The organism is Microcoleus sp. B4-C1 (assembly GCF_036705285.1).
Lineage (GTDB): Bacteria > Cyanobacteriota > Cyanobacteriia > Cyanobacteriales > Microcoleaceae > Microcoleus.
Genome location: NZ_JAUBUC010000005.1, coordinates 1 through 115343 on the forward strand (window position 1 = coordinate 1; position 115343 = coordinate 115343).

Genomic DNA, 115343 nt, shown 5'->3' on the forward strand with positions numbered 1-115343 from the left:
TAATAATTAAATGGGGTCGCAAAATTAAAAATAAGGGTAATGCTTGTATCACAGTTTAAATGTGCAACAGCTTATAACGGTTTGTAATTTCTTCCTATTGTTTGACAATTTCTTACAAATGTTTACCAAATTCTTGTAATTGTATGCAGATAAAAAGAGTTGAATTACAATATAATATAACACTAATTTCAAGGTGTCGTCATGCTAAAACAATCTCAAATATTGACACTACAACCGCAGATGAACCGAAACAAAACTTTGCAGATGTTTGAGAAAATCAACAAAGATTTGTTGGCACACATAAGAGAAGATGTGAATTATCGAATGCCACCAAATTATATAAAATGGGAAGTATTGAGTCAGATAATAGCGATCGGATTAAGCACCTGTGATTTGGAATATGCAAAAGTTGACATCTCAGCGTTTATCCATAGCTACCGAATTGCACTCTGGTTTGCTCAAAAAGCACCCATGTACTGTTTGTCTCATGAGTTAATTGAAGCTTTCGATCAGACTGATGCTCTCCATAAACCAGGGGTTTTATGTGGATGGCAGCCGTCGTTACCTACATTTTTGCTAGCGATACCCAAAGGAGCCATCTATGCACCCGATGGAGCTGCGATCGATTATTTGACAGTCAGTTGTAGCAATATCAATCATCCTGAATGGAATTCAGGCAAATGGAAAAGTATCTCGATTCATCCGTTTAAAATGAGGTATCCTTTATATTTTCAATATTCCACCGTGGATTCTCAAGAAACTGTGTGGACTTCCGGCACTGCGGTGTCAGAAAATGGGAATACTTTAATTTATGACGAGAATTCTGATATTGGACGTGATACTCTTACTCCTGAAGATAGAATTCTCATCAAACGTTTAAGGAATCTGGTCATCAATATTCTGTTGACTCTTGAATTTCTTCCTTCTCTGGTTAGCGACATAGAAAAGAAAGAGTTACCAGCTCCTAAAGGATTTGGAGAAAAGTTACAAAAACATAAAACTGCCCATCGATTCCCTCGGTGGCTGGGTAAAGGTTTTTCTATTCCACAATCCGATTCTTTAGCAACTATTGAAGAAATTGTGGAACCAGATGCTGATGGTGAAGATGATGAAAGGACAGTAATCCAGAAAAATCATTCATCACCAATTGCCCATTGGAGACGCGGACACTGGAGAGTTTTGGAGACGGGTGAAGGTAAACGATGGAAAAACGCTAAGAGAATATGGATAAAACCCATCTATGTAAATTTTTAAAACACTCAAATTGATCGGAATTTACTGATGACAAAACGCCCTCCAGCTCATTTAAAATAAAACTTTAGGGTTTTTTGACATGGAAATAATTAAAGGAAGAGTCTACAAAGCAGAAGTAGGCTTTATCTACGATGGAGATAGTTTCAATCTGAAATTACTCTCTGCAACAGGCACGGAGAGTCAGAACATCATCTGTCGAGCGCAATGGATCGACACCCCAGAGTCTCAAAAACCCGGTAAAAGTAGCACTGACCCGCGGGTTATTAAGCATTGGGAATGGGCAGAAAAAGCCAAATTAGCGCTGATGAATTTGATTCAAAACCGAGCGCTAATTGCTATTCCCTATGAGGTTGACCAATACCAACGATGGGTTTGTGATGTTTACCTGGACAATCTACTTGTCTCTAGCAATGTCCAAGTCAAACTCGCTCAATCTGGTTTCGCCGTTTCTCGCCTTCCTTTTAATCGTCATATATACAACGTGAGAGAAACGACTGTGTTGCGATCGATAATAGCGGGTGCTGCGACAGCAAATAGGAAAAGAATCGGAGTTTGGAGTCAGTCAAACATGATTTTGCCCTATGAATTTAAGAAATTATCTCTTTAGCACTCAGACAGTGGAAGGGTTTAGCACAGTACATCTAATTACATCTAAGAGGAGGAAAGTGAAATGAGTAGAACATTTGCCGAAAGAATTATTGAGTATATGGAACAGCAAAATTATGAAATCTCGCGAGGTCGATCGGAGAAAAATATAATTTATGTAGAAGGGGCAGAAACTAATGGAAGAGAAAATGACGATCGACCTAATTGGTTCAATGATTTGAGAATAATCATTGCGTTCAATGACCAATTCCAACCCATCATCGAAGGCATTTGGATTGCAACAACAGAGCCTGGGTTCTATTACACGGATAATCCCATGAACCCCAAGGGTGCTGCTCGTATCGGATTCGGGCAGTACAAAGCTTGGCAGGTTGGCATTCACGGATGGTCAAATCCTCACGAAGCTCTCATCCAGGTCGGCGAAGTGAAGGTGCACCGCGACTACAACCGCGACATGATCCGATCGGGCGATCGAATTGAATGGGGCTACTTCGGCATCAACCAACACCACGGATATGGTCATCCCATAAATGACATCCATACTGCTTCGGCTGGGTGTCTCGTTGGTCGGCTTCCTGAAGAACACTTTGAATTCATGGATCTCGCTAAATCCGATCGGAGATACATATTAGACGAGAGATTTGTTTATCCGACAACCATCATTGCAGGGGATGAACTACAAGCTTTCAGTAAACAGAATGGTTTGCTTAAGTAATATCTGAGTATGTTTCTCTGCGTAAAACGGCAAACGAGCATCTGATCAATCCCTAAGTGAGTTGCAATCTTTTGCTGGCTCCAGCCCTATTCCCGAAGATTCCAAATCTCCTTTACCTTTTCGGAGTTAAAGACAGAATTGCCCTTGACTTCACCTTTATTGACGCTTTTGCCCCAATAAGGATAATTTTTTCCCTTTCTCGTCCGTTGTTTACGAACCATGTCGGCTACATTATCCGCATTAAGTCCAAGAAACAAATGACTGGGATTTACACACTTCCTGTTATCGCAATGATGGCAGACATCAGACATTTATGCAGCTAGTTAAATCTGACCCGCGTTACATAAAAAACCCAGAATTTATTTCTACAACAGCCATAATTTATGGTAAAAAACTATGAATCAGAAGATATTAGATTTGATTGTGGGGATACTGGCAACTATTAGCGCCGTTGCCAGCTTTTCATTCTGGTTAGCATCTCGACAAATCAGAGATGATGTATTTCATCAAATTGATAAAATTTCCGATTCCCTCAAACAGAAAATGGAAATTGATTTAATGAAAATCAACTACAAACTCCAGAAATGGCAAGATTATAATAAAATGAAAGACTCCAGTTTAGAGAGCAGACTAGAAAGAATTGAAGAGCGACTTTTTTCAACTCATAAAATGGTCGATACTATTAACGAAGCTTTCTCCGATTTTGATTCGGATTTGAATTCATGATCAAACTTACCCAAAGTCAGTTAGATTGGCTGGCAACTTTTTTTGGCACGATCGCCGGAGTTGCCGAGCTTTTAATTTCCACGGGCCGACTCAACAACGAAGACGGTCAGTTAATCGCCGGCTTGGCTCTAATAGCTTGGGGAATTGTTAGCAATAAAAAGCCTTAGTATGGGTTATTGATTTTGTCGGCAATTAGTTTTGTAGTGCCGATCGCTCCCGCTCCCATCCCACACAGAAACAATAATCCATTTCTGTTTCTGACTTTTTTACTCTTTAAATCGAGTCCAAACCCCCTAAAACCAAGCTTTCGGCTCTACCTGAATATTTTGAGTTACAGAAACGTTTCTGTGTTTTTGGGAAACAAAACGTGTTTCTCTGTTTCTGAGAGTGGTAGAATAAGTTAGAGGCGGGCAGCTCAGATAATGACTCTCAGATGATGACTCTCAGATGATGACTCTCAGAGGGCGGCATCGTTCCAGGGAGGTTCCAGCGAGTTCAAGTCCATCAGTCCATCTGGGTTGCGACTCAATTCTTCTGTCAACTCCATTAATTATTGATTAAGAACCTGAATTAGAACCTGAATTAGAACCTGAATTAGATGATTGATTCATCTTGAGAATTAACGAGATGTTTGATGATGTTACTCTGGATCATGTTTCGACGAACCATTTCAAGCAACAAAATCTGTGCCTCTTCAGCGGAAAGAGATTTAGTCTGCTCAGAATAAACTTTAAGTCTAAACTTTTGTTCAATTGTAAGTTCAGTTGAGAGCTTATCTGATTGGTCTTCATCTTCTCCTGTTCTTTCATTCGTCATAATCTCTGTCTGTTTCCTTGTCTGTTAGAGTTGGAGAATTGGCATTTTTAATCGATATCAATTGCGTGATTCGATCGCGAATTAAATCTTCCTCTCCCTCCAGCCACTGAACTATCACAGCCGTCTCATATTTGTTCCCTGGAGCTTTCCATGCGAACATTTGTGTCAAAAGAGCCTGCAACTGTTCTGGGTAGTATTCATTCCACCAAATCAACGCTAGTTCCCGCAGTTTATCTGCATCTTCTTCACTAATTAATTGCCCTGATATCTGTTCAGAAATCGGTTCTTGCTCACTTGGTGTGACCCCATAATTTTCAGAATTTGATTGGGATTCTGCTTCGGCTGGTTTGGGTTCACCTACAAGGCAAGATGCGGGTTCATCTACGAGGCAAGAAGTGGGTTCAGAGGTTGGTGTGGTTGGTTCATCGCTGGTTTCAGGTAGGTTTTCAGCAGTCTTATAGTCAGAGTCAGAGTCAGAGTCAGAGTCAGGAAGTTTGAGTAGAGCGGTGAAAGCAGCTTTTTCGGCATTGGTCAGCGCGTTCCAGACCTTTTGGCGATCGGCTACCCCAGCTCCGCAAACTTCCCTCAAAACACTCTGGATATTTCTGGCTAATTCCGGGTCGCCGGCTTCGAGCACTGTCCGAATATATTCGAGTAGGTCAGCTTCCTCTCTTTGTTGCTGAGTTTGCTGATCCACCTCAATTTTTTGAAGATCAACCTTATTTTCAGGAGGTCGATCGTTTTGAAAGTCACTCTGGCTATGGCTTTGATCGACCCGATCGACCTGATCAACCTCTTCACCCAAACTTCCTAAATCTTCTGCTGCCGTCACATCCATGCTTGCCAAATTTGCCATCGGTTCACATGATTGGGCGTAGCTTGCGGGGCGGAACGCCATCGCATTCTCGCCATCAGTCGCTTTCTCGCAGGCTGACTCTGACTCTGACTCTGACTCTGAATCGAAGGTTTGGTCGGGGGAAGAATCGGGTGTGTGTTCAGGAATTAGTAAAGTTTGAGAAACAGGATGATCAGGTTGATCAGGTCGATCAAAGCCAGATGTAGCAAGGTGATCAACCTCGTGATCAACCTCGTTTTTTTCGCTGACTTCTAAAAAGTGAGGTTGATCAGCAAGCTCAACAGGGATGGATTCGGGGACTGGTTCTGGAAGTGGTTCGGGGACTGGTTCTTTGCACCAAACTCTGACTCGTTTGCTGGAGATCGATCGGAATTCTCGTTCCCACCCCATTCTTTTGAGAATTGCCGAACAGCGCATTTGGTGCGATCGCTCTTGTCGGCTCAAATCAACTTGGAGATAAGTGAGCAGATCGCTAAGCCGAATATAGTCGCGATGCTCAATGTAATTTTCGATGACATCTTCCCAGGGGTCTGATGATTGAAATTCTTGAGCAACCTGTTCGGCAGTTTCCTCATTTTCGTAATCAAGGCAAGGTTCTTCCCCTGATTTGTAAGCCAGCATCGCAGCAGCCCAAATCGCATCTCGTTCTTTCTTCAGCAATTTAGTATTGATTCGGTGTTTGACCGGAATTACCCAAAATCGCCGATTGCCTGTTTCATCAGCCAAAAACTCTTGCTTGTTGGTGGTTGCGACAATGATGCTGGGTCGGTTGAAGTCTTCAATATCTCGGCAATATGGCGGCCGGATTTTGTCGGTTCCGGTCGATAAAAACGCTTTTGTGGCAGAGACATCGCGCCGTCTGAAAACGCTTTCTAGTTCTGCCCATTCAACAAACCAGGCTTGGTGCAATTTCAGCCGTTCATCTTTATCCGACACCGTGCCCAGGGAATCGTCAAAATATTTGTCTCCGGCAAGTATCTTAAAAAAAGTGGACTTTCTATAGCCCTGTTTCCCTTGCAGAATCATAACTGTGTCAATTTTGCAGCCTGGCTCAAAAGTCCGCTTGACAGCGCCAATCAGTGTTTTTCTGACGAACATTTCATAAATTGGATCGTTAACACCAAAGTATTTTTCAGCCAGAGTATCTAAAATTGAAGTATCTGAAGCCACTGGCAGAGAATTCAGATACTCTTGAATAGGTGAGTATTGATTTTCCACGGCGATTTCTGTGAGAATGTCTTGGATATCTTCTCTACTAGAGCGGACTAATACTCCGTGTCGGATGGCGAGTTGAAGACGGACTCGATCGAGAGATACAGGTTTCCCATCTATTTCGATTCTCTTGCTAAGTGTGTTTAGCCTAATCCGCTTCCCAAAATGTCTGTTCAACTTTTGGTAATCTTGAATCATCTTGTCATCGGAATTGAAAATATTGAAACCCGATGACTTTGGATTTTCTAACTCAGCAACAGAAGCAGAATCAGAATCAACAGAATCAGGAAGAGAATTAGAATCAGGTAAGGAATCTAAATCAAAGGGTCGTTGAGCTTTGAGAAAGCGCCAGTATACGCCTTTGATGCAGCTCTCAACTCCATTAGGAATATAGTGTTTGATGGAGGATACGGGATTCGATTTAACAGCCGAATCCCAGACCTGCTGCCATTCATGCTCATCCCATCCGCCACCGGGTGAACAACGGCGACAAGCATCCAGAAATAGGGTGTAGGCATCATCATCTGTAGTTTGTCCAAGTCTTTGGAACTCTGTCTGAACTCCAAGTAAATCTCTGGCGAGCATTGCCATTGATGTATTTCTTTGAGTTTCGACTCCATTTAGATAAACCTTAGCCTTGCCCAAAGCGGAATCCAAGGGTATGGCGATCGGCACCGGAACCTCGATATCTTTGAATTTTATCTTTTGGGTTGCTGGTGCGAGAAGAGTTTCTGTCAATTTTATAAGTGTCGCTGTTGAAGTAGCAGCATTTCCTGTACCGTTAGCGGTATTTTCAATACTTATCGGTTTATTAGAACTGACTAATAAATCGAGTAAGTTCTGCTGATTTTGTTCCTCTTCCTCCTTCCTTCTCTCCTCAAGTTCTCTGAATAATCTACTAAGACGTTCTCGCAAATCGTTGTAGCTGTACCGGATGCCTGAGTCAGAAACTATTTCTGATTTGATTGGTGGACGATCGGGTTTGACGTGCCAACCCCCTGCTAGGCGAAACACCCTACTAGGATTTTTATTACTTCCATCAGCTCCCATTATCTCAATGAGAATTACTTGCAGTTCGCGCCACTGTTCCGGTGTAATAGATTCCTCGAATAACCAATAAGGTTGCATGGATTTGTCACCGCTAAATATGGTGAATGTCGGTTCTACAAATCCTACTTCACTCCATTTCTCGAACTGTTCAGCTAACGGTATATCATCCCATTCACAAAAAATACCGCAGCACTGTTTGATGTCAGCATCACTGTGACCAGTGCCATCCGCACCATTGACAACTACATAGACACCACGCCCATCTGTTTGATATTGTTCAATTTGTTGCCAGTCTAAGCCAGAGAGTTTGCGCCCTTTATCTTTTTTCTTACGATCGTCTGTGGAATAAAAGAAAAATCTCAAAAATGCTTCACCCGGTGCATATCCGAGGTAATTGAGATGTTTTTCGGCTAATTCACGATCGATGACAATTTTATTACTCACGTCTTTGCTACTCCTGATTTTATTCCTGATTTTTCAGCTCCCGATTGGTTTAAGGAGTTGATAAAAGTCTGCAATTTCAATCGCAGGCGGTTAATTTCTAAATTTAGAGTGTCGCGTTCGACCTCCAAATCAGTAATTTTCTGTTCGAGACAAGTGATTTTTCTGCGATCGGCTGTTTCCTTCTTTCGTTGCTGTGATTGTTTAGGTTCAGCGACTGGTTCAGCGACTGGTTCAGCGACTGGTTCAGCGACTGGTTCAGCGACTGGTTCAGGGGCTGAATCAGTAGTTGCTGTAGCAAGTCGTAGCTTGCGGGGCGCGAACGCGCCATCGGCTAGGCATTCACAGCAGAAGCCGTCCGTTAATTTGGCAAAACGACGTTTACCATCTTTGTGATAGTTGGTACGGCACCATCCGTTTATGGTCATCAGAACCTCTCTAATACTTAAGTTTCAGTATTTGGTTGAGAGATATTCTGAGAAAAGTAAAGAATTAAAGCTGCTTCCACTAAAGAACCCACACTAATTCTTTTGTGCGCTGCGAAAACACGAACTTTGTGGTCAATCTCTTCAGAAATCAATAAAGTGCGCTTAGTCTTTTTTGCTTTCTCTGGCAAAGTGTCGGTATCCGCTAACACAGTCAACACTGTTGAGCTTAGTGATTCTGTCATCATATAAAAAAGATAGTGGGTAAAAGATTGGTAGCCATCCACGCTTACTTTCCTGACTGCGTGTTAGGGTTGCCTGTGCATTGCCCGTGCATTGCAAAATATGCCAACCTCAAAGGTGAATGAAGGAGCTTTGCTAATGTAGGTAAGGAGTTGTTACGCTAAAGTAAGGCGGACGTAGTACCTGTTTCAATGTCAGGACAGGCTAAGACCGCAAAGCATTTAAGGGTGTGGTGATTGAGAATCCTGAACAGCTCAAAACAAACTAAGGTGGTTCGGAACAACTCAGAATGTGATTAACTCAATGTCTGCTATGGCTTAAGCTATTACTAGCTTGAGTTTCCTGCTCTACCTTTCCCTCTGCTCTGTGCACTGTGCTCTGTGCACTGTGTTCTGTGCACTGTGCTCTGTGCACTGTGTTCTGTGCACTGTGTTCTGTGCACTGTGCCTTGTACCTGCGAATAGAAGCTTGGTAACGTTATTACGGCGTATTTACCATTATACCTAATTTACCACAATGGATACCCCATCTCAGATCATATTTTGTTTTTTGGACGGCCCTTCTCCAAATATGGAAACCAGAGTGTCCCAGTCAAAAGCCCATGTGCAAAATCTTTCGAGTGACTGCCACAAAAACTGTCAGAACCATCAAAATTCTTCCCAAAACGATTCCCAAAACGATTCCCAAAACGATTCCCAAAACGATTCCCAAAACGATTCCCAAAACGATTCCCAAAACTCTGAAAACCATAGCCAGAGGCAATCTCAGAAATATCGGATGGATGATATTACTAGGAAAAGATTTGCTGAAATAATTCAACAAATGCGTGCTGATCGCTCTTACCGAGCCTTTGCCCGATTGCTTAAGGTAACTCATCCCACCATTAAAGCTTGGGAAAATCTTGAAGGAATTCCCGATGTAGAAAATCTTGAACGCATCGCTCAGTTCCGAGGTGAAACTCTTGAAGAATTTAAGCAAGTCCTGGCTGGACAGCGGACAGCTACAGCTAGCCTATTACAAGAACTTGTAAAGCAAGTTCGTACCATTTCAAAGGAAGAGCTTGCTGTTGTCCTCCAGGTTATTGCCGAGCGCATTGCCTCCTAAATTCTTCTATTTCTCTTATGACTTTTTAATGATGTATTTACCAATACTGGTAAATGGTGTATATTGGTAAGTAGCTTACCAGCACTATTTACCATGAGTAGCAATGGCAAAACTACCGACGACGTTTACAAGCCTTGATTTGACGGGATTTGAGTTCGATCGTTCTAAACAGTACCCAGGAATCAACCGAGAAATGGTAGATTTTGCCTGTGCAGTGCTTCAAAGAAATCGGGTAGGGGTGGCAGTGCGATCGGTAAATGCAGCCCTCAAAGAAATCTACGGTTTTGGAGGAAGTACGGACGCCGTATGCAAACTGGTCAAGGAATGGCGATCGGAAAATCTGTCGATGCTCAAGCAAGGAAAATCTGAAAAGGATTTAGCAACTGCATTGCTAGAGGCAGTTGACGACGGTTTGCTTGATGAATCCGAAGTGCCTGAAGAATTTCTGGCGGTGATGAAGCAAATGGGTTTTGCCATTTACCGTCTCGCTTACCAAAAGGCGGATACCAGTATTAGTGGCGATCGCATGAAATCTCTGGCTCAGGAGAATGACATTCTTCGGCAACAGCTCCAAGGATTTCCGAAAATGGAAATGGAGCTGAATTTCTACAAATCTGAGTACGAACGTCAGAAACTCGAACTCAAAGAAGCGTACATGAATCTGAACAAGCAACAATTGGCAGATTCTGAAGAATTTCGACATCGGTTGGACTCCCTACAAGCCGATCGTAACGAATTACAAGCAAAATTGTCAGTTTCTGAACAACGGTTGCTGGAAGTCGCTGAATTTGAAGCAGCTTCTCGCGATCGAATCTCTGAAATCTCTAAACTCAACGGTCAAATCGAAGCACGGGAACGTGAAGTTTCTAGCCTTCATGCTCAAATCCAAACTCTCCAAGCACAAGTTGGTGAGAAACAAGTCCTGGAATCTCAACTAGAACAAGTGAGAACTCAGCTAAGAGAAGCTTCAACAACAATCACTAACCTGCAAAGTCAACAAAAAGTTAGTGGGGCTTTACAAGTCGATCGAGTTTTAGATGATTCAGATGATGAGCGGGTCATTGATGCTCAACTCATGGTGGAAAACGAAACACTCCATGCTGATTTGTCGGATGCTCTTAAAGAAATTGAACACTTGAAAGCACGTCTCGCTGAAACTCAAGTCGCTCAATCTGAATTTTACCCAGAATTACTCCCAGAATTACTCCCAGAATTACTCCCAGAAACGGTTTCAGACTCTGGCTCTGGCTCTGGCTCTGGCTCTGGCTCTGGCTCTGTTAACTCTGGCTCTGTTGAATCTCCAGGTAAGCCCTTTGAACCAGTTTCCACAAACAAAAGGCAAAAAGTTGCTCTGGCTAAATGACCAACCGCCTAAATGACTTACAGAAACAAAACAGAAACAGAAACAACCAGAAACAGAAACAAAACAGAAACAGAAACAGAAACAGAAACAAAACAGAAACAAAAGCTCAGTAGCAGTTGCTGTTACTGTTACTGTTACTGAGCCAGAAGAAAGAACGGGTATGGATAGGGAGCTAATAAGTCTTGGGTGGGGTAGCTCAAGACTTGTAGCAAGATTGGTGACTCAAAAGCTCGATTGCTGGGTAGAGAGTAATTAGCAATTGGTAATTGGATTAAAGACATGATAGACCAAAAAAAAGAAATTCAGCTAATGTTGATGGCGCGATTTCCTTTGCTGTGGGTAGTGAGCCCGGAAGAGGAAACAGCCGAAGAAATTTTGTGTGATGTGGTCAAAGCTAAGGAAGGGCAAATCTATTTCTGGGATTTTGCCCGTGGCTGGACAGATAATGGAACAGCCAAAGGAAATCCGATGCAAGCCTTGGAGCGGATCAGCAAAGCCCCGGCAATGGAACAAGCCACGGTTTTTGTGATGAAGGACATCGCGACTCTGATTGCACCGGGTGCCAATGGACAGATTGCAAGTAACCAATTAGCGATCGTCCGGGAACTGAAAAATTTGGCAGTGGCGATCGCCCGTGACCGTCGCTGCCTCGTCATCCTCTCCGACCAACTGCGAATTCCTCAAGAACTGCGCGAAGAAATTACTGTGGTGGACATCTCTTTACCAGGCATCGAGGAGATATCGAAGTTGCTCACTCGATTAGTGCCTGCCCCCGATTTCAAACTCAACGCGGAACAACGGCAACAGCTCATAAAGGCTTGCCAGGGGCTGACTCGGTGCCGAATTGCCCGCGTCCTTGCCAAGTGCTTAGTTCTTGGAAAAGTTGATATTCGAGCCCTCGCTGCGGTCATTGAGGAGAAGCGCCAAACCATCCGGGAGACAGGCATCCTCGAATTTATTCCGGTTCAATCAGGTCTGGAGTCGATCGGCGGACTTGAAAATCTCAAGCAATGGGTAACAGTTCGATCGCGCTCTTTCAGCGATGAAGCCCGTGAGTATGGACTCCCCAATCCCAAGGGGGTACTGCTGGCCGGCATTCAGGGTACTGGCAAAAGTTTATCGGCTAAAACCATAGCTGCTGAGTGGAAATTGCCGTTACTGAGATTGGATGTGGGGCGGTTATTTGGTGGCATTGTCGGGGAAAGCGAAAGTCGGGTCAGGCAGGTGATTAAGTTAGCAGAGGCTATCTCACCATGCGTACTTTGGATTGATTAATTTTGGTCAATGTAAAACCGTGTGAACTGCTGGGACACCGCGAAGCTTTAGAAACCACAACGTAATCAGAAACGGTAAGCGTGACGGTTTGAAAATTCTAAAATATGTGGCAATCAGCAGCCAAGCCCCTAAACCTCAAATATAAACTAGACGGCATGGGGAAGGTTCAACGAACAGTCGCAAGACGTAGGACTCAAGGGAGTCTGAAGCGCACGGGGATTATTAACTCGAAACTGCTGTTTTAGGTCAGGTCAAGGTCAGGTCAAGTCAGGAACAGGAGTTAATAATTTATGATATGTTCTGCTCTTTGGGGAAACTCAAAGAGCCTACCTGGAACCGAGGTAGGCGCAACACAAAGGGAAATTGAGAAGAGTTTTAGCAATAATCAGTCAGATGGAGATTCAGGAACAAGTAAAAGAGTGTTCGCAACTTTGCTTACCTGGATGAGTGAGAAAACCGCGCCGGTGTTTGTTGTGGCAACTGCGAATCAGGTCGAATTACTTCCCGCTGAATTAATCCGCAAAGGTCGTTTGGATGAACTGTTTTTTGTTCATTTGCCCAATCAGTCAGAGCGCGAGCAAATTTTTCAAGTGCATTTGAAAAGATTGCGTGGTGTTGTCGAATCTCAAAAATTTGATACACAACAGTTTGCGATCAACACTAAAAATTTTTCTGGTGCGGAAATCGAACAAGTGATTTATGAAGCAATGCAAATTGGATTTAGTCGCGATCGAGAATTCATGGATGATGATATTTTTGCTGCGATTCACGATTGCGTACCGCTCGCTCAAATTGCTCAGCCACAGATTGAAGCGCTGAAAACTTGGGCAATTCGATCGGGCGCTAAATCTGCCAGCATTGCCGATCGCACTGAAACACATTCCACTTCCTATTCTCATCTTTCTCCTCTTGAGGTTGACGAAAATTAATCATTATCAGAAAGCGAAGTATTTGTGCTTCGCTTTTTAATTGCACATTACTCTAAAAAGCGACAAAAAATATGGAACCGCATTTTGTTCATCCTTTATCAAGCTTGGAAACCATTGATACTGATGAAGGTCAAAAAGAAGTAATGAATAGTTGGGCATTTGCCTCAATGATTTGGACAAGCGCCGTCACTGGCAACACAAATGCTTTAGCAATAGTCAACGAACTATTTACGAACAAAGATGAGATTCCAACTTTCCTCGAAGCTTCTAAAGCTGGAAACGAAGCAGCTATAGCAGGTGCGATCGGAATTATTGCATTTGCCATTGATGACAAATTAGCCGAAGCATTTGAACAAAAAGGAAATTGAAATAGTATGTCTGACCTAATCAATGATTTAACAAGTGAACCAAAAGAATTTCCAGCGTTCGCCAATTACAAAGGTAAATGTGTCTGTGTTTGGAGAGCCGATGCCAAATTAGTTGCATCTACTATTGCTGATGCAGAAAGAATCATGGGGACTAGAAAATGTTTGGATGGTTCTTGGCTTACGCCTCCAGAAGAAGGAACAGAACTCTGGAATTATGCGATCGCACTGCTTAATGACCCTCCGCCATTTATGTATGTGGAAGGTCAGATAGTAAGTCTTAGTAAGTTGGAAATACTTCAAGAAATTGTAAGAAAATAGTGATGTAATGCTTCGCTGTAAGAAAATGATTTTTTGAATTTGGAATCAGATTATGGCAAAGGCAATGATGGATGCTGAAACACTGTCACAGAATTTGAAACACTTTGGCGGTACTGAGCAATATTTCAAACATTGGCTTGGAATTCAGTACACCGATGGAGTCAAATACTTGGCTGAGAATGCTCAATGCTATTGGTTGATTGATGCGATCGCTTCCCATCAGCCTTCTGCGAGGAAAAAACGAAGTTTAACTGAGTTTCAACTTTGGTTCCTTCATGTCGGAAAAGAACATGAATTTATCAAACCCAAAGGAAAGAATGCTGCTGTCTTGACTTGTTGGGAAGATACACCAACCAAAGAAACTCAACCTGCCATCATTCAGCAGATACCCTATACTGATTTTTCCTTGAAAGAAATCAAACTGTTTCTACAAGAGAAAGTCCTTCTGTTGCCAAGTGAAAATTAAGTCCTAAAAAGCTGTCTTGTTCTCCAACTTTGGGGAACAAGATAAAGTTTCGCACTACATCATTCAACAATTATTAGGAGCAAATCGAATGACTACCAACAGACAAATTCCCGAAGTTACACTCGAAGAAAAGCAAAAACAACTGCAACAATTACAGGCAAAAGTTGATATAGTTTTTGCTGAAGCACTGAAAAGAAAAGTCAATACGCTTGAGTTTGCAATTGAAGTTTGGGTAAATGCAGTCTTAGAAAAAGATGCTTATGTAGCAATAGCTTGTCGCATGATTCGCTACAGTACCCGTTTTGAGGGTAATCAATTGCTGGAATTTATGCGATATCTAGCTAACGGAACTCTTGAAAAAAATGAGTCGATCGCACAACGTGCAGTCGATTTAATAAATCAAGGTTTACTTATCAACAACAGCCTGAAAGAGGACAAAGATAATGTCAAGTTTGACGTGCAAAGTCTGTAGCGGTCAATTAATGTTTCTTGGTCAGTTAGGATACTTGAGACATTATACTTGCCGAAATTGTGGGATTCATATTAACAAAAGTCCCAAAATTGTCAGAGACAAATTCGATAACATAATCTCAGTCAAATACTAATCATGCTACTCACACAAACCAAACAATGCGCTAATTGTCCGTGGAAAGTTAACCGAGATTTGAGCAAAATTCCTGACTACAACCGCGAAAATCATGAAGCTTTGCAAAGGACGATCGCTGATCCAAGTTTAGATTTGTTAGAGCAATTGGCAGATTCTAATGTCGCAATGGGTTGTCACTATTCCACTGATGAAAAAATCCTTGAATGTGTTGGCTGGATTTATCATCAAATTCGGAATAATAATCTACTTCTGCGACTGGTATTGATGCGCTCAGGTCAGATAAAAGACCTTGAGGTTGATGGCGAACAGCGCGCAACTTTTGCTGAAACTTTGAAAGATTAACCCCAACTTACCCTCAACTTACCCTCAACTTACCCTCAACTTATTTAGCCATGCAATATTACAAAGTCGAATTCACCATCAGCAAAGATGGCACTGTTACCGAAAAGGTGATTGCTTCCGGGGCTAATTGCATTGCTGTTACTCAGGGACTGGAAAAGGCAATGGGGGAGGTTCAATCGCAAGAACTTCTTCCAGAAGCATTGAATGACCCATTAACTGAGACATTAATCGACGAGGAATCAACTTTGTGGACAAATAGCTGATGAACTGCAAAATCCCTGGTTGTCTTAATCGCTTAACAAAGGGCAGAACCTATCAATGTGGTAAATGCAGTTTACAAATTCTTGCTGCTGCCCGGTACTTTTCTCGTCCACTTTCAGAACTTTTAGGAGATTTAGAAGATGTCACATCTAAGCGTAATCAAAACTCAAATAAAGAATCCGATCGTCCTACAAGAGATTCTTCAGAAGATGATTGAATCAGGACTTGATGGAATTCTAACTGGAGCTTACTTAGAAACTAATGCCCATATCCATGACCCTTTCGGCAACAGCAAACTTGCAGAGTTTGTCATTCGGCGCAAACAAAACTATCAGGGTGGTTACGACTTTGGCTTCAAATTGATAGAAACAGACGAATTCGAGTTTTTAACCCGTGATGGTTCCCAGCGAGATGCTAAGAAATTTATGGAGAAACTATTGCCGTGGTATGCACGGGAAAACACTCTGGCAGCACTGAGAACTCAAGGATTTAATATTGAATCCCAGATTGAAGAAAATGGCGAAGTTGTCATCGTTGCTGGCAAGTGGCGTTAAGAGTTAAAGCCAAAGTGAAGCTGATAATGCTTCGCTTTGGGGTATTGAGTCTTGAAACTTAGAGAAAACCGAAATGTGTCAACAAACTACTCAATAAACTACTGAACAAAAAACAGACGCAGAAATCCGACAATTCACAGATGAAACACATTGTTATCCTGAACATAATTGATGAACCAAATCCTAAACAGTGGGTTGTCATTGAAGAACCGCCCCTGATATTAACTTGGCGGGGAATGTATTTTCAATTCAATCGAAAACTAACGAAGTCGATCGGAATTAGCTGCACCCGATACATTTACAATGAGGTAAATGGTTGTCCCCTAGCTGCAATTTCTACGCCAGAAATTATTCAAGAAACTGATGAAGCCAAAAATCTTTGAAACCAATCAGGAAATCAATGAACTCAGAGAATTCAACGAATAATGTATCGGGATTGCCATTGATTGAACAATTTAAACTAATTGAGCCACTGGAACTTCAAAGGTTTCAGTATGAAATTAGTTTAATTTTTGAAGAAGCAATCAGAAAAAAGTGGAGTCTACAACAATTTGCTATTAAGATTTTAGCAAATTGTGCAGGGGTGAAGCTGTTTATATGTTGGTTGCATCAACACTTATACAGAAAGCGACAAATCTTAGTGGGGAAGAAAATTATGCTCTTCTACAGCAGTTCATTGTTGCTGTATATCAAAAGAACTCCCAAGGAATTAGATACGGAGTTCAAATACTGCAAAATGGATTGGCTGTTAACGAAATTCAAGGAAAACACAATTAGAAACATGACACAAAATGAAGCTGTTGAAATAGTTCGTAGACAAGTTAAGCTGCTGTTCAAAGAAGCGGAAAAAGAAAAACTTTCTGCTGAACAATTTGCTGTAAAAATCTGGCTAGGGGTAATTCTAGGAAGTATCCCAGAGATAACCCTAGTCTCAATATTGTTTGAAAAAGCTACTAACAATAGCCCAGCAGAAACCTACGAAATGATAAAGGATTTGACTGCTCGAAAAAACGAAGTAGATGCAGTTAAATACGCAATTTCGTTAATTGTTCAAGGTTTGAAGATTCTTGATACCGAAAATGACAGCAACTAAATACAAAGCAGACGATCGAATTGGGCAACTGAAATTATCGATCGCACTTCAATTTCTTCCCGATCTTCCTCCCATTCAAAACCTGATTATGCTTCGCTTTGAGTTGTTAGTTTTTGGGAACAACTTATGCTTTGTCGTCGTAACTTGCCTATTCAGGAAAAAATTCAGCAACACATTATCTCTAAGGAGGATTGCTGGATTACAGATTTAAGTTCTCCAAAGGGCTATCCTAGAATTGGACACAATCAAAAAATGAGAAAAGTTTCGCGAGTAATGTTTGAATTGCATTACGGTGAAATTCCTGAAGGAATGTATGTTTGCCATAAATGTGACAATCGAGCTTGCGTAAATCCAGAGCATTTGTTTTTGGGAACTCACCAAGATAATATGGCAGATATGGTCAAGAAAAATCGTCAAGCTAAAGGCTCTAACCAAGGAAGCTCAAAACTAACTGAGAAACAAGTTGCTGAAATTAAATTCCTTCTAGCTGAAGGAAAACTAATGCAAAAAGAAATTGCCCAAAAATTCGGAATCCGGCCCAGCTATGTTTCCGCTATTAAGTGTGGAAAAAAGTGGAAGCATTTGAGCCACCAACCAATCAACAACTATTCAGAGCCAAAGCAGTTGAATTTATTTGATTGATAGATTTCACAAACAGAAGCTAAGAATTGCGTTGAGCATTTTCTATTGTTCAACGCAAGTTACAAATTCACAATTGCAGGAAAAATTGATTATGCGTTACAAACCTGATGACAAAATTGGACAACTGAAGTTATCAATTGCTCTTGAAGCATTGCCAAATTTGGCACCAATTCCTTGTAAAGACTACCGATTAGTAGTTATAGATGCTCCGTGGAATTTCTCTCTCCGAGAAGCCGACAAAACTCACCGGGGCAGGTGCAGCTACCCCTCAATGAAGGATGAAGAAATTCTGAAGATGCCGATTTATGACATCGCCCACCAACACGCTTATGTGCTGTTGTGGGTGACGAACAATCATCAATACCTCGGCTTCCGGTGTTTGGAGAAATGGGGATTCACGCATCGATCGACCTTCACATGGGAAAAAGTCACGAAAGACGGCAGACCCCACATCGGAATGGGGCATTACGGGCGCAACTGTACTGAGCACTTCCTGGTAGCTACAAAAGGTGAACCAGGGAGTTTCAGCACCCACGGGTTGACCAATATCCCTAACATCATTCGAGCCCGGAGAGGCAAACATTCTCAGAAACCGGAAGAGTTTTGGACGATCGCAAATCGACTGGCAGAAAAACTGGAGAAATGTGAGGAATTGGGGCGATTGTCGCAACCGTCGAGGATTGAGCTATTTGCAAGAGAACGGCGATCGAACTGGGATTCTTGGGGTGCTGAAGTTAAGTAACTAATTTGAAGAGGACAAACTAATGAAATTTCAATTGAAGGCAAGTACAACTGACGATCGAGTACGAGTAATCTGTGAAGATTCATGGAAAGGCACTATTCATGCAAAAACTCCAATAGCAGCAAGTCTTTCTGATGATGAAATTAAAGAATTGGGCTTGAATTTGTTGCAATCTAAAGCATTTGTGGATGATGTCAATCAGTTCTTGTTTCATCCAAATATTGAAATTATTCGCACTCACTTAATTGGCGTTCATGATGCTTAATCCATCTTTAGATGTCCGAAATGCTGCTGAACATAATCAATTTGAGGAACTGGAAAATGACTGATTTGACTCCTTCTGAAATTGTTCATAAACACATTCAAACTAATCCAGAAGCTTTTCTTGAAGCTCTCGAATCTGCTTCACCCGAAACCCGTAAAGCTGTACTGGCTCATCTTCAAACTTTGCCAGATGCGAATGAACAAGAGTCAGTAACGCCATCTGAGGAAATTCCAGAGGAAATTCCAGAGGAAATTAAAGAAAGTTGAAGTTAATTCTCAGAACTAACAATCTTGGATAACAGTTATCCGAGATTGTTGGTAGGGGCTACGCAACGAGGTAATGATTCCTTTCAATCATCCAGGTAAAAATTATGCACTCTCAAGATGGAACAGATTTGGCTGTAGTTTCAGATTTTTTCGCTTATCAATTTGATGCAATAATTTCTGCAATAGAAAAAGCCAAAATTCTTCATCAAATTCAGCTATTTATGCACCCCACAAAGCCAGCATTTCGGTTATTTGTGCCTGAGACTTTTTTTGAAGAAACTGCCAACATTACCATCGCAATTGAGAAAAGTGGAATTTGCTATGACGAGACGATCGCACTAGCCAAATATAACTTTTTCAAACTTCAGCAGGTAAAGACCATGACTGATAAAAATGGTACAGTCTGGGTAAAAGTTTCGGATTTCTACAATCATCAACTTAATCCGACACTCCGTATCCTTAAGGATGCAAACATTCCTTACCTGATTCAAAAATTTGGCTATCAAGCTGGATTTAGACTGTTTGTTGCCCTAGAAAATCTTGAGAGAGCTAAAGAACTTTGTCAGATTAACGCAACTACAGTTTAATAAAGTGCAAACCGGGGTAATTCCCAGGTTCGCTTCCTGTAGTGCTTCGCTTTGTGATTTTGACTCTAGATTTGAGAGCATTTAAGGCGATGAACTACTTACAAGGAGAAACGACAAAGGGAGTTTGGGTGACAAATGAAGGAAAACGAATTCCTTACACTAAAGAAACCTATCAAGTTACTAATGATGAATGCAGTAGTTATTCGGTAGAAATTACCAAATGGTTGAAAACTACTACAATTTCTGTTTCTGTTGTCACTGGAGATAAGGGAATAGATGATGAATGGGAAAGACGATCGTTAACTCAGGAAATTCATCGATTAGCTAAATTACCTCATTCAGAATTTGATTCCTGCAAACTTCAATTGATAGTTCAGGCGATCGAATTTGCAAAAAGTTTGGCACAAAGTTAATAGCGTTTTTCTGGGTCGCTCCCAGATTCATTCAATGTTTTACGCTTTAATTAATCAAAAAGGCATCACGGTTCACTGTGCAGAAAAGCCGTTAGTAATTGAACAAATGCAAAGTTTGGTAGGAATTGAAGGTGAGGAAGCTTACATAGAAGTAGCTTCTTATCGCAGTTACTCTGACCCATTAATTGTCATGATTTGCGACGATGAGTTTTTAAGAAAAAGCTGTCAGCCAACTTGTATTACTGCTGAAGGTGCAGTTATTCATGGGCAAGTGCTAGTTTTGGCAATCGATCGAGCTACTGAAGATTTTGGTTTGCTTACTAAACAGCAGGTAGAGGTGGTGAAACGAGAAACCAAACTCTATCAAGTACATTCACGTTAGCTGTAACAAAATCATGCCCCTAATTCTGGGGCGTGATTGAAATTCAAAGAAAATCCTACTTTACCGGAAACCTCTCGATTTGGCTTCGCTGTGGGGTGGTGAGTCCAAAATTCAGGAGCTTAATCATGTACTACGTTTTACTCAATTCAAATGGCATTGAAGTGAAGGAAACATCCGAAATGCCTTCCTACGAACAAATGGCAGATTGGGTAGGAATTCCAGGTGAGCAGGTACACAAACACATTGACGTGGTTTATGGAAATTATTCTGACCCGGCGATCGTCATGATTGTTGATGATGAATCTCCTGTCAGAGATGACTATCAGCCCACTTGTATGTCTACAGGAGGTGATGTGCTTCTGGGTCAGGTGCTGATTTTTCACCATGATGTAGTAAATCAGGATTTCTGTTTGCTGAGTGTTGAGCAACTTCAAATCGTTAAGCAAGAAACCAGACTCTATTGTCGAGTTTCAAGATAATCTTGGAATCATGCCCCTAATTCTGGGGCTTGATTGAAATTCAAAGAAAATCCTACTTTACCGGAAACCTCTCGATTTGGCTTCGCTGTGGGGTGTTGAGTCAAAAATTCAGGAGCTTAGCCAATGTTTTACGTTTTACTAAATTCAGATGGTCTACACTTGAAACTCTCAGGGCTAAAGCCGCTGAGCTTTCCGCTTACCGTGCATTTTTTTGTAAATGTTCATGAGTTCTGTCTGCATCTTTATCATTGCCTTGACCAACGACCAATTCCTGACTTTCGGAAACTAGGAACAATTTAAAATGAAACTCGATCCAAATGACTTAAGAACTTATCCAGTTCAAGAGAAACCGTGCAAAACTTGTCCGTTTAGTGGTGAAAAACCATTACCTCTCTTTCCATCAGATTTGGCAATACTACGAAAACTTGATGGGAAACGGGCAACACATTTGTCATAGTACAAATAACACCAAAATCTGTCGCGGTGGTAGGAATATGCAACTGAAATGGTTGTGTGCAATAGGAATGTTAGATGAGCCGACTGACGATGCTTTTAACCAAGCAGTAAACTGGGCATTGAATAATAAGGAGTCAGCAACGTCAACGACCCATGACTAAATCTTAGCAATCAATTCAAGCTTTATGAACTGCGAAATCACCTTGGGCAGATTAATCAAAAATGCCCGGTTGTATCAATCTATGAGTCAAATAGAACTGGCTCAGAAATTGACCGATCGCACAGGAAGAAATGTAACTTTCTGTGAAGTGAGCCGAATCGAAAATGATTGCGCTGACATTCCGTATGAAGAGTGGCGGTGGTTAATCCCGGCTCTAGCAGCAGTTTTTGAAACTGATAAAGCCTGGTTTCAGAAAATTCATGACTCAACCCATACCCAAACTTTAGACCCGTCTCAAGCAATTTTCCCCGTTTATCTACCATGAGTTACAAAGTTGTTTACTTACACCGAATCATTGCCGAACAATCGATCGGTCGCAAGCTCAGACCCGGTGAAATTGTCCACCACCTTGATGAAGATAAATCTAATAACTCACCCGAAAACTTGGTGGTTTGTTCAAGCGCATCAGTGCATCGGCAATATCACATCCGGTCACTGCATCAGAGAATGGAACCCGCTCGACTGGTTAGACAAGGCGATTTGTGGTTCTGAGGAAAGCCCACGCATCCCTCACAGTACCGATGCGTGGGTCTGCCGGAACTTGGCTATCTGAAAGAGAGGAAAAAACGCATGAATACGAAAATGTTGGCAGTCTAGTTTTCTCTGAAAGAGGGTAAAGTTATCTTCAACTCAAGCGTTAATTGGGGCTGCGGAATTGTTGTTTTGCCCAATCCAACAGTTCGTCGTAGCTGGAATAAGCGCACAGTATTCGTGACTTATCGCCTTTTTTTCTTACCGCAATCACTTTGCCTCTTCTATTTTCATAACCAGGTTGTCCGGTTATTTCTTCTAGTTCTAGCTCGAAGAATTTAAGTGCTTGAATGAATTGAGAAATTTTATTGTCTTCCATTAGTTAATAGCTTTTGAATTGAATTTGTTCATTATTACACTGGATACATCTTAACTTCTCCGCCGTATTCTTACACACATTAGAAAAACAAAATTTGTTGAGCTTTAGAAACAGGAAAATTGCTGGCTTTGATCCTCTTTGAAGGTATGCTAAAAGCCACGAACCGGAGCCTAAAGTTAAGCCGGGATTGTGGCAGTTGCCGGGAGCCAGCGTCAAAGCCAGTGATTATTGCAAACAGAAGAAGTGATGTACACCTTATTTCCCCGCCTAGAGCTTGAAACCACTACAGCCACATCAGAAAACCTAATTGTCCCCGCCCAATCCCTGTAAAAGATTTAAATGTCATTATTCCACTAATATTACAGGGCTAGTGTTGCCTTTTGTGATAATTACATTAACTTCATTTTTACCCGGCTGTATAGTTCGCTCTTCTTTCGGTGTATCTTCACCAATTTTATAAACTATCACTTTTAACTCACAATTCCAATAACCTACCACCCCATAAACCTCCCCTATTATTTCTAGAGTTCGGGTGTCGTTATTGTCCACTGTTATATCGTCAGTAGTCAGAGCACCATAGTTAATCACTTCTACCCGAACAGATTCACCATAATGGTTAGTAATGTGCATAGTTCTAGATGTCATATTTTTTACCTTCTTAAAGTTTGTTATTTAAAGTAGAGCAAATTTTATTTACTCTAACTGTTGACTCAGAATAATGGTATATCCAGAGCCAGAGCCTGGAACTGCTAAGGTCATTAAATAGGGTTAAGCGCGTGACACACGGTTTTGGTGTCCTCAGCCGGACGGGCAGGTGGCTATTTTTCCGACGGTCTTCTAAATCTTTTTCACTTTGGCAAAGACTTAACAGCCCGTCGAAAAAATCCAGCTAGGGGTGTAGACGGAGATACTCATTTTTTAATTCCTAGCACTCCGAATAAATCATCACCTTGGCCACTAGGTTGCTCTCCAGCAGAGCCTAGCTCACTTATGATATTAATAACCAAAAATTTTATACAATGTTAATAGCAACATACCCCTTTTATTAAGTCTATGAAATTTAAATATAGAGGCTGGACAATGGATTTATCTTTGGTCGGAATTCACTACCCCAATTATCCATACACACCCGGTGAAGAAGCAAAAGCCATTTGGGAAATTGATATCTACGAAAATGAAGAAAACGAAAATTGTAGAATAATAGAGATTGGCGATCGGGAGGAAGTCTTACAAATTTGGCAACCATACATCGACCGACGTATAGATAACCCCATGTTTTAGATGTGTCACGCGATTGGAGTTGCGTAAAGCAGCTAAAGCCCATCCTGACCCAGGGTCTAAAATTGCTACGGCTATGCGAGGAAAACCAATATTGCGAGTATACACCAAACTAGACAGACATCTTGGAGTTTGATTAAGGTTGAGTTTTAGTTTTCTTCCAAACTTTAACTAGCCGTCTAAAATCCTCATTTTCATCGTTTGTCAGTAGTGCTTTGACCGCTTCCTTAACTCCCAATTGATGCACTTTGGAATAGACATCATTGGCTGCTGCGGGGTTGTTGTCCGCGATTGCTTGGAGTATCCGCGCTTGAAGCTTCTGAACTAACTCGGATTCAGTGGTGGCAACTTGGTCAGCGGTTGGTTGGTTGGAAGCTGCAACAGATTGAGGGGTGGATTCATCGGATGAATGCGGGGTTTGTCGGGGTTCGCACGGGGTTAGCAAGGGGTTTGTCGGTTGGCTTAAATTCCCGTCTGGTAAGAGTTCTGGTATTTCAACGGGGTTGGCGGGGTGCGAACCTACTTTTTCGATTATTTCTGACTCATGACTTGTGATGTGGGTTTCTTCAATCAACCCAGAAGACTCTAACTTTTCACCAAAGTGATGACTTGTGATTTGGCTTTCCTCAGTCAACGAAGAAAAAGATTCTAACTTTTCTGAAATGTTTTGAACCTCTAAACCCTGTAAATGGCTGTAATTCCCGTCTGGTAAGGATTCTGAATCCCTTGCTAATCCCGTATCCACCTCGTTTAGCCCTGTGTTGTACCCCGTATCAGTGGGAAGATTCTGGGGGATAAGCGCTGAAAGTGAATCGGAATGAGTGGGTGATGTTTCCCCCTGGTCGCGGAACCTCAATCCTTCAAACCAACTGCGGCCACCGGAGCGTTTCCACTTGACGGAACTAAGTTCCAGATAATCGCTGCAGAGTTCCGAGAGCATCTTGGGATACTTGATATGAGAAACGGCCTTGAGATTGGAATCGCACCAATTTTTATAGTGTTCGTAGAGCTTACCCGTCGGCGTAGAAGCAGTCGGGTCTACAATCAAACAATCATCGAAGTGAGCCGCGACGCTGTTGGTTTGCAGCTTCAACTCCCATTCTTGGAGTTTGAATTCTGCAATCTGATTCTTGCCAACTCCTTGAATGCGTTCGCTGACGGTGCTGTCAGAAAGGTTGAGGGCTACAGCAATAAGCTGAGAGATTTCTGCATCCATCCCCGCTTCAATTCTCGAATTTCGCAGCACCGTGGGTAATGGATTATCAAAGTGAACGAGGCACAAGCGACGGTCTAAACCAGTCGTATCGCCTACGAAAATTGGGTTGTTGCTGCCAACAATTAACAAGCCGTAGAAGAAAGCATCAGAAGCCGACTTGTACACTTCCCGGTAGCTGACGGCATCGCCACCAGTCATGGATAATATGGCATCCACACCCGAAGCAGCGCGTTCGTCGGGACAGGCTACCAATTGCTTATCGATGATGCTGGCCATTGTGGAGCCGTCATCCATATTTCTGAGCTTGCATCCCTTCCAATTATCCCGGCCTACTATTTTCTGGAGCAGCCTGATAAACGTACCCTTACCGCTCCCCGGCTTTCCGATTAAGTGAACGAACATCTGCAAGTCAAAGAACCGGAATTTGAGCAATCCGTTGATGATTGCCAGCAGTTTGAGGATTTTCTGGCGATCGCCCTGCATCGCCGTATTCATCCATCGGTAAGTGTTCGGGCAATTGTTGCGGAGTGTTTCAATCACATCGGCGTCAGTTCCCGTCAATGGCTTGTATTGATAAGGTAAGTATGAAGTAAAACCCATACCTGGAGAATGTTTGAGGATTTCGCCGGTGTTGCTGTCCCACACCGAATCATCGAAAGCAATGTAGCGCTTCCTATCCCAGATATCCCAGTGCTTAACTCGCAGGTCGTCAGTCAGGAGGCTCAGCACGTCTGTGATGTAGCTAGAACCTTTGTACTCAATATTTCTGGCATCAATGGTGGTTTTGACCAGGGTTCTAAAATTCCCATCGTCGGTACGTTCCCAATGCTTGCCCGTCCAAATCCGCCAAGTTTTGGTTTCGTTATCAAATTTCCACATCTGCCCGTAATCTTCAGCTAACTGATGGGCAAGCCGTCTCGGTGTGGGTGGCTTTGATGCTGTTTTGTTGTCACCCTCGTCGTCAAGATTGCTCTCCCAGTCCTCAAAGCTAATTGACTTGACGAGCATCCGCCTGAATTCTTCTATTCCTTTTTTCTGGATAAAATCATCCATACCTTTGGTTTCTCCCTCAGTGCCAGGTTCCCATTGTGCAGTAATGCTGCGAACGGGTACACCAAACTTAAGCAACTGGTGGCCGAGTTTCCGCTGTTCCCAGATGACGCTTGGATTGGTCGCTGCATCCGCATCAAAGACAATGATGAACCCAAAACCGGCACGAGCGTAAGCTTCTAGGGTGGGAACGAGATAGCGCTGACCCTGCACGTCGCTAGCTTTCGCTGTCAGCCCCATGCTGATGCCCATTAAGGCAATTGTCGGTAAATCGTGACTGCATCCCGCGATCGCCTTAAAAGCTCCCTCGGTAATCAGGAGATAGGGATGGTCGTTAATGCGGTAGCAGTGCTGCTTGAGATTTTCTGGCTCCCAGTAATCCTTATCGGTGGGATGCTGGGGTAAGAATGCGTCGTATTCTCCCACTGGTGTGCGGTATTTGGGCGCTTTTTTACCGCTTTCTGATTTCCAAGGCTTGTCCGGTCTGAATTGAAATTGTGTGGTTTTTCCCACGAATAGGATACCGCCAGACTTCGCTGTGTACCCCAAGTAAACTGATGCTTCATCCGCAGATACGGTGCGACAGTTGGCGTAACTCCAATTATTCAACAGCCCCCGGCTCTCAATGTGGCTCTTGTGTTTGGGGCAAAGATAAGCGGTAGATTCAAATTGCTGTACAACGTTCATAGATGCCTCTCTCCGCTACTCATAGCGGTGCTAACTGGTTTTTTTACAAAAACCCGCTAAATGTAGAAGAGACGGCTCTGCTTTAACTACCGTTGACGTGCAAAGGTGCAAATGATGCGGTAGTGGCAGAAATAGACTATGATTAATCTAAAGTTTTATTTTTTTGTTTGTCTGCCGTCTCTTCTAAAGACTGCGGACTCTTTTTTTTGGTCTGGTCTAATCGATGCGGGCGATCGCTTGTCGGCAACAGCCTTTTCAAATTCTATACGCGGACGTATTGCTTAGATTGCTGGCTGGCAAGGAATTGTTGATAAGCTTCCTTATCGCCACCGCATGAATCCACAGAAACCTGGCTAACAATCTCATAAGTCATTGTTTCAGCTTCGTCTGGTGTCAAAGGCTGGCGTTCGCAGTAAGCAATCTGTACATCCCGAAACTCCGGCATATCCCCTTCAACCTCTGATAGGTCAGCTTCATATCGAAACACTCTGACCACTACCCAGTCCGAGGGAGTGACAAGGTAAGCTTTCCAAGGGCTACCCTCTTTTTTTACGTGGTAGGTGAGCCGTTCGCCAAGTTTGACCTGACGCTTCAGTAGTGGACGCGAATCGTGGGAAAGCTGCAACAGTCGAGTCAACTGTTTCCCAATCACAAGCTCTTTGCTCTCGATCGGCACCCATTTTTCTTGCTCCTTGACTAGGTAGAGGTTCAGCGTAGACTTGCTTGCCAATGGGTCGTAGAGTTCGATGTCTTCAGTTATTTGTTCGAGTAATGTCATAGTTTATACCTCATCTTTATCCCTATTATCTTGATGGTCGCCCCACATATCCCAAAAACTCGTCTGTTTGCCTTTGAAGACGCAATCGACTTCGAGGTCTGAATCATCCTCGTTTTGTTCGATTCTTTTGAGTTCCCACCCATACTTCTTTTCCATCTCCTTGCAATCTTCTTCAGATGATGCCGAATGTCTGTTTTCCTGTTCCGAATCGTCATCTCCATTTTTGCTAAACGGCCATCCAATCATTGCAGTCACTCCTTTAAATGGATGTGTTTTGAAACGCCTCCAGCTTCTCCTAGTAAGCGTTTGAGCGATTGTAAACTCAAAAAGTTTGAAACGCCTCACGCTTGCTATGGTTGTGCCTAAAATCGCAATTTATGAAGCTTTCGGCGTATCGGAATCTTTTGAGTGTCGCACCCAAACCGATGGTCTGAGTGTACTTTCGACGAGATTGTGAGTGTTTGCGATCGCTCAGGAATTCGAGACGTTTGACACTCCTGTCGAGCTTCTGAACTTTTACAGGCTCAGCCGCTTGTGTCGCTTTCAGTTTCAGGGCGATCGTTCCCCTGATTTTGTTCTATGTACTGTTTGACCAAATCGATAAGCACTTCATTCATGTTTTTTCCGTTCAACGCACAAATAGCCTTGAACCGTTCTCGAAGTGTTCGAGAAGGAAATGTGAGTTTCAAGGTGGGTACTGGTTCTGTAGTTTTTCGGTCGGCCACTGGGATATCTAATGCAATTACTTTATATATCCCAGACTACCCGTTAAAGCTCGTTTTTTGCTTAATGGGTTAATAGGTGCATACGGGATGTTTGCATCAACTATCCCGTATAAGTTATCATACACTTACGAACGCCTACAAACCAAGCAGAAGCATGAAACAGTTATCTGTACTCCCGATGTGGTTGCTTTACTTAGCTTTGTTAGCGTCAAAAACCCAAAACCAAACCCCGCCCCCCATGACTGGAAATCTCAAAGGGCGGGGTATGGCACTCACATTAATGAGGTTTTCCCATAATGACACAACCACCGCCAATACCTGTGGAAGCGGCTGCAACTTTCTCGATCGCACCCGCACTCGCACCCGCACTCACACCCGCATCAGAATCAGAATCAGGTACACCAACAACTTCCCCTTTGTACCGCCAGCTCTTGACATCTGTTAACGCGATGCCGCACCAGGAACTAAGCGCGCTGATGGAAGCCGCAGTCTATTCATTCCGGCAAAACGATACCCTCACCCGCGCTATCAAAGAATGCGGGACGATCGAACTGTTCGGGGATAAGTGGCCCCTGGCTTTCGACTTCTTGCCAACATCCGCTGAAGCTTTGAGTTTGGTAGGAGCGATCGCCGACCAATTCTCGTGCCGCCAACTCCATCTGTGCTGGCAACAACTCCTAACCACCAGTACCCCCACTCAGAAGCTAGCGCTCGTTGAAGCTATTGCCTACGCCCAGCACTACTCCTGCACCGTATTCGAGGCTTTACAAGAGTGCGACCTCTTAAATCTCTTCCCAACGTCTGAACATTTAAATGTTTGGATGTCTGAAATCGAAGCAATTCAAATGATTCACTTGCTCTCCGGTTCTCTGTTAGCCCAAAGTTCAGAGACACTGCCCAATGTCGGTGATGGGAGGGATGATCGATGAAAGCACTCAGAAGCCATCAATTGCAGTGGAGCGTTACCGTCACCCGCAAGTACAATCCACCGCGTCAGATTGTAGTATTCGGGCGATCGTCAGAAGAAGCGCTACTGGGTGCTGTTTCCTCTGCCCGCGAAGTCTGGGGAATCTGGGATGCCAAATCCTTCGGTGTCCCGGTGAGACAATGATTTTTTTTTAATTCTTGGTTAGCTACTTCGGGTCAACTCTGCAAATAGCTAACCAAACAATCATAGTTTCGGGCTAAGTAGCTAACAATCCGCTAACCAGAGAATGCCAACACCTAAAAAGCCTGTAGACGTAGCTGTTTTTAACAGTCGGTGGGGCAAGTGGAAGCATTTCAGTTACTTTCGAGCCGAGGTAAGAATCATTCTGGGTAGAGGGGGAAAACCGATGCCCGAAGCGACTTTCAAAACCCGACTCGCGCTTTTAGAAGCAGAATGCCCGGAGTTTCAAAGACCGCCTTACCAGCGCACGTTTTCTCCCTTTCATTTGAACTGTTTGCTAACCCTAGAAACCTGGATACAAGAAGCCCACCACTGCATTGCAACTGTTAGAGAACGACTCCAAGAAGAAGGATTACCCACCCATGAATATGAATGCGAACACCGAACCGACAATTGACCGTCGCGATATCAAAACCAAATGGGGACTCAACAAAGTTTCTGACGTAACCAACGCTCGCAAAGCTTTAGGACACCCAGATTGGCAAAACTCTAAGTTCAACTCCGACGATGCTGCAGAACTCGACCTCTATTTCGAGTTGGTACTCAATCAACGAATTGCACCGCATTTGGCACTCGAACAAATAGCAGGGACTCGCAACGGACGCAGTGAATACTGCAACGACATCGACTCAGAAGCGATCGCCGACGGGGAAAACCGCGATGCTAACGAAGAGAAAAGTGGAGCAATCCAAGCAATCGAGGGCATGACTCGCGAAGCATCCTTGGGAATGGCCGATGTAGCAGTTGCAGTGAGCGACCAAATGCTAGATGCCTTTAAGATTTCTCTAAGCGCCAATCTGACCAATGGATTGACCGAGATGGCATCTCAGATTCGAGGTAACTTTGGTGTCCTGAGCGATGCCGTGAAAGCCGCCCCTTTGGACTTGAGGGATGCCAATCTACCCGTCCCAAAGCCTTTGTTACCAACCAAGCCAGCACCGCAGCGGAGGATATTACCAGGACTCTGGTAGACGCACACAAAGAGCTAGGGGAAGCCCTAGCTTTAAGGCAGGCTCAAAGGGAAAAGGTGCTGCTGAATCTCATCTTTTTCCTGAGCCTACAACGGGGCAGCCAACCTAAAAAAGCTGGCATTATATTGCCCCCCCATCGCACTTATGCTGAAGAAACAATCGCACTGATGAGGTTTGTTTAATGCTAGAAAGTTACGGCTTTATTGAGATGTATTTAGTAGTGCCTGGATTGAGATTGTGGCGGGTCGTTAAGTCTAAGCTGGCTACAATTAGCCAAGTGAGCGAAGTAGCAGTATTGGTAGGAGGATGCGCTTGAAAATCAGAGAAGTCTTGGCAACAGTTAAACACTGTAATTCAGGATGGCAAGAACAAAAACTGGTACACATCCTGTTTACTGACCGGGATGAAAAGTACCAGTTACTGAAGCCGTACTGTGTGGAATATGGCAAAAATGTCATCTTTAGCAAGACAGATAACGAGATTCTGTTACCAGATTGAGTAAAGCGCAAACATAGAGCTAAGGAGTACAGCGATGTTAGTTCACATCCGCAAAAAAGAGGTTTTGTTGTGGCACGAAGAGCAGTACGTATTTGTGTACGCTCCCGACAACAAATGTCTGGCATTCTGTCAAATCAAAGACCTCGACTTATATAGCAATCGCTGCGATGCGCTGTACAACATTATTGAGAGCGATGTTTACTTAGAAGCGGTAGACGAAAATAAAAATCTTTGCCAGCCCAAAGAGAAATATTTTCCCCCTGATTGTGTAGGGCCCAGAGAATGCCCTTATCCCGGAGTTTGTTACCGCTTCGAGACAGATCAGCAAGATTATGAATGTGATGGATATGAATCAGCAGGATAGGAAAATATGAACGCATACAAGGATTATCAAAGATTGCTGCCTCCAGCGACTCTTACCGAAGAAGATGAGTTCTACGCCGAATGCAACACCAATGGAATCAACCTGGTAGATCGGGTGAATGGCAAACCAGTTTACGTTTATCCCTACTGGATAGATAGACCCAACTGCAATTGGCACAGTCCTCCAGAACCGGAAAATGAAGATTACTTCATGCACTATGAGGATGAACATGAGGATGAAAATGAGGAGGGTGACGAGCGAGATAAAGCAAACAGAACTGGTTTTATTGAGAGATTAAAGAGATTGTGGTAACGATACAAACACCAAACTTAAGTTTTTGTAGGACGGAAACTACCCATGCCCATTAACCGCAGCCAAATCACTGACAATATCCTTCACACGCTTGCTTTTATCAAGTCGAAACTAGCAACACCGCGAGTACCAAAAGCACCAGCGCCAGCACCGCAATACGGACAAGTGCCACTGCCATTACCGCTACCCCAACTAGGAGATACCACCAAACTAATTGTGCTGTTTCTTGTTGCTTCAATCACAACTGCTTTGATGCTACCCAGGGTAATTGGTGGAATCAAAGTATCGACTGCTCGACCTGCCATCACAATGAATTTAGGCAACCAAAAAACCGTTAACCGAATATTTTGGGTGTTGGTGAGTGCAGCAGCAATCGCAGCGATTACCGAGAAAGATTGGCGCAAGTAGGAGAAAGTGATGATATGTGATTGGCTATGAAATATCGAGGAGAAAATGATGAGTGCAATTGTTAAATATACAGGCGGTGGAGCCATAGCACCAGCCCTAGTCGGCAAAGTCAAAGCATTTGATAGCGCGCCTGAAATGTTGACTTCCTTTCAGGGATACTACGGTTTCGACCCCTCAGCGTTTGCCGGGATGTCTGAGGAAGAATTGGGAGCATTCGTAGATTCGGTTGAAGAAATCAAGTTTCTCATTGACAACCTCGACAAGTTAGAAAAACACGTCAACGATTATATTGATGGCGTTGTCAAATACAACGAATTTGTAGCCCGATGCGTCAAAGCTGGCGCTAAGGGCATGGAGAAGATCGATCGCGCCACGCTCGACGTATTCTTGGCATGGAAAGGTTGGCAGGCTAATACCAAAAAGCTAGCCAAAGATTCGGATGTTGGCGTCAGACTTCTCGACCAAGAAGTTATCGATTACGGTGATTTAGCGGAATACGACCTTCAGATTTCGCTTCAGATTGTGGCTAACAGATTAGTCCGCCAAAAAGAAGCGCTATCCCAAAAACCAGACACAGAAGCAACAAACTATGCGGAGCGACAAGCAGCTCAACAGGCAAAAAGCGAAGAGAGAAATAGGATAAAAGACTTGTTCGCTTACGGTACTCGTGGGAAATACGGTTTGTCATCATCGAATAGCAAACAATTAAGTCCTGCTACCAATAACGCTACCAATAACGCTAGTAATAGTGCTACCAATAACGCTAACAAGGCAAGCGGTTGGCTAAAAAAATTGGGCGGTAAAGCCTTTGACTTTTTCTCAGGGAAGTAGCCATGCAGTTACCACCATTTCTCATCCCCAAACCTCAAAATCCCCCTGTCTCTCCACCTTCACAACAACCACCACTCCCCGAATTAGAAGAATCAGACCAATTGAGGTTTCTCAAAAACTTAAACAGCTTCTGCGGTCAAGGATTCTGGTTTGCGGTTGGGCTATCCATCGCTCACGTTTCGAGGATTCTCAGTGCTCCTGTAATGCTCGTCGCAGTGATTTTAGTAGCCGGGTTCCTGTTTGTAGTAAAACCAAAAAACCCAACCTCTTATTTACTATCCATGAGGCGGATTAGCGGGTTAGTGGTGGTTGTCGCCACTATTGCTGCATTTTGGGATGCGGCGTGGCTATTGGCAAATGCGCCTTTAAGTGTAGGCTTTGGCTTTGGGTTAACAAGAGTGTGGCAGCTTGGCGCGATTGTCGGTTTGTCGGTAGCGCTGATGAAGTTGGTCGCATTGGGGAGGAGGTGGATGAGGTGAAAAGCGCGATCGCCTGTGTGATTGTGGGCATCGGATGTAGCGGATTTAGCTTGTTCGGGTACTTCGACAAACACGTCAGCTACTGCAATGGAGTTACAAATCCCTGTACGCCTGTTGTGGTAACGGGTTCACAGTATCCCAAGAATGCTAAGTTTGTGAAGCTGCATCAAGGCTGGGGGCTGCTGCGTACTACATCCGGCGTAATTGCTGCAATCAGCTTTGGTGCGGGTTATTTTGCATCGGGTGCAGCATCGGTGAAGCAGAGAAAGAACGAGGAAGAGGCTGCTCTCAATGAAGCTCGACAAAAACAGTTAGAAGCAACTACCAGCGACATTTTGGATGAGGAAGAAATCCAGAAAACAGCGATTGCTGCTGACTTGAGAGTGAAGGACTTCAAGCGCGAACTCTACGACGGCTACAACACAATCTATTTAGAGAAGAATCCCGAACTGTTGGAGGCTTTGACAACCCCTAAATCTTTGCCGGCTTCAATGGAATCAAAGTTCCAGGAATTTGAAGATGCCCAAGTCGAACAAAACGCAGCACCCGCCCCAAATAACAATCAATTATTGGGTGTAGAACTGCCAGTAACTCCCAATTTAGGAGTGAAATTCTTTGATTGGAAACAGTTTAGGGACACTCCTGAGATGTTTCCTCACATTAGAGGAGTTGCAGCTACCCGATGCGGAAAAACCACGCTATTTGATTGGCTGATGGATGTGATGCCATCCCAAAAGCAGTCGGTAATTACGGTCAAACGGTGGCCGCATCAATGGATTGGCTTAGATGTAATAGGAGTGCCTGAAGATTACCAAGCTATCCGTTCATCTTTGGAAGCACTGCAAGGTGAAAGAGTGCGGCGTACAGCATTAATGGCAAAGGGGATTGATTCACCCATTTGGAATGTAGCTGTGGATGAATGGAAAGCAATTTCGCGTAATGTGAGAGCGATTGTCGATCGCAAAACCAAACAGATTATTGCTCTTAGCGCCAAGCAAATTATGGGTGAAATGATTACTTTAGCCAGGGAAACCAACATCCGCATCTTTGCTTTAGCGCAGGGCAGACAAGTTGTAACTTGGGGATTGGAGGGAGAATCAGATTTAGCGGAGTGTTTCTGTAGCATTTACATGGGCAAGTTCGCAGTAGAAGAATGTGAATCCTATCGCAACAAATTCCCCAAGGATTCCGAGCAATACGCCAAATACCAACAAGTGCGAGATTACTTGGAATCGCTGGGGAATCGGGCTGCGTGGATTAGCTGCGAGTTAGGAGAATTCCCCGCTGTTGTACCCGACTTGAGTCAATGGAAACGAGAACTTCCTCACCAGCCATCCAAAACAGAAACTTCCGCAAATACTGAAACAACTCAAGCAACTGAGTTGGCTACCAATCAAGAATCAGAAGACTCTCAAGAACTATGGGAACTAGCCAAGAAGCGGCTCCTAGAATCTTGGCAAAGTGATGAAGTTACGGCACGGGAAGATACTGCTACTTCACCTCCTCATGAAGCGGACAAAGTAGGAGATGAAGCGAGTGAAGTGTTGCAGGATAAGGATTCTAGCACTGCTTCCCTACTTCCTGAACCAGAGCGCTCGAAGGCGTTGGCGAGGGTGATGGCACTTTTAAACAAGCGGGGAAGCAGTGAAGTAGAGCAAGTTAGTGAAGCGATCGCCCTTATTCCCACTCATCCCGACAAAGCACTTTGGTTGAGCTTAAAAATCCTCAAGTTAGGAGTTACTGCAACGAGTAGAGATGTGTTCGGCTGCGGTACAGGAGGTAAAGGATTCCAGAAAGCGAAAGATTGGTACGGTTTACTTGAATCAACATTTGGAAAAATAGTGGAGTAGCCTATGAAATTCCCTTGGCAAAAACCAGACCACAAAGACCAGCTTATTGAAACCTATCGTCAAGCCGGTTCAGCATACGCTTTCCCCTGCGAATTGGAGCAATGGAACGCTGCTACGGGCACCTGAAGCCGAGAAGGTGGAAACGCGGTGGAGATGGTGCAGACTTGGCACGAATAGCTTTACAACAAACCGAGAATAGTGCAGCACTAAAGTTAACTAAGGAGGATTAATGATGAAGATTACAGGAAAAAACGGCAAACCTTTGTACGGTGCTGCCAGAGCAGCAGTTCTCAGAAAACAGAGCCGAACTAATTGGCACAATGAAGAAGAAGTAGCGATACTCTTTCAGTCCCTTGACGAACGCATAGTGCAATTAGAAAGTCGGCAAAGGCAAGCTCCCCTGGCTATTGTTGTGGCGTTAATCATTGGATGTGCTTTTGGAAGCATTGTTAAGCCTAACCTAGCAGCAATTGTAGTGGGTGCTAGTGCAGCCGGATTAGTGCTAGCAATTCGTAGACAATAATACTCATGGCATGAGATAATTAATGCGTCATTTAGTTTTGCAGCGGATGGCTCATCTCCCAGGAAACTGGGGGTTTTCTACTTTTCTGATACTACCCATTGTAGCTGATTCTAAAAAGCTAATCTTACAGCTCAAGCTTACAACACAAGAATCAATCGAGCAGCAAATATGGAGCTAACCAAATACAGTTGGTGGGGCAATCCCAACGAACCACCAGAACACCTAAAAACTAAAAAGCAATTGGGTGAACTCGGTTTATCGCCTCTGAAACCTTCCGGCGTTATCGAAACACGAAAATACGATGTGTTTCTCTACGATATCCACAATCCTGAATGCTGCCGACCCAAAAGAAAACCATCTCCCAAACAATTAGAAACTCTAGCCGCTAATCGCCTCAAAGCTAAAATCAAACGGGATTACCGGGAATGGTATCGAGAAGTAGGTTTCATAGAAAAAGATAGGGTAAGAGCAGTGAAGTGGGCAAGAGAACAATTAAGCCAGAACGATTGGGTGATTCTGGATACTGAAACTACTGGCTTCGATAATGCTGAGATTGTGGAAATAGCAATTATCGATCGCACTGAAGAAACCTTGCTCGATACCCTCATCAAACCCACAGTTCCCATCCCCGCAGAAGTAACAGAGGTTCACGGCATTAGCGATGCAATGGTAGTCGATGCTCCTACCTTTCCCGAACTCTATCCTCGTATTGATGCAGCCCTGAAAGATAAACGAGTGTTAATCTACAATTCTGCTTTTGATATCCAGATTTTAAATTACTGCTGTCGGCTTCACAGTTTGCCCATTTTGAAGTTGACAAAGCGCTCTGATTGCCTGATGGAATGGGCGGCACAGTGGAGGGGATATTGGAGCTACTATTACGAAGATTATAAATATTTTCCTTTGCCTGATGGAAACCACCGAGCATTGGGAGATTGCACGGCTGCTCTCAAATTAATTAAGAAGATGGCGGCGGATTCGGATCAAATCAATTGCCCCGTGCCAATTCCTGAGAGTAAGCGTAAATCCCAAAGTCAATGATGCCCCGTTAAATTGAGAGAATGTCAGCAGTCTGGGAGAAGAAGTTTATGATGAAGCCATTGGAGTTATCCCCAAAACTATGACAAACCCTGAGCCCCCTGACTATGCTGCTCTTATCCGCGCTGTAACTCCCAACAGCGAACGAAAGCATCCTGAGTGGCTAGACCCAGGACAGCCGCTCTTTTCGCCCAAGCGCGGACAAGGCGAGGTTATGTCTTGGATGGGTAACATACTCATAGCAAAGTTTCCCGGATACTCGATTCCCGTTCAATTCAAAAATTGGCAGCAATCTGTCGAAACGGGTGAAATCGCTCCTGTTAGCGCACCAGCATCCTCATCCCAATCTGAAGAAAACGGTGCAGGTGAAGTACAGGCTACAAGCTTTTCTCAGGTAAGCCCAGCAGAAATTGCCGCTATTCCTCAACCCAAATTTAGAGCGATCGCGCAAGAGTTAGCTTCACATCTTAGCGCTGTTCGCATTACTCCTCCCGAATCTGGTTCGTTGGATGCCATTCCACAGGACTTACCCTCCCCCTTGCAAAATGCTCTTCGGGGATTGGGAATTAACAACTTGTATTCGCATCAAATTGAAGCCTTAGATTGCTTGCGGAAGGGCTGCGATTTGAGTATTGTGACTCCTACAGCATCGGGAAAAAGCCTGTGCTACAACATCCCAATTCTCGAAGATTGTTTGAACCGCCCTCAAACTTCCGCGCTCTATATCTTTCCGCTGAAAGCTCTAGCTTTCGATCAGTTTCGCAAACTTCAGCGCATTGTCGAAACCTTTCCTCAAGAACAGCGTGTAAAAGTTGGGCAAATGACAGGCGATACTCCCTACACCGAACGTTTGAAACTCTTTGTGCCTCATCTCCCCAATATTTTAGCGGTCAGTCCCGACTTGCTGCATCATCACTTATCCAAGATTCCGCGCTCAGAATGGGAACCCTGGCGACAATTTCTGCGGCGGTTGCGGTGGGTAGTGATTGATGAAAGCCATACCTATACAGGTGCATTTGGAGCTCATTTTACTAACCTAATGCGCCGATTGCGTAGGGCTGTAGACAGCGTGGGAGGCAACAGCAGCAAGCTCCAATTTATTTGTTCTTCTGCCACGATTGGCAACCCGCGAGACATGGCACTGAGATTTAGCGGTAGAACGTCTCAACCCGATCGCCTGCATTTAATTGAAGGCAGCGGGGCGGGTACGGCTGGAAGGACGGTTTTGTGTTTAGCTCCCAGCGACACAGCGAATTCCGATGCTTGCAAGATTGTTTTAGCTTGGCTGCAACAAGACTTGAGCGGAATTGTGTTTTGCAATAGTAGAGGAGCCGTTAAAAAACTTGTAGATTTAATTCAAAAAGAAAGTACGCGACAGGGAAATAGTTATTGGGCGCAAAAAGTAACTGCTTTCTACGGTTCTTTAAAAAGCGATCGTCGCCAAAATATCATTAGTCAACTGCAAAGTGGAAAACTTAAAGTAATTATTTCTACATCAGCACTAGAAGCGGGTCTGGATTTACCAGAATTGGATTGCTGTTTGGTGAAGGGATATCCCGGTTCTATCATGTCCTTTCGCCAACGCCTGGGACGTGCTGGAAGAATCGATCCGGGATTGGTAATTTTTTTGCCAGTTGCCCAAAATTCCTTAGACTACTATTACGGTAAGAATCCGAACCAATTGCTATCAGGAGAAGTAGAAAGCGCCGCATTTTATCCCAATTATCCTACCATTGTGAGCAAACACATTGAATGTTGCTGCGTCGAAAGCGGTTTGCCTGCTGTTGAGGTTGAAAGTCGATTTGATGCTGCAGGAGGTGCGGTTGCTGAGGAACTGCTGGATCAAGATAGACTTTTCTTGGTTCGCAATAGTACACTCCGAGGGTGGGGAAATCCTCATCTAAAAGTCAATATTAGAGGCAACGCTATAGATGCTATTGAATTAATTGACAAGAATACGGGAGAATCTTTTGAAGAAATGTCGCGAGATATTGCCTATCGAGAAGTCTTTCCCGGTGCAATTTATACGGCTTTTGACGACGGCAACAGTTTAGTTACTTATCTGTGTCAAAGCCTAGATACCGACCAGAACAAAGCAATACTCCAGCCCTTTGAAGAAGACCCCAGCTTATTTACCGAACCTGATTTAGGTTTGCAAATCGAACTTTTAGAAAACCTAGAAGACCCCCGCATTATTCCTACCAGCTTACCAGACGCAAGGCTGAGATTAACTTTGGGATGGGGGAAGATTACATCAGAAGTAATGGGCTACAAGCTTTGTAAAAGAGAATATCGACACACTTGCACCAATGTCAAATGCCGCTGTCACAAACAGTTTCTTGAAGGTAAAATATGTACGTCTTGTGGTCGGAATTTGAAATCGATCGAAATAAATACACTGATTAAATCAGTACCGTTCAATCCGCCCTATCAAATACAATATGAAGCTCCCGTCGTTAAAGTCGAAGTAAATCCGGCTCTGATTGCAGCAATTACAGGCGAAGTTGACCGCCACAAAGCTAGTGCAAGAACCCAATATGGAGATGATATTCCTCAAGAGTTGGAAGGTTTGTTTAAAAGCCCTCCAGTTGCAGTTGCGTTGCACAGTATGGCTCATCAAATTCAGCTAGCTGTTCCCCTAGTCGTGCTTTCCTCTACTCACGATGTGAACTGTACAGTAGAACGAGATGATTCGGGTATCGTTGCTTACTTTTTTGATACCACAGATGGGGGGAATGGAGCATCTGAAGAAATCGGGAAGCAGTTACCGTTATTTGCTGCTAAAGCAATGTCTCTTGCCTTAAATTGCGAGTGTTCTGACGGGTGCCCTAAATGCTTGATTCAGCTTGGTTGTCCCCAGCAAAACCAGGGACTGCACAAGAAAGTTGGTCTGTTTCTGCTTGAAGCAATAGCTACAAATTCTTCAATTTAACAGCCGATAAATTGTCCGGTGCCGATTCCCCAAAAGAAGCGATGAGCTCCCAATCAATACCATCATCAGGGAACAGCGACAACTGCCCCGGCGATACGTTAGACTGACCGCGATTGTGATACGAAAGATGGCAGGCAGTACAAAGCGCGATTAAGTTTTCTGGGCGGTTGTCCTCCGGTATCCGATTGCGGTGGTGTACCGCCAAAGTTAAAGCACACCGTTCAGATTTGGTTAAACCGCTTTGTTTGCCGGGTCGGAGGCATTGTTGATGGCACTTAGTGCAGCGCCACCCCGCACTTTCTTTCACCGAGAGCGCAATTTGTTGCCAATTGTCGGGATACCTCTTTGGTTTTGCCATAGCTCATTTCTCTACCAATATGGCGATCGCTTTTCCTGTTACCGGCTCTATCCAGTTCACTGAGCTGCGAATCCCCTAAAAACTCCGCTGCAATAAATTTCCAAGTTTGCTTCAATCCATTGAGCGGTTTCTAGATATCCCAAAGCTACGGCTTGAAGTCGCACCGTGTTTGCGTGGAACATATTGGTCGTGTTTGCTTCTCGAACTGCATCAATCCCTTCCAAGATGCGTTCTGGGATTTGGATCGGTTCCTCTGACCCTAGAGAACTGGGGAGCTTCCCAAGAAACCCATATTCCTTTACCCGCAGCTCGAAGTTAGCCTCAGCTTCAGCTAAATCGGTGAAGTACCGACCATAAGCGAGTTAAGCGACACATCATTATTAAATCTATACCCGATTAGCTACAATACGCGATCGAGCATCAAGGGGAACACTTGGTCGCGTGTTGTTTCCGCTCAACTAACTAAGGAATAGAGAGTTGAGCGGAATCCATGTTACGGTAAAGGAGGAAAAGTAGGTGGTCTACCTGTTTGAGCAACCGTACTAACTACTTGACCTACATTTAAGCCAAGAACGGTTCGAGAAAAATCGTTACCGTTTTTGAAACCTAGTTGCTTGGCGTCATCTTTCCCTGCCTGTAATCCATCAACCAATCGGATCGTGCTACCATCACTAGCTGTGAAGGTGACGTTGCCCAGTCCGCCACCCGTGGCTTTCTCTGCTTGCTGGTCATTCAGTTCATTCCACAATTTAACTTCCATGTTTTTTCTCCTTAATTGTTTTGGAATCGATTTTGTTAGGTTTTGCCATGCTCTAACCTAGCTGACAAAATTGGCATGGGTTACTACACTCAAAGTACCTTTTGCGTTGTTCTCCTGAATGTCAGGATTTACGAATGCAAACGAAACCATCTGAGCAGCATCACTGCAACTCAAAACAGCAGATCATAAGAGACATGAAAAACCTAAACAAATACAAAGGCTACACCGACTTGAGCCGCTTTGTATCTTAGTAACCCCTGGCAGCATAAATTCGGATGGCTTAGGTGCCTATTTATGAGCCGGATTATTTACCACATCAAAAATAACGCATTTATCCGTCCATAGGGGGGATCTTTACGAAAGCTTTATTTTTATTTCTTTGTTGCAACCCACATTCCGCACCCTCAACTGGCACACACAGTTGGGGTGGGAACGAAGAGTCGATCGGGGGCGTGAGATTTGAGTAGAAATACTCAGAAAGCCGTGTCACGATCGCGATTCGTGGTCAATTTTGAAAAATACAGCCGACGGAAGTGCTTCCAGAAAGATTGTACAGTGCCTAATTAAATGACATCGAGACAATTTTGTGTCGCTGAGCAAAACCTTTCCTCTTACAGGATTACAGAGAAAGTTTGCGAGCGCGTTCTAGCATTTGACTATCAGCATTGCTTTCGCTAGATTGAGCCAAAAAAGCAAGCCAGGTTTAGCTTTGCCTCTTTAACGGCACTAATATGTTTCCACGTCAAATAAAAAGTCACTGTACAACACTGTTGGCAACCTCTAAGAACTTTTTCAAAAAGTTCTCATCCAAATTACAAAACGATGTAGATTGAGTCTGGAAAGCGCAAAGGTGTGAGTAACCTTACAAATCTGCGATCAGCCTTGCCTTCCTGAGAAAGAATTGGAGTACAGTCTCTTCTCTGGAAATAATATCGACTCTGCCCTCCATCCCCAATTGAATGGAACACTGTTTTTCCCCCTGATGTAAAGCAAGGCTTTCTGGCTCAATTGTTACCTCGTAAAAGGCACCTCCTGCAACCGCTCTCTGCCCAGTAGCTGTTGTAGAGGTAAGCGCATCATTACTATTCTTTTGAGGGGAAAACGTATCTGGGGAAATCGCTTTGACCTTACCTTTAAGAGTACCGTAATCTGGATAAGGACAGGCAGAAACCCGCAAAAGTACGTTTTGTCCGACTTTCAACTTGCTTTTATTCTCAGATGCCACCGCTGCTTTGACCACCAATGGGGCATCACTAGGGACAATTTGGGCGATTTCCTCTCCAGGGCGCACAGTTTGACCGGAGTTTCGCAGGTTTAGCTTAGAGATAATACCGTCTGCTGTGGCAGTAATAGCAGTCTGGCTGAGGTCGATTTCCACTTGTTTGAGGTCGCGGGTATCGCGCTCAACTGTTTGCTCAATTTCAATCCGTCGCTGGATGAGAGCTTTGCGTTCTTTGTCTAATGTAGCGACACTGGCAACACCCGCAGCTTTTTCTTGACCAATGCGCTCAGAAGCGATCTCGACTTCTGCATTACTCGGATTGAGTGCAGCCATTGCGCCTCGCCGTCTAGCAAAAGCTGCCACGACAGCTTGTTGCAACCGTTCAATTGTTTGTTTTTGTCCCTCAATTACCGCTTTTTGCGCCTCAAGGGCTGACGATTGCTGGTCAGCAGCCAGTTGTGCTTCCTCCAATTGATCTTTAGAAAGCGCTCCTTCTTTGGCTACACTCTGATATCGGTTATGCTTTGATCTGGCTGCTCCCAAGGCAGCCTGAGTCGCGCTTAAGTTAGCTTGTGCTGACTTTAAATCCGCAAAACCTTTTTGTAACTCCTCCTGGGCGATCCGGACGTTCGCCTCGGTTTCTTGGACTTCAGTAACAGTAGTAATTTGTTTGTTTTGATAGTCCCGGCTGCGGTGCAAGAGTTCAGCTTTAGCACCAGCGACAACGCGGGTGAAGCGGTCAGTTTCGGCTATAATCTGCCGATTGAGGGCACTAATCTGGGCATCGATTTGAACGAGTTGTAACTGGGTCTGCTGGATGTTGCTTTGCAGTTGACTTTTTTTCGTTTGAAGGCGAGAGTCGTCGATAGTAGCAATGACATCTCCTTTTTTGACAACTTGATTCTCTTTAACCCAAACGCGCATAACTGGACCTTCCGCAGCCGCCTGAACCAGCCGCAATTCGCCAGCAGGACGGATGTTTGCCTCGGCTTTGACGGTGACCTTATATTTGGTCACAGAGGCAACGGCGATCGCTATTCCTACAAAAGCAAGCATAACCATTCCACCAACGGTAGTCCAACGACCGAGCGGCGGGAGGAAATCGCTGTCTTGAATTGGGGGCAAATAATCTGAGTTGGAGTTGTTAGCATGATCGTTGTAATTGCTGATTGCGGGGACTTTGCCGTTGGAGTGAGAGCCAGAGGATTTCGCCACCAAACCATTCGTTGCTGGGACAATATCGTCTAAAAAGTCTAAGTGTTCGCCACGAAGATGGCGCAACTCCTCTGGAGTGCCTTGGATTTTCAAGCGCCCTTCCTCCAGCAGTACAATCCAATCCGCTCGCCCGATGACTTTAGGGCGGTGGCTAATCATAATTGTGATTTTGCCCTGCCGGTGGTACAGCAGTTTATCTAGCACGGAGGCTTCACTTACGGGGTCGAGAGCGCCAGTAGATTCATCTAAAATCAGTACCGGCGGGTCAGTAACGATGGCTCTGGCTATCGCTAATCTCTGTCGTTGTCCACCAGAGATATTCGCGCCAAATTCTCCTAAAACAGTTTGATATTTATCGGGCAGTTTACTAATAAACTCATCTGCACCAGCAATCTGGCAAGCCTTAACAATTTGTTCAAAACTGATGTGGGGATAGCTGAAGAGGAAGTTGTCAATAATTGAGCGACTCCAGAAGTGAGGTTCTTGCGGGACTAACACCACTTGTTGTCGCAGACACTCCAAAGAAAGGTCTTGCTGGTTGTACAAACCATAGCGGATATTACCAGATTGGGAAGAATATAAACCAGCAATCAGTTTAGCGAGGGTACTTTTGCCACAGCCAGATTTACCAATTAAGGCAGTTACTTGGGCGCCGGGGATGGTGAGGGAGAAATCTTCCAGGAGGTCAACTCTACCCGCGTGGTGGAAGTTGAGGTTGGTGCAGATAATATCGGCATCGCCCTTAATTTCTGCTTTTGGCTTTTTAAAGTCATTTTCGTCTTCCGGCGTGGCATCGATGACTTCTGTTAGGCGTTGGATCACAATCTGGGCAGTAATAAACTCATCAATTAACCCGATTACTGAACCCAGGAAGCCGAGAAAGTTGCCACTCAAGCCGCTATATGCCAATAGCTGACCGATGGTTAATGTGCGATTAATCACCAGGTAGCTGCCTAACCAGAGTAGGGCAATACTGGTGAAATTGGAAATAATACTGGTGATTGTGCTGCTATAAAGCCCCAGCTTCATCGTAGTCCAGCCCAAGTTGGCAAGGCGACCGTAATTTGTCTGATACTCTTGCCAAGCTTGTGGGGTGGCTTGGGTTGTTTTGAGAACCTGAACACCGCGAAAGGTTTCAACGAGAAAGCCCTGGTTTTCTGTACCCAAGACAATCTGGTTGCGGGTTTTCTGGCGCAAGGCTGGGAGAAAAAGCAGGCTGACGACTGTAACAATGACAAAGGCGGCTAAGGAAGCTAGAGTCAGTTCCCAACTGTAGAACAGCATCAAGCATAAGGAAACCAATGCGATAAAAAATTGGCTGGGTAAACCGAGGACAATTTGGGAAACTAGCTGATTGATGGCATTAACATCCGCAATGCGACTGACGACTTCCCCACTTCGACGCCCTTCAAAATACGAAAGGGGCAAGTGCAGGAGTTTTCGCCCGTATTCTAGAATCAGCCCTAATTGCAGACGCTGACCGAAGTGACCGATGAGGTGAGATTGTACCAAACCGATCGCACTACTGAATAGATTCATCGCGATGACGCCAATTGCTACGGTGGTTAGCAGTTGGGTATCTCCCCGCACCAACACGTCATCGGTGAGGAGTTGCATCATCAAAGGGGACGCGAGGGAAAGCAGTCCGATGGCAATGTTGATTGCAATCGCTTGGACGAGAATGGCGCGATAGGGCCAGACGCGCACCAAATAACGCCCAAATCCGCCTATTTTATCCTCCGGTTGTTGATAAAAACGGCTGTCGTCTGCCTCCAGCAGCAGCATCACGCCATTGTCCCAACCCTTGACTAACTCCTCGCGGGTGAGGTAGCGAATGCCGACGCCAGGGTCAGCAATTACATATTTTTTCCCCTTTTGCCCGTACAAAACGACCCAGTGGTAGCCTTTCCAGTGAATGATGGCTGGTAGGGGCGCTTTATGCAAAGAGTCAAGCAGTTGCGGAGAGGCTTTGACTTGGCGGGCATTAAATCCGAGGGCTTCTGCACCCCGTTTTAACCCCAGCAGGGAGGTTCCCCGCGACCCGGTGCCGACTGCTTCTCGAACCCTACTGATGGCAAAGGTGCGTCCGTAGTGTTTGGCAACAGTAGCAATGCAGGCAGCACCACAGTCTTCTTCACTGTGTTGGAGTACACTTTGGTATCGCATGATATCTTACCCATTAGGAGCAGTATTTCCCCATCTATGACTTGCAACCATTACAGCTCCATCAAGATATTTAGTATCCTAATGACGTGCGTAAGTATCCAGTTGAGTCGCAACAGCACAGTCTAACTTTTGGGCGCTGAGCTTTTAAATTCAGCCATTCTTCATCGGACATTTCTTGGGGCTAATAACTCTCGGCCTGCAAAGAATGCTCTCAACGGCATCATTTTACCTCAAACGCAGCGCTTGTATCCTTAACCAAACATATCAAACCCCCGGAGCGATCGCCTTCCAAAACTTGCCGACTTCTGAACCGCCGCATTAAGAAATCCCTCAGACAGGTGCAGCAATGCAACAAATATGCCAGACTTTCAAGCGTCAGGTCGGGTATACCAAGCATGAAAATTGAGGGACACGGACAAGCAAAAATCCTTACTCAAGAGGAAATCGAACTCTTGTTCAACAAAGGGTAGTGCCAAGAATTAGTCCTAGACTGCGGCTTCATTATGGAACCCCAGGCGCTACCCGAAACGATCGAATGTGGCGCACCGAAGTTTGGTTACTGGAATTGCCAACAGCTAGCATTTGCTTCGGACAGCCTCACCTACGTCGAAGGATACGCCCTTGATGCCGATGTTGGATTTCCAATTAGCCATGCTTGGTTGATTACACCCGATGGATATGCTATCGACCCGACTTGGGATACTCCTGGTTGCTATTTTGGAGTTCCGCTCTCTACAACATGGGTGCAATCTGTTTTAACAACGCGCACTCGCATGATGGATAATCTCAGAATATTTGAGGGCAATTACATCGAGGAATTCTCGCTGCTCAAAGAGGGATTGCCGAGTGATGCTTTTGGTGACATACTCCTACATTAAGCTGAGTACAGCTATAATGTAGGCTTCTCAGCGACTCCAGCTATTGCTTCGGACGTTAACTGAGCTTTAAAGACGGAATGCCCTACCGCCCTATTTTTTATTACGATAGCTGCATTATGATCGCGGTCAAGACTACATCCACAATGTGGACAGTCGTGCCATCTTTCGTGCAGCTTTTTTGGTACTTTTTCACCACAACTAGAGCAATCTTGTGAAGTATTGTAGGCACATACGGTCATCACCAACAAGCCAGCATTTACAGCTTTGTTTGTCAGTATCGACAGAAAGCTTGACCACCCAGCGTCCAACACAGATTTAGCTAGCTTTGTACGAGCAAGTCCCTTAATATTCAAGTCTTCAACTGCAACAACATCATATTTTCTCAAGAGATTGTTAGCAGTTTTGAAATGAAAGTCTTTACGCTTGTCGGCTACTTTCTTGTGACACTTCCCCAGTTGATTAACTGCTTTCTGCCTGCGGTTGCTGCCTTTTTTACGGCGCGACACCCGCTTCTGAATAGTTCGCAAGCGCTTTTGAGCTTTGCGGTAATGTTGAGGGATTGCAACAGTCTCGCCCTCTGAGGTTGTCAAAAATTCCTTCAGCCCAACATCAATTCCAGTAATCTTGTTTGGATTAAAATCTGCCTTGATTTCAGGGACTGTTGAATCTTCTAGGGAGAGCGTAAGATAGTACCCATCAGCTTTTTTGGTGATAGAAACGGTTTTGATTTTGAATCCATCAGGTATGGAACGGTGTAAAACAACTTTAACTTTTCCGAGCATCGGCAAGTTGATTAAGTTATTCTGCAAGCAGCCGTCTTTAACTTGAGGATAAGTGAATGTGCGGTAACGACTGCGTGGTTTAAATCGAGGTCTACCGCTACGCTTTCCATTGCTATCACCTTTTAGGAAACGATCAAAAGTTACCTTAACTCGTTTAACTACATCTTGGAGAACTTGAGAATAAACCTCGCCATACCAAGGGTGAGTTTTCTTGAGTTGAGGTAATTTTTTTTTCTGAGTGTAGTAATCTGGATTGTCTCGCAGTTCAGGTAAATGGCAAACTAGCGGACACGCATTGATGGGACAACGGTTTTGTTCGTACCAATTAAATCGATCTGCCAACAAATAGTTGTACTGTGCACATAACATTGACAGCCATCTGTCAATCTCAATGGCTTGCAGCTTTGTTGGACGTAATCGATATTGGTAAGAAGTTTTCATTGACCTGTGAATGTTTGACTTCAGTCGCTACTTATCAATTAGCATCAATATACTTGAATACGTTACTTCATGTCAAGTGCGTAAGTGAACATTTTATTTATACAATCAGCGAGGTTTGTACTCGCCAGTGTTAATTTTTATTGTCAAATCTCAACTGGTGACAGAAATGTTTAAAAAGGTGTATTGAAAAAGTCTAAAAAATAATTCGTTCGTCTCGTCATCCACCCGCCCACTGCTCAACGCTTACACCGTATAAGATTGTGAGCGGGTGGAATCCTCACCTCACCGCGCCTTTCATCCCACACCAATCGAAGCGATATCGCGCGAGGGATTCCCGTCTGCCAAGCTAAATTAGGAATTTCAGGTATGATTACAATTCAAATATTGCCTCAACTACTCAATCAGCAAGAATTCGAGTGTTGGTTGTTGACAAAAAAGAAAAGCGATTATGTTGGTATGAGAGCAACTGCTTATTGCTGTCCTATAGCTAACTGGCTGAAAGAAAGCTACAATGTGTCTGTAGACATACACGGTTCAGAAATTATTTGGAGCCAGAATAAAATTGAAAGTCCAGCTTGGATTAAAGATTTTGTTAAGCAAGTTGATTTGAAAAAGCAGCATTCTACATTTTGCACAACTCAAGAAGCGCTCGTTATTCTTGGTTTAATAATGAATAACGAAGCGATTTCTCGGCAAGTTTGATTTTTTACAATCGATATTGTTTGGGATGTTTGAATAGCCAGCCTCAAAACAAATTCACAGCTTTATAAAATGCACGGTAAAAGTATCTACTTGACGAACGTGGGTACAGCTACGCTACAAGTTATCGATGTCAATTATTCCAGAGCTGGTTCCCATAGCAACTCTACAATTCGTTGAAAATCTTGAGTGTTTGGTGTATACCCGCAAGCCTCTTCCCAAGCTGCCGTTAAAGCAGCCCATTCCTCTGGAGTCTCGGGTTTTTGGCGCACCAGGGTGAGGAAATTGGTTTTGATGCGGGCTTCTGCTGCATCCACCCCAAACCGAACCAGTTGCAGCTCAAACGCGGGATGGCTGCTGTGGGCCAGGATGTCAGCATAGTCCGTGTCCAGTAAATCGAGGGGTTCGAGCGGCGAGTCAGTCATTTAACCAATTAGTGACAACTGTTGATTATCAATCATTTTCAACTCTTCTTTGATGGTGATTCCACAGCAATTCTAGAATTAGTTGAAGATGTTCGAGGTTTGGCTCGAAGCCGCAACCTGCTTCCCACGCCTCGGCTAAAGCTTCCCAGGATGCTGGAGTATCGGATCTTTGTCGCACCAGGGTGAGGAAATTGGTTGTGGTGCGAGCTTCTGTTGCATCAATCCCTAACTTAATTAGCTGCATTTCAAACGCGCGATGGCTGCTGTGGGCGAGGATGTCGGCGTAGTCTGTGTCCAGCAAATCGATTTGTTCGAGCGAGGGGTCGGTCATTTCTATGCGTTCCATATTTCTTAGTGCCTACCTCACCATCATTTCACGCTAGTCTGACTCTTGAGCGATCGCCAAGTCAGAGCATACAAAATACACAGCAGCAGAAACTCGCTTGACGATCGCACACAGTCCCGGCGACTCAGGGTTTTTAACTTGCTATCCTCAAGTTGTTCTAAAAAATCAACACGATGGATTTATTAACTTTTTTGCAGAATATCCTCACCAGTCCCACCCATATAGAACTTTGTGGTGTGAGTCGAAGTGGCGATCATGGGGTACAGCTAGGGCAAACGCATCTTATTTTTAGAATACTTGCTGGACAAAGGTTTCAGTCATTATTTGAGTTTAGTTGCCAAAAATGGAACCTCTGATAGCGTAAAGCTTTCAGAATTTAGATGCGTTTGTCCTGATGTAGTGGGTATTGATGAGTATGATACGGGAAAGTTGAATGTAACACTTACTTGTCGCCATCAAGGACGTTCTGTCCGCCTAGTTTTTTGACCAAGCTCTAAAAGCAATGGTTGACTCGGCTGTGCAGACTCCTTCTTTAATTCCTCTAATTGAGGCCTGAATCCTTACGGAATGGTAATAATGAGACGCGGGAACATTATAGGTCAAGACTTATAAACTGCTTACCATAGACTAACTATGGCATTCACTAACTTGACTACAATTTCTCTCACTTAATCAGGAATCTAGAGAGTAATGAACAATTTTTGAGTTGAAAAGAGACACCGCTCAATGGAAGTAAAATGGCTGACCAACCCGATCAAACACCGAACATTTATGCTCTCCTCATTGGGATTGACTACTACAAGCCCAACCGCTTGTACAAAAATCTTAAAGGGTGCGTGCGCGACATCAACTTAGTAGATGACTACCTCCAGCGAACATTACAGATTCCAGCAGAACGAATCCGTAAGCTTACTTCTCCTAATCGAGAAGACTCAACTCTTTTAGAAGTTAGGGGTGGAACCGAACCAGATGTTTTGCCGACCTACGAAAACATCGTCAATGCGTTTAAAGAAATTACTGAGAAAGCTCAACCGCAAGAATTAGTTTACATTCACTACTCCGGTCATGGTGGGCGTGCAACCACCATCTACTCGGAGTTGAAGGGAGATGGACAGAAAGATGAGGGAATTGTCCCAATGGATCTTGGCGAACAAGATGGGCGCTACCTCCGGGATCTTGAGCTAGCTACATTGCTAAAACGTATGACGGATAAAGGATTGGGTGTTACTTTCGTTCTGGATAGCTGCCACTCCGGTGGTGCGACTCGCGGTGATTGCGATATTCGCGGTTCGCAGGAAGAGGATACGACACCTCGTCCCCAAGATAGTCTGGTAGCTTCTCGCGAAGAGTTGATCGACAACTGGCGATCGCTGGCGGCAGGATCGAACTCTACTGGCTGGGTTCCAGAGTCCGAAAACTACGTAGTGCTGGCAGCTTGTCGTCCAACCGAATATGCGTTTGAGTATGCGGTGAATGGAAAAGAGCGGCACGGTGCTTTGACCTACTGGATGATTGACACCTTGAGAACTATTTCTGGCACGCTGACTTATAAAACCCTGCACGATCGCATTAGTGCCAAAATTCAGAGCAAGTTTCCTAGCCAATTACCAATGTTGTTGGGAAAAAGCGATCTTTTGGTGTTTGGTAGCAATTTGATTGCTAATCAATACACTATGATCGTCATTAGTTTCGATGCCAGCCAAAAGCAGGTGAAGGTGAACGCAGGATTTGCAAGCGGCTTAAGTATTGGGGCGCGATTTGCTATCTATCCACTAAACTCTTCATCCTCCGATCTGACTGATAAACAGAAACGATTGGCGATCGTTGAGGTTACAGATATTGAAGCATCTAGCGTGCTTGCCAGGGTTTTGGAAGAAGCGGATGGTGGCATTGGAGTTAAAGGGCAGATCGAGCAAGGTGCGCCTGCCGTCATATTATCTGCACCAGCAGATCTGGTTCGTCGAGTTAGCCTGTTTGATCGGAAAAAACTTGGGGATGCAGAAAATGAGTTGCCGACTCAGGAGCTGGTAAATCAACAAAAAGATGCTCTAGATAAGGTTCGGCAAGCTTTAGCGGAAAATGCTTGGCTGGTTGAAGTTCAGGGAGAGGAAAAAGCCCATTATCAGGTGGAGATTGGTCAGCAGGGTGAATATGAAATTTGGACTGGGGAGCCGATTAAAAACTTAAATCCTGCTCTATCGATCGGCGATCGTGAAGCACCGAAAGAGGTTGTTAATCGGCTGGTTCACTTGACTAAGTATCAAGCAATTCAAGAATTAGACAACCCAGAATCGGAGTTAAAGGATAGTCTTGAATTCGTGTTACTAGACCAGAACAAACAACCTTTGCCTGACCAGAGCAATATTACGTTGAGGCAGGGTACGCCAGTGTATCTCCGTGTCAAAAATAACTTTCACCAAGCACTTAATGTAGGCGTGCTCAATCTTGAAGCAACTTGGGCAATCTCACAAATTCCCCTGCAAGGAATGGATGCTCCCTTTTATGAATTAGCATCTCAGGATACAGCAGACACTAGATTACGCCTCAAAGTCTCTAAGAGCACAGGGTCTGAGCAACATAAGGAAATTCTCAAACTATTTGCTACTCGCGGACCTGCTGACTTCCGTTGGTTAAGGCTACCGTCCTTAGATAAGAACATCGAAGTGCATAAGGCAGCAACTCGTGGCATTCAGAGCGCATTTGGCAAATTACTGGAAGCAGTTGGTGAAGATCCCAATGTTTTACCATCCTTAAATCGTGCTGCCGTGTACGAACCAGAACCCAATGCTGAATGGGTAACGAAACAAATTCAAATTACTGTCGAACCGTAACAGTTTAAATCATAAGGTGCAAAGTAATGGCAAAAATCCTTGTTCTATCCTCTAATCCAAGAGGAGATCTAAAACTGAATCGAGAAATTGACGATTTGACCAAAGCGATTGAGCGTTTCGGAACGTTGGAAGTCAAGTGTTGGCTGGCGGTGTACCCGCAAGAGATACAAGACCGAATTGCCGAATATAATCCACAGATTGTTCACTTTTGCGGTCATGGAGCCGGAGAGCGGGGGTTAGTTTTCCACAATGAAAATGACCAGGAAGTATTTGTTAGTACGGAGAAACTAGCTCGAATATTTAAGACTTTCGCAAATACGATTAACTGTGTAATCCTGAATGCTTGCGACAGCGATCACCAAGCAGTAGTAATAGTTGAACATATCGATTACGTAATTGGTATGCGTCAGAAAATCCTCGATAAAGCTGCCTATTTCTTTGCAGTCGGCTTTTATTTTGGGTTAGCATCTGGAAAATCGATCGAGCAAGCCTATGAGATGGGTTGTATCGCGATTCAAATCAGGACAAGCGATTCCTCATCTACTCAATCCAGGGAGTCTCGCAAGTTTGAATACGATGGAGACGCACAACCTCAGATAGCAGAATATATGAAGCCAGTCTTGCGGAAGAAAGGTGTAAATTTGCCCTCTAGCTCAGTTCCAGAGTACCCTTCGTTGTCAGCACCCTCTGCTCCTCCACCAGGATTTGCTGAATTTGTGCAACAGGAAAGTGAGCGTAAGGAATACAAAGATTGGGCGAGAGAGGCTTATGACAATTTTGGCCAGTTTTCGGCCCAGCAGGCGACTTCTTTAACGAAATCGGAGTACGAGCAACGCAAGATTTTATTAGGAAAGGTGAAGTCGTTCTGGATTGAGGGATTTCTTCAGCCTTCGCTCCAGGATAACCCTGCTATGAGACTTGACTTGAAAGGCCGTCCAGATGTGATCGCCGATCTAACTCAGGGGATTGAAGCATTGTCTGTAGAGCTGGATGCCTCTTATGAAGAGCTACGAGAGACGCGGATCTATGAGGAGATGGGGCAAGGTCGGACGCTATTGATTTTGGGAGAGCCGGGAGCCGGAAAGACGATCGCCCTCCTACAACTGGCACAACGCCTGATAGAACGCAGCGAAAATCCCAGACTACCGATGCCTGTGGTATTTAACCTATCTTCTTGGGCGAAGGAGCGAAAGAAGCTCGTTGATTGGTTGATTGATGAACTGCGAGAAAAATATCAGGTTCCCAAGTCATTGAGTGAGCCTTGGATTACTAACCATCAACTGATCTTATTGCTGGATGGGCTGGATGAAGTCAAAGAAGACTATCGCAACGATTGTGTTCGTGCCTTGAACGACTTCATTGCAGTGTTTCCCCAAACCGAGATAGCAGTTTGTAGTCGAGTAAAAGATTACGAGGCGCTGACAGAACGCTTACTGCTCAGCAGTGCCCTTTGTCTGCAACCCCTCTCATCGGAGCAAGTTCATCAGTTTTTAGACAGTGTTGGTGGCTCTCTGGCAGGCTTAAAAGCGTTACTCAAAAACGATGCGGAACTAGAGCAGTTTGCACAAACTCCGCTGATTTTGCACTTTATGAGTGTGGCATACCAGGGATGGTCAGCTCAAGAGTTGAGAGCACAATTGAGAACTCCAGAGCGTCATCAACATCTATTCGATACTTACATCGATCGCAGGCTAGAGCGAGGTGCTACTTCAGAGTATTCAAAATATGAAGTGCTGCGTTGGCTGAGTTGGTTGGCAAAACAAATGTCTCAATCAGTTTTTCAAATAGAAGAAATTCAACCTCAATGGTTACCTTCAGAAAAGGATAAAAATATATATTTTATTGTAATAGGCTTAATATTAGGTGTCCTTCTTGGGCTGATAGCGGGGATTTATTTGGTATATTATTACACCATAAGTAAGGAGCATAGACCCATACCTGGAATCAGTATATTAATAAAATTAATAGCAACGGGAATATTATCTGGACTAATACTGGGAGTAAGTGTAAGACTACTTTCTTTACGAGCCAACCGGGTAATAAAGTGGATAATATCAGGGACTATATTTGCAATATCGCTCTCTTTTTTCTATTATTTTATATATGACAAACACATTGCTATACTTCCAATATTTATGAGTGCCTTATTAGGTGGAGGTATTTTTAGTTCAATGAATACAGAGATTAAACCAGTAGAGAGTATAGAATTAGACTTAAATAAACTTTTTCGTTATGTACTTTTTTTTGGAATTATTGGTATGTTGTATGCGTTAATACACTTACATATACATCCCAGAAATGATTATATATATTCGATTTATGAAATAATAGTATTCATAATTATTGGTGTATGTTTGGGTGGATTTAGATTACAAAGTCGCATAAATACAAACACAGCAATTCCTAACCAAGGGATTATAAAATCATTAAAATACACGGTGATAACTTTCGGATTTCTTTTAATTACCGCTATGTTTCTTTGTTGGATAATGGATTTTTCATTTGAGTTTAACCCAGTTTTAATACGTATTGGTTTAGTTGGAGGATTGATCGGTGGGTTAGGTGCTAATGAAAGTTCGGGTGTGGTTTGCATTCAACACTTCACTCTGCGCCAATTGCTTTACCAGAAAGGTCGCATTCCCTGGAACTATAAAAAATTCCTTGACTTTGTTTCAGAGCGTCGTTTGATGAAAAAAGTTGGGGGTGGCTATGTCTTTTTCCACCGGATGCTGTTAGAACATTTTGCTCGGATGAACCCTAACTAAAACCAATCTAGAGAATCGTAATCCTGAACTGGAAATATTGAGGAAAAGAAATGACGAATAAACCTCCTATGAAAGATATGATTGTCATTCTTCCCGGCATCCTGGGAAGCGTTTTGCAGAAGGATGGCAAAGACCTCTGGACAGTATCAGGTCAGGCAGTCTGGCAGGTATTCACCGACTCAGAACAGACCTTTCAGAATTTGAAATTAGGTCAGGACGATCCGGAAGCAGAAAGCTTGGGAGATGGCGTTCGCGCAACAGCGCTGATTCAAGATACTCATTTGATTCCAGGATTCTGGAAGATTGATGGCTACACCAAAACTGCACGGTTGATTACTGACAACTTTGACGTAACTCCCGGCGATATCTACAACGATCCAGACGATAAAGCGGCAAACTTTTACCAGTTTCCCTACGATTGGCGACGGGATAATCGGGCAAATGCACGACTGTTGAAAAAGCTGATAGACAAACGGCTTAAATGCTGGCGAGAAAAAAGCGGAGCCTCCGATGCAAAAGTGATTTTAATGGCACATAGCATGGGCGGGTTAGTATCTCGCTACTATCTCGAAGTTTTGGAAGGTTGGCAAGATAGCCGAGCTTTGTTCACATTCGGCACTCCCTACCGGGGTTCGCTCAAAGCCGTCAACTTTCTGGCAAATGGTTACAAACAGATGTTTCTAGACTTGACTGAGGTGATGCGATCGCTGACCTCTATCTACCAACTCCTGCCGATTTACAAAGTTATCAACATTAATGGTGAATATCATCGCATTGCAGAAATAGATAACCTTCCCAATGTCGATCGGCTCAAGGCGCAAGATGCTTTAGCATTCCACCGGGAAATTGAAGCCGCCGTTGAACAACATCTCAAAGATGAACGTTACCTCAACTCATTTAGGACAGTTCCCATTTCTGGCGTACAACAGCCAACCCTACAATCGGCTGCACTGATTGATGGAAAACTAATAGCCAGCGAAGATTTACCAGAGGTATTGAGAAATAGATCCGATTTGGGTGATGGGGATGGAACTGTGCCCAAAGTTTCTGCAATTCCCATTGAGCGCTCAAACAACTTCGATAATTTCTTTATCGCCGAACAGCATGGGGGTTTGCAGAATCAGACTCAAGTGTTAGAAAACTTACTAAATAATCTGCGGTTTAGCCGATTTGATTTGGGATCTGTAAGGGGAAGAGAACCTCAAACAGCCATCAGTCTTAGCTTGGATGATTTGTATCTAGCAGATGAAGCTGTTACCTTGCGTGCCAAACTTATTGGATTACCAGATTCAGCAACAAAGCTAAAAGCTAATATTCAAGCAGTTTCTCACGAGCAAACTGCTCTCACTCTTGATTTTGTCGAGCAAGAAAAAGAATGGATGGTAGCGATCGCTGACTTGCAACCGGGACTTTATCGAGTCACTGTGCAAACTGAGAACACCACCGAGCAATCTCCCACTCCAGTTCATGATTTGTTTGAAGTTGTTCGGTAGTGGAGTTTAGACTAACCACGCCTTAAAGAGGTAAAACCGGGATACGATGTTGTTGGCGAAACACTTCGTAACATTCTTGGCGATCGCCAAGAGGCATCTGTTTGGGGTAAAGCCGAGGGCTTGCTCAATAAAAAGAAAAACTAGATGTTTGATGGGTTTGCCAGCGCGGCTGGGGTCAAAGGCAAGAATTGCTGGTAAGATGGCTCAAAACCCGTGCATCACTACCTGCAATCGTGTACCGAAAAGTCTCGCGGTGCCCCAAGCCCTGCTGCAGACTTTGAACTCCCCAACGGATGCGCGTTGCCAGCAGATAATCGTTGGGCGATCATAGCCGAACTAATTCTGTGTCGCTTTCGCGTACTAGAGCCAGACCCACATGGGTTTGATAGAGATAACGACGGTATAGGTTGCTTCAAGTAAAGAAAACCCGCCATTTCGAGTACAGGGTGAGGAAACTCTTAAATTTTAATGAAGCTGACTTGATTTCTTTCGTTTCAGCCATCCTCCCAAGCCCAGGACTAGAGCTGAACCAAAGATTGCGGTCGGTTCGGGCACAGGCTCGGCAGCGTCAACGGTTTCAATTACTAGACTGGAACGACCAAGAGCATCAGTACCTCCCAGAGCGACCCCACCAACGTTCAAGAGACTGATGGCAAACCCAGCAAAAGTATCGCCATTGCTAACTCGTTGATTAACAAACGGAGTTACGTCAAAGCTAAGAGTATCACCCGGAGATGAGGATGAGATATCTACAGAAGTTAACAATACTTCATCCCCCAAAAGATCGGATGCTTCGGCTGTTCCGTTTCCTAAATAGCCAAAGATGCCCAGAGTACCAGGACGGCCTCCTTGGAAAGTGGAGATATTATCCTGAAAGATAGCACTACGAATAATTGTGTTAGGAGCAAGAAAAAAGTTGCTAATATTAAATTCAGCTAACCTTGTTGTTATACTACCCGGCCCGTATGACACGTACTCATCCCCAGGGATAAGCCTAACGTCCTCATACACACCCATCTGATACATACTTGCAGTGGCTCCAAATTGGATAGTAGGTGTCAAGGTAAATGTAGCTGCTTTAGCTTCTTCGCTTGTTCCCAGAACCAAACCTAGAGCGGTGCAAACAGAGGCAACGGCAACTTTGTGGTAGAGATTTTTCATGAAGATTAAATTACTTTCTATCGTAAACAACTAGACTGGAAAGCTTATTCAGTAATCAAACTACCTAAATACTAGCTAGCTTACTTAAAAAACCATAATTCTTTATTCAACTTATTCAATCTTAACCAGAAAGTTAGGTGCACCGTAGCCAATAAAACTAACGATCGCCATTATCAAAACAGAACCGTCGCCTCAAACCGAATCATCCATCCACCCACACTCCGAACAATCCCAATGCACCGGGGGCGTTTCATACTGGGGGAACGGGCACTCACACCGGGGACATCGACCAGTAAACAGTGGGTGCGTGTCCAGCAGCTCTAACTGTTGCTCTCGTGTCCACCGCTGCCTCGGTTGCAAGATTAGTTCGCCGTTGTAGTAGCTCGCCCCTTCGGGTTCCCACAGTTCCTCCGGTTCAGCGTCGGGGTCTTCTCGAAAATCAATGCAAGTGTCGGTGTTGGGGCCTGTGGGGTGGACGGCACAGACGAGGTATGGGTTGCGGGCGTAGAGGAGACAGCGATCGCATTCAGGGAGTTTGGGCATGGGGCGGGTTGGGTTTTAGTTTAGTTTGCCTCAAAAACGAAGTTGGCGATCGCAAATGGCGTTGTGTAGCAATAGCTTGCCTAATTGGGCGTAACTTGTTGCTGAAAGTGCCAGACTAGAAATAGCGTTGAGGAGGGTTTGATGAGCAAAACAGGATTAGGCATTCAAGAATTACTGTATTATGAGCGATCGCAAATTCTAGCAATTGCCCAAAAGCACGGAGCCTACAACGTGCGCGTATTCGGTTCGGTAGCACGGGGCGAAGCGACCCCAGAAAGCGATATTGATTTGTTAGTGGATTACGATTTAGAGAAAATCACGCCTTGGTTTCCAGGTGGGCTATTGCTTGATTTAGAACAACTACTCAATCGCAAAGTCGATATCGCCACAGTGGATATGTTGAAAGAACGGATTCGCGAGCGAGTTTTGCAGGAAGCTGTACCACTATGAGGCGGGAAGCGGAACGACTGCAAGATATATTAGATGCAATAGCGGCAATTGAACGATATGCTAGCCTGGGCAGACAAGAATTTGACAACCAAGAATTAATTCAGATTTGGATTGTTCATCACCTGCAAATTATCGGAGAAGCAACAAATGCGTTATCGTCCGAGTTAACGGGTCGATATTCGTCCGTGCCTTGGGCGCAAATTGTAGCGTTTAGGAATCTGGTAGTCCATGAATATTTCCGAGTGTCGCTAAACTTAGTTTGGGCGATCGTACAAAATAATTTACCACCGCTGAAGGTAACAGTACAACAGATTTTACAGGAGTTGCTAGATACGTGAGTTCAGCAGCGTTTCTGGCAGCAGCGTTTCTGGCAGCAGCGTTTCTGGCAGCAGCGTTTCTGGCAGCGTTTCTGGCAGCAGCGTTTTTCCCAAAGATTTCTGATGACCGTAAAAGAGCTCCGTGGTCTAGAGACTTCAATGCCCCTGGACGATCGATTGGGTATTCTGCTCGTCGTGCACATCGACTGCATTTACTGAAAGCCTTGTAAGCGTTACTGAATTTACTGCGGGTTCAAGTGGTTTTTCGATCGGATTCCCCAAATAAAGAATAGCGAGACAAGCTGATTGCGACTTATTTTGATTTGGAGAGTGGGACGGCGCGATCGATCTACATTACCCAGCATTCGGTGTGCGACGTTGAAATTTACATAAGTTTTTGAAATACATATCAAAATATAAATCAGACTCTTCAATATGTTATTGACAAAGTATGAAGTAAAAACTAACTTAGAGATTAAGCGAAATCATTCATGGCGCATCAACCGAGTTTTTAAGTACAAAGGTAGCAATCCCGCTTAATGGCTAATTCCTTTGGCATAGTCTAAAATCTTCATTTCTTCTGGGTTTGGTAAATAAAAGCTAGGAGACTGGATTGCTCATACACCAAGGCGAAGAAAGAGTTTTCGATTCACTGGCATTGTCTAAAACAAAATTTCTTTGGGATAAATCTGTTGGTGTTCCTGACGTATGCGTTGCGGTAATTGACGGGCCCGTTGACCAGTCTCACCCCTGCTTTGACGGAGCTAATCTTACTTGGCTTCCAACCTTAGTTTCAAGTGTCGCTGATTCAGGCTCTGCATCTCAACATGGAACTCATGTCGCCAGCATAATCTTTGGTCAACATAACAGCCCTGTTCATGGCATTGCACCTCGTTGTCGAGGCTTAATTGTACCTGTGTTTACAAATGGGAGAGAAGGAGGACTTGCCCCTTGTTCCCAGATTGACCTTGCACGAGCAATTACGCAAGCAGTTGGGCAGGGAGCTAATGTTATCAACATTAGTGGGGGTCAGTTGACTGCATCGGCTGAATCTGACCAATTACTGGCTAATGCCGTCCGTTTGTGTCAAGAAAACAACGTTCTGATTGTGGCGGCTGTGGGCAATGATGGCTGTGATTGTCTTCATGTTCCGGCTGCACTTGAGTCGGTACTAGCCGTAGGGGCAATGGATGCTCAAGGAAATCCAATCGGGTTTAGTAATTGGGGCGAGGTTTACCAAAACCAAGGCATTCTCGCTCTCGGTGAAAATATCTTGGGTGCCATCCCCGGTGGTGGAACTGCGACAAAAACGGGTACTAGCTTTGCGACTCCCATCGTATCGGGGATTGTGGCTCTGTTGCTCAGTATCCAACGGCAACGGGGAGAAAAGCTTGACCCCCACGCTATCCGTGATGCCATTCTCCAGAGTGCCTTGCCTTGTAATCAACCAAAAGGTTTAGATAGCCGTCGCTGTCTAGCTGGAACCCTCAATATTCCCGGAGCATACGCTCTCATTACAAAAGGAGAAATCACACAAGTGTCAAACGGAAAACCAGAGGGAGTTATGCTTCAACCCAGTGAAGCTGACAATACGATCGCACAACTGCAACCGAATGAAGTGATTGAGTTCAGCTTAAAACAACCTGTTTCTCAGTTTTCAGGGATTGGTGTACAGGCTGCGGAGGCTAAAATATCAACGTCTGTGCCAACTGCTATGTCAATAGGGGGAAACCTGATGATGGCTACTCCTAGCAACAAAACGAATGCTTCTGTCACTGCTTCTGAGTGTGCTTCTTGTAGTGGAGGTGGAAAAATCCAGCTAGTTTATGCTTTAGGAGAGTTGGGCTACGATTTCGGTACTCAAGCTCGTCGAGACTCTATTCAGCAGTCTATGAATTTGAATAGACCACCTTTGACGCAAGAACTACTCTACTATTTTTCTGGTGAAGATGTAGAAGGTAATCCCTTTAGACGCGATCCTCATCCTTGGGAAGCTCAATCAATTATTTGGACTCTTAATCTCGATGCTACACCCATTTATGCGATCGCTCCTTCGGGCCCCTTCGCAGGTGTAGTGTATGACAGACTGCGCGAATTTCTTAATGATGAGAATGTAGAAAGAGTTTCAATTCCGGGTTATATCGGAGGTAGCGTCAGACTGATGTCAGGTGAAGTTGTCCCAGTTATCATACCGGAAGTGCGAGGTATGTATAGTTGGTCTGTTGCTGCGTTATTGGATGCTGTGATAGAGCCAAGTACACCTGAAGAAAGTCGCGAAGAGTTAAGAAATCGGATTAGAGAAGTTCTAGACCGAATTTATTACGACTATCGCAACCTGGGTGTAACACCGCAGGAACGGGCACTCAACTATGCAGCGACCAATGCCTTCCAACTCTCCGTAGCAATTTCACAAGCAACCTTGAATGATCGAGTGCTTGATACGATTGAGGTGGTCAAGAGTCCCATCTGTCGTGCTGATTCAGATTGCTATGACGTGAAGTTAAGGTTCTTCGATCCAGAGCATCTTGAGCGTTCGAGGAGTGTCAAAAGATTTACTATCGATGTCAGCGACGTGATTCCCGTTACTATCGGTCAAATGCGTTCTTGGTCTGAGGCGTAAACAAAGTTCAAAGTAGAACAATCTAAACAAAGAGTAAAGAATCATGGGACTTAACGTAACGAAAATAATCAACGCATTAAAGAAGAGAGATGACATTGAGTTTTTTGATCCAGGAGGCGGGCATGGGCAAGGATGGAGGATTAGAGACACTGATTTTAGTGGGAGTATTCCGTTAACTTCTCACGGACTAAAAAATTTACCCGCAGCTATTAAACAGCTTAACAAAGCTTTAAAGGAAGCTGGCATAGAGCTAGAATTTTAGATTTACCGCGTTTAAAAGGAGAAACAACCATGAAAATTCCCAACCAGTCCTCACCAATAATGAGGAAGACCCGAACCGTACAATTATCTAAAGGTGTGCTACCACAGGCTTGCTTCGATGAATGTATGGCAAATGCTTATGGCATTGCTCAATGTAAATCAGCCTATCAAACAAGAGATGCAGGGGAAATCGCTTCCTGCTTATTAACATTTGGGCTGGGTGTTGGGAAGTGGGCTGTGGCTTTAAGACTCGCTGAATGTGGAGCGCAATGTGTTTTTGGCTAAGGAGTAACTTTCTTATGAGACTACTAAGTCAAGAACCTGCGTTTTTTTATTAGGTCTGATGGATTTTAATTATCACAAGGAGAAACAATCATGCGAAATCCAACAATTGCTGTTCCAGTTATACGGAACAATCGACTTAAAGAAATAGAAGGATTGAGAGCTAAACAATCTGGAAAAATCACTGCCTCCCTCGCTATTTACAATCCCCAAACAAGGAGTAACTGTGAACAGGCTTGTGATAGGCACACCAACTTTGGCACTTCACGCGAATCATGTATCCACGAGTGTTATTGGGAGACAGGTTGGTGGACATCCAAATGTTCTGGATTACGCTACTGTAATTAGTCTGGCAGCATAAAGTCATGAAGAATATGTAGCAAGTTTTTAATTCAATACTTCCATCCTAAACGGAGTAGTTTTGGACTCATACTTCTAGGTAAGTAGTAACAGAAAAAGTTTATTTATACCTGTTACTACTCACCATATCTTTGAAATCAAGACAGATTTCAATTCAACAGATATGAAAAAATTCATTAATTCATGATTAATACGAAGGTTGCTAAATGCGAATGCCCAAACAGATTCCACCAATACAACGAAGACTCCTAAGAAGAGGGGAAACTTGTAACGAGAGACTCTTCAATCAATGGAAGAGTCTCCAAAGTTCTGAAATCAGTGCCTTACCTCTCTCAGATATTGCTAACAATCCGTCTATTCTTCTTGACGAAGGAGAGTTTCTCAGCAATGATCCATTAATTCACTTTGATATCGAGAAGCCCATACCACCAATTGAAATGTGCGATGTATACTGTAGTTCTCAAATGTGTGATGTTTATTGTATCGATGCTAAGGAAAGGATTATCCACGGACATATATATAATGATATCAAAGGGGATAAAACCCAAGATCATTTAATTAGCAATACTCAAGGAAAGATTATTCACGGGCACATTTACGGTGATGTGGATCGGCAAAATCTTTAAAATAACAAAAAAGACCAACTATATTATGTTAAGGCTTCCTCTTCAATCTTCACCTATTATCCATCGTATTCCGATAATCCTGCTCCTGAATAGTAAAGACGGTAGGGTACAACCACAAAAGTTACAAGGAGTAGCACGGCACTACGTTGACCCAGACTTTGAACATTGCCTTAAATGGTGCGCGGCAAGAGGAAAAAGCGAAACCGAATGTGTTAGCCGATGCGAACACGCTTACTAAGCAGAATTCTGAATTGGGCTATCCTCAGAAATTGTGCTTTGAATCAAAATGATTCGATGATTGTGTACCACAATATTAAACAAAAAATGTAGACTTGAAAGGTGAAATTCTGAGGATGGCTGACTTTTCCTTTACCACCTTTGCGAGAATACCTGCTCAACCAACTTGAATAGCCATACCAATAAATTTTGAAAGGTGGCTACCGCCTCCCCGTCCAATCAAAAGCCCAACTTCTCTGCTCTGCGTCTTTTCACCCTAGACCCTATGGATATGTAGAGCCAGCCTGAATTCGCTCATCAAAATTCATATTCTCCCATTGTGCGATCGCTCTCCCCGGTCTGTCCATCAAATCCGGCTGAGCGCTACTGGGACGCACGAATGGGTATTTTTCCTAATCTTCAGGAGCGAACGCCAACTCCACAAGCCCAGTATCATCCTCTTCAAACGAAACTGGACTAGCGATCGCATCAACCTTTAGATTCATTTCAATCACCTTAAAAACACTCAAAGTTCTCGTTTTAGATGTAGCTTATACCGATACCAAAGGTTGCAATATAAGCAAATTATTCAACAATCCAGTGAACCGGGCCACTTGATTTTGCAAGCAATGTTTGAGCCACAAGAACTGAAGTCATTAACGATCGTCAAACTTGACAAATCCAATCCAGATTCTCGCCAATTACGCGCCAGCATCCACGAAGAAAGAAGATGGCATCAAGTTGCCTAACAAATCTTACCAGCACAAGACGGGTTATTTGACTTCGGGGAAGTAGCGCAAGCCGATCGCATCCACCTCAACAGCCGACAACACTTTTGCTTCCATCCCGTACAAATCTTGCAGCACAACCTTAACATTCGGAAACGCAAAATACTCTGTTAGTTTCCCAATGCGATAATTAAAAGCTTTGTACCGGTGTTTGAAGTACAGCTCCACATTCCCCCGGTGTTCCCACAGTCCCAGCAAGTTGACAGCAACATCCGAGTAATGCGCTCTCACATCCCTCTGCACTTCGGCGATTCGTTCGGAGATCGATCGAGTAGTAATTCCAATTTTGTAGAACGTTTGACCGTCCGCTTTTACTTCAAGGAAATAGAGCGAATTCACCAGAATCCGACGAAGCTGTGCTCGATAAATCAGCAAATCAGCCCGTCGCTCTTCCAAACAGGATAACCCCGCAGCTTCAGCAATTTCTACAGAGCCTTCCAATGAAGCCAACTCAGCCAGCAGCAAAGGTTCCTGAACGCGATTGAACAACACCAGGGGAAGCGCACCCACCGGGATTTTACCGAGATTGGTGAACTGATACAAGCGATCGCCATCTGATTCCAACAATCCTTTCAACTGCCACCGAAAGTTTACCAAATCTTTGGGAATCGATCGCTTTTGGGCCCCGTACTCTTTCCACAGCACTTTCAATTGCTCCAATTCTTCACCCTTAAGCTGGATGGTGAAATTATCGTAAAGGGGCAGCGAGGGAAATGCTTTGGTTTTAATCCGCTGCGACACGGGCTTGCAAGTGTCCTCGGTGTGAGCAAAGTGATGTTCTTTCACAGAACCCTTTTTTGCTGTGAGAGAGCCACCGCAGTAGAGACAAGTTAGCTGAGTTTTTCCGCGCACAACTTCATCAATGCTCGTCAGTTCGCCACTGGGAGCAACACCAAATTTAAGCCACATAGTCAACAATTCTCCTTTCAGCAGGTTTTTGTAGATGCACCTGCTCCACATGACCAACGATTCTAACAAATCCAGGGGTTAGGGCTTCTGCCTTGGGAAAGAAAGCGATCGGCACTCGATGCTCTTGATGCGTGACTTTCATCCTTGCATCCAAAATCTAAAATCTAAAATCTAAAATCTAAAATTGCTCGTCACCAATCAGGAATTTCTTCAGGCTCCGAGTCTGATAGGCCTTGTGACAGTTGCTCTCTCGGTAACGGCACAGCAGGCAATTCATCCTGTACGCGGGGAAATACCTCTTTCCCCGCGTAGGAAAGCATGGAAAGTGAAGCGATCGCTCCTTTGACTTGATCCGGCTTCACCTCTAAGTAGCGCTGTAACTGTTCGAGGTTACTGTGGCCGCTGATTTCTTGAATAATCCGCAGCGGAATTCCGGCGTTGCTCATCTGAGTCAGGGCCGTTCTCCTAAAACTGTGGGTGGATGCTCCCTCGATGCCGGCGCGCTCGAACGCTTCTCTCAAAATCCGATCCGCTGAGTTGGTGTGCAAATGCTTCCAGTGGTGTTTCGGGTAGCGGCCGGGAAATAAATAAGTCTGACCCGCGTTGGGTTTCCAAGATGTCAGGAGACTTCGCAAATCTTCAATGACCGGAATCGTTCGGGTTTGGAGTTTTCCTTTGGTGTTGCGCTTGCGGAAGTTGATTGTAGGTCGGACTGTACCTCTGGCAGTGTAAATATCGATGACTTCTAAGGAACAAGCTTCGGCAATACGGGCTGCTGTGTAGAGACAAACTCCAAAGAGAGTGCGATCGCGATCGGTTAGCAAACCTTCGTTGAACAAGAGTTCGATTTCCTCTTGCGTGAGTATTTTGGCTTGCCCGTGCCGTTCTATCTTCATCTTGGTAAACTCGACCCGATACCACAGAGTTTGCCGCAAATACTGCATTACTGCATCGGTAGGCGGGGATTTCTTAACGTGGTAGTTCAGGTCTGGATGGCGGGCGTAGAATACACAGACAGCTATCACGGTAGCCCTGGATGCGACCGACGGTAATGTGCGGAAAGTTCAGAAACTCAGCAGGCACAGGAATTTAAACACGCTCATGATTGATGACGACAACCGGGGCCGCGACCAGGGTGAAATTTCAGCTTTGCTTGATTCTATGTTTTGAGGTGATCGGCTACCCCATCGAACTCACGTAAAATTTAAGCTGCATCGTCCTTAAGTTCATCCATGAGTAAATTGAAAAATTTACTGACAACATGGTTAGCAAATCCTTTGTCGTTTGTGAGCTTGTTTAGGAAAACAATCGGCGGTTCAGCATTTTTGAGCAAAGCATCTTCAATGCTCTCGCGCAGTTTCATCTTTTTGACATCTTCGATGTTGTTGGCGCGTAGGCTAGAGATTAAGCCCTCATCTTCTTTGAGGGTTTTATAAACTTCTTTTACTACTTTGTCATCGTCACCTAAATCGACTGAATATTTTTCGTTGATCTCTTTGATGATGGTTTCTAATACGGCTGTTAGCTCTGGGGTTGGTGGTGTATGCCCGTCACCTTCCTTATTTGTAATGGTTGCATCTTCGGTATTTAATATGATACTAAACTTGTCCTTTTTTTCATCAATTTCTTCAACCCTGTATTTATCCATGTTCACCATCTGAATAATTTCTAAGGGTAAGGTTGCCTTTTCGTAGGGCAGGTATTTGTAAAGCAGCTTAACAAAAAGATAAAATTTTTCTAGCTCAGTGTCAATGAAGGTGATAATCTGCGAGATAAATGCGTATTGACGGATGTACTTGTTGAGATTATCCCTAAATTGTTTTTTGTTTTCTGGGTCAAGTGGCACATAATTTTCATCAATAATTTTTCTGAAATCGGCTGACAGAATCTCTGATTTGACTTTTTTACGGAGAGATTTTTCGATGAATTGGGTTACATCTTCTTTGCTAAATACGTCTACTTTTTCGATTTCATATTTTAGGTTGTAGATTTTTTGGGTGTCGATCGCATCTTCGAGGGTTGTGGTTTGGTAATAGTCTTGAAAGTCCTTTTTGATATCTTCTTCTTTATTTGCAAAATCAATCACTAAGGTGTCTTTTTTACCATTAGTTATACGGTTTAAGCGGCTGAGGGTTTGGACTGTGGCAACGCCACCCAAGGCTTTATCGACATACATGGTATGTAAAAGCGGTTGATCAAAGCCTGTTTGAAATTTATTGGCAACGATGAGGATTTTATATTGCGGTTTTTTAAATTCTTCGGCGATGTCTTTGACTTTTGGCGGATTCATCGAGTCTTCGGTATATTTTTCCAGGTCGATTTCAACAGTTCCCGAAAAGGCGACTAGGGTTTGGATGTTGTAGCCTTGCTCTTTAATGATTTTGTCAAATCCGAGTTTATACAAAACTGCGTGCGCTCTGGAACTGGTGACTAACATTGCTTTGGCTTTGCCATTGATTTTATGAATGGTGCTATCCATAAAATGATTAAGCATGACATAGCTTTTGGAGGCGATCGCGTGGGGATGTTTGTTTACTTCATTTAACAGTAGTCGTTTTGCTTTGAGTTTTTCAAAGTCTTTATCATCTTCGGCTTTTTCGTTTTGGATCAGCTCAAAGTAAGTATTTTTGGTGATGTAGTTGTCTAAAACGTTGAGAATAAAGCCTTCATCGATCGCCTGACGCATGGTGTATTCATGACAGGGGCGATAACCTGATGGCTTACTAGGATCGGGTATGCCAAATAGTTTTAAGGTTTTGGGCTTGGGTGTGGCGGTGAAGGCAAAAAAGGATAGATGGGGCAATTGCTGACGGCTTGCCATGATTTTTTCTAGTTCTTCTTCAACGCTATCCTTTGGCTCGGTATTTTCTTCATCTTGCTTGATGATTTTTTTGAGGGCTTCATTGGTGGTGAGGCTCAGTTTTAAATCCTTGACATTTTCACCGCTTTGGCTGCTGTGGGCTTCATCTACAATAATCGCAAAGCGTTTACCGTTTAATTTCGCCAGATCGCCGATATAGCCAAACTTTTGTAAGGTGCTGATGATGATTTTATCGCCATCGGTGAGGGCTTGGATTAGTTCTTTGCTGCCTTTTTTGATGGTTTTGACAGTACCGTTAATTTTTTCAAATTGTTTGATTTGCTTTTGCAGTTGCGTGTCTAAAACTATGCGATCGGTAATTACGATGATGCTGTCAAATATTGGCTCTTGATCGTCACCAAACAGGTTAGCGAGTTGATGAGCAAGCCAAGCGATTGTCTTGCTTTTGCCACTGCCAGCGCTATGTTGAATTAGGTAGTTATGCCCTGTTCCGTTTTGTTTGACATCGACTAATAGTTGGCGAACGCAGTCTCTTTGGTGATAGCGCGGAAATATGGTGCTGATTTCTTTTGTTTTTTCATCTTCTTCGTAAAAGATGTAGTTATTCAACATTTCTAAGAGGCTATCTGCCTGTAGGACTTCTTCCCAGAGGTAGCTACTAGCAAATTTATCGGGAATTATTGGGTTTTTGGTGTCGCGGTTGAAGGGTAAAAAGGTGGTATTGCCGTTTTCGAGTTTGGTGGTCATTAAGACGGTGTTGTTATCTACGGCAAAGTGAACGAGGCAATTTTTGAGAAATGGGTCTTTGCTATCGCGACGTTTGCTGTATTGTTCTACGGCATGGGTGATGTTCTGCCCTGTAAATTCGTTTTTTAGTTCGAGGGTAGCGATGGGGATACCGTTAATGGCGATGACTAAATCTAGACTTTTATCGGGATATTTGCTGCTGTAATGAACTTGACGAATGACGGAAAATTGATTGTTTTGATATTTTGTGAGATGAGCGGGGTTGAGGTCGGATGCGGGTTTAAAGGCGATGAGTCTGATCGTTGCGCCTTGCAATACAAAGCCTTCACGAATTAGTGTAAGGATTCCTCGTTTCTCGCGGAGTTTAGCAAATTCTTTAGCAACGGCTTCCATTGGATTTTCTGGAAATTGCTTTTTTAACTTTTTCCAGATATCGGGTTGAGTGTTACAGATAAATTTTTTTAGCTGTTCTATATCTAATAGATAGTCTAGGTTAAAGTTTTGGCTTTGTCTGTTTGTATAGAGTTGGCTGTCTTTGAGGTAGTCAAATACAGTGTCTTCAAAGTTGATTTCTCTGGTGTTGCTCATGATGTTTTCTATTTGGTTGGGGGTTTCCAGTCTCTAACGTCAATCTTGCCTGTGACGGCTTGGCTAATTAAGGCGGTGCGATATTCTTGCATTAGCTCTATTTGTTTTTGATATTTAGAAATTAGAGTTTCAACTTTTGAAGTTTCTTTTTTGATGAAATCAATAATAGATTGTTGATCTTCTACACTAGGGACAGCAATAGGTAAAAGGCTATATTTATCAGCTCCAATGTTTTGAATCGTATTTTCAATGAAAATCATTGTTTTCCAATTTTCATAACTTGGTGTTTTAGTGTAATAGTAGAGAAATCTTGACAATATTTTATTAGGATTACATCTTGCCATGATTAAATATCCCGCAAAACAAGCGTTGCCAAAGTAATTTTCAAATATCATTGTTTTGCCAACTGTTGCACCACTTCTTGCAAATAAAATATCACCATCTTTCAAGAAATATTCTTTTGCAACATCAAACGGTAATGATTTAAAGGTGTCATCTCTCAATCTACCATCATCATCAAAGTCAGTTATTCGGATATATCTTGGTAAATTAGGATCATCAATTTCAGCCGCTTCATTTGCTCCGTATTTTAATTTAGCTTGAAGCAAGTTTTTTAACTTCCACAATTCCCAATGTTCAGGAATATCCCCAATCCATTCAATGCCACTGGGTTTCATTTTGGCGTTGGGGTTGATGCCTTTGGTTACGGCTTTGTTGATGATGGCGGCTTTTTGTTCGTTTAATAACTCGATTTGCTTTTGACGGTTGCTAATAAAGCGATCGCACTCTCCCGTCTTGTAATCTAAAAAATTGACTATTTGTTGTTGTTCAGCTAATGAAGGAATCGGAAGATAAATATTTCGTAAAGAAGATGCGTAAATATGAACAATAATATCTCCCCTTGAGTTCATTGCTTTTACTGTAATCGCATAATTACTACTTAAAGAATAGGCTAGAAAAAGATGATTATTTGTTTTTGGACTAAAAATTATAATATCACCACCAGCATAAACCTTAATATCACCGTTATATGTAACACATTTTCCAATATCTTCTCTAGTTTCTCCCGAACCTGTAAATAGAAGATCGCCTTTATCAATTAATTTTGAATTAGATGCTAATTCTTGACTGATAAAGTTAAAAATATTCTCTGCTTTTAAATTATATTTTGTGTAAATATCACCATAAAGTATTGTAGGAATACCCTCTTCTATTAAATCTGCTTTTGATATACCACTTCCTTTTGAAAATCTACCAAATGAAGCAAGTCTTCTAGCTACCCAATCGCTTGGAATTTCACCCAACAACTCAACACCACTCGACTTATATTTAGGATAAACTTTCATTAAAAATCCTCCTTAATCTCATCCAACAAATCTTCCGTTTCCTGCTCCAAAGCCAGCAGATCGCCCATAATCTCCGTCAAATCTCGTAACGGCTTATACTCATAAAAAAACTTCGTAAACGGAATTTCATAACCGATTTTATCCTCCTCCCGTACCATCCAAGCATCAGGGGCAAAAGGCAACACCTCCCGCTCAAAATACTCCTCAATATCCTCCTTATATTTAATACTCTCCGTATCCCGTAACTCCGTATCCTGCAACGGCTTCACTTCCCAATCACAAACCCGCCCCGACTGAATTGGAACCGCAAACGGATCGGCAAACACCACATCCGCCGCCTCATCCTTCTCACCCAAACTATCTCGATACATCTTCAATAACGCCTTACTCGGTTTACTACCCAAAGCCTTAGCAAAAGCACCAAAGAAATCAGCATCACTCATCACCCTCACCTTACCCTTAAAGGATTGCAAAGCCTTCAAGATTTGCAGTTGCATCGCCTGACCCTTAGCAATATCCGCTTCTGCTGATGCCTTATCCTTCTTCTTCGAGATCGCAAATTCTTTAAACTTGCTATGTTCCTTCAGAGCCGCAATTCTCTCATCCGTAATCTCATAAGCCAACCGCAACGGACGCTCTACCCGCACCTTCGTATATTTAAAATCCGCCACATCATAGATTTTACTTACTTCAATCATGCGACTTTTCCCATCCTCATCCACATCAATTTCATAAGGTGCATAAGCCTTATAAATATCCGTAATTAAGCGAATCCCATAATCACTAATTTCATATTGCTTCTTTCCTAACGACTTAATTTTTTTCGTAAAAGTCGGATGAATCCCATTAATTAACTGCACCTTACCCCGACGATTAGCAGGCTTATTATTATTCAAAATCCAAATATAAGAACCAATGCCCGTCCCATAAAACAAATCCTTCGGCATCGCCACAATACAATCTAATAAATCATTCGGATCATCCATAATCCAACCGCGAATATTACTCCAACCGCCCCCCGCATCCCCATTAAACAAAGGCGACCCATTGAAAACAATGCCGATAATGCTACCCGATGGATTCATTTTGCTGATCATGTGTTGCAAAAACAAAAACGAACCATCACTTACATCAGGAGTCCCCGCCCCAAACCGTCCATCAAAACCCTTTTCCGTTGATTCATTCTCCACAAATTCCCGAATCTTTTTCCAATCATCCCCAAAAGGCGGATTAGTCAACATATAGTTAAAAGTCTTGCCAATTAACCGATCTTTCGTAATCGTGTTGCCATGCTTAATATTTTCCGCATCCTCACCCTTGATTAACAAATCTGACTTAGCGATCGCGTAAGTCTTCTCATTAATCTCCTGCCCAAATAAATACACATCCAGCTTTTGATTAACACTCTCTTGCAAATAATCCTTAGCAGTGGTTAACATCCCACCCGTACCACAACAAGGATCGTAAATACTAATCGCCGCCCCCACCGATTGCAGCTTCTCCGTTTCATTGGCAAAAACTAAATTCACCATTAACCGTACAATTTCTCTAGGAGTAAAATACTGCCCCGCCTTTTCATTACTCGTTTCCTTCGACTTACGGATCAGAATCTCGAAGATTGTCCCCATATCATGATTGCTAATGCGATCGGGGTGTAAATCTATTTTGATAAAGTCCTTAGTCACCACCAAAAGCAAATCTTTACGCAACAGCGTCTCATAAATCGGTGATAGCCCCTTCTCTTCACCACCGCTAAAGTTAAGTAAAATATCTTGGATGTTTTTGCTGAATCCCCTCAAATATGCGTCAAAATTCGTCCCAATATTTTGGTCTTTGGTAATCTTCAATAAACTATAGTGCGATCGATTATAAAAGTTATGTCCCGAAGCCTTCTTTAAAAGCCGATCCAGCACTTCAGGCTCAGCCGTATCTTTAAACTTTTCATACGCCTGTACTACCTTCTCGTTAGTCCCCTCCAATACACAATCAATCCGCCGCAACAGCGTAAAAGGCAAAATTACTTCTTCATAATCCTTTTCAGCATACTCATCGCGAATATGTTCCTTAATTCCCCAAATAAATTCCGATATCTCGTTGTGATTCTTCATGCTTATCGTTATCCGCGAGGAAAAATTTACCAATTAAGTAGACTTTTTTTACGGCGTTGCTGAATATAGGTAGGAATTCAAGATGTCCCAATTACTATAAGCCCTCGGAGGGTGAGTTTTGTTACTTCAAGCGAAAAGGTAATTCATACCGTGAATCAGCAACGCCGAATTTCTCTTGACCGACGGGGAAAACCTTGGATATGGGTGGGCAGCCATTCTATGAGCAGCACCCGCTGCTGGGTGAGAGCTAATACAAGTTATGTTAAACCGTTTCAAAGAAGGTAGTCGTGCATAAGTAATGATGAAACTCGCTCTAAGCCTATCTGTGTAGGGATTGAGGGAGCAAAAATTGTAACTCTTGCACCACTATCTCACAGAATTGATCGCAACATCCAATAGCCTTTCTCACTAAGAAGACAGTAGCCAAAATCCGCTGCACTATGGTTGTGGCGGGTTTACTTCTTAAAAAACACTGCACTTTATACCCGCACCTGTGACGCAAAAAAGCTAGACCCGCAACACTCCCACTGTGCCAGCCACGCTTAAGGTGCAACTCTGGGAACGTTACTCTTGCCAGCCATCTCATCAGTATTTCCCCGCCTAAAGCTTGTAACCCTTGTCGCTACGTTAGGATATCGGTACAAGCTGTTTCAAGGGGTTTCTGCACGATTGCTACTCAAACCTCTCTCACTCCTCGGCTTCAGGTTTAGATTCCTTCGGTTTTTTCTCAAAGACTTGGATACTTGGCTCTAATAGCACAAAGCCATTAGAGGTTGATTCACCCATCTTGCCACCGATAGCAGCCACCCACATGGGATAGTTGGCAGCAGCATCCTCAAGCTTCTTCCATATTTTTGGCTTAACAGTAACGGACACTACCCGATCGTCACAGTCAAGCTCAAAGGTTTTCCAATTGTCTTTGTTAGTCTCTACATTGGTAGGGAGTTCGTTAATTTTGATGATGAGTTCAAGTTTGCCAATAGTCATAGGTAGTTTCGTTGGTTTAATGCGTTGCTTTTCTGGCATTTTGCCAGCTTTGTTATATTCTCCAGCCTAGAGGTTGAAACCGCTACAGTTTCATCAGGCGAATATTGTTTTCTGATTTACAGCCTCACGGTAATCGGTATGGCAGATTTCCTTGTGTAAGTCCTGTACATAACTCTGGAGCCATCGAATGGATGCCCCCGTAACTCTAGCAATTCCGGCTCAATAAATTTTTTCTAAAATCAGCCGCTCAATTAAGGATTTAGTATAGGCGTGAAATCTGCTTATATTGAGAATTTTCAATCTGACTGACGACTGCAATTTTTACATTGAAATCGCTGTTTCCCGTAATAAGTCTTTCCATGTTTAATAAAAAAATCGCTTTGACAATTAGAACATTTCATACTTTCACCTCACAGACTTTTGTTGATTTAATATTAAACCATTACTGTGCATCACTACCCGAATGACTAATGGCTATCGAGGTTTGAAGCACAAGCCTAGATTTAAATTATTGTTTGAAAGCGGTATCACCAACAGGATGGATCGATCGGTAATTGGGCGTTTGCCGGAAGTCAGGGAGAACACGCCGAATATAAATTCCGTGCGATTGCGGATGGCAGTGCAGCAGAAATAGGGCAAACTGATAGATAGGTTACATAAGAATGAGCAAAATAAACAAGGTCGCTAGCAGTTTCAGAAGCTCTGACTCCAAGGCTGTATCTACGGCTAAACTCACTTTTAGAGGACGCAATATGTTGACTTCTTTAAGGGAAACCACTCGCGCCTCGGAATACGCAAATTCCCCATCCAAAAGCTTTGTAGTCAAGGACTCCAGCATCAATGAAGGTGGATATTTTGTTTCCAGATTTGGGGATGGTAAATCTGACTGCATCGAGAAATTTACCTCGGCACTTCAAAAATCTGCCTCTATCCTTAGAGAGATTGACAAAGTTGGCTCGATTTATGACTGTCGCTCGAACCAACTGCAATTAGGCTTTGTTATCCCATTCAAATTACCTGGATTCATACAAAAATCAATTTCCAATATTGCATAGTTATCAAATAAGTTTGATGAGATAACTCCGGGGTGTATCTACCAATAATGCCCTGAAAGGAGTCTCCAATATGAGTTCTACATTTGCTCAAGTTAACTCACAATCTGCTTTTAAAAAAATGCCTCTGCGCTCCTTAGTCTTCATTGACTCCGGTGTGGAAGATTACGAGTCAATTACAGCGGGAGTGCTGCCGGGACAGCAGGTAGTAATACTCGATCGCACCAAAAACGGCATCGAACAAATCACCTCGGAGATGGAAAAATACGCCTCTACTAACGGGGCGGTAGACTCGGTTCACATTATTTCTCACGGCAATTCTGGTAGCTTGCAGCTAGGTTCTGCAACGTTAAATGCGGATAATTTATCACAATATGAAAGCCAGTTGCAAGGGTGGCGAAATGCGCTGAGCGAGAAAGCAGATATTGTGCTTTACGGTTGCGATGTTGCTGCGGGTTCGGGGAGCGATTTTGTTGATCGCCTGGGCGAGTTAACCGGGGCTGATATTGCTGCATCTAGCGATCGCACTGGCCGCGGTGGTAACTGGAATTTGGAGTTTGCCAAGGGTGATATTGAAGCACCGCTAGCCTTGACTCCAGAGGCAATGGCGGATTATCAAGGAACTTTAGCAACTATTACCGTTACTAACACTAATGATAGCGGGCAGGGTTCATTGAGAGATGCGATCTCCTCCGCAGCAGCCGGCGATACCATTCAATTTGCCTCCACTCTTGCGGGCCAAACAATTACCCTAACGAATGGTCAACTTGTTATCAACAAAAACTTGACAATTGATGCAGTTGGTGCAGCCAATTTAACCATCAGTGGCAACAATGCTTCGCGGGTCATTCTCACAGAAGGTTCGACCAATGTTACTCTAAAAAACCTGATTATTGCCAACGGCAAAGTTTCTGGTACTGACCCCAATAATCAGACAACTAGCGCCGGTGGTGGCATTCAAACAGGAGGTAGCAGCACTTTAACTTTAGAAAATTGCCAAGTCAATAATAATGTTGCCGGTTTTGGTGGCGGCATTTACACGGGTTTTCGCAGCACGACGACTGTCATTAACAGCAAGTTTAGCGACAATGATGGTTCACTAGCTAACAATACCGAACGTGGTGGCGGCGCGATCGCCACTAAAAGCGGCGGTGTTCTGACTATCAGAGATAGCGAATTTACCAACAACAAAGGCAGCTACGGCGGTGCTGTTAATAACCTGTTGGGCAGCATGACGATCGAAAACTCTAAATTCACAGGGAACCGCACAGATAAAGGCGTTGGCGGGGCAGTTTACGTCGATGGCGCTAATGCTTCGGGACCGAATGCAACCCCCGGCCCCGTTGCTGGAACTATTGCTATCCGCAACAGCCTTTTTGATGGCAATATCGGAGCGAGAGAAGGAGGAGCGGGATTTTTATTTGGCTATCTTGAAGATAAGATAGTTTTAGAAAATAGCACTTTTATTAACAATAAAGCTGTTAAAGATCCAGCAGGAGTTGGAGGTTCGGGAGGCGCAATTCGTCACGGAAATACCGAACTTACGGTAACAAACTCCACTTTTGCTAACAACCAAGCTGAAGATAATGGGGGCGGTTTGTGGTCAGGAGAGAATGGAAACATCAGCGTTTTCAACAGTACATTTTCCGGCAACAGCGCTGCTAAGCAGGGCGGAGGAATGCTTGTCGCTAACAGAGATTCCTTTTCGACTAACATCGTCAATTCGACTTTTGCTAAGAATACCGCTGAATTTTCGGGAGGTATTGCTACTTTTAACGACCCTGTGAAATCGCCAATTACTGTCAAGAATTCTATTTTTGATAGGAATACGGCAAGTAATCCTTTTAAAACGAGGCAGCACACTGGACGGCAGCTAATCGATGGGGGAAACAATATTCAATTTCCCGCTAAACTGACCGTGGGAGATCCTAATGATAGTAATGTTACGGCAAATGTGACGATCGCCGACCCCTTACTCGGCCCTTTGGAAAATATTAACGGCGCTTTCGTGCGACCGCTGCTAACAGGAAGTCCGGCAATTGATACTGGTACTGGTGTAGGCGCGCCAGCGACAGATCAGCGCGGTGTGAGTCGCCCGGCTGATGGTGATAATAACGGAAGTGCGATCGTTGATATTGGCGCTTATGAATTGAACCCTACAGTCACGCAAACGACTATTACTGGTTCTTTGGGTCAAACGAATAATTACAGCAGCATTAGTGACCTGCTCACAAAATGGCCGAATGCTGCCCAGAATCAAGGCATCAAACTGTCTGGGATAGCTTTTGATGGTTTTGAAACTGATTACCTTAACCCGAATGTCATCAGCAACCTCACCTTAGCAACGAACGAAAACCCTAAAAGCTGGTTGAGCTACGGCGCTGTTGCTGGTATTGGTGTCCCATCCTCTTATGATGGTTGGTTCACCGATGCCAGGAAAATTCGGGCAGAAATCAACCATAACCCCAACACCAATCAATCTCAGGCGCTGAAGGTGAAATGGGCAGATAACCAAGACATCACTAACACAACGATCGACCTCAGTGCATTAAGTCCCAAAACAAGTCCAGGATTGGGCGATCAAGGCAATGAAGTTGCTTTCCTGCAAATCTTTAATAATGGGGTTCTGGTACCAGCCACCAATTTTACGATCGCTCGCCTCAACGCTCCGAGCGCTCCAAAACCGATCGCTCGGTCTTCAGATGGAGCGACTTTCATTGGTGATCGCACCGATGGCAGTTTCAAATTCCAGATAGTAGGAGACTCTCTGACCGGCGCTACTTTTGACGAACTGCGGTTTTCCACCAAAGCCTACGATAGCCCTACCGCTGCCTACGCCGCCACTTCTTTCAAAAGCGATGGTTCTGATTACCTAGTGCGGAACATTGAATATCAAGGGATTTCTAATGCTGTGCCTCCGACTTTCTTCTCTTACGGTTCGTCTCCCGATCCTATTATTGATGGTGGTACTGGAGTTGTTACGATTAATCGGACTGGCGATATTTCGGTTTTGGCTTCGATCGACTATTTGATTGTTGCCCCTGGTAGTGGTCAACCTGTGAACAACGTAGACTACAAAATTAGTCCATCTGCTGTGAATCCTTCGTCCGGCACTGTGAACTTTAATCCCGGTCAAACTAGCGTTAGTCTGACGATTAACAATCTACCTGGTTTGACTGGTGGGGTGGTGAATTTGGGCTTGGGCTCAGGTTCGATCGGCGCTCCGGCATCGACTGCAATTACTCTGCTTTAAGGTTGTTAGTAGGGCGAGGAATAGAGGAATCCTTGCTCTACTAATATGTCCTGCAAGTAGTTAAATGGTAGTGCTGTCTGCCTAGTCGAGCACTTCTAGAATCTCGGCGTCGCCAAGAAAAATTATAAATTCCTTGTCTGGAATATCTTGTCTACATCTTACGATGTCTTACACTTGTTTTTTTATTTTTCTTACTCACGTCCAACTATCTTGTATTACCGCCCTGAATGATACCTTACATTTAGCAGGATAAAGATAAAGAAGTTTTGATCGCACTTCTGCCAGAATCGCAACCCGCGTCAGCACTCAGCACCTAATCTGACACCTTCCGCCGTGGCAGGGCGGGTGTACTATTTCCCGTCTAGACAAGGGTTTGAGTGCTTTTAGGGTTTGTTCTAATTGTCCGGCGATCCTAGTCGGTGTTGTTCTAATCCCTACCAAAAAAAGCGATCGGCTCAGGGTGCAGGGTGAGGTACTTGAGTTTGCAGGGTGAAGTTAGGCGGGAAAACGCTTATGTCCTGATGGCTATAAGGGTTTCAAATTCTAGATGAAGAAATTGATTTTCCTGAGCTATTTGCAATGATCGCAGACTCTCTCACCCTTGAGACACCTGAGAGAGTCTGCACTTAGGCTACCTTCATACCAATATATTTTGGAAGACTTCCCAACTTAGTTATCTAAATTAGGGCAAATCGTGCCTACTCTTTTTCCCACGCTTCGTTGAACCCTTCTAGACTTTCCATAAGGTAAGGGTGAGTACCTTCCTCCTTTCCCCAGTTAAACTGATTCTCAAGTGACTTTGGGGAAATAATTTTCTGTTGGCTGCTACAGGAATCCTGTGTACTCAATGATACAAGTTTAATTGGCTCTAGGATTTGAGTAATTAGATTGTTATCGAAATCAGCCTCGATCAGATTGGACAGTTGGCTGAGTGCCTTTGGAATTTCAGTTATCTGATTGTTATTGAGGTAAAGCTTTGTCAGATTGGACAGTTGCCCTATTGCCTCTGGGATTTTGGTTATCTGATTTTCACTCAGGTCAAGCCATCTCAGATTCGACAAATGCGCGAAAACCCCTGGGATTTTAGTTATCTGATTCTCATTGAGGTAAAGCTGTGTCAGATTCGATAGTTGTCCGAGTTCCTCTGGGATGGAACCAATCTCATTCTTACTGAGGCTAAGCACTATCAGATTGGACAGTTGCCCGAGTTCCGCTGGAATGGACGTAATCTGATTGTTACGGAAGTAAAGATGTGTCAGATTCAACAGTTGTCCGATGGTTTCTGGGATAGAGGTAATCTGATTGTTGCGGAGGTCAAGCAGTGTCAGATTGGACAGTTGCCCGATGGTTTCTGGGATAGAGGTAATCTGATTGTCACGGAGGTCAAGCACTGTCAGATTGGACAGTTGCCCTATAGTCTCTGGGATAGAGGTAATTTGATTGCTGTCGAGGTAAAGGAGTGTCAGATAGGACAATTGTCCTATCTTCTCAGAGATAGAGGTAATCTGATTGTTATACAGGTAAAGCCCTGTCAGATTCGTCAGTTGCCCAACCGCTTCTGGGATGGAGGTAATCTGGTTGTTACCGAGGCAAAGCCGTGTCAGATTGGACAGTTGCCCTATAGTCTCTGGGATGGAGGTAATCTTATTGCTACTGAGGTAAAGCTTTGTCAGATTGGATAGTTGCCCAACAGCCTCTGAGATTTTTATTATCTGATTCCAACTAAGGTCAAGCCCTCTCAGATTGACCAAGTGCCTGAGTGCCTCTGGGATTTCGGTAATCTGATTCATATTGAGGTCAAGCAGTGTCAGATGTGACAGTTGCCCGATCATCTCTGGGATGAAGGTAATCTGATTTTTATTGAGGTAAAGCTTTGTCAGATTGGATAGTTCCCCGATTGTCTCTGGAATTGTGGTTATCTTATTGTTACCAAGGTGAAGCTTGGTCAAATTGGACAGTTGCCCTATTGCTTCTGGAATTTTGGTTATCTTATTGTTACCAAGGTGAAGCTTGGTCAAATTGGACAGTTGCCCGATCTCTTCTGGGATTTCAGTTATCTCATGGTCACTGAGCTTAAGAACTTTTAAGTTGGTTAATTTAAGAACAGCATCAGGAAACTTAGTTATCCGATATGTCCTTGTTCCAAACTTGTCTGCCTGGTGGTATCCCGACAAATTCAGTTCCGTCAAATTATTCTGGGCTACCATGTCAATTCGTCGCATTGTTTCCTTGCATTCCGTCATATCTTTTGTCTTTCGGTAGAATTCTTTTTATTGTGACAATAATTTTTGTTTGATGGAGAAAGCCAGCAAAAATTAGGAGACGACAGTATTCTGAGCGAGTCATACCAGGTTCAAGCCCTAGACTGGGAAAATTGAGTATCCCCGCCTATCCGTTTATAGAAATGGTGGCTTCCTTTATCTTTCGCAACCTATGCCATCGTTATCTCTATCAAACCCATGTGGGTCTGGCTGTAGTACGCGAAAGCGACGATGAGAAATGTCGCCACAATTCAAATCCGGTGGCGCTGGCGGGATGCACACGTCGGGGTAACTTGGGTCGCAATTATTTCGTGGAGCTGGTGCAGGTCTTTGTGGAGTTGGTGCAGGTCTTTGTGTGGCAGCAGCCGGCTTTACTGCACACTGATTTCTTCTAAAGTCCCAAGGGGGGCAGGGACTATTCTGGCTCCATAGTCCAAGCCGTTGCTGCTGAGCTGAACTCTGAGCTTGTCGCAATTGTTGAGCGCTGGTGCGACAGTTGCTGATGTACTGCTCATAAACCCACGCTTGCCCTTCTTTCAGCAATTGCAGATTAATATTTCTGTCACTGAACACGACTCCAACCGTGCGCCCGTACTGGTCTTTGTCCACAGGGAGAACTTTTACTGGTGTACCTCTCGGAAGAAGCGCACTAAGACGATCGGCTGCCTCTTTTCCTCCCGGTTGATTTCTTTCAGGCGTGTCAACACAAGCCAACCTGACGGTTATGTTTTGCCCGCTGGTGTTGCGGATCGTGAGCGTGTCGCCGTCTCCGATGCTGACCACCTGGGCATTAATAACTTGATTTGGTAATTGAGACACTTGAGCTGTAATTGCTGGGACGATCGGAACGATAAACATTATTAGAGTCCGTTAGTGTTTGTTTGATTAATTGCTGTATTTGCTGCGGTGCTTCGGGCTTCGATCGATCGCTTTGCAGGCAAAGTCACGGATTTTAGATTTTAGATTTTGGATTGCGAATAATCTCGATCGAACCCAGTCCCAGATTTGCTGGCAAGTTGCAGGCAATCGGACTGAAAAGTAAAAATAAGCGTAATTCCCTACCGACTACTGATTAATCAGGGGCATCGGCTATGAGTTTTCATGAGTTTCCATCAGTCCTCATGAGTTTCCATCAGTTTCATGAGTCCTCATGAGTTTCCATGAGTCCTCATGAGTTTTCATGAGTTCTCATGAATTTTCATAAGCTTCGGATATTTCTAATTATGTCTTTTTATGCGATCGCCCATCAACTTTTAGCGGCTGTTACTGGGCAAATTCCACCTTGCCGACGATGGCGTAAGAAATTTAAGTTAGTGGCTGTATCCCTTCTAGCCGTAAGAAATCTACTCCAGTGGACGCAACGGTGCAGCAAAATAAGGCTGAAACTAGCGATCGTCTCCCCACTTTCTCTCATCCCCGACTTTTAGGGTGTTGTCGTAACGCCACGAAAATAGTCTTTTGCTCATCGCCGGTAATTGCGATCGCATTGATGTAGGCAGTATGACCCGTCAATGTTTTAAGTTCTGTACCAGTTGTCAAATCCCACAACTTTAGTGTGTTATCCACCAATTCACCGTAGTGCAGTCTAAAAAAGTGTACGTCCAAGCTGACCCCGACTCCGCCACCTTATCTACTTCCTAAATCTGTCGCGCTTCTTGGGAGTTGTCAACACCAACCCTTCAGATTTTCCTGGTTTAGTTACACCCATCGCAAACTCTCTAGCCTCATCGTTTAATTGCCGTCAACGAGTGAAGACAGAAAAACCCGGACTGCCACCATAGGCTATCCGGGTTTTTTCATTCAATTAGTTTCCCCAGCGAGTGGCGATTACAACAGCTAGAGTAACTGAACACAGATGGTTATCATGAGTTTCCATTCAATTAGTTTCCCCAACGAGTGGGAAGACTGACGTAATCCCAAACCATATTCCCTACCCAGCGCCGTTTCCATTCAATTAGTTTCACCAACAAGTGGGGAGGGAAACTTTATCCCAGCGAGCTAAGCGTTTGGGTTTGAACGAGCCAGAATCGGCTTATGGGTTTCCATTCAATTAGTTTCCCCAGCGAGTGGGGAGCCTAACCCACCACCTAAAAAGAAAATGGATGACAAGTTTCCATTCAATTAGTTTCCCCAGCGAGTGGGGAGGATGACACTGTAAGCACTTACCCCAACCCTAATTTAATTTAGTTTCCATTCAATTAGTTTCCCCAGCGAGTGAGGAGCTGAATCAGAAAAATTTAACTACTTGCTGCCGCTGATAAAGTTTTTCTTGTTTCCATTCAATTAGTTTCCCCAATGAGTGGAGAGTATTCCCGAGAACCTGCCAGAAGGAGTCCAAGAACAAGAGTTTCCATTCAATTACTTTCCCCAACGAGTGGGAAGTACAGGGCGAGTGGCCTATAAAAATTGCGATCATAGATGGAGCCAAGTTTCCATTCAATTACTTTCCCCAGCGAGTGAGGAGGAGCAACTAACAAGCATCTTAAGTAATAAATCGGATCTAGAGTTTCCATTCAATTAGTTTCCCCAACGAGTGGGGAGGCAAAAACTTTCACTGATAGACTGGTCGAAAGCAAATGCGTTTCCATTCAATTAGTTTTTCCAACGAGTGGGGAGCTTGCGCTTGGTGTAACGCTTGCCGTTGCCAATAGTTTCCATTCAATTAGTTTCCCCAACGAGTGGGGAGTCTTCAAGAATACTGTGCCTTGGGTTCAGGACGCATTGTTTCCATTCAATTAGTTTCCCCAGCGAGTAGGGAGAGGCTTATTGTTACGCCAATTGGGGAGTTTTACGAAGATTTGCTGTTTCCATTCAATTAGTTTTCCAACGAGTGGGGAGATTACAAAAACCTCCAGGTTATATAGATGAATGCTGTGAGTTTCCATTCAATTTGTTTCTCCAGCGAGTGGGAAGAATCGGTGGCAGGGGCGGTTGCACCAAACTATTTGGCAATGTTGCCAGGGTTTCCATTCAATTCGTTTCCCGGTGAGTGGGGAGTTTAAATGTTGATGAATGTGGGTTCAATGTAGTTAGTCAGTTTCCATTCAATTAGTTTCCCCAGCGAGTGGGGAGATTACAGCTTATGCTTGTGATAAGTTAAGTAACGTGTTTCCATTCAAGTAGTTTCCCCAGCGAGTGGGGAGGCAGCAAAAAAAAACACCACCGAAGCCAGCCCCGGTTTCCATTCAATTAGTTTCCCCAGCGAGTGGGGAGTTATCGCGCGCAAAAAGCTCAAGAAGAAGAAGCACGAAAAAAGTTTCCATTCAATTTGTTTCCCCAGCGAGTGGGGAGAGTTAACTGGTGGCAATAGCATTTTTGGTCCCCTTCCTGTTTCCATTCAATTTGTTTCCCCAGCGAGTGGGGAGAGTTCGCTGCACAGACCATACCCAGAGCGGGATTCAGCCATCAAATCGACGCACCGCTAAAATATAGCACAGCTAAACGAGAAAAAGCATCGAACTATCAGCCTCAAACTCAATCCCTGCAAAGCATCGACGCACCTCAACCAAACTGTAAGGGTTACAGGAACCAAGCGAGGTGCGTCGATATTGGCTAGATTAGTCTCCTAAACTCAATAGTGTTTTCCGGTCTAAGACTTGAGCTGGTAGATGGAGGCATCGTGAAATGGCATCCTATGTCGGCTCCAGGTCTAATTAACTGGTTCGATCGTCTAGCCGCAACAAGAAACTAATATCAGCCAACCGTAGCCCATTGGTGGAATATAGATGTGTCGTTACTAAGACTGCTGCGCTATCAGTTTTGCTGATTTCATCGGTGTATTGTCTGGCAACTTCTCCTGTTTGTTTACGTGAGAGTGTTACCTACAAGGGATTATACAATTCTTAGCAATGATTTGTTGTTTAAGTCCCCTTAGCTGTACCGATCGGCTAAATCTCTGGCTGCTTGTCGGTGTTTTTCTACCAGACTTGGCGGGGAAAGCACTTGGGCGTTATCCATATATCTGTTCACCCACAGACTGAATTCGTTGAGGGAGCGATCGGGCAAATCGATCTGATAATCCACATAAAGCAGATTGCCAAAACTATCCCTCGGCCCTTCCTTAATCTTTTTTTGTCGCGGATGCCGCCGATCGCCCTCTAGAATAAATCCCACTACCTTCTCAAAAAACCGCACCTTCACTTTTTCCAACTTCAGCGTACCCTGTAATTCAGCCTGTTGTTGCTCTGGCTTGCCCAAGAACAGCCCCCAACCATTTTTTAACAATTTGTGAGCTATTTTCAAACGCTGTTGCTGTGAGGCTAAACCACGCGCTTCTACATCGAGAATTTTGCAGTAGTCGGTAAAGCGATTCACCCGTTCTACGCTTAAGTGTCCGTTGTCGCAAGATTCGCAAATCAGGTACCAGGCGATGTCGTGATAAATCAGTTGCAGAGGCCAGATTCGCCGGAAACGGAGATGGCTTTTACCGTAATAATTGCTTTGGCGGTAAAGTTCGATCGCCTGACCCCGAACGATGGCTGTTTCTACGATGTCTAGTTTGTGAAATAGGGTATTGCGATATTCTTGGCGATCGAGCATTTCTACAGGATCGGTGTAAATTATCGCACGATTTAGGTATTCGCGAACGGGATAAAACAATTGACCTTTGAGCTCGATATCTAATCCGCGTAACCGTTTCGTGAGTTTTTCACAAATTTGGCGGGCTTGGGGATTTCCTTGATATTTGGCTTGAGATGCTATTGCTTGAAATGCGAATAGTAGTTCGTCGCGATTCATTGCACCAGTGCCGAGATAATATCCGAAGCGATACATTCGTTTGTCAAGGATTCCGTAGTGGCGCAGAGTTTCTAAATCTTTGCGAATCGTAGGAATTGCAGGATAGTTTTCTGGAAAATCGATGCTGGACTCGGCGGCAACTTTCTGTAATTGAGATTGAACTTCTAGCAAAGCATCGTGATATTTACTGTCGGATGCTTCCGTGTCGGAGTGTCCGACACCCGGATGGTTTACCAAGGTGGCGATGAGGAGCATGATGCGATCGAACGTTAGTTTGTCGGCATAGGGGTGGGGAGTTGGTTTTTTTGCCATGATGGGGGTAAGGCGGGTAAAAGTCAAGGAAAAGACAATATTGACACAAAAATATAGAAAAATCTCAAAGCCATTACTTAGGTAGCTGTAGGTTTTTCAAGAGATTTGATAAATATTGTAAATTGCGAGACTCGAAGCTGGCTCGGCTGATATATTGAGTGGAATCGTTAGCGAATAACAGCAATGTCAACATTCTGGCAAGCCAAAATTTGGGGATTGATGCACGATCCAGTCCTCAAGTCGCTGCATCGAGACATGAGTCGGGAGGGAGGATGGGGACAGTTGCAGTGCATGGAGGGCTGGAAGTCTCCGAAAGAACCCGCAACTCATTCCCAAACCAATTTGAATGGAACTTGGCTGAAGTATGTAGGATTGTGCGATTTGATCGCAGCCGCCAGCGATCGGACTACTGTTGGTAGACTGCCGCCGGAATATAGTGCCGTACTCTATGACAATCAAGGGTTACAGCTACGCCACTTGTTATCGGGAAAAGCACAAACTTTGATTTTAGAACAGTGGCACCACCGGATTATCGATCGTGATCGCGCGGAATTTTTAGATTGGGTTGAACAAACTGCACTCGATCCTATTAAAGAATGGAAAGATCCGCAAAAAGTATTTTGGTGGTTGTGGCGGTGTTATACACAGGCACTTTCTACCTCTTTGGGAGCAGCAACAGATGAGCCGTGCATTCATTTATTGCCCGCAGAAACGCGCATTCCCGATGCTTCTTTATGGAGTCACGTTACTATGACTTCTGCTTTAGCTGGAGGATTAGCAGGGTATTCCGACAATCTAGAAGATTATCCGAAAAAAGGCGATCGCAATTGGCCACGATCCCGCCCTCATGTCGCTACTTTCAGCTTTACCCCCGTACAAGAATTAATCAAATCCAGCCGCAAAATGCGAGATTTTTGGGCTGGTTCCTGGCTGCTGCACTATCTTTCTGCCAAAGTTTGTTGGGCGATCGCCCAGAAATACGGCCCCGATACTCTGCTTTACCCTTGTTTGTACGCCCAACCGCTAATTGACCACTGGCTATTACAAAAATATCCCGATTTTCAAGAGTGGATTAAACAGCCGCCCCAGCCAGTTTTGGAGCAACAATTACTCACAGCAGGATTTCCCAATGTCTTAGTAATGATCTTGCCTAATAACGATCAAGGTGCAGAAGCAACCAGCGGCAATCCAGTACGCGCAGCTATGGCTTATGCCGAAGCAACGCTTCATCAAGAATGGAAAAACATCGGGCAAAAAGTATTAGCTTTCCTGCAAGCCGACAAAACAAAAGGCGGCGAACAGTGGCGCAATATCAATTCCAAAACTTGGGAGGGCTGGTTAAAAACACAGTGGCAGACATACTGGACTGCACTGCCGATCGGTTCTTCTGATGCTGAACTACATCATTCTCCCCGCAAAGAAACTGAGTACAAAGCATGGATTCAGAAGCAAAATGACTTTGCTAATCCGCATCCAGCATTATTTATTAGACCGGAATACAATTTTATCGAAGCTGTATTTAGAAACACATCTCCCAAGTCGCAACAAAACCCCTCAGAACCGGAAACCAGAGCAGAATTTAGAGCCAAACAGCCTAATATGAATGCAGGCTCGTGGTGGGCGAGTATTTTTGACTCCCTTCGCTTCAGTCTCAATGCTGTTAAAAATTCTAGAACTTGGCAACTGCCTACTGCATTTGGTCCCCGTTCTACGGTTTCAGGAATAGGATCAGCCGTACATTCCACCTATAATTCCAAACACAATGATTGGGCTACGGAGGAACAAACTAGGGAATTTTGGTCTTATGATATGGGGTTATTCGACGGCATTGAACAACTCAATGCCACCGAAATCGTCAAGCGGGGTTTGCACCAAATTTTGCTCAAAGAACTGTTTCCAGGGGAATCCGAAAAGCAGCGGGGTAAAATACCTGTTCTTTATCCCGATTTGAGTTCGGGTGTAGCTGGCTGGCTGCGAACTATGGAAGCAGCAGGGAACCAGCAAGCTATTGATTACTTTTTGGAATCTTGTGCAAAAGTTGTCAATAAATTTACATGGACAAATGACGGTAAATATGCACCAGCTAATTTACCTTGGGGCATTCCTTGGATAGCCAAAAATCACAGTAATTGGTACAATCCGCGTTTGCTGAATGCTGGCTGGTTGATTGATGATTATCACCCAAAAAGCGATCGTCCTGACCAACTATTCACTCCCATTGAAAAACAAAAAGCGAAACGAGAAGAGTTGAGGAAACTGCGAGAATTCATTTCTCGATCATTTCCCCCTGGTAAGAATCCAACAGATTGGTACGTCTTAGCTGCTGGCGATGGCGACAGTATGAGTGAGTGGCTCAAAGGTACAAAGCTAAAAACATATAACCATTATCTTCCTGATGCTTTGCACCACAAGATTAATCAAATGCCGGAGCACTTCCGGGAGCCATTTCAAGAGTTTCTGGAAGTGCAAAAGCGCATGGGTCCAGCTACTCACAGTGCTTTGAGTCGTGCTTTGCTAGATTTTTCTAATCAATTAGTCCCGTATCTCACTGAACAGCGCTACGCGGGACGTTTGATTTACGGCGGTGGTGATGATGTTTTAGCCTATACAAATCTCTGGGAATGGGATAAGTGGCTGTGGGATATTCGCCAGTGTTTCCGAGGGGATAAAGATCCTTTGGGGGATTTAGACGAGCAAAAGCGAGAATTTGATAACGAAGGAGATTACTGGCGCTGGAATGGTGGCGAATTACCTGAAACTTTATCAAGTCGCCCTTTATTTACAATGGGACACAAGGCGACGATTAGTTTTGGCATTGTCATCGCTCATCATTCAGTACCTTTGGCAATCGCTTTGGAGAACCTTTGGGAAGCTGAAGATAAAGCCAAGAAGCACAAATCACCTGATGGTCAACAAAAAGATGCTGTACAAGTTCGCATTCTCTACGGTAATGGTAACATTTTGCAAGCTACCAGTAAGTTTGATGTGTTTCCTCAATGGCAAAAACTGGTTGCTCTTGATTTAGATAGCGCAATTTTTGAGCAAGCTGCCACTATCTGGAGCCAACATCCTGCACCGATATATGAGGCGATTGAGCCTTGGACAAATGCGTTTTGTAGTCGCCGAGAAGCTTTCAAAGGCGATGAATTAATGCAGAAACAATTTCAAAAATTATTAACGCAATTTTTGCAAGGATTATGGCAGACAACAGAAGCCGGAACCGAGTGCGATCTGCAAATTAACAACTGGCTGAAGCTCGCTGCCTTTCTTATCCGCAATCGCGACATCAAAGTAGGAGGTGAGTCTCAATGAATTGGTACACAATTACTCCTCTTGACGTGTTATTGTTCAGGGATGCCAAACCCTTTACGCCAGGAGCAAGAGCCTGGGCAAGTAGCACTTTTCCTCCCAACGGACATACCATTGCCGGTGCCTTGCGGAAACTGCTAGGAGACAAGACAGGGTTGCAAATTACTGGCCCGTTTCTGTGTCGAGACGAAAGCCTTTATTTCTCTCGTCCCATCGGGTTTGTCGGCTCAATTCCCCTCGTGCCTTTAGCGTGGGATAAAAACTCTAACTTACAGCAAGCCTTGTGGGATAAACAACAGCCTTGTCCTTTGGTAAAAACTTCGGCTCGCAACAAGGAGGATGAACGCAAAGATGAGGAAATTGGTAATTACAAATTCAGGGAATATTTGCCATTTACAACTGTAGAAAACTATTTACACTCTGGTAAAATTAACAGAGGTGACTGGCTGACAGAAGACAAAACAAAAACAGAAATTGAACCTTGGTTAGTTGAAACTCGCTCGCACAATGCCCTTCAAGAAGGCACGCGACAAGTCGAAGACGCTGACGGGTATTTTGTCGAAAATGCGATTCGTTTAAAAGAAGGTTGGAGTTTGGCGATCGGTCTCACCCTCAATGAAACAGATAAAACCATCCCAATACCAGCAATAATTCAATTAGGCGGTGAAGGACACCGGGCTATCTTGCAGCGTGTAGAAGCCTTAGATAACCAATGGAAAAGGCTCAAAAAGTTATCCAAAGATAACTTCGATCAACGTGGCAAATCAATAGCCTATCTCGTCACTCCTGGAGTATTTGAACGCCGGGAGAGTAATAATAACCGTCAATCCGTGTGTCGTGCGTGGCCCTCGGAATGGAAATTAGCTCATGCAGTTAATAGCAATCAAACAATTGGGCCATTAGTCAGCGTTTCAACTGCTAGCGCACTGCCAATAAGCTGCCGCATTCGAGCCAAAGATGCGCCTGAAAACAGTATTCCAGCACCCCAAGTGTTTGCCGCGCGTCCCGGTAGTTTGTATTACTTGAATCAACCGGAAAAGTTGTTTCAGGAGGATACAGAAACTAAGGTGCGCGTTTGGCGGCAGTTAGGTTACTCGGAATTGTTGTGGATTAATTACAAGGAAGAAAAATAATGACAGACTTTCGGATTGGATATTTGTACAGTCTTGCTCCCATTCACTGTGGCGGAGAAGGTGATTTGGGCAATATTTTAGAAATTGCCCGCGAAGTTCACACCAATTTTCCATACATTCCTGGTTCCTCATTGCGAGGAAGTCTCAGAGATGAAGTAACCCAATTGAACCCAAATGATGCTAATGCCCTATTTGGTAAAGAATTGAATGGGGACGGACAGATGGGAGTCCATCAAGTTTGGTTTGGCGATGCTCGCTTGCTGTGGGTTCCTATGCGAACAATGTCTAGCGGAAATCGAGATGTTTTTACTTGGGTAAGTTGCCATTCTTTAATTCGCGATCACGCTTTAATTGCCAAGTTACCGGGGGCAATATTTCCCGATCGCCCTGTTGGCACTCAGCCTGGAAATTACATGGTTGCTGATGCTCAACTGCAAGTTATTGCAATGAACGATGACCAAAAAAAGGCGATCGCACTTGCTGGAACTTGGCCGGATTCTCTCGAAAAATCAGTGAAACCAACTTGGGAAAAAAGCTGCATAGTTTTGCCAGATGCAGATTTCCAAGTTTTGATGGAACACTGTTTGTGGACGCAGATCCGCAACAAAATTCAAGAAGGAAGCCAAGGGGCGACATCAGAAGGTTCGGCCGAGGTATTTTGGACAGATATCTGCATTCCTCGCGATACGATTTTGTACTACGCTTGGGGTTACAGCTTGCTCAAAAATAACCCAGTTACATCCGAACAACATGAGTTATTAATGAGCGCAGTACAAGGACTAATTCAAGTTGGCGGTCAAGCCAATGTCGGGCGGGGCTGGGCGCAAAGTTGGGTAGCCGATAGCGCCGTGCCAAAAGCTATTCAATCATCTGAACAATCTGATAAAAATACTACGGCTGTAGGGAGTTAATCATGAGTAAAAAACTAAAATCATCTCAGTTTTTCAAAGGTGCAAAGCCCGCCCAAAACTCAGAAAATACTGCTCAGGAAAAAGTTCCTAATACTGCCACGAATTCTAATCCGGTAATTAACCAAAATCTAGTAATAGCTAATCCGCAAAGTTCACAAAAAAGTTCAGCCGTGGTTCAGCCAGAACAAATGAGTTTAACTGCTCATCAGCACATTCAAGAATACTTGAAAGCTGCGAATAAAGCCCATATTGAAAAAGAAGACTTGAATGCTGTATTGCGGCTGTCGCAGCACTTGCGCGTCTTTGGATTGCTTTCTGCTGTTGGCTACTTGAATCAATCCAACGCTCAAGAAAATAATGAAACTCGCAAGCGAACAGTGCCAGTTTGGGGGTTGCTTTTAGGGCAAATGTTGGGGAAAAAAAATGCCAGCAATGCTCTAGAGCGCCTGGAGTTGATGGAAACAGTTGTAGAAATGGCTAGGCAAAATCCAGGGGAATATATGGCAGCTTGGCGCAAGTCTCTAATATTAGCTGAACAGTGGAATTTTTGGGCAAGAGCTTACACAAAGGGGGAATAAATGTACGCTGGAAATCAATTAATTCAACTGCTGCAAAAACAGCATCAAGCTAGAGGTAATTCTGATTTATTTCAAATAGGCACATTTACCATTCAGTGGCGGGCTAAAGTCGGTTCTTTCCCCCATCCAGACGGAGAAACAATCGTCTCTGCGGGCGAACCGTGCGGCGCGTGGCGTCCGCGTCAAGGGAGACCTGAAGATAAGCGAAATGTGGAGAAAAATTTGCAAGAGTTGCCAACATTACCGCTCAATGGCTATATTCCAGGGTCGGGAATTCGCGGGTTAGTGCGATCGTGGGCAAAACAGCGCCCACAAATTCAACAGAGAATGCGCGAATTGTTGGGCTATCAACAGGATAATACTATCAGCGCTGGCAAAATTGAATTTTTAGATGCTTGGCCGAAAGAACCGACTAAACTAACTCTTGATATCGTCAATCCTCAAGAACCATTTCAAGTTTTTCACGAAGGACAAAGCACTCCGCTGTCATTTTATGCCTTGGGTGATGGAGAAAATACGATCGAGCTAACTGTTGCTATTCGAGGCATTCCGGGCAAAGCAAATGCTGCTGAAGTGGCAGAAGTTTGGGGATGGGTGCAGCAAGCTTTAACGCTTTACGGTGTCGGAAGTCGCACTGCTTCGGGTTATGGCGCGATGATCGCATCTCATGACATTTCTAAACCAACTCTTGACCCCAACTATGCTGGCAAAACATTTGATTTTAGCCTTTACAGTCAGGGATGCTACGGGGCTGATTCTCCCCGTCCAGGTCATAGCGGTGAAGTTGAATTGCGCCCTTCTCACTGGCGCGGGTGGTTGCGCTCGTGGGTTTTGCGGTTTTTGTTGGGAGTAATGTCAGAAGTTAATGCCAAAAAAACATTAGGTGAATTGTTCGGAGTTTTGGAACCTGATAGTTTCAAAGGGTGCGTTAAAATCCAAATGATTAAAGGAGAAATTTGGGGCGAGATATCTAACAACCAACCTAAATTTTACACTTGGAAAGGTAAGTTACAAATTAGCGCACCTAAAGATATCTTGAGCAAAATTATTCTGCCCGTAATTCGATTTGCAGTTATGGTAGGCGGTGTTGGCCGAGGATGGCGCAGGCCCTTGCATATCTTTGTCATGAACAACGGTAGAGATGCTGCGAGAGGCACTTATTTAAGCTTAACTCACCAAGTCAAAAATCCCGATACTCAAAGAATGCAAAACAAGCTTTACGGCTTAGGTTTGAATCAGTCAGCTTGGACAAAAACTTATCAGGATTGGCTGAATGCCGTTCAAGTTCAATGGCCAAACAGATTTAGTCAGGGTCAAAATCCCAAAGCGGAAGTTTTTTCACCAACAACTTGTGCTGTTTATATTCTGCCCGACCCCGATGAAGAGCCTGTAGACAAAGAAAACCAGGAATGGAGTCTTACCAATCCTGTGAATACTCGCGGTTGTGGCATGAATTTAATTTACCAACCGAAGTACAAAAGAAAGAGTGATGTAGGTGGCGATGCAGGTAATGGCAATGCTCACTGTTCTTGGGCAAGTATCAAGCGGGTTAATGTTTCCAATAAAAGTGTAGGAAGCAAATGTCAAGAGGTTGTCTGTCTGTTTATGGGCGGACAAACTCCCCTATCAACTCATCTTCGCACTGACTTTCTTAAAGAGTTAGCCAAAATTTTAGATGCCGTTCATATATTTGGCGTTCAACCGCCGAGTTCCTAATTTATTTTTCCGTAGGGTGCGCCGTGGCGCACCTTACCAACTGTCCCAGTAAAAATCCTAACAAATTATTCAGGTAACAACAATGGCAAGCAGCATCGTTCTCTCCTTCGTCGGTCAACAAGACCCCTACTCCGAAAATACCAGCCAAGAAGGTTCGATCGCCACCCTGATCCGCCACCTTCTCGACCAAAACTACAGCCTTCGCCGCGTCATTCTCCTTCACACTGAAGATGTGGCTCAAAAAGCTAATGATACCAAACATTGGCTGCAAGACAAACCTTTTAACCTCCCAGAAGAAAGCATCGAATTAGTCCCCGTTGGCGCAGAACTTTCCACCGATCCCGTCAGTCTATTATTAGCAGTTCAAGAAGCTCGAAAAGGTCTAGAAAAAGCAGTTCCCTTCTTAAGTAAACAAGATAGATTAGAATTTAATGCTTCCTCTGGAACGCCTGTTATGAAAACTTCCTGGAGCCTTTTACAAGCAGCGGGATATGCTCCACATAGTTCAGTTTGGCAAGTGCGAAATCCTAGAGAAATGAAAGAGGGGCAGCCTCGCGTTTTTCAAACTAATGTCGATACTTTAAAAAATGAATTTGATTTCAAAGTTGTCAAGCGACAACTTGAAGATTATAATTATAGTGGCGCTTTAGTCACTATCAAAGATAGTAATCTTTCCATCCCGCTGATTATTGGTTTACTTGAGTACGGTCAGTATCGTCTCGCTTTTGACTTTAACCGGGCTTTTAACGCTATCCAGCCTTTTGTTAATCATGTGGAACCTGAATTCATTTCAGAAATCAGCAGTCTCCGTCAAAAAAATCGAATAGCCCTGTTTAAAGAAGTTTATTTCAAAGCTCTAACTAAGCTGGAAAATCAGCAATATGCGGATTTTTTGGTAGACGTATTCAGGTTTCAAGAAGGATTCCTCCGCTTTTTAGTAGAAACTAAATTGGAATTTAACTTGCCAGAAAAGTTTACAGATACGCTCAACTTTTGGAACAGCATTAAACAAGTCGATGCTGGAAAAATTAACGATTTTCTAAAAAACTATACCCTGCCCAGTGGTGGAAAGCTTAAGAATTTAGAAGGGTTTCCCTCCCGTCTGGTGCTGATGGCAATTTTGGAATACTATCAGCCCGAGTTTGGTAAATTGTTGGAATCTCTCCGACAATTAAACGATTATTGCGAACAGCGCAACCGCTGCGTCCACAGTTTTGAAGGGGTTTCGGAACTAGAAGAGGCAGGAAAAATTGTTAAGATATTGCGGGATATTTTGCAGCAAAAAATAACCGTGCCGGAAAAGAATCCGTTTAATGTTCTTAACAGTAAAATCTTTTCTTTACTGACCAAGTGTTTGCATAGCTAATGGCAAATTAGTGAGACGCGATCGCCCGTTACGAACTCCAAATATTATATCGATCGCCTACCAATAAATCTGCCATAGCTTCACCCATCCGCCACGGGTTTTAAACCCCAGGCGGACTAAGGGACTTAACTAAAATTGTACTTTTAGCGTGCATCTACAGCCAAACTTTACCATCCATGTTCAACACAAAATAGCACAAATATGTACATCACATCTCGCGCCTCCACAATCCGCAACTTTTCCCTCGCAGCCGTCAACGGCACTATCACTCTCATCATTCTCCTCATCGCACCCCTGGGATTAGCTGCCGTAATCTCTAACACATTCCTTGTCACAGTAGCCACTTTTTTTGCATCGACAATCGCCGACCAAATCGTTCGCTATCTCCAACCTTCTCGCACCCAAGAAATCCAAACCTTAGAATCTACCCCAGAATCGTCGCAAATTAGCCCGCGCCGTGATTCCCAAAATTTAGACAGATAACCAACAATTTTGCAGCGGCGGGTTTATTGCTTATGCGTACCGTCTACATTTCTCAGCCCGGTTGTTACGTTTCCTTGCACCAAGAAATGCTGGTCATCAAAAAAGGCGAATCTGTACTCGGTGAAATTCAGCTTCCTCTCCTCGAACAACTGCTGATTTTTGGTCAATCTCAAGTCACGACTCAAGCAATTAGGACTTGTCTATGGCGGAATATTCCCATCGCTTATCTTTCCCGCATGGGTTACTGTTACGGGCGGATTCTTCCCATTGAACGCGGCTACCGCCAACTTTCTCGCTACCAGCAACAGTTGTGTTTTGCAGAACGTTTGCAGGTGGCCAGACGCATCGTGCAAGCTAAGCTGAAAAATAGCCGCGTTATCCTGATGCGACAGCAGCGACGACAAGCTTCTGATGTCATTGCTTTTGCGATCGACTGTTTGGAACATTTAATCAAAAAAGCTGGGGAAGCTGAAACTATTGAGAAGTTGATGGGGATGGAAGGTGCGGGGGCTGCTCAGTATTTCTCGGCTTTTGAAGAGTGTTTGAGCCATCCTGATTTTGTGTTTGTCGGCAGGTCGCGCCGTCCTCCTGGTAATCCCGTTAATGCTATGCTCAGTTTTGGCTATCAAGTTCTCTGGAATCATTTGTTGAGTTTGATCGAATTGCAAGGTTTAGATCCGTATTCGGCTTGTTTGCATCAGGGAACGGAACGCCATGCAGCTTTGGCTTCGGATTTGATTGAGGAATTTCGGGCACCTATTATTGATTCGTTAGTTACTTATTTAGTCAACCGCCGATTTGTGGATGCTGGCAGCGATTTTGTCTACAGTAACGGCGGTTGTTACCTAAATGATACTGGCAGGCGCAAGTACCTGAAAGCTTTTTTAGAACGCATGGAGGAGGAAATTGAAACTGACTCTGGCAAGCAGCCTAAGTGGGATTTACTGAATCAACAAATCAAAGCCTACAAACAGTTTGTTTACAACCCAACCGAGCTTTACAAACCTTACCAAATTCGTTAAGCCGTGCTTTTCTACGTGGTGATTTACGATATTCCCGACAACAAACGGCGCTCTAAAGTACATGATTTGTTGGAAGGTTACGGGACTTGGGTGCAGTATAGCGCTTTTGAGTGCGTACTCAGTCGAGCTAAGTTTGATGAATTACGATCGCGAGTTGAGCAAAAGGTAAATCTCGAAGAGGATAGCATCCGGTTTTATCCGGTGTCGCGCCATACTTTGGGACAGGTGGAGGTTTTGGGAGTGGGAGCGCCGGTGACAAAAGCACCGGGGTCAGTGATTATTTAGCTAATGCTGCGAGGCTGGCAGTAAATTCACTCAAACGACCTTTTTCCGTCGCGAGCCTCGCTACATTACTGGGTAAGGGTTTCAGCGATTATTTTAAGCCAACACAGGTTTAAGTTTCACAAAAAATATCTGAGCCTCGCAAAGGGCCTCTAGACACCTTGCGCTGTCTTGGGTGTATCATAGAGGACTCCCCACTCGTTGGGGAAACTAATTGAATGGAAAGATCAACTACTACTGTAGTGTGATGAGACGTGTCTTGCCTCCCCACTCGTTGGGGAAACTAATTGAATGGAAAGGCAAGTGTCATGATTGGTTTTTCCTTAGTTTTTGATCTCCCCACTCGTTGGGGAAACTAATTGAATGGAAAGTTGTGCGGGCTTTCAAACCTACCCACATCTGGGATATCTAACTCCCCACTCGTTGGGGAAACTAATTGAATGGAAAGACAGTGGCGAATGAGTCACCAACTACTACACCAACAGGACTCCCCACTCGTTGGGGAAACTAATTGAATGGAAAGTAAACGTGCGATTTCCGTGACGCCTGATAATTTTTCCTCTCCCCACTCGTTGGGGAAACTAATTGAATGGAAAGAATGGCAGACTTTGTATTGGTGAACCAGTTAGTTGTTGTCTCCCCACTCGTTGGGGAAACTAATTGAATGGAAAGTTAAACAGTTTATTCAAAATGCTTGTGGAAACAACATTTCCTCCCCACTCGTTGGGGAAACTAATTGAATGGAAAGTGCATTCAGTCCTTGTTTAAATTCGGTTTCTTCGCTGTCATCGGCCTCCCCACTCGTTGGGGAAACTAATTGAATGGAAAGTAATTCGTTTTTCGAGTGCGCGAACTCTTACTTGTACCTCCCCACTCGTTGGGGAAACTAATTGAATGGAAAGATTTTCTGAAGGAGGGGGAGATTCCATTTATAGGTAGCTCGCTCCCCACTCGTTGGGGAAACTAATTGAATGGAAAGCCTCAATAAATTCAATTGCTTCTGTTGCAGTCGAGTCTCCCCACTCGTTGGGGAAACTAATTGAATGGAAAGCAGCTAAGTTCAAGTTATTTATTTCAGGCAAAATAACTTCTCCCCACTCGTTGGGGAAACTAATTGAATGGAAAGGCAAAAGAAGCGATAGCTGTCAGTTGATTGATGAAATACTCCCCACTCGTTGGGGAAACTAATTGAATGGAAAGCGTAAACCGCTCCGAAGCGACTGTTAGCTTTACCGCTTCCCTCCCCACTCGTTGGGGAAACTAATTGAATGGAAAGATGCCATAAGATTCTCGTCAGCCTTGGGCTTCGCACTCCCCACTCGTTGGGGAAACTAATTGAATGGAAAGCCCGTGTACGTCCCGGTCTGCCGGATACTAGGTAATACTTGTCCGTAACTCCCCACTCGTTGGGGAAACTAATTGAATGGAAAGTCTAAGTAGCCGATCGCTACCTCCTTTGAGAAGAATCTCCCCACTCGTTGGGGAAACTAATTGAATGGAAAGTTGGCATAAACTACGCCAAGATGTGTGTTTACGCTGATGGCTCCCCACTCGTTGGGGAAACTAATTGAATGGAAAGTAACTTGATTGCCGGGGCGAGGTTGCGATTGTGGACTCCCCACTCGTTGGGGAAACTAATTGAATGGAAAGATTGCTCGCTTCTCATATCGGGCATGAGTACGATCGCGCCTCCCCACTCGTTGGGGAAACTAATTGAATGGAAAGGTGCACGTCTTGAGATATCAGGGAGATTTATTCTCTCCCCACTCGTTGGGGAAACTAATTGAATGGAAAGTTTCGGCAGACCGATCGCGCCAATACTCACCTTTGATAAACTCCCCACTCGTTGGGGAAACTAATTGAATGGAAAGTAACGATTACTTTGTCGCCAATTACTTTTATTTCCACGTCGCTCCCCACTCGTTGGGGAAACTAATTGAATGGAAAGCCTGTTCCAAACAAAGAATCAAATTGCATAATCATTCTCCCCACTCGTTGGGGAAACTAATTGAATGGAAAGCCACCAATATTGTCTTGATACGCCCGGTACAGCAAAAATCTCCCCACTCGTTGGGGAAACTAATTGAATGGAAAGATTCGTGCTGCGTAGCATTGAAAGTATCCGATCAAAATCTCCCCACTCGTTGGGGAAACTAATTGAATGGAAAGTTGTTCTGTTAATCTGGTTTAAAATATAGTACAACCCTCCCCACTCGTTGGGGAAACTAATTGAATGGAAAGTTTTGTCATGCTTTTTATCATCGCAGTTATTCGCTTTGTGCACTCCCCACTCGTTGGGGAAACTAATTGAATGGAAAGTGTATTTCTAGTAGGTTCCAGGGTTCGATCGTCAGCACTCCCCACTCGTTGGGGAAACTAATTGAATGGAAAGAAGCTCGACTCTTTTTGTTCGCCAAACTTGCGAATTTTTCGCATTGAACTCCCCACTCGTTGGGGAAACTAATTGAATGGAAAGTGCTGATGGCAGGAGAGAAATACACTCACCAGTATCGCTCCCCACTCGTTGGGGAAACTAATTGAATGGAAAGTTTTAGTGCTAAACCTATTAGGGTTGAGAATATTTTGACTCCCCACTCGTTGGGGAAACTAATTGAATGGAAAGTGCTTTTTTATCAAAACCTTTGTGCGATTCATGAATTGTAAACCTCCCCACTCGTTGGGGAAACTAATTGAATGGAAAGCATAAGTACACTTGACCGTCTACTACTTCCTTTATACTCCCCACTCGTTGGGGAAACTAATTGAATGGAAAGTTGACTGTAAAATGTGAGCGTAAATTGTGAGTAACACTCCCCACTCGTTGGGGAAACTAATTGAATGGAAAGTTATTCTCTTTAGCTCTTTGGCTATCAGTAGCTTATGTCTCCCCACTCGTTGGGGAAACTAATTGAATGGAAAGTTTAAAACCGCTGGTATTTTGTACTGGAATTCTAACTCCCCACTCGTTGGGGAAACTAATTGAATGGAAAGTTGTTTACCGCCGGCGTGATAGCCTTTGTCAATCGCCGGTACGCTCCCCACTCGTTGGGGAAACTAATTGAATGGAAAGTTTTTGCCGAATTTCCTTGCTGAATTCTCAAAAAGTTTACTCCCCACTCGTTGGGGAAACTAATTGAATGGAAAGTTGACCTATAAAATTAAACTTAACCATATTACTCCCCACTCGTTGGGGAAACTAATTGAATGGAAAGGAGAACCAGGCACTTAGTATTTCCGCTCGATAAGGCTCCCCACTCGTTGGGGAAACTAATTGAATGGAAAGAAATTTCCTTTTTGCTCAACGAATCCGTAAAAATCTCCCCACTCGTTGGGGAAACTAATTGAATGGAAAGTAGGGATTCTAAGCTGTCTAAAATAGCCTGAATTCCCTCGCTCTCCCCACTCGTTGGGGAAACTAATTGAATGGAAAGACTGTTGGAGTTGCCGAAAACTCCACCGCTGGCGTTTCACTCCCCACTCGTTGGGGAAACTAATTGAATGGAAACAATTAAACGGCCCTGGGCGTTGACCAGAACAACTTCGTACAAAGCTAGAGTTCCCTTAAGACAGTCAGCATGATATCTCCCCACTCGTTGGGGAAACTAATTGAATGGAAACATGAGATATTTAGTAGGTATAACTTCTTTTCTCTTATCCTCCCCACTCGTTGGGGAAACTAATTGAATGGAAACAGCTTTAAGGTCTGTCATTTGAATTTCTAGTTGTTCTCCTCCTCCCCACTTGTTGGGGAAACTAATTGAATGGAAACATTATAGTCATTGCCGCTTCTAACTCTGGGTCATCTTCTCCTCACTCGTTGGGGAAACTAATTGAATGGAAACCCGGTGTCAGAAATCTTGGCATACCTCACCGTCCATGTCCTCCCCACTTGTTGGGGAAACTAATTGAATGGAAACCAAGCGGACTTGAATCCGTAGCGGGCGATCGACTCAATAACTCCCCACTCGCTGGGGAAACTAATTGAATGGAAACGCTAAAACAAAATTCGTGGAAGTCTTCTATTAATGCGACAGTTTAAGGGCAACCATAAATAGCTGTTGACAAAAGACTAGATTTCTAATAGCCTAGTTTTGGGGGGATGCCTTTAGGGGACGCCTCTACCGCATAGAGTAACGTCTTTAAGGCATCGTCCTATCCCCCAGCCGAAGGGTTACGGCACTGTCTAGCAAGTTAACTTGTCACTTGCTAGAAATACATAGCTAAGACAAAGTGTGTCGAAGTCTTCTATTAATGCGGAATCGAAGGAGGCTTCGACTTCACACGACACCGCAAACAGAAATTAAAAAATCAGAGCCTTCTGTAGTGCTAAAAGCTCTAAGTTTTCAACCTCTGGAAAACTTCAAACACAAACTTTTACAACTCAAATTTCAGCAATTAATCCGAATTGCGAAGGATTAACAAGCACAAAAAAAGCCCCATAATCGGGGCGGGTTTATTATATTGTTGGTTTCTGACATAGAGGGTTGGTGAAACTAGCCTCTACGAGAATTGGGGCAGACACGATCGCTTATTATGGAGTCACCAAAACCCGATCGTCCGCTGTTTTGACAATCTCAGGATTCTGCAAACCTAAATCTTGTAAAACTGGTTGAATGGAAAAAACCGATCGCAGCTACGGAAATTAACGCTAATTAAATGGAAACGGGCGATCCTCAAAGTTCAAGAGATACCAAGTTTTCATTGGAAGCTCCCCACTTGTTGGGAAAACTTCTGTTTCTTAACCCAGTCAATTCCTCCGAGCGATCACCACCTTCCAAGTACAGCGATCGCCATCAATATCCAAAGAATCCTTATCCCTCAATCTCTTTCAAACCATCCTCCAACAGCATCCGCACAATATCCACTTTCTTGCGCCCTGTCCTGGCTGCCAGCATCGACAGTTTACGGTGCAGAGTTTCGGACATATCCACAGTAAACCTGACCGTAGCTTCTTTATCGGGTGCTTGCAGTTTACTCATAAGGCTACGCTCCTTTGATTGAATAGGTACAGGTTCTGGTGCTGATACTGGTGGCTGCGGTGGTGTTGCGACTGGCAATGCAGCTTCTGGTGTTAGAGATGCTGTGGGCGTTGGTGGTGGCGATACAAGTTCTGGGGGCGTTGGTGATGCAGCTTCCGGTTCTGTTGGTATGAGTGCAGCTTCCCGATCGCCAAAAACAAATTCTTCGATCGCGCTACCGAGTGGTTTGCGTTTCTTGGTACTCATGTCAGCGCTCCCATGATTTCCTTAAACAATCGGCTGTACTCTTTACCAGAATCTTTGCCAGGTTGACCGCCCAAATCCCACACCGTAGCTGCTTGCCCCCCAGAATCAGCAATCACTTGTTTTTGATGAACGACTGATTTGAACACTTTCTGGAAAATTGACAAAAGGATTCGATCGCTCTGGCTAAGCTCCTGAGCCTGGAAAATATAGATAGCTTTTTCTAGACTTCAATCATCTAAACATTCAATCATCTAGACATTCAGATGAACTCAGGATTAAACCTACGATCGTAACAATCGCCTCATTCAAGGCGGAGTCGGGAAAACTACCACAGCGCTGCATTTGACGGCTTACTTGCAAAGCGCCCGCTTTGTTGCTAGATGACGACCTCAACCGCAGTGCGTTGGATTGGGCAGCGCGGGGTTCCTTGCCGTTCAAAGTAGTAGATATGACGGATGACAACCCCGTTAAAACCCATACTAAGAATTGATTGTGCTATAGTAGCACACACAGGCATACCTTAGAAAAAATAGCGCCGCTTACAGTATGCCTTTAAAGCACAGTAACGGCATACTCCGGTCAGCATCTTTTCCATCCCGAACCAGAGCCAATGGCAACCAAGAACATCAGAATTGTGGGCTATTTGCCACCCGACTACCACCAAAAGTTGCGCGACTACATGGTAGAGCAATCTCTAACGGAAAGTGCCGCGCTCGCCAAAATCATCAAGCAATTCTTTGAAGCAGTCCCAGCGCTCTCGGCCGAAACGGTAGCTTCCGAAACCAGGGAAACTTTCGCCCAACTGCGATCGGAAATTGCCGATTTACATGGGCGAGTCGCAGCTTTGGAAACAGCAGAAATTCAACGCCAATTCAATAAAACTTCTCCCAAAAACTTTGGAGCAGAACAGCCACAAATAACACTGCGCCCCCTGAAAGCTGCTGACCTAGCAAAACGGTTGGGAGTAAGTGCCGAAACTATTGAAAGTGCTGCTGCTCAAGGCAGCAGTTCCTTTGTTGAATGGAGCAAACGGCGAGATCCTGGTTCAAGAGCATGGCACAAAAAGGGCAACTTTTACCATCCGAATCCAGATTAAGGTAGAACGATGTAGCTGCTTTGATTTGTGGGAAGCTCCACCGCCTCTCATCGCCTACAACCGAGCGCTACGTTGTTATCCTTAATTAGCCGAGCCAACCCGCCCTATAACTCGCTCAATACGGCATCATTTTAAACATTCAATCATTCAAATGTCTAGACATTTAGATGATGAGGCAGTAAAGTTGAGTTAATCAACGTAACGATAAACCTATGATCGTGACAATCGCCTCATTCAAGGGCGGAGTCGGAAAGACAACTACAGCGCTGCACTTGGCAGCTTACTTGCAAACCAAAGCGCCCACGCTTTTGGTAGACGGCGACCTCAACCGCAGTGCTTTGGATTGGGGTGCTCGTGGTTCCCTACCGTTCAAAGTGGTGGATGAAAAGCAAGGCGTGCGATATGCCAGAGATTACGAACATATTGTCATCGACACACCTGCACGACCAGACCCCGATGAACTCAAAACTGTAGCAGAAGGGTGTGACTTGCTGATTTTGCCGAGTTCTCCCGATGCGATGGCCCTCACTGCGATGTTGCAAATGGTGGAAGCTCTGCATTCCCTAAAATCGAATTACCGCATTTTGCTCACCCTCATCCCACCTGCTCCGAGTAAAGTCGGGATAGAGTCTCGGAGAACCATCGAGAAAGCCCAGTTGCCGATATTCAAAGCTGAGATCAGGCGGCTAGCAGTATTTCAAAAAGCTGCCCTCGCCGGGGTTCCTGTAAACGCTATCAAAGACCCTTATGCCAAAGCTGCTTGGGGTTGTTATGCCGCTGTCGGCAAGGAGATATTGCCATGAGCCGCTTTGATGATTTACTGAAGGCCAAGAAACTCAAACCTGGGGAACCTGACATCGCCCCCGCACCCCCGCCCGCACTGCCTAAAAGCAAAGACCCAAACTTTGTCAGGGCCACGGTTTACCTGCCCAAACAAATGCACCGCGACCTCAAATCTGCTGCCGCGCAATCAGGTGAAGAAATCAGCGAGCTGGTTGAAAAGTCGGTCGCTCAATACCTCCAGCAGCTTAGCGCTAAGATAAACACTTAAGCATTTGAACATTTGAACATTTGAATGATTGAATGTTGAGAGTTTTTTCTTTTATTTGCAGCAGTTACCTTTTCGGTCAATCGCTGCATTCTTGAGTTCGTGTACTGTTGGGTGCGTATGTTGGTAAGCTGGCACTGGACTCATAAGGGAGCGGTGCAGCATGAAGAAAATATGGCAGTTGGGGGCGATCGCTCTGATTTTGGGGATGATGGCTGGCTGCAATCTGACATCAGCCCCGCCATCTTCACGAACGCCTGTTTCTCCTAAACCAAGAGTGCAGAAACCGACAACGCAGCCACCGATCGCTTCGGCAACCAACAACCGCAACTTACTTCTGGGCAATCCCAGCAATGCAGCTCCCAGTGTTGCCAACATCGACAACTACCTGATGGTAAAACCCCAGTACGTGCTTTCTTACAACAGTAAGACTAAGACCGCCAACTGGGTTTCATGGCAGCTTAATAAATCTTGGATTGGAGCAGCCGATCGCCAAGACAACTTCCGCCCCGATGATTCCCTACCCGCGACTTGGTACAAAGTCCGACCCAACGATTACACGGGAAGCGGTTACGACCGGGGACACATTGCACCCAGTGCCGATCGTACCCGCAACGAAGCCGACAACAGCAGCACATTCCTGATGACCAACATGATGCCTCAAGTGCCAGAAGTTAACAGAGGTGTGTGGGGTGATTTAGAAGATTACTGTCGCGAATTGGTGCAGCAGGGCAAGGAACTTTACATAGTAGCGGGGCCCGTAGGGAGGAAAGGCAGCATCGGCAAAAAGGAGAAGATTGCAGTGCCGTCTCGAAATTGGAAAGTTATCGTGGTGATGGATAGACAAGGATTAGGGATGCAGGGAGTTACAGCCGACACGAGGACGATCGCTGTGATGATGCCCAACGATGCCAGCGTCAAAGGCAAAGGATGGAAAAGCTTTCGAGTTTCCGTGGCAAGAGTTGAACGGGAGACGGGGCTGAATTTCTTATCTAATGTGTCGCCCCAGATTCAGCAAGTCATTGAAAGTAAAGTTGATAGTCAGTAAAAAAGGAATACAACTTACTTTTTTGCTTGAGGCTTTTAACCAACTGCATTAACATTTAGCATTAGGAATCCGTAAGAAGCGATGAATAGAATAAACTTGATTAGCCAGTTAATCCTGAAATTATATTCTCGATCGAGGTAAGACCAGAGGGGAGGAAAAACAATTAGGAACATAAAAAAGGAAGCTATAATACCCATCTGGTATGGCTTGCCCTCTGTGTAAGAGAAAAATAATAAAATTCCTATCATAACCAAACAGTAAAGAGAAGCAAGCCAACTAAATACTGTGCCGATCGTGCTCATATTACAACCTCTGTTCCTGGCTCTAATGATGGTTGCTATAACTCAATAATTAACAAACAATCATAGTTCACCCTGTCTGTTGCAATCAAGTCTCCACCAGTTTCGTAGACAGCCCCGCCAATCCGCCACCGTCCGTCACCCCAATGATGTACGCATCAATCTCAATGCTCCCCACTCGGTAAACCTGCAACTGGGATAGGTTTTGCTTGAGTGTGTTCACCAAGTTCTGAAAGCGCTTCACTGTTTCCCGTTCCTCTTCATCGTGCCAATCCTCTTCTTGGGTGGCGATCGCAAAGAAATCATCAACGCTCACTACTTTTACGAGAGCATCGGGTGGATGATTCGTCAGTTGCAGAAGTTTCGCCGGAGTTAACTCTCCCTGTGCCGACCAGGTAATGACTTCAAAGGGGGCATCGGTTTCGCTGAGGAAGAGTAAGTTTTTGGAAGCAGAAGAGAGTTGGTCGGCGATCGATTCGGTCATGGTGGCAATGATTTTAAATGGTTGATGCTAACAAATTGCATTGAGAATAAAGAAAAAATACGAATGCCCTAATCCCCTGATGTTTCCTGGTTCACCGCACTCACTTGCAGCATCCCGCGCCCTATCCTTTCGAGTAATTCCGATCGGGAAATGTTTAGAGAATCTGCCATCGCATCTATGCCATTGACCGCAGTTGGCGTAATGGAAACCGTAATGCGCGTCTTCATTTCGTTGTACTCCGTCAGCGGTTGCCCTTTTTTTCTCATTTTTATTTAGTATGTCTTATTCTTTCAAGTCACACTAGCCAAGCATTGAACAAGTATGACATACAATTATAGTATAATTTAAAAGCGAGCGCCTCTACCGACTGGACATCTGAGGAAGCGCTCGCTATCACCATTTCGCAAAGGTGCAACCAAATATGCTAGCAGAAAGAGCGACGATTTACTTGGGGAACATTCCCCTGGAAGTTTTCATGCTGCCCGACGTTCAGTATGTGCTGAGCCAAACCCAGGTAGCTGAGGCTGTTGGAAAAACAAAAGTTTCGTTCGGCGACTTTTTGGTCTCTAAAAGCCCAGAAGCGTTACCCTATAAAGGTTTTCGCAGTAAGAAAGCCTCAATCAAGGGAAACAATGTCCAGATAAATATTATTCCCATTGATTTAGCAGTTGCGTACTGGACAAAAGAGGCAATTGTTGGGAATGTGACGGCAGCACGTTTGTTGGGTGCTTGTGCTGCTGAATCAATCGAACGGCGTGCCGATAGTGCATTTGGAGTACAGCGAGCAGAGGAAGAGCGACAAGAGTTAATGAGGATTCGGCTAGAAGGTAAGCGCATCCGCCGACGGCTCACGGATGCCATCAAAAGCTACATCGATCGCCATCCCGAACTCTCTGAAAACAACCGTAAGTGGCTCTACGTCAATGCCAGTCAGCGAGTAACTTTAGTTGTGTTTGGACGCAAAGCTAAGAAACTAGCTGAAGACTTGGGCGTTACTCCTGACAACCTACGAGATGCGCTAACACCGGATGAATTGATTTTGCTTCAGGAAGTGGAAGATACGGCAGTGCGATTGATTGATATTCAGGATATGCACCCGGATGATGCCATCCAACAAACTGCTGAAAGATTGCTGATAAGCGTGCAAAATAGAGCTTTGAAGCTGAAATAATGGTTTATAATGCCTCGGTTTAAGGCTGGGGCTTTCTTGTTTTTATAGCTATCGATCGCCCTCAATCTCCTTCAACTTCCACCTGCAACTTCATCAGTTTGAGCCGATGCTACTGGACAATTAACCAGAGTTTACAAAGGTGGCATACACAATTGCTGCGTTGGGACAGCGGACTTGGAAGCGATCGCTCTGGAAATCCCAAAACTCCTGAAACTCCTGAAACTGTTTGTGGTAATGACGCTGGGTGAGTTGTGGTGTGTAGAGGCGATCGCTCACTCATGTGAGGGACAAGAAATGTGGGGTCGATTCTTCTCAATAGGATAAAGGATTTTTCAAGACAGCCAAACTTTTCTCTTAACTAGCTGTCCTCTACTTCTCAAATACTGCTAGGCTACAAAAATTGTTTGACCGTTGGTTAAACGGCTAAAGTCATACTTTGTGCTACCAGCTATGAGTTCTTCAAACCCAGAAGTATTCATGATAATGCTATCCTTGGTGAAGTTGACCCCTGTTCCCGATATTCCAACGGTATAACTTCCTGACGTTAACTCCAGTGTGTCTTTCCCGTTTCCACCATCGAAATTACCGCTACCGAAACCCTTGAGATAGTCTTTACCATCTCCTAAAAACACGCTGCCATTGCCGACGAAATCTCCACCAAAACCTCCATCAGCAATGATGGAGTCGTTACCCTTACCAGTATTAATGATACCGTAGTTCTCGATGCCATCTCTGATGCCAATGGCAGTGATTGTGTCGTTACCATCACCAGTATTGAGAATGCTGCCTATCGTGTTGGCAATGCTGACAAAGCCAGTACCAGTAATTATGTCATTGCCATCGCCAGTATCCATAAATTCCGATTGGTTGAGGATGCCGATGCCAAATTCAGCGGTGCTAGTGCCAGTGATTGTGTCGTTACCATCACCAGTATCGAGGATTGAAATGTTGGCGAGGCCAACACGACCAATAGCAGTGATTATGTCGTTACCATCGCCAGTCTTTATGATGCCATCCTGATTTGTGATTCCCACGCCTCCCTGCTCCTGGCTAATGCCAGTGATGGTGTCGTTACCATCGCCAGTATCAATGATGCCTCTGTTGCCGTTGTAAATGCCATCACCAAAAAAGGAATCTTTTTTCTGGTTGTGGATGCCCGTGATTATGTCGTTACCATCCCCAGTATTAATGATGCCTCCTTCGTTGCGAATGCCAGCACTCAAAGGGTTCGTGGGTTCGTTTTCATTTTGATTGCGGATACCAGTAATTATGTCGTTACCATCGGCGGTATTGAGTGTGCCGATGTTATAGATGCCACTGATACTGTTGCCAGTGCCAGTGCCAGTGATTATATCGTTGCCCGCAAGAGTGTTAGCGACACCCGTATTGACTATTTCCTCCACTCCCGACGCGAGGACAACATCAGCTCGGTTGGTAAACGTTAGACTTGAAAGTTCGATCGCCATTGGAAGACCTCGCTATTAAGAAACAAATCAAAGAATAGATGTTACTGCTTATATTTGTATCCCAAGCCACAGAATCCTATTCTGTAATGTTTTATTTCTTAACATAGGCAAAGGTATTTGATGAGACAGCTTGCTCCTAAAGGTTTTCTAGGCTAAAAAGAATTAATAATTGACGGCTATTCTGGCAGTGAACGGTTTCAACAGTAGAACCAAAATCACATATTCAGCTAGAAACAAGAGGCTGGAATCTGAAATAAGGATTTATTGCGCTTCGGTTTAACAGCACTTGAACAAATTACCAGCAAACAGAACATCCAACCTGCTATGTGACAAATACATCATCATTATCTAGAATTTGCTGAATAATCAATCGCTTTGCCAAGAACAGGAGCGATCGATATATTCAATCGGTTTGGTTAGGTAACGGCAACCTTGGCAACTTTCTTCGTCGGTCGCGATATCGATCGTCTTTACTCTCCTTCAACTTCCACCACCAACTCATACACCCTCAAACTCGGATGTTCGCCAATCAGCCGCCAGCCATATCCTTCAACCGTTGGTGAAGGTCGCGCTCCTTGGCGATACAGAAAAATTGGCTCATTTCTCATCAATGCTGTGAATATCTCCCGCTCTCTATCCTGACTGTCATCCCAGATTAGGTGAGCTTTGCCGAAGTAGCCAGCACCCATCAAACTAGCAAACAGCCATTCCATCAAAGCTTGCTGCTCATCTTGGTTAAGCGTGGATTCACCGTAAGTGTCGATTATGGGTGTTTTGGATTTGGGCTTGAGCGATGCGATGAGGGCGGTGACTAGGTTGATGTACTTTTTCATTGGTCGGTGGAGATGCGTCTACTTCCTAGTATGCGATGGCTGTCACTCAAAATTAAAGCTTAATCTTAGCTGTACTTAAGAGTTCGATCGATTGGGATTACGGATCAAGATTTTTGTTGCCAATAGGCTAGGGATTTATCTAGCGCTTCACTCGCTAGTACATCTCCTTTTTTAGCTAAATTGGATAGAGCATTTTGGGCTGCACAACGTGTCTTTACAATATTACCCATCGAGCTTTTGGAGAGTGCTGCAATAGCGGCTAAGTCGCCCTGACCGATATCACCCAGTTTAGTCAATATCTGAGCACCCGTTCCATCATAATTGCCCCAGATATACCACTGCTGCAATACATCTAAAACCTCAGATACAGTTGTGGCAGCTTCAAGACGAGTCAAAATATAATTATCTTCATTACCACAGTAGCTCATGCTGGTTTCCTCTCTTTTGAATCAATTGGTAGTTGCAGGTAACTGAATAACAGTTGGGTTGATACTAGATTTTACTCTTTAGAAGTGCAAGGTTCGTTTTAACGAGAGGTGGTGTAGATTATAACCTTCATCGGTACAACAATAGTTTGATAATAACAGCAGAGGGTATCTTGCGAGATTTAGAGAGCTATTTTAAGACTTATCAACCAAACGATCGAATTAACAGCCGACAAAAAGGTATAAAAAATATAGATTGATGGAGCAGCCATAGCTCTCCCTAAAGAAGGCATTTTAAGTGTGTTCAAGCTACCAAGCGGGTGAACTAGACCTTTGGGAATTGAGCGAGTATTAAAACTGTCATCTAATGCGCTTTCATCATTCAAGAATTCGGTAACAGCAGCAGCTATTTGCATATAATAAAATTGTACCCTCCAATAGGTAGCTTCTAAGAACCAAAAACCAAAGATTATAACGTATCCCAGGGGAACCAGTGCATCTATTTTGCTGGCAAACACCCAACCAATCAACGCTACCCAAATGGTAATTGCTGCCGTTTTTAACTGCTGCAAAATGGTACTGAAGTTAGCTATTTTTTTCTCTAGTTCCTCTGCTCCTTGTTGCAGCATTACTAGCTGAAATTCAAATCGCTCCATGTTTTATTCGGGGATAGCTATGGTTTCTAACTTTAAAATACCAAATTCTAGCAGTTTTACTTACCGAACGGTTGTCCCCACCACTGCCAGCATTCCTTATTAAATGGCGACTTCCACTTGTAGATAAGCTCTGATTCTAGTTGCAGTCGCTGTTTCCGGTTAACTGGAGCCCCGTACCAAAATGCTATGGCTACACTCACCTTCAAGGAATAACGCCGATGCAGTTCTATGTAATTTTCAATGTAGCTGTGACAATCGTGGCTCATCCATCTTTGCTTAGGAGTACGCTCTGTTTCTCCTACATACAACAACAATGGAAGTTCGTTGTCAATAACGAAGTAGAGACAAGTACGATCGCCCCAATCTGGTTTCTCACAAAAGGAGAGATTGTGCAGTTCCAGAGTAAATGGGTCTATGCTAGTGGCTTGACAGGGATGGGGTGCTAACTCAAATAGTGTTCCTTGTTGTGGTTGGGAGGCGGTTGCAGATTGTTGGTGTGCAAAGATGCGCTGTTTCCAAGAATGCAGAGCCTCACAACTCATTGTTAGTTGAGGAGATTGAGCATAGCTGGATTTGGGTTGCGGAAAAAGTTCGAGTTGTGGCACGGATTTAAAGATTAGTTGGACGATCGCTGCGGTAAGTTTAGCTCAATGGAATTCTGCCAAACCCCACACTCCCGGTCGTAATGTTTCCAAATATGGAACTGCTACTGTCACAATTATACCAAACTGATGACCGTGATTCTTAAAAAAACTAGAGAGTTTATGAATGGAAATCAGGAGAATTTGGAAATTCTGTCACAGATTCCTTAGCTTTTCGATGTAAATGAAGGTTTATTTAGCCGAGTTTCGGAAACTGTCGCCTTCACCTTGCCTATCTATTCGATCGATTCTTAGCTCTTTATAACAAATCGAACCAAATCACAGCAATTTATAAATAAATGCTACGTCAGCTTTGGCGCTTCTTACGAGCTAACAATCCAGGGCAAAAGAAAACCATTATGCTTCGCTTTGGGGTGATGATGTTTTTGCTCTTTAACTATGAGAATCTATCAGCATATAAAATTGCAGAATCTGTTTAACTACTGACCACTGACCTCTCATGCTACTGGGATGTCAGAACTCATACTAACCATAAAACACATGGCAAGAGATTTAAGTGCTTACAATGTACCCGAACAACCGTGTCATACCTGCCCGTTTGGTGGGAAGAAACCAATCCCTCTTCCTCCCAAACGACTTACATACTATTACGATCAACTCCTCAATGGCGGCTCCCAGCACTTATGCCACAGCGCGGAAAAAACTATTTGCCGAGGCGGACGAACTATTCAACTCCGATGGTTTTGTTCTCTCGGTATCATTGAAGAACCTACCGATGAAGCTTTCAATCAAGCTGTTGCAGAAATTGAATTAAGGAAAAACAAAAACAATGGAAACGATAGAAACACTGGAAACGATGGAAAAACAGAAAACATCTCAGAAACACATTGATTTGTTTCTGAAACCCAAAGATTGTTACTTCTTGTACAATCCCTCTCTCTGGTGTCCTGGCTGGGCAATCGGTCAAATTGAGCTTCCCATCCCTACTAGCTATTCCCGTTTCTTGACTTTGGTTCGTAATGCTGAAGGTGGCTGTCATTGGGTTACGGCTAATAATGTTGCCATTCGACACAGCAATCATCGTCAAACTCATCTTTTTGAGACTTACGCAGCGAATTGTTTCGATTGGGAGAAAATCAACAGTTTCAGTGCAATTGTTTGGTAATTCTATGGAAACGTTAAAAATCACTGAAGAACACATTACTTGGTTTCCTGAACCAAAAGACTGTTTCTTTCACTATGGAAATGTTTGGTGTCCAGGTTGGGCAGTTGGCACAATTGAATTACCGATTGTTCCTTGCTATTCCCGTTCCTTTACCTTAGTTAGAGATTCCACGGGTGAAAGTCATTGGTTTTCTGCCAACAAGGTTTTGTTTCGCGGTGACACTCATTTATTCGACAGTTACATCGGAAATACTTTCGATTGGACAAAAATCCACAGTTTCAAGTCTCTTGTTTCCTAACTTCTTACCCGACAGCAGCGGTTTACCAGTTCGCTACTGGTTTTTTTATGTCTAATCTACCAAGTCAACGATTTGTCGTCTGTTACGCCTATTATTCCATTGGTGCTGTCACCGAGCATGGTAGCATTTTGTTCTTGGCTAACTATGAAAATCCTGAATGGATTACTGATTTTGAAGAAGCTTATTTCTTTGAGTCTAAGGAAAAAGCCGAACAAGTAGTTACAACTCTACAAGACAACTTCAAAGTTAATAATTTTCCCAAAGATTCTGTTTCTATTATTCTAGTTAATTGGTCAGAATCCGATTAACAGTTTTGGCTTTTATCTCTATAACAAGTGGGGATAAAAGTCAACCTTTTAGTGTATGAACTCAAAAACAGAGAAGGGATATAAGCTAAAAAATAATTTATTAGTTAGTAACTGACATGGTGTTAACAGCAGGACTAGCCACAAAACTACTGCGCCAAACGATCGCCGATTACAATTTCTGGCCTCAATCCGAAGGCGATTCATTGTTGGCGATTAGAAGGGCGAAGTTGCCATTTGATGACGTAGCTATCCTCTCCAGAGATGCTTCAATGCGGAGAGCTGCAATCAAGGCACTGAATCCCGAAGCCCCTACTTACAAACCTCCGGTAAATCGAGCAATTTCTTATCAAACCCTTGATGAACTCTTCCAGCCTTTGATTAGAAATGCGCTGACTGAGTTAGCGACTGTCACCCAAAATCAAGGGCTGACGATGGAGGGAACTGTTCCGGCAGAAGCAGTTTTTGGCATTTTAATGCCGATCGAAGCGATCGAATATCTGACTGAACTTTACCAAGTTTTCAGCCAGCTACAGAATCCCAAAGTTATCCGGGTTTCTGATGATGCTAGTCCCACTCCCGACGCTTACACAAGTCTGATGATTGTCGGAGAGTCAATGGAACTTGAGGTTATTATTGCTCAGACTCTTTTGATTCAAACCTGATTCTTCACCAGATGCGCGAAACTCAAACTCTTCTCTCTTAAAGCTAGTTTTAGTCTTGGTTCAATAATCTCTTTCTTGGTATGACCATGCCAAGAAAGGGATTGTTTGTCTATCAAATTTTAGGCGGTTTAGCTAATGGCAATTAGAATCACATCTCCCACTCAACCCAGCATTCAAGTCGGAGGATTGCCCTATTCTCTCCCAGTTCTGGCAGTCGCTGACACTAACACCAATACCGATGTTCGTTTTAAATTAAATGGCACAGTTGTCGGAGTTGATACCACCGCTACTAATGTTGGCACTACTGCTACACCTATCTATCAATTTGGAATGTCAATTCCAATTAATACCGCAGGTGTTCATGTCATTGAAGTCGAGGATATTACTGGTACAACGCCTCCCGTAGTTCGATCGACCGATCGAATCAATTTTGAAGTCAAGGTCAATGCTCCTACAATTTCACTCCAAACTCCTAAACTTTCCGGCGGACAAACAGTCGTAGTTGCTGATGTTCAACACATTCCAACTAACGGTTTTGTTCGATTCACTTTGAATGGCGCAATTATCAAAGAATCTCCCTGGGTTCCCTTTGAAACACCCATCACACAAAATGGAACTCTCCGAGCGGACATCATGCTCGGCATCAGCATTCTTGCCACCGCGACTCGCGATGTTACTCTCATTCCCCCAGAACCTGCCATTGTTGGCCCTCCTGGTGAACCCGGCCCCGCTGGCCCTCCTGGTGAACCCGGCCCGAAAGGTGATAAAGGCGATCGTGGCGACCAAGGCATTCCCGGTGTCAACGGTATGGACGGCGCGACTGGCCCGGCTGGAGTTCAAGGAAATCCAGGGATGCCGGGTGCTCAAGGGATGCAAGGTATTCAAGGCGTTCCCGGTGTTGATGGGTTGCCTGGTACCGCTGGTGCTACTGGCTCCAGAGGTGACAAAGGCGATCGTGGTGAAGCAGGAATCCCCGGTATCCCCGGTACTAAAGGTGACAAAGGTGATAGAGGCGACACCGGGCCTCAAGGACTTCAAGGAATTCCGGGTGCAGTTGGCGCAGCAGGCTTGCCGGGTGAAAAAGGGGAGCCTGGGGCTCAAGGTAGTCAAGGTATTCAAGGCGCATCGGGCCCGATCGGACTTACCGGCCCTCAAGGAAATCCAGGCATTCAAGGCGTTCCCGGTGAGAGAGGTTTACCAGGCGCTCCAGGAAGTCCAGGGCCAGAAGGTGTTCAAGGAATTCCAGGGACTGCGGGCCCGAAAGGCGATCGCGGTGAACCGGGTTTGGTTGGATCGGCAGGCTCTCAAGGCGAAAAAGGCGATCGCGGTGAGCAAGGTTTAGTTGGCGCTACTGGCTCTCAAGGTCTTCAAGGTTTGACTGGTGCTAAAGGCGATCGTGGTGAGCAAGGAATTCCCGGTGCAGTCGGTGAAATTGGACCCGTTGGCGCTACTGGTGCGGTAGGTGCAACAGGAGCTCAAGGTGTTCAAGGAATTCGAGGCGAACAAGGGCGACCCGGTTTGATTTGGCGCGGAAATTGGAACGCGACCACGAACTACGCGATGTTCGATTCAGTAGCCCACAACGGCAGCAGCTACATTGCCAACGCCCCGAACGTCAACTCTCAACCGCCGTCTCTCGCCTGGACTTTAGGAGCAAAACAAGGAGATCCGGGGCCTCAAGGAAATCCCGGAGCCAAAGGAGACACCGGCGCGCAAGGTCAGACCGGATTAACTGGCCCGACTGGAATGCAAGGCGCACCCGGTTCCGCTGGCATTCAAGGGCCACCTGGACTTAAAGGAGACACAGGAGCCACTGGTGCAACTGGACTGACGGGTTCCAAAGGTGACACAGGAGCAATCGGCGCAACTGGTGCAACTGGAGCGCAAGGGATTCCCGGCCCGAAAGGTGATATCGGTGCAAAAGGTGATGTCGGAGTGCAAGGTCAGACCGGGTTAACTGGCCCGAAAGGTGATGTCGGAGCTAAAGGTGAAGTTGGTCTAACTGGTGCGACCGGAGCCACTGGTTCTCAGGGTGTTGCTGGTCCCAAAGGAGACACAGGCGCGACTGGCGCAACTGGCCCTCAAGGAGTTCAAGGTGCTGTTGGTGCTGTTGGTGCTGTTGGGTCGATCGGACTTACGGGACCGAAAGGAGATACTGGTGCAGCAGGAACAATGGTATGGTCAACTCCAATTTCTTTGCCTTTATCGTGGAATGTTACAGGCGCGGTAACTTATCAAACTTGTGGAAAGTTGGTTCGAGTGAATGTGGATGTAATCATAAATTATCCAAACATTTCAGGAATGATAATTTGTGGAAATATGCCAAACACAGTGTTTAACACTTGGTTTCATTCCACAGCAATGATTTTCAAGCCTGACTTAACAATTGCTGCAACGGGACAATGGGGATTAATGAGATATCAACCAAACAACCGAGACTTAGCGTTGATGTTTGACAAGATTGTTAGCGAACAAATCCGATGTGTCAGCAATTTCATGATGGCAATTAACTAATAAAAACCATGACTTTTGTAGCCGAAACTCCCAATACTTACAATCCAGCTAAAGAATACATGGTTGGATTTTGGTTAAGCAGCCCAAAGCTTAACGGAGTTCGCTGCATTTACCAAAAAGCTGGGTCTAAAGCCCCGTCCTTATAGGACGGCTTTAATTATCTTGTTAATTGTAAATGTTTGTTAAATAAACACATTAAGAAGGATGTTATTCATAGACGTGGTAAAATAATTGAATGATAGTTTTAGAGTTTAAGTTGAAAGGCAAAGCGGAGCAATATCGGATCATCGACGAAATGATCCGAACAGCTCAATTTGTCCGAAATAAAACTCTTAGACATTGGATAGACAATCAAGGAATTAAGCTTGTTGATCTGTACAAACAGTGCGCTGTTATGGCGAAAGAGTTTGAGTGGGCAGGCAAGCTTAACTCAATGGCACGTCAAGCTTCAGCGGAACGTGCCATTTTTGCTATCCAACGTTTCTTTGCTAATTGCAAGGCAAAGAAGCCAGGGAAAAAGGGATACCCGCAGTTCAAAAAACATACTCGATCCGTCGAGTACAAGACTTCGGGTTGGGCGCTTTCTGCCGACAAAAGATGTCTAACATTCACCGACGGTTTTGCTGCCGGAAAGTTCAAGTTAGTCGGCAGTCGGGATTTGCATTTCTATGCACCCGATGAGA

122 protein-coding genes, 1 pseudogene and 2 CRISPR repeat arrays (1 of these 125 running past the window's edge) are annotated in these 115343 nt (G+C 44.2%); of the genes and pseudogenes, 81 read left to right on the forward strand and 42 right to left on the reverse strand.

Features of this window, described 5'->3' with window-relative positions:
• Positions 1–201 precede the first annotated feature (201 nt).
• The 5 genes from QUB26_RS02905 to QUB26_RS02925 all read left to right on the forward strand — a co-directional run bounded on the left by QUB26_RS02905 (position 202) and on the right by QUB26_RS02925 (position 3468).
• The gene (locus QUB26_RS02905; RefSeq protein ID WP_333316497.1) at positions 202–1254 is read left to right on the forward strand and encodes a hypothetical protein; all 1053 of its coding nucleotides are present in this window, start codon (positions 202–204) and stop codon (positions 1252–1254) included.
• A gap of 79 nt (positions 1255–1333) precedes the next feature.
• Positions 1334–1861, forward strand: a complete 528-nt coding sequence (locus QUB26_RS02910; RefSeq protein WP_333316499.1) for a thermonuclease family protein — start codon at positions 1334–1336, stop codon at positions 1859–1861.
• A gap of 63 nt (positions 1862–1924) precedes the next feature.
• Complete coding sequence (locus QUB26_RS02915) at positions 1925–2575, forward strand: hypothetical protein (RefSeq protein WP_333316501.1); 651 nt, start codon at positions 1925–1927, stop codon at positions 2573–2575.
• Positions 2576–2971: 396 nt separating this feature from the next.
• Positions 2972–3301 carry a hypothetical protein gene (locus tag QUB26_RS02920; protein WP_333316503.1) on the forward strand — a complete coding sequence of 110 codons (330 nt, stop codon included), beginning with the start codon at positions 2972–2974 and terminating at the stop codon, positions 3299–3301.
• On the forward strand, positions 3298–3468 hold the full coding sequence (locus QUB26_RS02925) for a hypothetical protein (RefSeq protein WP_333316505.1): 171 nt from the start codon (positions 3298–3300) through the stop codon (positions 3466–3468). Before QUB26_RS02920 ends, QUB26_RS02925 begins: the two co-directional genes overlap by 4 nt.
• Positions 3469–3895: 427 nt before the next feature.
• Here QUB26_RS02925 and QUB26_RS02930 read toward each other — a convergent pair whose 3' ends face one another.
• From QUB26_RS02930 to QUB26_RS02945, 4 genes are read right to left on the reverse strand one after another with little or no spacing between them, the layout of a single operon-like run.
• Complete coding sequence (locus QUB26_RS02930; RefSeq protein WP_333316507.1) at positions 3896–4117, reverse strand: hypothetical protein; 222 nt, start codon at positions 4115–4117, stop codon at positions 3896–3898.
• Positions 4107–7679, reverse strand: a complete 3573-nt coding sequence (locus QUB26_RS02935; RefSeq protein ID WP_333316509.1) for a virulence-associated E family protein — start codon at positions 7677–7679, stop codon at positions 4107–4109. The genes QUB26_RS02930 and QUB26_RS02935 overlap by 11 nt, the downstream gene beginning before the upstream one ends.
• Positions 7676–8104: a hypothetical protein gene (locus QUB26_RS02940; protein ID WP_333316511.1), complete on the reverse strand. Its 429-nt coding sequence runs from the start codon at positions 8102–8104 to the stop codon at positions 7676–7678. Before QUB26_RS02940 ends, QUB26_RS02935 begins: the two co-directional genes overlap by 4 nt.
• 17 nt (positions 8105–8121) lie before the next feature.
• A complete protein-coding gene (locus tag QUB26_RS02945; RefSeq protein WP_333316513.1) occupies positions 8122–8349 on the reverse strand; it encodes a hypothetical protein in 228 nt (75 codons plus the stop codon).
• A gap of 614 nt (positions 8350–8963) precedes the next feature.
• On the opposite strand from QUB26_RS02945, the gene QUB26_RS02950 reads away from it, so the two are divergent.
• The 24 genes from QUB26_RS02950 to QUB26_RS03065 all read left to right on the forward strand — a co-directional run bounded on the left by QUB26_RS02950 (position 8964) and on the right by QUB26_RS03065 (position 21968).
• Positions 8964–9158 carry a hypothetical protein gene (locus tag QUB26_RS02950; protein WP_333316515.1) on the forward strand — a complete coding sequence of 65 codons (195 nt, stop codon included), beginning with the start codon at positions 8964–8966 and terminating at the stop codon, positions 9156–9158.
• Positions 9122–9448 (forward strand): helix-turn-helix transcriptional regulator, encoded by a 327-nt coding sequence (locus tag QUB26_RS02955; protein WP_333301240.1) that lies wholly within the window; start codon positions 9122–9124, stop codon positions 9446–9448. Before QUB26_RS02950 ends, QUB26_RS02955 begins: the two co-directional genes overlap by 37 nt.
• Before the next feature lie 103 nt (positions 9449–9551).
• Positions 9552–10811 (forward strand): hypothetical protein, encoded by a 1260-nt coding sequence (locus QUB26_RS02960; protein WP_333316517.1) that lies wholly within the window; start codon positions 9552–9554, stop codon positions 10809–10811.
• A gap of 279 nt (positions 10812–11090) precedes the next feature.
• Entirely contained in the window at positions 11091–12086 is a 996-nt protein-coding gene (locus QUB26_RS02965) for an AAA family ATPase (protein WP_333316519.1), read from the forward strand.
• 290 nt (positions 12087–12376) lie between these two features.
• Complete coding sequence (locus QUB26_RS02970) at positions 12377–13015, forward strand: AAA family ATPase (protein ID WP_333316521.1); 639 nt, start codon at positions 12377–12379, stop codon at positions 13013–13015.
• Positions 13016–13086: 71 nt separating this feature from the next.
• Positions 13087–13383, forward strand: coding sequence for a hypothetical protein (locus tag QUB26_RS02975; RefSeq protein WP_333316523.1), 297 nt, complete (start codon positions 13087–13089; stop codon positions 13381–13383).
• A 6-nt stretch (positions 13384–13389) separates the two neighbouring features.
• A complete protein-coding gene (locus QUB26_RS02980) occupies positions 13390–13701 on the forward strand; it encodes a hypothetical protein (protein WP_333316525.1) in 312 nt (103 codons plus the stop codon).
• A 52-nt stretch (positions 13702–13753) separates the two neighbouring features.
• Entirely contained in the window at positions 13754–14167 is a 414-nt protein-coding gene (locus QUB26_RS02985) for a DUF6876 family protein (RefSeq protein WP_333316527.1), read from the forward strand.
• Positions 14168–14255: 88 nt separating this feature from the next.
• Complete coding sequence (locus QUB26_RS02990; protein WP_333316528.1) at positions 14256–14639, forward strand: hypothetical protein; 384 nt, start codon at positions 14256–14258, stop codon at positions 14637–14639.
• Positions 14640–14774: 135 nt separating this feature from the next.
• Positions 14775–15116, forward strand: a complete 342-nt coding sequence (locus QUB26_RS02995) for a DUF6283 family protein (RefSeq protein WP_333316530.1) — start codon at positions 14775–14777, stop codon at positions 15114–15116.
• Between the two features lie 50 nt (positions 15117–15166).
• A complete protein-coding gene (locus QUB26_RS03000) occupies positions 15167–15379 on the forward strand; it encodes a DUF2997 domain-containing protein (RefSeq protein WP_333316532.1) in 213 nt (70 codons plus the stop codon).
• 138 nt (positions 15380–15517) lie between these two features.
• The gene (locus QUB26_RS03005) at positions 15518–15931 is read left to right on the forward strand and encodes a DUF1257 domain-containing protein (RefSeq protein ID WP_333316534.1); all 414 of its coding nucleotides are present in this window, start codon (positions 15518–15520) and stop codon (positions 15929–15931) included.
• 140 nt (positions 15932–16071) lie between these two features.
• On the forward strand, positions 16072–16314 hold the full coding sequence (locus QUB26_RS03010) for a hypothetical protein (protein WP_333316536.1): 243 nt from the start codon (positions 16072–16074) through the stop codon (positions 16312–16314).
• A gap of 17 nt (positions 16315–16331) precedes the next feature.
• Positions 16332–17024, forward strand: coding sequence for a hypothetical protein (locus QUB26_RS03015; RefSeq protein WP_333316538.1), 693 nt, complete (start codon positions 16332–16334; stop codon positions 17022–17024).
• 126 nt (positions 17025–17150) lie between these two features.
• On the forward strand, positions 17151–17666 hold the full coding sequence (locus QUB26_RS03020) for an HNH endonuclease (RefSeq protein ID WP_333316540.1): 516 nt from the start codon (positions 17151–17153) through the stop codon (positions 17664–17666).
• A 91-nt stretch (positions 17667–17757) separates the two neighbouring features.
• Complete coding sequence (locus QUB26_RS03025) at positions 17758–18408, forward strand: MT-A70 family methyltransferase (protein WP_333316542.1); 651 nt, start codon at positions 17758–17760, stop codon at positions 18406–18408.
• A 22-nt stretch (positions 18409–18430) separates the two neighbouring features.
• Positions 18431–18673 carry a hypothetical protein gene (locus QUB26_RS03030; protein ID WP_333316544.1) on the forward strand — a complete coding sequence of 81 codons (243 nt, stop codon included), beginning with the start codon at positions 18431–18433 and terminating at the stop codon, positions 18671–18673.
• Positions 18674–18729: 56 nt separating this feature from the next.
• On the forward strand, positions 18730–18939 hold the full coding sequence (locus QUB26_RS03035) for a hypothetical protein (RefSeq protein ID WP_333316546.1): 210 nt from the start codon (positions 18730–18732) through the stop codon (positions 18937–18939).
• 104 nt (positions 18940–19043) lie between these two features.
• Positions 19044–19526 (forward strand): hypothetical protein, encoded by a 483-nt coding sequence (locus QUB26_RS03040; protein ID WP_333316547.1) that lies wholly within the window; start codon positions 19044–19046, stop codon positions 19524–19526.
• 89 nt (positions 19527–19615) lie between these two features.
• Positions 19616–19939, forward strand: a complete 324-nt coding sequence (locus QUB26_RS03045) for a hypothetical protein (RefSeq protein ID WP_333316549.1) — start codon at positions 19616–19618, stop codon at positions 19937–19939.
• A gap of 34 nt (positions 19940–19973) precedes the next feature.
• Positions 19974–20321 (forward strand): DUF3846 domain-containing protein, encoded by a 348-nt coding sequence (locus tag QUB26_RS03050; RefSeq protein ID WP_333316551.1) that lies wholly within the window; start codon positions 19974–19976, stop codon positions 20319–20321.
• A gap of 125 nt (positions 20322–20446) precedes the next feature.
• Positions 20447–20800: a hypothetical protein gene (locus tag QUB26_RS03055; protein WP_333316553.1), complete on the forward strand. Its 354-nt coding sequence runs from the start codon at positions 20447–20449 to the stop codon at positions 20798–20800.
• A 641-nt stretch (positions 20801–21441) separates the two neighbouring features.
• Complete coding sequence (locus tag QUB26_RS03060; RefSeq protein WP_333316555.1) at positions 21442–21741, forward strand: helix-turn-helix domain-containing protein; 300 nt, start codon at positions 21442–21444, stop codon at positions 21739–21741.
• Positions 21738–21968: an HNH endonuclease gene (locus QUB26_RS03065; RefSeq protein ID WP_333316557.1), complete on the forward strand. Its 231-nt coding sequence runs from the start codon at positions 21738–21740 to the stop codon at positions 21966–21968. The genes QUB26_RS03060 and QUB26_RS03065 overlap by 4 nt, the downstream gene beginning before the upstream one ends.
• 145 nt (positions 21969–22113) lie before the next feature.
• On the opposite strand, the gene QUB26_RS03070 is transcribed toward QUB26_RS03065, so the two are convergent.
• Both QUB26_RS03070 and QUB26_RS03075 read right to left on the reverse strand, forming a co-directional pair.
• Positions 22114–22326 (reverse strand): hypothetical protein, encoded by a 213-nt coding sequence (locus QUB26_RS03070; protein ID WP_333316560.1) that lies wholly within the window; start codon positions 22324–22326, stop codon positions 22114–22116.
• Positions 22327–22671: 345 nt separating this feature from the next.
• The gene (locus QUB26_RS03075; protein ID WP_333316562.1) at positions 22672–22971 is read right to left on the reverse strand and encodes a hypothetical protein; all 300 of its coding nucleotides are present in this window, start codon (positions 22969–22971) and stop codon (positions 22672–22674) included.
• Positions 22972–23406: 435 nt separating this feature from the next.
• On the opposite strand from QUB26_RS03075, the gene QUB26_RS03080 reads away from it, so the two are divergent.
• Positions 23407–23607 (forward strand): hypothetical protein, encoded by a 201-nt coding sequence (locus QUB26_RS03080; RefSeq protein ID WP_333054217.1) that lies wholly within the window; start codon positions 23407–23409, stop codon positions 23605–23607.
• Positions 23608–23740: 133 nt separating this feature from the next.
• Here the strand turns inward: QUB26_RS03080 and QUB26_RS03085 are convergent, their stop codons facing one another.
• The 4 genes from QUB26_RS03085 to QUB26_RS03100 form a co-directional block, all read right to left on the reverse strand.
• Complete coding sequence (locus tag QUB26_RS03085; protein ID WP_333316565.1) at positions 23741–26557, reverse strand: DUF3854 domain-containing protein; 2817 nt, start codon at positions 26555–26557, stop codon at positions 23741–23743.
• Between the two features lie 262 nt (positions 26558–26819).
• On the reverse strand, positions 26820–27335 hold the full coding sequence (locus tag QUB26_RS03090; RefSeq protein WP_333316567.1) for a hypothetical protein: 516 nt from the start codon (positions 27333–27335) through the stop codon (positions 26820–26822).
• Positions 27336–27338: 3 nt separating this feature from the next.
• Complete coding sequence (locus tag QUB26_RS03095; RefSeq protein ID WP_333316569.1) at positions 27339–27581, reverse strand: hypothetical protein; 243 nt, start codon at positions 27579–27581, stop codon at positions 27339–27341.
• 278 nt (positions 27582–27859) lie between these two features.
• Positions 27860–28060 (reverse strand): hypothetical protein, encoded by a 201-nt coding sequence (locus tag QUB26_RS03100; RefSeq protein WP_333316571.1) that lies wholly within the window; start codon positions 28058–28060, stop codon positions 27860–27862.
• Positions 28061–28147: 87 nt separating this feature from the next.
• Between QUB26_RS03100 and QUB26_RS03105 the strand changes: the two genes are divergently transcribed.
• The 16 genes from QUB26_RS03105 to QUB26_RS03180 all read left to right on the forward strand — a co-directional run bounded on the left by QUB26_RS03105 (position 28148) and on the right by QUB26_RS03180 (position 39434).
• Entirely contained in the window at positions 28148–28357 is a 210-nt protein-coding gene (locus QUB26_RS03105) for a hypothetical protein (protein WP_333316573.1), read from the forward strand.
• Entirely contained in the window at positions 28357–28989 is a 633-nt protein-coding gene (locus QUB26_RS03110; protein ID WP_333316575.1) for a hypothetical protein, read from the forward strand. Before QUB26_RS03105 ends, QUB26_RS03110 begins: the two co-directional genes overlap by 1 nt.
• Positions 28986–29171: a hypothetical protein gene (locus QUB26_RS03115; RefSeq protein ID WP_333316577.1), complete on the forward strand. Its 186-nt coding sequence runs from the start codon at positions 28986–28988 to the stop codon at positions 29169–29171. The genes QUB26_RS03110 and QUB26_RS03115 overlap by 4 nt, the downstream gene beginning before the upstream one ends.
• A 103-nt stretch (positions 29172–29274) precedes the next feature.
• The gene (locus tag QUB26_RS03120; protein WP_333316579.1) at positions 29275–29625 is read left to right on the forward strand and encodes a hypothetical protein; all 351 of its coding nucleotides are present in this window, start codon (positions 29275–29277) and stop codon (positions 29623–29625) included.
• Positions 29597–30199, forward strand: coding sequence for a hypothetical protein (locus QUB26_RS03125; protein ID WP_333316581.1), 603 nt, complete (start codon positions 29597–29599; stop codon positions 30197–30199). Before QUB26_RS03120 ends, QUB26_RS03125 begins: the two co-directional genes overlap by 29 nt.
• A 181-nt stretch (positions 30200–30380) precedes the next feature.
• Positions 30381–30515: a hypothetical protein gene (locus tag QUB26_RS03130; RefSeq protein WP_333316583.1), complete on the forward strand. Its 135-nt coding sequence runs from the start codon at positions 30381–30383 to the stop codon at positions 30513–30515.
• Between the two features lie 14 nt (positions 30516–30529).
• Positions 30530–30697 (forward strand): hypothetical protein, encoded by a 168-nt coding sequence (locus QUB26_RS03135; RefSeq protein ID WP_333302874.1) that lies wholly within the window; start codon positions 30530–30532, stop codon positions 30695–30697.
• Between the two features lie 34 nt (positions 30698–30731).
• Positions 30732–31061, forward strand: coding sequence for a hypothetical protein (locus QUB26_RS03140; RefSeq protein WP_333316585.1), 330 nt, complete (start codon positions 30732–30734; stop codon positions 31059–31061).
• A 6-nt stretch (positions 31062–31067) separates the two neighbouring features.
• Complete coding sequence (locus QUB26_RS03145; RefSeq protein WP_333244438.1) at positions 31068–31373, forward strand: hypothetical protein; 306 nt, start codon at positions 31068–31070, stop codon at positions 31371–31373.
• A gap of 45 nt (positions 31374–31418) precedes the next feature.
• Entirely contained in the window at positions 31419–31781 is a 363-nt protein-coding gene (locus tag QUB26_RS03150) for a hypothetical protein (RefSeq protein ID WP_333244441.1), read from the forward strand.
• Positions 31782–31826: 45 nt separating this feature from the next.
• The gene (locus QUB26_RS03155; protein ID WP_333316587.1) at positions 31827–32612 is read left to right on the forward strand and encodes a hypothetical protein; all 786 of its coding nucleotides are present in this window, start codon (positions 31827–31829) and stop codon (positions 32610–32612) included.
• A 2-nt stretch (positions 32613–32614) separates the two neighbouring features.
• Entirely contained in the window at positions 32615–33091 is a 477-nt protein-coding gene (locus QUB26_RS03160) for a hypothetical protein (RefSeq protein ID WP_333316589.1), read from the forward strand.
• Positions 33013–34941, forward strand: coding sequence for a hypothetical protein (locus tag QUB26_RS03165; protein WP_333316591.1), 1929 nt, complete (start codon positions 33013–33015; stop codon positions 34939–34941). The genes QUB26_RS03160 and QUB26_RS03165 overlap by 79 nt, the downstream gene beginning before the upstream one ends.
• Before the next feature lie 229 nt (positions 34942–35170).
• Positions 35171–35464, forward strand: a complete 294-nt coding sequence (locus tag QUB26_RS03170) for a hypothetical protein (protein WP_333316593.1) — start codon at positions 35171–35173, stop codon at positions 35462–35464.
• A 168-nt stretch (positions 35465–35632) separates the two neighbouring features.
• Positions 35633–36505 (forward strand): 3'-5' exonuclease, encoded by an 873-nt coding sequence (locus QUB26_RS03175; RefSeq protein ID WP_333316595.1) that lies wholly within the window; start codon positions 35633–35635, stop codon positions 36503–36505.
• A 79-nt stretch (positions 36506–36584) separates the two neighbouring features.
• Positions 36585–39434: a DEAD/DEAH box helicase gene (locus QUB26_RS03180; protein WP_333316597.1), complete on the forward strand. Its 2850-nt coding sequence runs from the start codon at positions 36585–36587 to the stop codon at positions 39432–39434.
• Here QUB26_RS03180 and QUB26_RS03185 read toward each other — a convergent pair.
• The 4 genes from QUB26_RS03185 to QUB26_RS03200 all read right to left on the reverse strand — a co-directional run bounded on the left by QUB26_RS03185 (position 39415) and on the right by QUB26_RS03200 (position 45155).
• Positions 39415–39792, reverse strand: coding sequence for an HNH endonuclease (locus tag QUB26_RS03185; RefSeq protein ID WP_333316599.1), 378 nt, complete (start codon positions 39790–39792; stop codon positions 39415–39417). The genes QUB26_RS03180 and QUB26_RS03185 overlap by 20 nt on opposite strands.
• 56 nt (positions 39793–39848) lie before the next feature.
• Positions 39849–40016: a DUF5049 domain-containing protein gene (locus QUB26_RS03190; RefSeq protein ID WP_333316601.1), complete on the reverse strand. Its 168-nt coding sequence runs from the start codon at positions 40014–40016 to the stop codon at positions 39849–39851.
• Positions 40017–40285: 269 nt separating this feature from the next.
• The gene (locus QUB26_RS03195) at positions 40286–40552 is read right to left on the reverse strand and encodes a hypothetical protein (RefSeq protein ID WP_333316603.1); all 267 of its coding nucleotides are present in this window, start codon (positions 40550–40552) and stop codon (positions 40286–40288) included.
• A gap of 862 nt (positions 40553–41414) precedes the next feature.
• Positions 41415–45155 (reverse strand): ABC transporter transmembrane domain-containing protein, encoded by a 3741-nt coding sequence (locus QUB26_RS03200; protein WP_333316604.1) that lies wholly within the window; start codon positions 45153–45155, stop codon positions 41415–41417.
• Positions 45156–45658: 503 nt separating this feature from the next.
• On the opposite strand from QUB26_RS03200, the gene QUB26_RS03205 reads away from it, so the two are divergent.
• Positions 45659–46033 (forward strand): hypothetical protein, encoded by a 375-nt coding sequence (locus tag QUB26_RS03205; protein WP_333316606.1) that lies wholly within the window; start codon positions 45659–45661, stop codon positions 46031–46033.
• An 11-nt stretch (positions 46034–46044) separates the two neighbouring features.
• Here the strand turns inward: QUB26_RS03205 and QUB26_RS03210 are convergent, their stop codons facing one another.
• Positions 46045–47256, reverse strand: a complete 1212-nt coding sequence (locus QUB26_RS03210; protein WP_333316608.1) for a transposase — start codon at positions 47254–47256, stop codon at positions 46045–46047.
• Positions 47257–47622: 366 nt separating this feature from the next.
• Here QUB26_RS03210 and QUB26_RS03215 point away from each other — a divergent pair, with 366 nt between their 5' ends.
• Positions 47623–47958 carry a hypothetical protein gene (locus tag QUB26_RS03215; protein ID WP_333316610.1) on the forward strand — a complete coding sequence of 112 codons (336 nt, stop codon included), beginning with the start codon at positions 47623–47625 and terminating at the stop codon, positions 47956–47958.
• A gap of 134 nt (positions 47959–48092) precedes the next feature.
• Here the strand turns inward: QUB26_RS03215 and QUB26_RS03220 are convergent, their stop codons facing one another.
• Positions 48093–48380: a hypothetical protein gene (locus tag QUB26_RS03220; protein ID WP_333316612.1), complete on the reverse strand. Its 288-nt coding sequence runs from the start codon at positions 48378–48380 to the stop codon at positions 48093–48095.
• Between the two features lie 28 nt (positions 48381–48408).
• Positions 48409–48726, reverse strand: coding sequence for a hypothetical protein (locus QUB26_RS03225; protein ID WP_333316613.1), 318 nt, complete (start codon positions 48724–48726; stop codon positions 48409–48411).
• 737 nt (positions 48727–49463) lie between these two features.
• Between QUB26_RS03225 and QUB26_RS03230 the strand changes: the two genes are divergently transcribed.
• From QUB26_RS03230 to QUB26_RS03240, 3 genes are read left to right on the forward strand one after another with little or no spacing between them, the layout of a single operon-like run.
• Positions 49464–51557, forward strand: a complete 2094-nt coding sequence (locus QUB26_RS03230) for a caspase family protein (protein ID WP_333316615.1) — start codon at positions 49464–49466, stop codon at positions 51555–51557.
• Positions 51558–51583: 26 nt separating this feature from the next.
• Complete coding sequence (locus QUB26_RS03235; protein WP_333316617.1) at positions 51584–54322, forward strand: NACHT domain-containing protein; 2739 nt, start codon at positions 51584–51586, stop codon at positions 54320–54322.
• A 50-nt stretch (positions 54323–54372) separates the two neighbouring features.
• A complete protein-coding gene (locus QUB26_RS03240; RefSeq protein WP_333316619.1) occupies positions 54373–55815 on the forward strand; it encodes a lipase/acyltransferase domain-containing protein in 1443 nt (480 codons plus the stop codon).
• A gap of 465 nt (positions 55816–56280) precedes the next feature.
• Here QUB26_RS03240 and QUB26_RS03245 read toward each other — a convergent pair whose 3' ends face one another.
• Positions 56281–57006, reverse strand: a complete 726-nt coding sequence (locus tag QUB26_RS03245) for a PEP-CTERM sorting domain-containing protein (protein WP_333316621.1) — start codon at positions 57004–57006, stop codon at positions 56281–56283.
• A gap of 162 nt (positions 57007–57168) precedes the next feature.
• On the reverse strand, positions 57169–57519 hold the full coding sequence (locus tag QUB26_RS03250) for a hypothetical protein (RefSeq protein ID WP_333316623.1): 351 nt from the start codon (positions 57517–57519) through the stop codon (positions 57169–57171).
• 141 nt (positions 57520–57660) lie between these two features.
• On the opposite strand from QUB26_RS03250, the gene QUB26_RS03255 reads away from it, so the two are divergent.
• The 6 genes from QUB26_RS03255 (at position 57661) to QUB26_RS03280 (ending at position 62435) form a co-directional block, all read left to right on the forward strand.
• Complete coding sequence (locus QUB26_RS03255) at positions 57661–57969, forward strand: nucleotidyltransferase family protein (protein WP_172189046.1); 309 nt, start codon at positions 57661–57663, stop codon at positions 57967–57969.
• Positions 57966–58307, forward strand: coding sequence for a HepT-like ribonuclease domain-containing protein (locus tag QUB26_RS03260; RefSeq protein ID WP_333316626.1), 342 nt, complete (start codon positions 57966–57968; stop codon positions 58305–58307). The genes QUB26_RS03255 and QUB26_RS03260 overlap by 4 nt, the downstream gene beginning before the upstream one ends.
• A gap of 592 nt (positions 58308–58899) precedes the next feature.
• Positions 58900–60906: a PatA/PatG family cyanobactin maturation protease gene (locus QUB26_RS03265; RefSeq protein ID WP_333316628.1), complete on the forward strand. Its 2007-nt coding sequence runs from the start codon at positions 58900–58902 to the stop codon at positions 60904–60906.
• Between the two features lie 43 nt (positions 60907–60949).
• Positions 60950–61168 carry a hypothetical protein gene (locus QUB26_RS03270; RefSeq protein WP_333316630.1) on the forward strand — a complete coding sequence of 73 codons (219 nt, stop codon included), beginning with the start codon at positions 60950–60952 and terminating at the stop codon, positions 61166–61168.
• A 29-nt stretch (positions 61169–61197) separates the two neighbouring features.
• On the forward strand, positions 61198–61452 hold the full coding sequence (locus tag QUB26_RS03275; protein ID WP_333316631.1) for a hypothetical protein: 255 nt from the start codon (positions 61198–61200) through the stop codon (positions 61450–61452).
• Between the two features lie 569 nt (positions 61453–62021).
• On the forward strand, positions 62022–62435 hold the full coding sequence (locus QUB26_RS03280; RefSeq protein ID WP_333316633.1) for a hypothetical protein: 414 nt from the start codon (positions 62022–62024) through the stop codon (positions 62433–62435).
• A 989-nt stretch (positions 62436–63424) separates the two neighbouring features.
• Here QUB26_RS03280 and QUB26_RS03285 read toward each other — a convergent pair.
• The 8 genes and pseudogenes from QUB26_RS03285 to QUB26_RS31940 form a co-directional block, all read right to left on the reverse strand.
• The gene (locus tag QUB26_RS03285; protein WP_333316636.1) at positions 63425–64348 is read right to left on the reverse strand and encodes a GIY-YIG nuclease family protein; all 924 of its coding nucleotides are present in this window, start codon (positions 64346–64348) and stop codon (positions 63425–63427) included.
• 191 nt (positions 64349–64539) lie between these two features.
• On the reverse strand, positions 64540–65373 hold the full coding sequence (locus QUB26_RS03290; protein ID WP_333316638.1) for a site-specific integrase: 834 nt from the start codon (positions 65371–65373) through the stop codon (positions 64540–64542).
• Positions 65374–65552: 179 nt separating this feature from the next.
• Positions 65553–68504 carry a DEAD/DEAH box helicase family protein gene (locus QUB26_RS03295; protein WP_333316640.1) on the reverse strand — a complete coding sequence of 984 codons (2952 nt, stop codon included), beginning with the start codon at positions 68502–68504 and terminating at the stop codon, positions 65553–65555.
• An 8-nt stretch (positions 68505–68512) separates the two neighbouring features.
• Complete coding sequence (locus tag QUB26_RS03300) at positions 68513–69850, reverse strand: restriction endonuclease subunit S (RefSeq protein WP_333316642.1); 1338 nt, start codon at positions 69848–69850, stop codon at positions 68513–68515.
• Positions 69850–71958: a class I SAM-dependent DNA methyltransferase gene (locus QUB26_RS03305; RefSeq protein WP_333316644.1), complete on the reverse strand. Its 2109-nt coding sequence runs from the start codon at positions 71956–71958 to the stop codon at positions 69850–69852. Before QUB26_RS03305 ends, QUB26_RS03300 begins: the two co-directional genes overlap by 1 nt.
• 687 nt (positions 71959–72645) lie before the next feature.
• Positions 72646–72984 carry a hypothetical protein gene (locus QUB26_RS03310; protein ID WP_333316646.1) on the reverse strand — a complete coding sequence of 113 codons (339 nt, stop codon included), beginning with the start codon at positions 72982–72984 and terminating at the stop codon, positions 72646–72648.
• Positions 72985–73089: 105 nt separating this feature from the next.
• Positions 73090–73209 (reverse strand): annotated as a pseudogene (locus QUB26_RS31935) (IS1 family transposase); the annotation flags it as partial.
• Between the two features lie 32 nt (positions 73210–73241).
• Positions 73242–73346, reverse strand: a complete 105-nt coding sequence (locus QUB26_RS31940; RefSeq protein WP_445299584.1) for an IS1/IS1595 family N-terminal zinc-binding domain-containing protein — start codon at positions 73344–73346, stop codon at positions 73242–73244.
• 62 nt (positions 73347–73408) lie between these two features.
• On the opposite strand from QUB26_RS31940, the gene QUB26_RS03315 reads away from it, so the two are divergent.
• From QUB26_RS03315 to QUB26_RS03325, 3 genes are all read left to right on the forward strand, one after another.
• Entirely contained in the window at positions 73409–73579 is a 171-nt protein-coding gene (locus QUB26_RS03315) for a hypothetical protein (protein ID WP_333054263.1), read from the forward strand.
• A 118-nt stretch (positions 73580–73697) separates the two neighbouring features.
• Entirely contained in the window at positions 73698–74000 is a 303-nt protein-coding gene (locus QUB26_RS03320) for a hypothetical protein (RefSeq protein ID WP_333316648.1), read from the forward strand.
• A gap of 70 nt (positions 74001–74070) precedes the next feature.
• Positions 74071–77250, forward strand: coding sequence for a DUF4347 domain-containing protein (locus QUB26_RS03325; protein ID WP_333316650.1), 3180 nt, complete (start codon positions 74071–74073; stop codon positions 77248–77250).
• Positions 77251–77948: 698 nt separating this feature from the next.
• Here QUB26_RS03325 and QUB26_RS03330 read toward each other — a convergent pair.
• The 4 genes from QUB26_RS03330 to QUB26_RS03345 all read right to left on the reverse strand — a co-directional run bounded on the left by QUB26_RS03330 (position 77949) and on the right by QUB26_RS03345 (position 84560).
• The gene (locus QUB26_RS03330) at positions 77949–79472 is read right to left on the reverse strand and encodes a leucine-rich repeat domain-containing protein (RefSeq protein WP_333316651.1); all 1524 of its coding nucleotides are present in this window, start codon (positions 79470–79472) and stop codon (positions 77949–77951) included.
• 195 nt (positions 79473–79667) lie between these two features.
• On the reverse strand, positions 79668–80369 hold the full coding sequence (locus tag QUB26_RS03335; RefSeq protein ID WP_333316653.1) for a thermonuclease family protein: 702 nt from the start codon (positions 80367–80369) through the stop codon (positions 79668–79670).
• Positions 80370–80921: 552 nt separating this feature from the next.
• Entirely contained in the window at positions 80922–81077 is a 156-nt protein-coding gene (locus tag QUB26_RS03340) for a hypothetical protein (RefSeq protein WP_333316655.1), read from the reverse strand.
• A gap of 705 nt (positions 81078–81782) precedes the next feature.
• Positions 81783–82413: a CRISPR direct-repeat array (repeat unit 24 nt; unit sequence GTTTCCATTCAATTAGTTTCCCCA).
• A 968-nt stretch (positions 82414–83381) separates the two neighbouring features.
• Entirely contained in the window at positions 83382–84560 is a 1179-nt protein-coding gene (locus tag QUB26_RS03345) for a WYL domain-containing protein (RefSeq protein WP_333316657.1), read from the reverse strand.
• Between the two features lie 183 nt (positions 84561–84743).
• Here QUB26_RS03345 and cas10 point away from each other — a divergent pair, with 183 nt between their 5' ends.
• From cas10 to cas2, 9 genes are all read left to right on the forward strand, one after another.
• Positions 84744–87872 (forward strand): type III-B CRISPR-associated protein Cas10/Cmr2, encoded by a 3129-nt coding sequence (gene cas10 / locus QUB26_RS03350; protein WP_333316659.1) that lies wholly within the window; start codon positions 84744–84746, stop codon positions 87870–87872.
• Positions 87869–89002 (forward strand): type III-B CRISPR module-associated Cmr3 family protein, encoded by a 1134-nt coding sequence (locus QUB26_RS03355; protein WP_333316661.1) that lies wholly within the window; start codon positions 87869–87871, stop codon positions 89000–89002. The genes cas10 and QUB26_RS03355 overlap by 4 nt, the downstream gene beginning before the upstream one ends.
• Positions 89002–89913, forward strand: a complete 912-nt coding sequence (gene cmr4, locus QUB26_RS03360; protein ID WP_333316662.1) for a type III-B CRISPR module RAMP protein Cmr4 — start codon at positions 89002–89004, stop codon at positions 89911–89913. Before QUB26_RS03355 ends, cmr4 begins: the two co-directional genes overlap by 1 nt.
• 2 nt (positions 89914–89915) lie before the next feature.
• Positions 89916–90491: a hypothetical protein gene (locus tag QUB26_RS03365; RefSeq protein ID WP_333316664.1), complete on the forward strand. Its 576-nt coding sequence runs from the start codon at positions 89916–89918 to the stop codon at positions 90489–90491.
• Positions 90492–92207, forward strand: a complete 1716-nt coding sequence (locus tag QUB26_RS03370; protein WP_333316667.1) for an RAMP superfamily CRISPR-associated protein — start codon at positions 90492–90494, stop codon at positions 92205–92207. It begins immediately after the preceding gene.
• 82 nt (positions 92208–92289) lie between these two features.
• Positions 92290–93573 (forward strand): hypothetical protein, encoded by a 1284-nt coding sequence (locus QUB26_RS03375; protein WP_333316669.1) that lies wholly within the window; start codon positions 92290–92292, stop codon positions 93571–93573.
• Positions 93574–93774: 201 nt separating this feature from the next.
• Positions 93775–94056 (forward strand): CRISPR-associated protein Csx18, encoded by a 282-nt coding sequence (gene csx18, locus QUB26_RS03380; protein WP_333316672.1) that lies wholly within the window; start codon positions 93775–93777, stop codon positions 94054–94056.
• Positions 94057–94088: 32 nt separating this feature from the next.
• Positions 94089–95078 (forward strand): CRISPR-associated endonuclease Cas1, encoded by a 990-nt coding sequence (cas1, locus tag QUB26_RS03385; protein ID WP_333316674.1) that lies wholly within the window; start codon positions 94089–94091, stop codon positions 95076–95078.
• Between the two features lie 3 nt (positions 95079–95081).
• Positions 95082–95363, forward strand: coding sequence for a CRISPR-associated endonuclease Cas2 (gene cas2, locus QUB26_RS03390; protein WP_333185230.1), 282 nt, complete (start codon positions 95082–95084; stop codon positions 95361–95363).
• Between the two features lie 187 nt (positions 95364–95550).
• Positions 95551–99353: a CRISPR direct-repeat array (repeat unit 36 nt; unit sequence CTCCCCACTCGTTGGGGAAACTAATTGAATGGAAAG).
• A gap of 818 nt (positions 99354–100171) precedes the next feature.
• Here the strand turns inward: cas2 and QUB26_RS03395 are convergent.
• The 3 genes from QUB26_RS03395 to QUB26_RS03405 all read right to left on the reverse strand — a co-directional run bounded on the left by QUB26_RS03395 (position 100172) and on the right by QUB26_RS03405 (position 101047).
• Positions 100172–100585, reverse strand: a complete 414-nt coding sequence (locus tag QUB26_RS03395) for a hypothetical protein (RefSeq protein ID WP_333316676.1) — start codon at positions 100583–100585, stop codon at positions 100172–100174.
• On the reverse strand, positions 100582–100731 hold the full coding sequence (locus tag QUB26_RS03400) for a hypothetical protein (protein WP_333316679.1): 150 nt from the start codon (positions 100729–100731) through the stop codon (positions 100582–100584). Before QUB26_RS03400 ends, QUB26_RS03395 begins: the two co-directional genes overlap by 4 nt.
• A 97-nt stretch (positions 100732–100828) precedes the next feature.
• Positions 100829–101047: a hypothetical protein gene (locus tag QUB26_RS03405; RefSeq protein ID WP_333316681.1), complete on the reverse strand. Its 219-nt coding sequence runs from the start codon at positions 101045–101047 to the stop codon at positions 100829–100831.
• 148 nt (positions 101048–101195) lie between these two features.
• Here QUB26_RS03405 and QUB26_RS03410 point away from each other — a divergent pair, with 148 nt between their 5' ends.
• The 4 genes from QUB26_RS03410 (at position 101196) to QUB26_RS03425 (ending at position 103777) form a co-directional block, all read left to right on the forward strand.
• Positions 101196–101681, forward strand: a complete 486-nt coding sequence (locus QUB26_RS03410) for a hypothetical protein (protein WP_333316683.1) — start codon at positions 101196–101198, stop codon at positions 101679–101681.
• Positions 101682–101893: 212 nt separating this feature from the next.
• Complete coding sequence (locus QUB26_RS03415) at positions 101894–102484, forward strand: ParA family protein (protein WP_333316685.1); 591 nt, start codon at positions 101894–101896, stop codon at positions 102482–102484.
• The gene (locus QUB26_RS03420; protein WP_333316687.1) at positions 102481–102732 is read left to right on the forward strand and encodes a CopG family transcriptional regulator; all 252 of its coding nucleotides are present in this window, start codon (positions 102481–102483) and stop codon (positions 102730–102732) included. Before QUB26_RS03415 ends, QUB26_RS03420 begins: the two co-directional genes overlap by 4 nt.
• 160 nt (positions 102733–102892) lie before the next feature.
• Positions 102893–103777, forward strand: coding sequence for a DNA/RNA non-specific endonuclease (locus tag QUB26_RS03425; protein WP_333316689.1), 885 nt, complete (start codon positions 102893–102895; stop codon positions 103775–103777).
• Between the two features lie 387 nt (positions 103778–104164).
• Here QUB26_RS03425 and QUB26_RS03430 read toward each other — a convergent pair whose 3' ends face one another.
• Positions 104165–104560: a nuclease A inhibitor family protein gene (locus QUB26_RS03430; protein WP_333316691.1), complete on the reverse strand. Its 396-nt coding sequence runs from the start codon at positions 104558–104560 to the stop codon at positions 104165–104167.
• A gap of 68 nt (positions 104561–104628) precedes the next feature.
• Positions 104629–104826 carry a ribbon-helix-helix protein, CopG family gene (locus QUB26_RS03435; protein WP_333316693.1) on the reverse strand — a complete coding sequence of 66 codons (198 nt, stop codon included), beginning with the start codon at positions 104824–104826 and terminating at the stop codon, positions 104629–104631.
• 155 nt (positions 104827–104981) lie between these two features.
• Here QUB26_RS03435 and QUB26_RS03440 point away from each other — a divergent pair, with 155 nt between their 5' ends.
• The gene (locus QUB26_RS03440) at positions 104982–105731 is read left to right on the forward strand and encodes a hypothetical protein (protein WP_333316695.1); all 750 of its coding nucleotides are present in this window, start codon (positions 104982–104984) and stop codon (positions 105729–105731) included.
• A gap of 120 nt (positions 105732–105851) precedes the next feature.
• Here the strand turns inward: QUB26_RS03440 and QUB26_RS03445 are convergent, their stop codons facing one another.
• The 6 genes from QUB26_RS03445 to QUB26_RS03470 form a co-directional block, all read right to left on the reverse strand.
• On the reverse strand, positions 105852–106007 hold the full coding sequence (locus tag QUB26_RS03445; protein WP_333316697.1) for a hypothetical protein: 156 nt from the start codon (positions 106005–106007) through the stop codon (positions 105852–105854).
• A gap of 110 nt (positions 106008–106117) precedes the next feature.
• Positions 106118–107197, reverse strand: coding sequence for a hypothetical protein (locus QUB26_RS03450; protein ID WP_333316699.1), 1080 nt, complete (start codon positions 107195–107197; stop codon positions 106118–106120).
• 470 nt (positions 107198–107667) lie between these two features.
• Positions 107668–108030 carry a hypothetical protein gene (locus tag QUB26_RS03455; protein WP_333316702.1) on the reverse strand — a complete coding sequence of 121 codons (363 nt, stop codon included), beginning with the start codon at positions 108028–108030 and terminating at the stop codon, positions 107668–107670.
• A 104-nt stretch (positions 108031–108134) separates the two neighbouring features.
• Positions 108135–108458 carry a hypothetical protein gene (locus tag QUB26_RS03460; protein WP_333316704.1) on the reverse strand — a complete coding sequence of 108 codons (324 nt, stop codon included), beginning with the start codon at positions 108456–108458 and terminating at the stop codon, positions 108135–108137.
• Between the two features lie 179 nt (positions 108459–108637).
• Positions 108638–109111, reverse strand: coding sequence for a hypothetical protein (locus QUB26_RS03465; protein ID WP_333316706.1), 474 nt, complete (start codon positions 109109–109111; stop codon positions 108638–108640).
• 56 nt (positions 109112–109167) lie between these two features.
• Entirely contained in the window at positions 109168–109716 is a 549-nt protein-coding gene (locus QUB26_RS03470; RefSeq protein ID WP_333316708.1) for a GIY-YIG nuclease family protein, read from the reverse strand.
• Between the two features lie 826 nt (positions 109717–110542).
• Between QUB26_RS03470 and QUB26_RS03475 the strand changes: the two genes are divergently transcribed.
• The 7 genes from QUB26_RS03475 to QUB26_RS03505 all read left to right on the forward strand — a co-directional run.
• Positions 110543–110878, forward strand: a complete 336-nt coding sequence (locus tag QUB26_RS03475) for a hypothetical protein (RefSeq protein WP_333316709.1) — start codon at positions 110543–110545, stop codon at positions 110876–110878.
• Positions 110879–110882: 4 nt separating this feature from the next.
• Complete coding sequence (locus tag QUB26_RS03480) at positions 110883–111176, forward strand: hypothetical protein (protein ID WP_333316711.1); 294 nt, start codon at positions 110883–110885, stop codon at positions 111174–111176.
• A 47-nt stretch (positions 111177–111223) separates the two neighbouring features.
• Positions 111224–111484 carry a hypothetical protein gene (locus QUB26_RS03485; protein WP_333316713.1) on the forward strand — a complete coding sequence of 87 codons (261 nt, stop codon included), beginning with the start codon at positions 111224–111226 and terminating at the stop codon, positions 111482–111484.
• 116 nt (positions 111485–111600) lie between these two features.
• The gene (locus QUB26_RS03490; protein ID WP_333316715.1) at positions 111601–112146 is read left to right on the forward strand and encodes a hypothetical protein; all 546 of its coding nucleotides are present in this window, start codon (positions 111601–111603) and stop codon (positions 112144–112146) included.
• Positions 112147–112281: 135 nt separating this feature from the next.
• Positions 112282–114660: a hypothetical protein gene (locus tag QUB26_RS03495; RefSeq protein WP_333316717.1), complete on the forward strand. Its 2379-nt coding sequence runs from the start codon at positions 112282–112284 to the stop codon at positions 114658–114660.
• A gap of 8 nt (positions 114661–114668) precedes the next feature.
• Complete coding sequence (locus tag QUB26_RS03500; RefSeq protein WP_333316719.1) at positions 114669–114806, forward strand: hypothetical protein; 138 nt, start codon at positions 114669–114671, stop codon at positions 114804–114806.
• Between the two features lie 89 nt (positions 114807–114895).
• Positions 114896–115343, forward strand: the beginning of a protein-coding gene (locus tag QUB26_RS03505; RefSeq protein WP_333316721.1) for a transposase. Its footprint extends 746 nt past the window's final position; only the first 448 of its 1194 coding nucleotides appear in the window; the start codon lies at positions 114896–114898; its stop codon lies off the right edge, out of view.

Coding starts and splice junctions, on each gene's coding strand:
- QUB26_RS03010 (WP_333316536.1), top strand. CDS start 16,072: ATGAAACACATTGTTATCCTGAACATAATTGATGAACCAAATCCTAAA.
- QUB26_RS03255 (WP_172189046.1), top strand. CDS start 57,661: ATGAGCAAAACAGGATTAGGCATTCAAGAATTACTGTATTATGAGCGA.
- QUB26_RS03060 (WP_333316555.1), top strand. CDS start 21,442: ATGAACTGCGAAATCACCTTGGGCAGATTAATCAAAAATGCCCGGTTG.
- QUB26_RS03030 (WP_333316544.1), top strand. CDS start 18,431: ATGAAATTTCAATTGAAGGCAAGTACAACTGACGATCGAGTACGAGTA.
- QUB26_RS03465 (WP_333316706.1), bottom strand. CDS start 109,111: ATGGAGCGATTTGAATTTCAGCTAGTAATGCTGCAACAAGGAGCAGAG.
- QUB26_RS02955 (WP_333301240.1), top strand. CDS start 9,122: ATGGATGATATTACTAGGAAAAGATTTGCTGAAATAATTCAACAAATG.
- QUB26_RS03090 (WP_333316567.1), bottom strand. CDS start 27,335: ATGACATTACTCGAACAAATAACTGAAGACATCGAACTCTACGACCCA.
- QUB26_RS03310 (WP_333316646.1), bottom strand. CDS start 72,984: ATGCCAGAAAAGCAACGCATTAAACCAACGAAACTACCTATGACTATT.
- QUB26_RS03345 (WP_333316657.1), bottom strand. CDS start 84,560: ATGGCAAAAAAACCAACTCCCCACCCCTATGCCGACAAACTAACGTTC.
- cmr4 (WP_333316662.1), top strand. CDS start 89,002: ATGACAGACTTTCGGATTGGATATTTGTACAGTCTTGCTCCCATTCAC.
- QUB26_RS03475 (WP_333316709.1), top strand. CDS start 110,543: ATGGAAACGATAGAAACACTGGAAACGATGGAAAAACAGAAAACATCT.
- QUB26_RS03125 (WP_333316581.1), top strand. CDS start 29,597: ATGAATGCGAACACCGAACCGACAATTGACCGTCGCGATATCAAAACC.
- QUB26_RS03275 (WP_333316631.1), top strand. CDS start 61,198: ATGAAAATTCCCAACCAGTCCTCACCAATAATGAGGAAGACCCGAACC.
- QUB26_RS02990 (WP_333316528.1), top strand. CDS start 14,256: ATGACTACCAACAGACAAATTCCCGAAGTTACACTCGAAGAAAAGCAA.
- QUB26_RS02940 (WP_333316511.1), bottom strand. CDS start 8,104: ATGACCATAAACGGATGGTGCCGTACCAACTATCACAAAGATGGTAAA.
- QUB26_RS03035 (WP_333316546.1), top strand. CDS start 18,730: ATGACTGATTTGACTCCTTCTGAAATTGTTCATAAACACATTCAAACT.
- QUB26_RS03450 (WP_333316699.1), bottom strand. CDS start 107,197: ATGGCGATCGAACTTTCAAGTCTAACGTTTACCAACCGAGCTGATGTT.
- QUB26_RS02920 (WP_333316503.1), top strand. CDS start 2,972: ATGAATCAGAAGATATTAGATTTGATTGTGGGGATACTGGCAACTATT.
- QUB26_RS03480 (WP_333316711.1), top strand. CDS start 110,883: ATGGAAACGTTAAAAATCACTGAAGAACACATTACTTGGTTTCCTGAA.
- QUB26_RS03155 (WP_333316587.1), top strand. CDS start 31,827: ATGATGAGTGCAATTGTTAAATATACAGGCGGTGGAGCCATAGCACCA.
- QUB26_RS03355 (WP_333316661.1), top strand. CDS start 87,869: ATGAATTGGTACACAATTACTCCTCTTGACGTGTTATTGTTCAGGGAT.
- QUB26_RS03020 (WP_333316540.1), top strand. CDS start 17,151: ATGCTTTGTCGTCGTAACTTGCCTATTCAGGAAAAAATTCAGCAACAC.
- QUB26_RS02910 (WP_333316499.1), top strand. CDS start 1,334: ATGGAAATAATTAAAGGAAGAGTCTACAAAGCAGAAGTAGGCTTTATC.
- QUB26_RS03065 (WP_333316557.1), top strand. CDS start 21,738: ATGAGTTACAAAGTTGTTTACTTACACCGAATCATTGCCGAACAATCG.
- QUB26_RS02945 (WP_333316513.1), bottom strand. CDS start 8,349: ATGATGACAGAATCACTAAGCTCAACAGTGTTGACTGTGTTAGCGGAT.
- QUB26_RS03330 (WP_333316651.1), bottom strand. CDS start 79,472: ATGCGACGAATTGACATGGTAGCCCAGAATAATTTGACGGAACTGAAT.
- QUB26_RS03315 (WP_333054263.1), top strand. CDS start 73,409: ATGACTAATGGCTATCGAGGTTTGAAGCACAAGCCTAGATTTAAATTA.
- QUB26_RS02925 (WP_333316505.1), top strand. CDS start 3,298: ATGATCAAACTTACCCAAAGTCAGTTAGATTGGCTGGCAACTTTTTTT.
- QUB26_RS03420 (WP_333316687.1), top strand. CDS start 102,481: ATGAGCCGCTTTGATGATTTACTGAAGGCCAAGAAACTCAAACCTGGG.
- QUB26_RS03080 (WP_333054217.1), top strand. CDS start 23,407: ATGGATTTATCTTTGGTCGGAATTCACTACCCCAATTATCCATACACA.
- QUB26_RS03200 (WP_333316604.1), bottom strand. CDS start 45,155: ATGCGATACCAAAGTGTACTCCAACACAGTGAAGAAGACTGTGGTGCT.
- QUB26_RS03235 (WP_333316617.1), top strand. CDS start 51,584: ATGGCAAAAATCCTTGTTCTATCCTCTAATCCAAGAGGAGATCTAAAA.
- QUB26_RS03075 (WP_333316562.1), bottom strand. CDS start 22,971: ATGACATCTAGAACTATGCACATTACTAACCATTATGGTGAATCTGTT.
- QUB26_RS03230 (WP_333316615.1), top strand. CDS start 49,464: ATGGCTGACCAACCCGATCAAACACCGAACATTTATGCTCTCCTCATT.
- QUB26_RS03320 (WP_333316648.1), top strand. CDS start 73,698: ATGTTGACTTCTTTAAGGGAAACCACTCGCGCCTCGGAATACGCAAAT.
- csx18 (WP_333316672.1), top strand. CDS start 93,775: ATGTACATCACATCTCGCGCCTCCACAATCCGCAACTTTTCCCTCGCA.
- QUB26_RS03140 (WP_333316585.1), top strand. CDS start 30,732: ATGTTAGTTCACATCCGCAAAAAAGAGGTTTTGTTGTGGCACGAAGAG.
- QUB26_RS03145 (WP_333244438.1), top strand. CDS start 31,068: ATGAACGCATACAAGGATTATCAAAGATTGCTGCCTCCAGCGACTCTT.
- QUB26_RS02915 (WP_333316501.1), top strand. CDS start 1,925: ATGAGTAGAACATTTGCCGAAAGAATTATTGAGTATATGGAACAGCAA.
- QUB26_RS03410 (WP_333316683.1), top strand. CDS start 101,196: ATGGCAACCAAGAACATCAGAATTGTGGGCTATTTGCCACCCGACTAC.
- QUB26_RS03115 (WP_333316577.1), top strand. CDS start 28,986: ATGAAAGCACTCAGAAGCCATCAATTGCAGTGGAGCGTTACCGTCACC.
- QUB26_RS31940 (WP_445299584.1), bottom strand. CDS start 73,346: ATGAAATGTTCTAATTGTCAAAGCGATTTTTTTATTAAACATGGAAAG.
- QUB26_RS03120 (WP_333316579.1), top strand. CDS start 29,275: ATGCCAACACCTAAAAAGCCTGTAGACGTAGCTGTTTTTAACAGTCGG.
- QUB26_RS03085 (WP_333316565.1), bottom strand. CDS start 26,557: ATGAACGTTGTACAGCAATTTGAATCTACCGCTTATCTTTGCCCCAAA.
- QUB26_RS03305 (WP_333316644.1), bottom strand. CDS start 71,958: ATGAAGAATCACAACGAGATATCGGAATTTATTTGGGGAATTAAGGAA.
- QUB26_RS03175 (WP_333316595.1), top strand. CDS start 35,633: ATGGAGCTAACCAAATACAGTTGGTGGGGCAATCCCAACGAACCACCA.
- QUB26_RS03430 (WP_333316691.1), bottom strand. CDS start 104,560: ATGACCGAATCGATCGCCGACCAACTCTCTTCTGCTTCCAAAAACTTA.
- QUB26_RS03195 (WP_333316603.1), bottom strand. CDS start 40,552: ATGGAAGTTAAATTGTGGAATGAACTGAATGACCAGCAAGCAGAGAAA.
- QUB26_RS03185 (WP_333316599.1), bottom strand. CDS start 39,792: ATGGCAAAACCAAAGAGGTATCCCGACAATTGGCAACAAATTGCGCTC.
- QUB26_RS03215 (WP_333316610.1), top strand. CDS start 47,623: ATGATTACAATTCAAATATTGCCTCAACTACTCAATCAGCAAGAATTC.
- QUB26_RS03015 (WP_333316538.1), top strand. CDS start 16,332: ATGAACTCAGAGAATTCAACGAATAATGTATCGGGATTGCCATTGATT.
- QUB26_RS03045 (WP_333316549.1), top strand. CDS start 19,616: ATGAACTACTTACAAGGAGAAACGACAAAGGGAGTTTGGGTGACAAAT.
- QUB26_RS03095 (WP_333316569.1), bottom strand. CDS start 27,581: ATGATTGGATGGCCGTTTAGCAAAAATGGAGATGACGATTCGGAACAG.
- QUB26_RS03110 (WP_333316575.1), top strand. CDS start 28,357: ATGACACAACCACCGCCAATACCTGTGGAAGCGGCTGCAACTTTCTCG.
- QUB26_RS02995 (WP_333316530.1), top strand. CDS start 14,775: ATGCTACTCACACAAACCAAACAATGCGCTAATTGTCCGTGGAAAGTT.
- QUB26_RS03070 (WP_333316560.1), bottom strand. CDS start 22,326: ATGGAAGACAATAAAATTTCTCAATTCATTCAAGCACTTAAATTCTTC.
- QUB26_RS02930 (WP_333316507.1), bottom strand. CDS start 4,117: ATGACGAATGAAAGAACAGGAGAAGATGAAGACCAATCAGATAAGCTC.
- QUB26_RS03280 (WP_333316633.1), top strand. CDS start 62,022: ATGCCCAAACAGATTCCACCAATACAACGAAGACTCCTAAGAAGAGGG.
- QUB26_RS03440 (WP_333316695.1), top strand. CDS start 104,982: ATGCTAGCAGAAAGAGCGACGATTTACTTGGGGAACATTCCCCTGGAA.
- QUB26_RS03495 (WP_333316717.1), top strand. CDS start 112,282: ATGGCAATTAGAATCACATCTCCCACTCAACCCAGCATTCAAGTCGGA.
- QUB26_RS03335 (WP_333316653.1), bottom strand. CDS start 80,369: ATGTTTATCGTTCCGATCGTCCCAGCAATTACAGCTCAAGTGTCTCAA.
- QUB26_RS02970 (WP_333316521.1), top strand. CDS start 12,377: ATGATATGTTCTGCTCTTTGGGGAAACTCAAAGAGCCTACCTGGAACC.
- QUB26_RS03260 (WP_333316626.1), top strand. CDS start 57,966: ATGAGGCGGGAAGCGGAACGACTGCAAGATATATTAGATGCAATAGCG.
- QUB26_RS02975 (WP_333316523.1), top strand. CDS start 13,087: ATGGAACCGCATTTTGTTCATCCTTTATCAAGCTTGGAAACCATTGAT.
- QUB26_RS03365 (WP_333316664.1), top strand. CDS start 89,916: ATGAGTAAAAAACTAAAATCATCTCAGTTTTTCAAAGGTGCAAAGCCC.
- QUB26_RS03220 (WP_333316612.1), bottom strand. CDS start 48,380: ATGACTGACTCGCCGCTCGAACCCCTCGATTTACTGGACACGGACTAT.
- QUB26_RS03425 (WP_333316689.1), top strand. CDS start 102,893: ATGAAGAAAATATGGCAGTTGGGGGCGATCGCTCTGATTTTGGGGATG.
- QUB26_RS03270 (WP_333316630.1), top strand. CDS start 60,950: ATGGGACTTAACGTAACGAAAATAATCAACGCATTAAAGAAGAGAGAT.
- QUB26_RS03300 (WP_333316642.1), bottom strand. CDS start 69,850: ATGAAAGTTTATCCTAAATATAAGTCGAGTGGTGTTGAGTTGTTGGGT.
- QUB26_RS03325 (WP_333316650.1), top strand. CDS start 74,071: ATGAGTTCTACATTTGCTCAAGTTAACTCACAATCTGCTTTTAAAAAA.
- QUB26_RS03455 (WP_333316702.1), bottom strand. CDS start 108,030: ATGAAAAAGTACATCAACCTAGTCACCGCCCTCATCGCATCGCTCAAG.
- QUB26_RS03000 (WP_333316532.1), top strand. CDS start 15,167: ATGCAATATTACAAAGTCGAATTCACCATCAGCAAAGATGGCACTGTT.
- QUB26_RS03295 (WP_333316640.1), bottom strand. CDS start 68,504: ATGAGCAACACCAGAGAAATCAACTTTGAAGACACTGTATTTGACTAC.
- QUB26_RS03170 (WP_333316593.1), top strand. CDS start 35,171: ATGATGAAGATTACAGGAAAAAACGGCAAACCTTTGTACGGTGCTGCC.
- cas10 (WP_333316659.1), top strand. CDS start 84,744: ATGTCAACATTCTGGCAAGCCAAAATTTGGGGATTGATGCACGATCCA.
- QUB26_RS03395 (WP_333316676.1), bottom strand. CDS start 100,585: ATGAGTACCAAGAAACGCAAACCACTCGGTAGCGCGATCGAAGAATTT.
- QUB26_RS03180 (WP_333316597.1), top strand. CDS start 36,585: ATGACAAACCCTGAGCCCCCTGACTATGCTGCTCTTATCCGCGCTGTA.
- QUB26_RS03375 (WP_333316669.1), top strand. CDS start 92,290: ATGGCAAGCAGCATCGTTCTCTCCTTCGTCGGTCAACAAGACCCCTAC.
- QUB26_RS03460 (WP_333316704.1), bottom strand. CDS start 108,458: ATGAGCTACTGTGGTAATGAAGATAATTATATTTTGACTCGTCTTGAA.
- QUB26_RS03150 (WP_333244441.1), top strand. CDS start 31,419: ATGCCCATTAACCGCAGCCAAATCACTGACAATATCCTTCACACGCTT.
- QUB26_RS03005 (WP_333316534.1), top strand. CDS start 15,518: ATGTCACATCTAAGCGTAATCAAAACTCAAATAAAGAATCCGATCGTC.
- QUB26_RS03025 (WP_333316542.1), top strand. CDS start 17,758: ATGCGTTACAAACCTGATGACAAAATTGGACAACTGAAGTTATCAATT.
- QUB26_RS02965 (WP_333316519.1), top strand. CDS start 11,091: ATGATAGACCAAAAAAAAGAAATTCAGCTAATGTTGATGGCGCGATTT.
- QUB26_RS03285 (WP_333316636.1), bottom strand. CDS start 64,348: ATGTGGCTTAAATTTGGTGTTGCTCCCAGTGGCGAACTGACGAGCATT.
- QUB26_RS03250 (WP_333316623.1), bottom strand. CDS start 57,519: ATGCCCAAACTCCCTGAATGCGATCGCTGTCTCCTCTACGCCCGCAAC.
- QUB26_RS03225 (WP_333316613.1), bottom strand. CDS start 48,726: ATGGAACGCATAGAAATGACCGACCCCTCGCTCGAACAAATCGATTTG.
- QUB26_RS03210 (WP_333316608.1), bottom strand. CDS start 47,256: ATGAAAACTTCTTACCAATATCGATTACGTCCAACAAAGCTGCAAGCC.
- QUB26_RS03050 (WP_333316551.1), top strand. CDS start 19,974: ATGTTTTACGCTTTAATTAATCAAAAAGGCATCACGGTTCACTGTGCA.
- QUB26_RS02905 (WP_333316497.1), top strand. CDS start 202: ATGCTAAAACAATCTCAAATATTGACACTACAACCGCAGATGAACCGA.
- QUB26_RS03415 (WP_333316685.1), top strand. CDS start 101,894: ATGATCGTGACAATCGCCTCATTCAAGGGCGGAGTCGGAAAGACAACT.
- QUB26_RS03160 (WP_333316589.1), top strand. CDS start 32,615: ATGCAGTTACCACCATTTCTCATCCCCAAACCTCAAAATCCCCCTGTC.
- QUB26_RS03370 (WP_333316667.1), top strand. CDS start 90,492: ATGTACGCTGGAAATCAATTAATTCAACTGCTGCAAAAACAGCATCAA.
- QUB26_RS02985 (WP_333316527.1), top strand. CDS start 13,754: ATGGCAAAGGCAATGATGGATGCTGAAACACTGTCACAGAATTTGAAA.
- QUB26_RS03240 (WP_333316619.1), top strand. CDS start 54,373: ATGACGAATAAACCTCCTATGAAAGATATGATTGTCATTCTTCCCGGC.
- QUB26_RS02980 (WP_333316525.1), top strand. CDS start 13,390: ATGTCTGACCTAATCAATGATTTAACAAGTGAACCAAAAGAATTTCCA.
- QUB26_RS02960 (WP_333316517.1), top strand. CDS start 9,552: ATGGCAAAACTACCGACGACGTTTACAAGCCTTGATTTGACGGGATTT.
- QUB26_RS03105 (WP_333316573.1), top strand. CDS start 28,148: ATGTTTGCATCAACTATCCCGTATAAGTTATCATACACTTACGAACGC.
- QUB26_RS03485 (WP_333316713.1), top strand. CDS start 111,224: ATGTCTAATCTACCAAGTCAACGATTTGTCGTCTGTTACGCCTATTAT.
- cas1 (WP_333316674.1), top strand. CDS start 94,089: ATGCGTACCGTCTACATTTCTCAGCCCGGTTGTTACGTTTCCTTGCAC.
- QUB26_RS03435 (WP_333316693.1), bottom strand. CDS start 104,826: ATGAGAAAAAAAGGGCAACCGCTGACGGAGTACAACGAAATGAAGACG.
- QUB26_RS03040 (WP_333316547.1), top strand. CDS start 19,044: ATGCACTCTCAAGATGGAACAGATTTGGCTGTAGTTTCAGATTTTTTC.
- QUB26_RS03500 (WP_333316719.1), top strand. CDS start 114,669: ATGACTTTTGTAGCCGAAACTCCCAATACTTACAATCCAGCTAAAGAA.
- QUB26_RS03130 (WP_333316583.1), top strand. CDS start 30,381: ATGCTAGAAAGTTACGGCTTTATTGAGATGTATTTAGTAGTGCCTGGA.
- QUB26_RS03055 (WP_333316553.1), top strand. CDS start 20,447: ATGTACTACGTTTTACTCAATTCAAATGGCATTGAAGTGAAGGAAACA.
- QUB26_RS03205 (WP_333316606.1), top strand. CDS start 45,659: ATGGAACCCCAGGCGCTACCCGAAACGATCGAATGTGGCGCACCGAAG.
- QUB26_RS03490 (WP_333316715.1), top strand. CDS start 111,601: ATGGTGTTAACAGCAGGACTAGCCACAAAACTACTGCGCCAAACGATC.